105 protein-coding genes and 2 pseudogenes (1 of these 107 cut by a window edge) are annotated in these 111173 nt (G+C 75.4%); 46 read left to right on the top strand and 61 right to left on the bottom strand.

Annotated elements, in window-relative coordinates; all coding sequences use genetic code 11:
* Positions 1-246: the 5' portion of a hypothetical protein gene (locus MUK52_RS28895; protein WP_284581331.1), read on the bottom strand. It extends 126 nt beyond the left edge of the window; only the first 246 of its 372 coding nucleotides appear in the window; the start codon lies at positions 244-246; its stop codon lies beyond the left edge, outside the window.
* 22 nt (positions 247-268) lie between these two features.
* Here MUK52_RS28895 and MUK52_RS28890 point away from each other — a divergent pair, with 22 nt between their 5' ends.
* Both MUK52_RS28890 and MUK52_RS28885 read left to right on the top strand, forming a co-directional pair.
* Complete coding sequence (locus MUK52_RS28890; protein ID WP_284581329.1) at positions 269-1408, top strand: CapA family protein; 1140 nt, start codon at positions 269-271, stop codon at positions 1406-1408.
* A gap of 158 nt (positions 1409-1566) precedes the next feature.
* Positions 1567-2508, top strand: coding sequence for a nucleoside hydrolase (locus MUK52_RS28885; RefSeq protein ID WP_284581327.1), 942 nt, complete (start codon positions 1567-1569; stop codon positions 2506-2508).
* Here MUK52_RS28885 and MUK52_RS28880 read toward each other — a convergent pair.
* Both MUK52_RS28880 and MUK52_RS28875 read right to left on the bottom strand, forming a co-directional pair.
* Positions 2505-2960 carry a Rieske (2Fe-2S) protein gene (locus MUK52_RS28880; RefSeq protein ID WP_114056221.1) on the bottom strand — a complete coding sequence of 152 codons (456 nt, stop codon included), beginning with the start codon at positions 2958-2960 and terminating at the stop codon, positions 2505-2507. The genes MUK52_RS28885 and MUK52_RS28880 overlap by 4 nt on opposite strands.
* Before the next feature lie 131 nt (positions 2961-3091).
* Entirely contained in the window at positions 3092-3463 is a 372-nt protein-coding gene (locus MUK52_RS28875; protein WP_284581324.1) for an STAS domain-containing protein, read from the bottom strand.
* A gap of 208 nt (positions 3464-3671) precedes the next feature.
* On the opposite strand from MUK52_RS28875, the gene MUK52_RS28870 reads away from it, so the two are divergent.
* The 3 genes from MUK52_RS28870 to MUK52_RS28860 all read left to right on the top strand — a co-directional run bounded on the left by MUK52_RS28870 (position 3672) and on the right by MUK52_RS28860 (position 7681).
* A complete protein-coding gene (locus MUK52_RS28870) occupies positions 3672-5066 on the top strand; it encodes an NADP-dependent succinic semialdehyde dehydrogenase (RefSeq protein ID WP_114056223.1) in 1395 nt (464 codons plus the stop codon).
* A 105-nt stretch (positions 5067-5171) separates the two neighbouring features.
* A complete protein-coding gene (locus tag MUK52_RS28865) occupies positions 5172-6494 on the top strand; it encodes an MFS transporter (RefSeq protein WP_284581321.1) in 1323 nt (440 codons plus the stop codon).
* Complete coding sequence (locus MUK52_RS28860; RefSeq protein WP_284581318.1) at positions 6491-7681, top strand: anhydro-N-acetylmuramic acid kinase; 1191 nt, start codon at positions 6491-6493, stop codon at positions 7679-7681. The genes MUK52_RS28865 and MUK52_RS28860 overlap by 4 nt, the downstream gene beginning before the upstream one ends.
* A gap of 4 nt (positions 7682-7685) precedes the next feature.
* On the opposite strand, the gene MUK52_RS28855 is transcribed toward MUK52_RS28860, so the two are convergent.
* From MUK52_RS28855 to MUK52_RS28840, 4 genes are all read right to left on the bottom strand, one after another.
* The gene (locus MUK52_RS28855; RefSeq protein ID WP_114058741.1) at positions 7686-8420 is read right to left on the bottom strand and encodes an SOS response-associated peptidase; all 735 of its coding nucleotides are present in this window, start codon (positions 8418-8420) and stop codon (positions 7686-7688) included.
* A 225-nt stretch (positions 8421-8645) separates the two neighbouring features.
* The gene (gene pgm, locus MUK52_RS28850; protein ID WP_114056226.1) at positions 8646-10286 is read right to left on the bottom strand and encodes a phosphoglucomutase (alpha-D-glucose-1,6-bisphosphate-dependent); all 1641 of its coding nucleotides are present in this window, start codon (positions 10284-10286) and stop codon (positions 8646-8648) included.
* A 95-nt stretch (positions 10287-10381) separates the two neighbouring features.
* Positions 10382-10648: a hypothetical protein gene (locus MUK52_RS28845; protein ID WP_114056227.1), complete on the bottom strand. Its 267-nt coding sequence runs from the start codon at positions 10646-10648 to the stop codon at positions 10382-10384.
* A 177-nt stretch (positions 10649-10825) separates the two neighbouring features.
* Positions 10826-11236: an organic hydroperoxide resistance protein gene (locus tag MUK52_RS28840; protein WP_114056228.1), complete on the bottom strand. Its 411-nt coding sequence runs from the start codon at positions 11234-11236 to the stop codon at positions 10826-10828.
* Positions 11237-11362: 126 nt separating this feature from the next.
* On the opposite strand from MUK52_RS28840, the gene MUK52_RS28835 reads away from it, so the two are divergent.
* Complete coding sequence (locus MUK52_RS28835; RefSeq protein WP_114056229.1) at positions 11363-11836, top strand: MarR family winged helix-turn-helix transcriptional regulator; 474 nt, start codon at positions 11363-11365, stop codon at positions 11834-11836.
* 45 nt (positions 11837-11881) lie between these two features.
* Complete coding sequence (locus MUK52_RS28830) at positions 11882-12268, top strand: VOC family protein (RefSeq protein ID WP_114056230.1); 387 nt, start codon at positions 11882-11884, stop codon at positions 12266-12268.
* Positions 12269-12301: 33 nt separating this feature from the next.
* On the opposite strand, the gene MUK52_RS28825 is transcribed toward MUK52_RS28830, so the two are convergent.
* The gene (locus MUK52_RS28825) at positions 12302-13318 is read right to left on the bottom strand and encodes a DUF1259 domain-containing protein (RefSeq protein WP_284581312.1); all 1017 of its coding nucleotides are present in this window, start codon (positions 13316-13318) and stop codon (positions 12302-12304) included.
* Positions 13319-13511: 193 nt separating this feature from the next.
* On the bottom strand, positions 13512-14021 hold the full coding sequence (locus MUK52_RS28820; protein ID WP_246042598.1) for a hypothetical protein: 510 nt from the start codon (positions 14019-14021) through the stop codon (positions 13512-13514).
* Positions 14022-14221: 200 nt separating this feature from the next.
* On the opposite strand from MUK52_RS28820, the gene MUK52_RS28815 reads away from it, so the two are divergent.
* From MUK52_RS28815 to MUK52_RS28785, 7 genes are all read left to right on the top strand, one after another.
* Positions 14222-15340, top strand: a complete 1119-nt coding sequence (locus MUK52_RS28815) for a M20 family metallopeptidase (RefSeq protein WP_284581308.1) — start codon at positions 14222-14224, stop codon at positions 15338-15340.
* A 158-nt stretch (positions 15341-15498) separates the two neighbouring features.
* Positions 15499-16119: an L-threonylcarbamoyladenylate synthase gene (locus MUK52_RS28810; RefSeq protein WP_114056234.1), complete on the top strand. Its 621-nt coding sequence runs from the start codon at positions 15499-15501 to the stop codon at positions 16117-16119.
* 219 nt (positions 16120-16338) lie between these two features.
* The gene (locus MUK52_RS28805; RefSeq protein ID WP_284581306.1) at positions 16339-16566 is read left to right on the top strand and encodes a DUF6296 family protein; all 228 of its coding nucleotides are present in this window, start codon (positions 16339-16341) and stop codon (positions 16564-16566) included.
* Positions 16567-16709: 143 nt separating this feature from the next.
* Complete coding sequence (locus MUK52_RS28800) at positions 16710-17546, top strand: hypothetical protein (protein ID WP_114056236.1); 837 nt, start codon at positions 16710-16712, stop codon at positions 17544-17546.
* The gene (locus MUK52_RS28795) at positions 17546-19717 is read left to right on the top strand and encodes a bifunctional serine/threonine-protein kinase/ABC transporter substrate-binding protein (protein WP_114056237.1); all 2172 of its coding nucleotides are present in this window, start codon (positions 17546-17548) and stop codon (positions 19715-19717) included. Before MUK52_RS28800 ends, MUK52_RS28795 begins: the two co-directional genes overlap by 1 nt.
* Before the next feature lie 3 nt (positions 19718-19720).
* A complete protein-coding gene (locus tag MUK52_RS28790; RefSeq protein ID WP_284581302.1) occupies positions 19721-21910 on the top strand; it encodes a bifunctional serine/threonine-protein kinase/ABC transporter substrate-binding protein in 2190 nt (729 codons plus the stop codon).
* Between the two features lie 314 nt (positions 21911-22224).
* Positions 22225-23631 (top strand): L,D-transpeptidase, encoded by a 1407-nt coding sequence (locus tag MUK52_RS28785; protein ID WP_246042599.1) that lies wholly within the window; start codon positions 22225-22227, stop codon positions 23629-23631.
* 71 nt (positions 23632-23702) lie between these two features.
* Here the strand turns inward: MUK52_RS28785 and MUK52_RS28780 are convergent, their stop codons facing one another.
* Entirely contained in the window at positions 23703-24365 is a 663-nt protein-coding gene (locus MUK52_RS28780; protein ID WP_402379379.1) for a DUF4360 domain-containing protein, read from the bottom strand.
* Positions 24366-24425: 60 nt separating this feature from the next.
* Positions 24426-25070 (bottom strand): DUF4360 domain-containing protein, encoded by a 645-nt coding sequence (locus MUK52_RS28775; RefSeq protein WP_114056241.1) that lies wholly within the window; start codon positions 25068-25070, stop codon positions 24426-24428.
* Between the two features lie 337 nt (positions 25071-25407).
* On the opposite strand from MUK52_RS28775, the gene MUK52_RS28770 reads away from it, so the two are divergent.
* Entirely contained in the window at positions 25408-26253 is an 846-nt protein-coding gene (locus tag MUK52_RS28770; RefSeq protein ID WP_114058742.1) for a class II glutamine amidotransferase, read from the top strand.
* A 70-nt stretch (positions 26254-26323) separates the two neighbouring features.
* Here MUK52_RS28770 and hypE read toward each other — a convergent pair whose 3' ends face one another.
* The 15 genes from hypE to MUK52_RS28700 all read right to left on the bottom strand — a co-directional run bounded on the left by hypE (position 26324) and on the right by MUK52_RS28700 (position 41525).
* Positions 26324-27385 (bottom strand): hydrogenase expression/formation protein HypE, encoded by a 1062-nt coding sequence (gene hypE / locus MUK52_RS28765; RefSeq protein ID WP_284581295.1) that lies wholly within the window; start codon positions 27383-27385, stop codon positions 26324-26326.
* The gene (hypD, locus tag MUK52_RS28760) at positions 27378-28553 is read right to left on the bottom strand and encodes a hydrogenase formation protein HypD (protein ID WP_284581293.1); all 1176 of its coding nucleotides are present in this window, start codon (positions 28551-28553) and stop codon (positions 27378-27380) included. The genes hypE and hypD overlap by 8 nt, the downstream gene beginning before the upstream one ends.
* Positions 28550-28891: a HypC/HybG/HupF family hydrogenase formation chaperone gene (locus tag MUK52_RS28755; RefSeq protein WP_114056244.1), complete on the bottom strand. Its 342-nt coding sequence runs from the start codon at positions 28889-28891 to the stop codon at positions 28550-28552. The genes hypD and MUK52_RS28755 overlap by 4 nt, the downstream gene beginning before the upstream one ends.
* Positions 28860-31259, bottom strand: a complete 2400-nt coding sequence (hypF, locus tag MUK52_RS28750) for a carbamoyltransferase HypF (RefSeq protein WP_284581290.1) — start codon at positions 31257-31259, stop codon at positions 28860-28862. Before hypF ends, MUK52_RS28755 begins: the two co-directional genes overlap by 32 nt.
* Entirely contained in the window at positions 31256-32116 is an 861-nt protein-coding gene (hypB, locus tag MUK52_RS28745; protein WP_284581288.1) for a hydrogenase nickel incorporation protein HypB, read from the bottom strand. The genes hypF and hypB overlap by 4 nt, the downstream gene beginning before the upstream one ends.
* A gap of 3 nt (positions 32117-32119) precedes the next feature.
* Positions 32120-32521, bottom strand: a complete 402-nt coding sequence (locus MUK52_RS28740; protein WP_114056247.1) for a hydrogenase maturation nickel metallochaperone HypA/HybF — start codon at positions 32519-32521, stop codon at positions 32120-32122.
* 148 nt (positions 32522-32669) lie between these two features.
* On the bottom strand, positions 32670-32783 hold the full coding sequence (locus MUK52_RS33325) for a DUF6893 family small protein (RefSeq protein ID WP_428985437.1): 114 nt from the start codon (positions 32781-32783) through the stop codon (positions 32670-32672).
* A gap of 37 nt (positions 32784-32820) precedes the next feature.
* Positions 32821-33360 carry a hydrogenase maturation protease gene (locus MUK52_RS28735; RefSeq protein ID WP_284581285.1) on the bottom strand — a complete coding sequence of 180 codons (540 nt, stop codon included), beginning with the start codon at positions 33358-33360 and terminating at the stop codon, positions 32821-32823.
* On the bottom strand, positions 33357-34769 hold the full coding sequence (locus tag MUK52_RS28730; protein ID WP_284581283.1) for a hypothetical protein: 1413 nt from the start codon (positions 34767-34769) through the stop codon (positions 33357-33359). Before MUK52_RS28730 ends, MUK52_RS28735 begins: the two co-directional genes overlap by 4 nt.
* On the bottom strand, positions 34766-35467 hold the full coding sequence (locus MUK52_RS28725; protein WP_114056250.1) for a DUF6084 family protein: 702 nt from the start codon (positions 35465-35467) through the stop codon (positions 34766-34768). Before MUK52_RS28725 ends, MUK52_RS28730 begins: the two co-directional genes overlap by 4 nt.
* Entirely contained in the window at positions 35464-36156 is a 693-nt protein-coding gene (locus MUK52_RS28720) for a DUF5947 family protein (RefSeq protein WP_284581280.1), read from the bottom strand. Before MUK52_RS28720 ends, MUK52_RS28725 begins: the two co-directional genes overlap by 4 nt.
* A complete protein-coding gene (locus MUK52_RS28715; RefSeq protein ID WP_114056251.1) occupies positions 36153-36671 on the bottom strand; it encodes a NifU-related iron-sulfur-binding protein in 519 nt (172 codons plus the stop codon). The genes MUK52_RS28720 and MUK52_RS28715 overlap by 4 nt, the downstream gene beginning before the upstream one ends.
* On the bottom strand, positions 36668-38452 hold the full coding sequence (locus MUK52_RS28710) for a nickel-dependent hydrogenase large subunit (protein WP_114056252.1): 1785 nt from the start codon (positions 38450-38452) through the stop codon (positions 36668-36670). The genes MUK52_RS28715 and MUK52_RS28710 overlap by 4 nt, the downstream gene beginning before the upstream one ends.
* Positions 38453-38547: 95 nt before the next feature.
* Positions 38548-39615 (bottom strand): NADH-quinone oxidoreductase subunit B family protein, encoded by a 1068-nt coding sequence (locus tag MUK52_RS28705; protein WP_284581273.1) that lies wholly within the window; start codon positions 39613-39615, stop codon positions 38548-38550.
* A gap of 128 nt (positions 39616-39743) precedes the next feature.
* The gene (locus tag MUK52_RS28700) at positions 39744-41525 is read right to left on the bottom strand and encodes an enoyl-CoA hydratase-related protein (RefSeq protein ID WP_284581271.1); all 1782 of its coding nucleotides are present in this window, start codon (positions 41523-41525) and stop codon (positions 39744-39746) included.
* 447 nt (positions 41526-41972) lie between these two features.
* Between MUK52_RS28700 and MUK52_RS28695 the strand changes: the two genes are divergently transcribed.
* From MUK52_RS28695 to MUK52_RS28685, 3 genes are all read left to right on the top strand, one after another.
* Positions 41973-42314, top strand: coding sequence for a hypothetical protein (locus MUK52_RS28695; RefSeq protein ID WP_284581269.1), 342 nt, complete (start codon positions 41973-41975; stop codon positions 42312-42314).
* A 93-nt stretch (positions 42315-42407) separates the two neighbouring features.
* Positions 42408-43526 carry a site-2 protease family protein gene (locus MUK52_RS28690; protein WP_114056256.1) on the top strand — a complete coding sequence of 373 codons (1119 nt, stop codon included), beginning with the start codon at positions 42408-42410 and terminating at the stop codon, positions 43524-43526.
* Between the two features lie 42 nt (positions 43527-43568).
* Entirely contained in the window at positions 43569-44309 is a 741-nt protein-coding gene (locus tag MUK52_RS28685) for a PP2C family protein-serine/threonine phosphatase (protein ID WP_284581265.1), read from the top strand.
* A gap of 32 nt (positions 44310-44341) precedes the next feature.
* On the opposite strand, the gene MUK52_RS28680 is transcribed toward MUK52_RS28685, so the two are convergent.
* On the bottom strand, positions 44342-45181 hold the full coding sequence (locus MUK52_RS28680) for a LysR family transcriptional regulator substrate-binding protein (protein ID WP_114056258.1): 840 nt from the start codon (positions 45179-45181) through the stop codon (positions 44342-44344).
* Positions 45182-45238: 57 nt separating this feature from the next.
* Here MUK52_RS28680 and MUK52_RS28675 point away from each other — a divergent pair, with 57 nt between their 5' ends.
* The 3 genes from MUK52_RS28675 to MUK52_RS28665 all read left to right on the top strand — a co-directional run bounded on the left by MUK52_RS28675 (position 45239) and on the right by MUK52_RS28665 (position 47352).
* The gene (locus MUK52_RS28675; protein ID WP_284581262.1) at positions 45239-45640 is read left to right on the top strand and encodes a DUF5997 family protein; all 402 of its coding nucleotides are present in this window, start codon (positions 45239-45241) and stop codon (positions 45638-45640) included.
* A gap of 174 nt (positions 45641-45814) precedes the next feature.
* A complete protein-coding gene (locus tag MUK52_RS28670) occupies positions 45815-46483 on the top strand; it encodes a LamG domain-containing protein (RefSeq protein ID WP_114058744.1) in 669 nt (222 codons plus the stop codon).
* Between the two features lie 179 nt (positions 46484-46662).
* On the top strand, positions 46663-47352 hold the full coding sequence (locus tag MUK52_RS28665) for an HAD family acid phosphatase (RefSeq protein ID WP_284581259.1): 690 nt from the start codon (positions 46663-46665) through the stop codon (positions 47350-47352).
* Between the two features lie 68 nt (positions 47353-47420).
* Here MUK52_RS28665 and MUK52_RS28660 read toward each other — a convergent pair whose 3' ends face one another.
* Positions 47421-49349 carry a choice-of-anchor R domain-containing protein gene (locus tag MUK52_RS28660; RefSeq protein WP_162793254.1) on the bottom strand — a complete coding sequence of 643 codons (1929 nt, stop codon included), beginning with the start codon at positions 49347-49349 and terminating at the stop codon, positions 47421-47423.
* 344 nt (positions 49350-49693) lie between these two features.
* Here MUK52_RS28660 and MUK52_RS28655 point away from each other — a divergent pair, with 344 nt between their 5' ends.
* The 3 genes from MUK52_RS28655 to MUK52_RS28645 all read left to right on the top strand — a co-directional run bounded on the left by MUK52_RS28655 (position 49694) and on the right by MUK52_RS28645 (position 52972).
* A complete protein-coding gene (locus tag MUK52_RS28655; RefSeq protein ID WP_114056263.1) occupies positions 49694-50596 on the top strand; it encodes an NAD-dependent epimerase/dehydratase family protein in 903 nt (300 codons plus the stop codon).
* 134 nt (positions 50597-50730) lie between these two features.
* Complete coding sequence (locus MUK52_RS28650; RefSeq protein ID WP_114056264.1) at positions 50731-51375, top strand: hypothetical protein; 645 nt, start codon at positions 50731-50733, stop codon at positions 51373-51375.
* A 163-nt stretch (positions 51376-51538) separates the two neighbouring features.
* Positions 51539-52972 carry a GH1 family beta-glucosidase gene (locus MUK52_RS28645; protein ID WP_284581254.1) on the top strand — a complete coding sequence of 478 codons (1434 nt, stop codon included), beginning with the start codon at positions 51539-51541 and terminating at the stop codon, positions 52970-52972.
* Between the two features lie 129 nt (positions 52973-53101).
* Here MUK52_RS28645 and MUK52_RS28640 read toward each other — a convergent pair whose 3' ends face one another.
* Positions 53102-53338 carry a chaplin gene (locus MUK52_RS28640; protein WP_174250418.1) on the bottom strand — a complete coding sequence of 79 codons (237 nt, stop codon included), beginning with the start codon at positions 53336-53338 and terminating at the stop codon, positions 53102-53104.
* Positions 53339-53497: 159 nt separating this feature from the next.
* Between MUK52_RS28640 and MUK52_RS28635 the strand changes: the two genes are divergently transcribed.
* Both MUK52_RS28635 and MUK52_RS28630 read left to right on the top strand, forming a co-directional pair.
* Positions 53498-54787, top strand: coding sequence for a PA0049 C-terminal domain-containing protein (locus tag MUK52_RS28635; protein ID WP_284581251.1), 1290 nt, complete (start codon positions 53498-53500; stop codon positions 54785-54787).
* 148 nt (positions 54788-54935) lie between these two features.
* Positions 54936-57275 (top strand): Orn/Lys/Arg family decarboxylase, encoded by a 2340-nt coding sequence (locus tag MUK52_RS28630; RefSeq protein ID WP_114056268.1) that lies wholly within the window; start codon positions 54936-54938, stop codon positions 57273-57275.
* Positions 57276-57354: 79 nt separating this feature from the next.
* Here MUK52_RS28630 and MUK52_RS28625 read toward each other — a convergent pair whose 3' ends face one another.
* The 9 genes from MUK52_RS28625 to MUK52_RS28585 all read right to left on the bottom strand — a co-directional run bounded on the left by MUK52_RS28625 (position 57355) and on the right by MUK52_RS28585 (position 69630).
* On the bottom strand, positions 57355-58248 hold the full coding sequence (locus MUK52_RS28625) for a calcium-binding protein (RefSeq protein WP_114056269.1): 894 nt from the start codon (positions 58246-58248) through the stop codon (positions 57355-57357).
* Positions 58249-58441: 193 nt separating this feature from the next.
* Positions 58442-59749 carry an MFS transporter gene (locus MUK52_RS28620; RefSeq protein WP_284581248.1) on the bottom strand — a complete coding sequence of 436 codons (1308 nt, stop codon included), beginning with the start codon at positions 59747-59749 and terminating at the stop codon, positions 58442-58444.
* A 49-nt stretch (positions 59750-59798) separates the two neighbouring features.
* Positions 59799-61811: a prolyl oligopeptidase family serine peptidase gene (locus tag MUK52_RS28615; protein WP_284581246.1), complete on the bottom strand. Its 2013-nt coding sequence runs from the start codon at positions 61809-61811 to the stop codon at positions 59799-59801.
* A 21-nt stretch (positions 61812-61832) separates the two neighbouring features.
* Positions 61833-63308, bottom strand: coding sequence for a glutamate synthase subunit beta (locus tag MUK52_RS28610; RefSeq protein ID WP_284581244.1), 1476 nt, complete (start codon positions 63306-63308; stop codon positions 61833-61835).
* 115 nt (positions 63309-63423) lie between these two features.
* Positions 63424-63675 (bottom strand): DUF6225 family protein, encoded by a 252-nt coding sequence (locus MUK52_RS28605; protein WP_114056272.1) that lies wholly within the window; start codon positions 63673-63675, stop codon positions 63424-63426.
* A gap of 92 nt (positions 63676-63767) precedes the next feature.
* Positions 63768-64883, bottom strand: coding sequence for a S8 family peptidase (locus MUK52_RS28600; RefSeq protein ID WP_284581243.1), 1116 nt, complete (start codon positions 64881-64883; stop codon positions 63768-63770).
* Between the two features lie 96 nt (positions 64884-64979).
* Complete coding sequence (locus tag MUK52_RS28595; protein WP_284581242.1) at positions 64980-66620, bottom strand: isovaleryl-CoA dehydrogenase; 1641 nt, start codon at positions 66618-66620, stop codon at positions 64980-64982.
* Positions 66604-67218 (bottom strand): TetR/AcrR family transcriptional regulator, encoded by a 615-nt coding sequence (locus MUK52_RS28590; RefSeq protein ID WP_114056274.1) that lies wholly within the window; start codon positions 67216-67218, stop codon positions 66604-66606. Before MUK52_RS28590 ends, MUK52_RS28595 begins: the two co-directional genes overlap by 17 nt.
* A 96-nt stretch (positions 67219-67314) precedes the next feature.
* Positions 67315-69630 (bottom strand): HelD family protein, encoded by a 2316-nt coding sequence (locus tag MUK52_RS28585; protein WP_284581241.1) that lies wholly within the window; start codon positions 69628-69630, stop codon positions 67315-67317.
* Between the two features lie 240 nt (positions 69631-69870).
* On the opposite strand from MUK52_RS28585, the gene MUK52_RS28580 reads away from it, so the two are divergent.
* The 5 genes from MUK52_RS28580 (at position 69871) to MUK52_RS28560 (ending at position 73704) form a co-directional block, all read left to right on the top strand.
* Entirely contained in the window at positions 69871-70062 is a 192-nt protein-coding gene (locus MUK52_RS28580; RefSeq protein ID WP_114056276.1) for a hypothetical protein, read from the top strand.
* Between the two features lie 125 nt (positions 70063-70187).
* Positions 70188-70811 (top strand): DUF6328 family protein, encoded by a 624-nt coding sequence (locus MUK52_RS28575; RefSeq protein WP_284581240.1) that lies wholly within the window; start codon positions 70188-70190, stop codon positions 70809-70811.
* A gap of 106 nt (positions 70812-70917) precedes the next feature.
* Complete coding sequence (locus MUK52_RS28570; RefSeq protein WP_114056277.1) at positions 70918-71805, top strand: ATP-grasp domain-containing protein; 888 nt, start codon at positions 70918-70920, stop codon at positions 71803-71805.
* 360 nt (positions 71806-72165) lie between these two features.
* Entirely contained in the window at positions 72166-72762 is a 597-nt protein-coding gene (locus MUK52_RS28565; RefSeq protein WP_284581239.1) for a TetR/AcrR family transcriptional regulator, read from the top strand.
* A gap of 123 nt (positions 72763-72885) precedes the next feature.
* Positions 72886-73704 carry a TlpA family protein disulfide reductase gene (locus tag MUK52_RS28560; protein ID WP_284581238.1) on the top strand — a complete coding sequence of 273 codons (819 nt, stop codon included), beginning with the start codon at positions 72886-72888 and terminating at the stop codon, positions 73702-73704.
* Between the two features lie 63 nt (positions 73705-73767).
* On the opposite strand, the pseudogene MUK52_RS28555 reads toward MUK52_RS28560, so the two are convergent.
* Positions 73768-74067: pseudogene (locus MUK52_RS28555) on the bottom strand (transposase); the annotation flags it as partial.
* A 70-nt stretch (positions 74068-74137) separates the two neighbouring features.
* Here MUK52_RS28555 and MUK52_RS28550 point away from each other — a divergent pair.
* The gene (locus tag MUK52_RS28550; protein WP_502963641.1) at positions 74138-74416 is read left to right on the top strand and encodes a hypothetical protein; all 279 of its coding nucleotides are present in this window, start codon (positions 74138-74140) and stop codon (positions 74414-74416) included.
* Positions 74335-74832, top strand: coding sequence for a transposase (locus MUK52_RS33320; RefSeq protein WP_502963605.1), 498 nt, complete (start codon positions 74335-74337; stop codon positions 74830-74832). Before MUK52_RS28550 ends, MUK52_RS33320 begins: the two co-directional genes overlap by 82 nt.
* Before the next feature lie 301 nt (positions 74833-75133).
* Here MUK52_RS33320 and MUK52_RS28540 read toward each other — a convergent pair whose 3' ends face one another.
* Positions 75134-75391, bottom strand: coding sequence for a hypothetical protein (locus MUK52_RS28540; protein WP_162793256.1), 258 nt, complete (start codon positions 75389-75391; stop codon positions 75134-75136).
* 480 nt (positions 75392-75871) lie between these two features.
* Here MUK52_RS28540 and MUK52_RS28535 point away from each other — a divergent pair, with 480 nt between their 5' ends.
* The 4 genes from MUK52_RS28535 (at position 75872) to MUK52_RS28520 (ending at position 78323) form a co-directional block, all read left to right on the top strand.
* Complete coding sequence (locus MUK52_RS28535; RefSeq protein ID WP_284581237.1) at positions 75872-76201, top strand: hypothetical protein; 330 nt, start codon at positions 75872-75874, stop codon at positions 76199-76201.
* A gap of 19 nt (positions 76202-76220) precedes the next feature.
* Positions 76221-77189, top strand: a complete 969-nt coding sequence (locus tag MUK52_RS28530) for a hypothetical protein (protein ID WP_284581236.1) — start codon at positions 76221-76223, stop codon at positions 77187-77189.
* Between the two features lie 436 nt (positions 77190-77625).
* Positions 77626-77892 (top strand): hypothetical protein, encoded by a 267-nt coding sequence (locus MUK52_RS28525; RefSeq protein ID WP_284581235.1) that lies wholly within the window; start codon positions 77626-77628, stop codon positions 77890-77892.
* Between the two features lie 116 nt (positions 77893-78008).
* Positions 78009-78323: a hypothetical protein gene (locus tag MUK52_RS28520; RefSeq protein ID WP_114056280.1), complete on the top strand. Its 315-nt coding sequence runs from the start codon at positions 78009-78011 to the stop codon at positions 78321-78323.
* A 37-nt stretch (positions 78324-78360) separates the two neighbouring features.
* Here MUK52_RS28520 and MUK52_RS28515 read toward each other — a convergent pair whose 3' ends face one another.
* Both MUK52_RS28515 and MUK52_RS28510 read right to left on the bottom strand, forming a co-directional pair.
* On the bottom strand, positions 78361-79323 hold the full coding sequence (locus MUK52_RS28515) for an endonuclease/exonuclease/phosphatase family protein (protein WP_284581234.1): 963 nt from the start codon (positions 79321-79323) through the stop codon (positions 78361-78363).
* Positions 79324-79424: 101 nt separating this feature from the next.
* Positions 79425-81515 carry a SpoIIE family protein phosphatase gene (locus MUK52_RS28510; protein ID WP_284581233.1) on the bottom strand — a complete coding sequence of 697 codons (2091 nt, stop codon included), beginning with the start codon at positions 81513-81515 and terminating at the stop codon, positions 79425-79427.
* 320 nt (positions 81516-81835) lie between these two features.
* Here MUK52_RS28510 and MUK52_RS28505 point away from each other — a divergent pair, with 320 nt between their 5' ends.
* From MUK52_RS28505 to MUK52_RS28490, 4 genes are all read left to right on the top strand, one after another.
* Positions 81836-82201 (top strand): hypothetical protein, encoded by a 366-nt coding sequence (locus MUK52_RS28505; RefSeq protein WP_114056283.1) that lies wholly within the window; start codon positions 81836-81838, stop codon positions 82199-82201.
* A 176-nt stretch (positions 82202-82377) separates the two neighbouring features.
* Positions 82378-86280 (top strand): nSTAND1 domain-containing NTPase, encoded by a 3903-nt coding sequence (locus MUK52_RS28500; RefSeq protein ID WP_284581232.1) that lies wholly within the window; start codon positions 82378-82380, stop codon positions 86278-86280.
* A 182-nt stretch (positions 86281-86462) separates the two neighbouring features.
* A complete protein-coding gene (locus MUK52_RS28495) occupies positions 86463-87308 on the top strand; it encodes a C40 family peptidase (RefSeq protein WP_284581231.1) in 846 nt (281 codons plus the stop codon).
* Positions 87309-87432: 124 nt separating this feature from the next.
* Positions 87433-88680: a serine hydrolase domain-containing protein gene (locus MUK52_RS28490; protein ID WP_284581230.1), complete on the top strand. Its 1248-nt coding sequence runs from the start codon at positions 87433-87435 to the stop codon at positions 88678-88680.
* 52 nt (positions 88681-88732) lie between these two features.
* On the opposite strand, the gene MUK52_RS28485 is transcribed toward MUK52_RS28490, so the two are convergent.
* The 9 genes from MUK52_RS28485 to MUK52_RS28445 all read right to left on the bottom strand — a co-directional run bounded on the left by MUK52_RS28485 (position 88733) and on the right by MUK52_RS28445 (position 96263).
* Entirely contained in the window at positions 88733-89506 is a 774-nt protein-coding gene (locus MUK52_RS28485; protein ID WP_284581229.1) for a class I SAM-dependent methyltransferase, read from the bottom strand.
* 64 nt (positions 89507-89570) lie between these two features.
* Positions 89571-90521, bottom strand: coding sequence for an ABC-2 membrane transporter-related protein (locus MUK52_RS28480; protein ID WP_284581226.1), 951 nt, complete (start codon positions 90519-90521; stop codon positions 89571-89573).
* Positions 90518-91480: an ABC transporter ATP-binding protein gene (locus tag MUK52_RS28475; RefSeq protein WP_284581224.1), complete on the bottom strand. Its 963-nt coding sequence runs from the start codon at positions 91478-91480 to the stop codon at positions 90518-90520. Before MUK52_RS28475 ends, MUK52_RS28480 begins: the two co-directional genes overlap by 4 nt.
* A gap of 34 nt (positions 91481-91514) precedes the next feature.
* The gene (locus MUK52_RS28470) at positions 91515-91979 is read right to left on the bottom strand and encodes a GntR family transcriptional regulator (protein ID WP_114056289.1); all 465 of its coding nucleotides are present in this window, start codon (positions 91977-91979) and stop codon (positions 91515-91517) included.
* A 108-nt stretch (positions 91980-92087) separates the two neighbouring features.
* On the bottom strand, positions 92088-92771 hold the full coding sequence (locus MUK52_RS28465; RefSeq protein ID WP_114056290.1) for a hypothetical protein: 684 nt from the start codon (positions 92769-92771) through the stop codon (positions 92088-92090).
* Entirely contained in the window at positions 92755-93678 is a 924-nt protein-coding gene (locus MUK52_RS28460) for a sigma-70 family RNA polymerase sigma factor (protein WP_284581219.1), read from the bottom strand. Before MUK52_RS28460 ends, MUK52_RS28465 begins: the two co-directional genes overlap by 17 nt.
* Positions 93675-93983 (bottom strand): hypothetical protein, encoded by a 309-nt coding sequence (locus tag MUK52_RS28455; protein WP_284581217.1) that lies wholly within the window; start codon positions 93981-93983, stop codon positions 93675-93677. The genes MUK52_RS28460 and MUK52_RS28455 overlap by 4 nt, the downstream gene beginning before the upstream one ends.
* Before the next feature lie 182 nt (positions 93984-94165).
* Positions 94166-95524 (bottom strand): sensor histidine kinase, encoded by a 1359-nt coding sequence (locus MUK52_RS28450; RefSeq protein ID WP_284581796.1) that lies wholly within the window; start codon positions 95522-95524, stop codon positions 94166-94168.
* Between the two features lie 61 nt (positions 95525-95585).
* Positions 95586-96263 carry a response regulator transcription factor gene (locus MUK52_RS28445; RefSeq protein ID WP_114056291.1) on the bottom strand — a complete coding sequence of 226 codons (678 nt, stop codon included), beginning with the start codon at positions 96261-96263 and terminating at the stop codon, positions 95586-95588.
* Between the two features lie 127 nt (positions 96264-96390).
* Between MUK52_RS28445 and MUK52_RS28440 the strand changes: the two genes are divergently transcribed.
* Positions 96391-96969 carry a hypothetical protein gene (locus MUK52_RS28440; protein ID WP_284581214.1) on the top strand — a complete coding sequence of 193 codons (579 nt, stop codon included), beginning with the start codon at positions 96391-96393 and terminating at the stop codon, positions 96967-96969.
* Between the two features lie 18 nt (positions 96970-96987).
* On the opposite strand, the gene MUK52_RS28435 is transcribed toward MUK52_RS28440, so the two are convergent.
* Complete coding sequence (locus tag MUK52_RS28435; protein ID WP_114056293.1) at positions 96988-97710, bottom strand: hemerythrin domain-containing protein; 723 nt, start codon at positions 97708-97710, stop codon at positions 96988-96990.
* A gap of 140 nt (positions 97711-97850) precedes the next feature.
* On the opposite strand from MUK52_RS28435, the gene MUK52_RS28430 reads away from it, so the two are divergent.
* Both MUK52_RS28430 and MUK52_RS28425 read left to right on the top strand, forming a co-directional pair.
* A complete protein-coding gene (locus MUK52_RS28430; RefSeq protein WP_114056294.1) occupies positions 97851-98642 on the top strand; it encodes an IclR family transcriptional regulator in 792 nt (263 codons plus the stop codon).
* Positions 98643-98760: 118 nt separating this feature from the next.
* Entirely contained in the window at positions 98761-99090 is a 330-nt protein-coding gene (locus tag MUK52_RS28425) for a putative quinol monooxygenase (RefSeq protein ID WP_284581208.1), read from the top strand.
* A 115-nt stretch (positions 99091-99205) separates the two neighbouring features.
* Here MUK52_RS28425 and tgmA read toward each other — a convergent pair whose 3' ends face one another.
* The 6 genes and pseudogenes from tgmA to MUK52_RS28395 form a co-directional block, all read right to left on the bottom strand.
* Positions 99206-99454: a putative ATP-grasp-modified RiPP gene (gene tgmA, locus MUK52_RS28420; protein WP_284581206.1), complete on the bottom strand. Its 249-nt coding sequence runs from the start codon at positions 99452-99454 to the stop codon at positions 99206-99208.
* A gap of 279 nt (positions 99455-99733) precedes the next feature.
* Positions 99734-99940 (bottom strand): hypothetical protein, encoded by a 207-nt coding sequence (locus tag MUK52_RS28415; RefSeq protein WP_284581204.1) that lies wholly within the window; start codon positions 99938-99940, stop codon positions 99734-99736.
* Positions 99941-100031: 91 nt separating this feature from the next.
* Entirely contained in the window at positions 100032-101243 is a 1212-nt protein-coding gene (locus MUK52_RS28410; RefSeq protein WP_284581202.1) for a helix-turn-helix domain-containing protein, read from the bottom strand.
* Positions 101244-101455: 212 nt separating this feature from the next.
* Positions 101456-101919, bottom strand: a pseudogene (locus tag MUK52_RS28405) (AMP-binding protein).
* 84 nt (positions 101920-102003) lie between these two features.
* Positions 102004-102696, bottom strand: coding sequence for an RraA family protein (locus MUK52_RS28400; RefSeq protein ID WP_284581200.1), 693 nt, complete (start codon positions 102694-102696; stop codon positions 102004-102006).
* A gap of 130 nt (positions 102697-102826) precedes the next feature.
* Positions 102827-103075 (bottom strand): hypothetical protein, encoded by a 249-nt coding sequence (locus tag MUK52_RS28395; RefSeq protein WP_114056300.1) that lies wholly within the window; start codon positions 103073-103075, stop codon positions 102827-102829.
* A gap of 303 nt (positions 103076-103378) precedes the next feature.
* Between MUK52_RS28395 and MUK52_RS28390 the strand changes: the two genes are divergently transcribed.
* The gene (locus MUK52_RS28390) at positions 103379-103879 is read left to right on the top strand and encodes a hypothetical protein (protein WP_284581196.1); all 501 of its coding nucleotides are present in this window, start codon (positions 103379-103381) and stop codon (positions 103877-103879) included.
* A gap of 64 nt (positions 103880-103943) precedes the next feature.
* Here the strand turns inward: MUK52_RS28390 and MUK52_RS28385 are convergent, their stop codons facing one another.
* Positions 103944-105608, bottom strand: coding sequence for a phospholipase D-like domain-containing protein (locus tag MUK52_RS28385; protein ID WP_284581193.1), 1665 nt, complete (start codon positions 105606-105608; stop codon positions 103944-103946).
* Between the two features lie 384 nt (positions 105609-105992).
* On the opposite strand from MUK52_RS28385, the gene MUK52_RS28380 reads away from it, so the two are divergent.
* Entirely contained in the window at positions 105993-106625 is a 633-nt protein-coding gene (locus tag MUK52_RS28380; protein WP_114056301.1) for an RDD family protein, read from the top strand.
* Positions 106626-106723: 98 nt separating this feature from the next.
* On the opposite strand, the gene MUK52_RS28375 is transcribed toward MUK52_RS28380, so the two are convergent.
* Positions 106724-109477 (bottom strand): DUF7824 domain-containing protein, encoded by a 2754-nt coding sequence (locus tag MUK52_RS28375; protein WP_284581189.1) that lies wholly within the window; start codon positions 109475-109477, stop codon positions 106724-106726.
* A complete protein-coding gene (locus MUK52_RS28370; protein WP_284581187.1) occupies positions 109474-110901 on the bottom strand; it encodes an SWIM zinc finger family protein in 1428 nt (475 codons plus the stop codon). The genes MUK52_RS28375 and MUK52_RS28370 overlap by 4 nt, the downstream gene beginning before the upstream one ends.
* Positions 110902-111173 lie beyond the last annotated feature (272 nt).

Here is a 111173-nt window from a genome sequence, read left to right as displayed (position 1 = left end):
AGCAGATGCAACTGGACGCCGCATGGCGGGGAAGTCCTCGTCGTGGCCGGCTTCGCGGTAGGCGCCGTGCACGGACATGCCGGTCATGTCCCAGTGCAGCCGGGAACAGTCGATGCCGGACTCGGCGATCGCGGGGGCTCCGACAGTACCGGCCGGCATCTCCGGATGCAGGGCGATCGCGTCCAGGGCGCGGGCCGGCCGATCGTCGTTGAACAGGTCCGCCTCGATCCCGAATACCCTCTCCACCGCCGGGGACTAGCCTGGAGGCATGGGTCGCGGTCCGGTCACCCTGGCGCTGTGCGGTGACGTCATGCTGGGGCGCGGCATCGACCAGATCCTGCCGCACCCGGGCAACCCCGCCCTGCGCGAGGGCGGGATGGCGGACGCCCGCGGGTACGTGGCCCTGGCGGAGGCGGCGCACGGCCCGCTGCCCGCCCTGCCGGTCGGGTTCGACTGGCCGTGGGGCGAGGCACTGGCCGCTCTGGACGGGGCGGCACCGGACGCGCGGATCGTCAACCTGGAGACGGGGGTAACCCTGAGCGGGGACTTCGCGCCGGGCAAGGCCGTCCACTACCGGATGCACCCGCGGAACCTGCCCTGTCTGGCGGCGGTGCGCCCGGACGTGTGCGTGCTGGCGAACAACCATGTCATGGACTTCGGCCGGCGGGGGCTGCGCGAGACGCTCCGCGTCCTGGCCCGGGCCGGGCTGCGGACGGCGGGTGCGGGGCGGGACGCCGAGTCCGCGGGGCGGGCGGCGGAGGTCCCCCTCGGCGGCGGCCACCGCCTGACGGTCCTCGCGTTCGGGATGCCGTCCAGCGGCATCCCGCCCGAGTGGGCGGCGACCGGCCGCCGGGCGGGCGTGGCGTACGTGGACACGCCGGACGGTCCGGCCGCGCGCGCCCTGGCCGAGCGCGTCCGGGAGGAGAAGCGGCCCGGCGACATCGCGGTGGTGTCGGTGCACTGGGGCTCCAACTGGGGGTACGGGGTACCCGCCGGCCGGGCCGCGTTCGCCCGGGCCCTCGTGGACGCCGGCGCGGACGTCGTGCACGGCCACTCCTCCCACCACGCGCGGCCGCTGGAGCTGTACCGGGGGAAGCTGATCCTGCACGGCTGCGGCGACTTCGTCGACGACTACGAGGGCATCGGCGGCTACGAGCGCTACCGCGACGACCTGCGCCCGCTGTACCTGGCCGCCCTGGACCCGGACACGGGGCGGCTGGAGAGCCTGCGCATCACCGTGTTCCGGCCGCTCGCCCTGCGGCTGCACCGGGCCTCCGCCGAGGACGCCGCCTGGCTGCGGGAGCTGCTGGAGCGCACCGGCCGGGGGCTGCGTACGGCGGGCGGAGGCGGGGACGGGGGCGGCGGGGGCGGCGGGGATCCGGCGTCCTGGACCTTCGTACCGGCGTGAGCCCGCCGCCCGCCCAAGTGGTTTACGGCCAAGGTGACTTGGCGGGCGTACGGTCCTCGGCCAGTCGGCCGCGGGGGCGGGCGGGCCTGCTGTCGCCGGAAGTGGCGGGCGGGCACACTGATCGCGACCGGAAGCGAATCCGAGGAGTGGCCGTGCCCGTGCGCCCCGTACCGATCATCATCGACTGCGATCCCGGGCACGACGACGCCCTCGCGATCATGCTGGCGGCGGGTGATCCGAGCGTCGAGCTGCTTGCCGTCACGACGGTCGCGGGCAACCAGACCCTCCCCAAGACCACGCTGAACGCGCTGCGGGTGTGCACGGTCGCCGGGATCACCGGGGTGCCGGTCGCCGCGGGCTGCGACCGGCCGCTGGTGCAGCCGCTGGCGGTCGCGGCCGACGTGCACGGCGTGTCCGGCCTCGACGGGCCGGGCTTCCCGGCGCCCTCCGTGGACACCGTGCCCGAGCACGCCGTGGACCTCATCCACCGGATCCTCGCCGGGCACCCCGAGCCGGTGGTGCTCGTCCCGACCGGGCCGCTGACCAACATCGCGCTGCTGCTGACCCGCCACCCCGGGGACGCCGGGCGCATCCGGGAGATCGTTCTCATGGGCGGTTCGGCGGGGCGCGGCAACCGCACGCCGTCCGCGGAGTTCAACGTGCTGACCGATCCGGAGGCCGCGGACATCGTCTTCCGCAGCGGGGTGCCGCTGACGATGTGCGGGCTGGACGTGACGCACCAGGCGCTGGCGACGCCCGAGGTGGTGTCCCGCTTCGCGGGGATGGGCACGCCGCTCGGCGACGTCTGCGCGGGGCTGCTGACGTTCTTCGCGGGCACCTACCGCGAGCTGTACGGTTTCGCGCACCCGCCGCTGCACGACCCGGTGGCGGTGGCCCGGGTGATCGACCCGGGCATCGTGGGGTGCGTCGACGCGAACGTCGTGGTGGAGCTGTCGGGCCGGTACACGCGGGGTGCCACGGTGGTGGACCTGCTCGGGCAGACCGGCCGGCCGGTGAACGCGCGGGTGGCGACGACCCTGGACGCCGACCGGTTCTGGGACCGGGTCGTCGCCGCCGTCAGCGCGCTCGGGGCCGCCTAGGCCAGCGAGATGCTGTCCCCGTCGACGGTGATTTCGGCCGGGGCCAGCGGGCGGGTGGCGGGTCCGCCGGCGACAGAGCCGTCGGAGACCTTGAACAGGCTCTGGTGGCAGGGGCAGACGATGTTGCCGTCGGCGACGGAGGCGACGGAGCAGCCCTGGTGGGTGCAGGTGGCGGAGAACGCCTTGAACTGGCCGGGCGTGGGCTGGGTGACGACGACCTTGCGGTCCTTGAACACCTTTCCGCCGCCGACCGGTATGTCCGAGGTCCGGGCGAGCGTGCCGCCGCCCCCGGCGCCGCCCGCCGCGGGGTCCCCGGCGGGCGGGGCACCCTGGGCGCCGGAGGCGTCCGGGGCCTGGGAGCCGCCGTCGCCGCCGCAGGCCGTCAGTGCGGCGCCGGCGAGCGTGGCGGCGCCCGCCGCGAGGACCGTGCGCCGGCGTGTCGTGTCGCCCATACCGTTCTCCTTCTCGTCCTGTGAGCAGGCCGGGGCATCGTCTGCTCCCCGGTCTCAGGAGGTACACGCCCGGTGGGCGCGCGCGGTTCACCGGACGGCAGGGGAACTTGCGGTCGAGCGGCGCCCGGTGGTCAGCCCGCCTCCTCGGGCAGCGTGGCGTGGACGGTGAACAGCGTGCCCGCCCCGGTGATCTCGAAAAGCCGGGCCACGGCGGGCCGGATCCCGGCGAGTTCCAGCGTGCTTCCTGCGGCGAGCGCGTCGAGCCGCCCCTGGAGCAGGGTGTTGAGCCCGGTGGAGTCGCAGAACTCCAGGCCGGTGCAGTCCACGAGGACGCGTGCGGCGCCCCCGGCGAGCGCCTGCCCGATCGCGTCCCGCAGCGGCTGCGGTCCGTCGTGGTCCAGTTCCCCGGACAGGGCGACGACCGCGATCGGGCCCTTCCGGCTCAGCTCCGCGGTGAATCCGTGCCCGCCGCCCCCGCCCGTCCCGTGCGCGTCTGCTGCCATGCGGTCCTCAGGCCTCCCTCCGGGGCCGAGCAGGAACCCCTCCGGGCCCGTTTCCGCGGGCGTCGGCCCCTGCGGGCGACCATACGCCGCCGCACCCCCGTGCGCGGCGGCACCGCGCGCCGCGTTGCGCCGGTGTGCCCCGCCGGGCAGGGTCGAGGCCAGCCTGCCGAGGCCTGCCTGCCCAGGCCGACGACCCGAGGAGCCGACATTGCCGATCGCCACGGTGAACCCCGCGACGGGTGAGACGGTGCGCACCTTCGAGCCGATGGGGGCGGAGGCCGTCGAGCGGTGTCTGGACGACGCCGTGCGCGCCTTCGCCGCCTACCGCACGACCGGCTTCGCCGAGCGGGCGGAGCTGCTGCTGCGGGCCGCGGACCTGCTGGAAGCGGACAACGAGGACATCGCCCGGACGATGACGGAGGAGATGGGCAAGCCGCTGGCGGCGGCCCGCGCCGAGGCCGCCAAGTGCGTGAAGGCGATGCGCTGGTACGCGGCGAACGCCGAGTCCCTCCTGGCGGACGAGGTGCCGGACCCGGCCGACGTCCGCGACAGCGGGGCCGCATCCGTGCGGACCCGCTACCGGCCGCTGGGGGTGGTGCTCGCGGTGATGCCGTGGAACTTCCCGCTGTGGCAGGTCATGCGGTTCGCGGCGCCCGCGCTGATGGCCGGCAACACCGGCCTGCTCAAGCACGCCTCGAACGTCCCCCAGACAGCCCTCTACCTGGACGGGCTCTTCGAACGGGCCGGGTACCCGCGGGGCTGCTTCCAGACCCTCCTGATCGGCTCGGGCGGCGTGGAGGCGGTGCTGCGCGACCCCCGGGTCGCGGCGGCGACGCTGACGGGCAGCGAGCCGGCCGGCCGGGCGGTGGCCGCGGCGGCCGGCGACGAGGTGAAGAAGACGGTCCTGGAGCTGGGCGGCAGCGACCCGTTCGTCGTCATGCCGTCCGCCGACCTCGAACGGGCCGTCAGGACGGCGGTGACGGCGCGGGTGCAGAACAACGGGCAGTCCTGCATCGCCGCCAAGAGGTTCATCGTGCACGCGGACGTGTACGACGGGTTCGCGGAGCGGTTCCGCGCCGCGATGGCCGCGCTCAGCGTCGGCGACCCGATGCTGGAGGGCACCGACGTGGGCCCGCTCGCCACCGAGAAGGGCCGGGCCGACCTGGAGGAGCTCGTCGACGACGCGGTGGCCGCCGGGGCGGAGGTCCTGTGCGGCGGGCGGCGGCCGCCGGGGCTGGAGCGGGGCTGGTACTACGAGCCGACGGTCCTCGCCGGGATCACCCCGGGCATGCGCATCGACCAGGAGGAGACGTTCGGGCCGGTGGCCACCCTGTACCGGGTCGCGGACCTCGACGAGGCGGTGGAGCGGGCCAACCACACGCCGTTCGGGCTCAGCTCGAACGTGTGGACGCGCAGCGAGGAGGACGTCGACCGGTTCGTCCGCGACCTGGAGGCGGGCGGGATCTACGTCAACGGCATGACCGCCTCGCACCCCGCCCTGCCGTTCGGCGGTGTGAAGCGCTCCGGCTACGGGCGGGAGCTGTCCGGGCACGGCATCCGCGAGTTCTGCAACGTCACCACGGTGTGGCAGGCGGCCGACTGACCCCGGTCCCGGTTCCGGCCCCGGCGCCTCTCACGGGGTCTGCCGATGTGCTGAACGTGGCCGTCCGCAGGCGTCGCCGGCCCGCCGAGGGGGGACGCAGCACGGGTGAGCCCTCTCGAACTGCGCCTGCGCGCGGCCCCCGGCCGGCCCTCCGGGCCCAGGCGGGCGGTGCTCGCCGGCTGCGTCGGCAACCTCGTCGAGTGGTACGAGTTCGGCGTCTACGGCTGCCTGGTCACGGTCATCGCGGAGAACTTCTTCACGCCCGCCGGGGCCGGTGCGGGCGGCGCCGCCGCCCTCGTCACGACGTACGCCTCGTTCGCCCTCGCCTTCTTCTTCCGCCCGGTCGGCGCCCTGCTGTTCGGGCGGATCGGCGACCGGGTCGGGCGGCGGCAGGCGCTCATCGCGGCGGTGGGCCTGATGACGGCCGCGACCACGGCGATCGGGCTGCTGCCCACGCGTGCCTCGATCGGCGCCGCCGCCCCGCTGCTGCTGACGCTCCTGCGGGTCCTGCAGGGCCTGTCCGCCGGGGGCGAGTTCGGCGGGGCGGTGTCGCTGATGACGGAGCACGCCCCTCCGGGGCGCCGCGGCCTGGGCGGCGCCTGGCAGTCGTTCACCGTCGCGCTCGGCCTGCTGGCGGGTGCCTGCACCGCCGCGGCGCTGGCCTGGGCGCTGCCAGCGGACGACCTGCGGGCGTGGGGGTGGCGGATCCCGTTCCTGCTGGCGCTGCCGCTGGGGGCGGTGGCGCTGTGGCTGCGGGCGGGGCTGGAGGAGCCGCCGCCGGCGGGCCGTCCCGGGGCGTACGGGGTGCCGGGGGCCGCGGCGGGGGTACGCCGGGGCGAGGTGGTCCGCGCGGTCGTCCTGGGGATCGGGCGGATCATGGGCTGGTCGGCCGCCGGGTACGCGTTCCTCGTGGTGCTCCCGTCCCACCTGCAGGCGGTGCTGGGGGCCTCGGCCCGCGACGCCCTCCTCGCCACCGCGCTCGCCAACCTCGGCTTCGCCGCGTCGATCCTGCCCGCCGGGGTGCTCAGCGACCGGGTCGGGCGCCGGCCGGTGATGCTGTGCGGGGCCGTCTCGGTGGTGGTGCTCGCCCTGCCGCTGCTGCGGCTCGTGCAGTCGCCCGGCGCTCCCCCGGCGGCGAAGGCCGCGGCCGTGCTCCTGGCGGGGGCGCTGGTGGGGCTGCTGGCGGGGCCGGGGCCGGCCATGCTCGCCGAGATGTTCCCGCGGCGGGTCCGCTGCACCGGCCTGGGGGTGGCGTACGCCCTGGCCAATGCGGTCTTCTCCGGCTGCGCCGGGCTCGTCATCACGGCCGTCGCGGCGGGGACCGGGAGCACGGCCGTGCCCGCGTACTACGCGGCGGGCGCCTGCGCACTGAGCGTGCCCGCCCTGCTGACGCTGGGCGGCGGCGCGCACCGGGAGGCCCTGCGGTGAGGGTGGTCGGGCTGATGTCGGGGACCTCGTACGACGCGGTGGACGCGGCGGCCGCCGACCTCTCGCTGTCCGCGGACGGCGGCACGCTGCGGCTGGCGCCGCTGGGCATGGTCAGCGCGCCCTACCCGGAGGAGGTGCGGGGTGCGCTGGCGGCGGCCCTGCCGCCCGCGGCCACCACGCTCGCGGACGTCTGCCGGCTGGACACCCGGATCGGGCAGGCCTTCGCGGCCGCGGCGGCCCGCGCGGACCGGGAGCTGTGCGCGGGCCGGGCCGAGCTGGTCGCCTCGCACGGGCAGACGGTGTTCCACTGGGCGCAGGACGGGCGGGTGCACGGGACACTGCAGCTGGGCGAGCCGGCGTGGATCGCGGAGCGCACGGGCTGCCCGGTGGTGTCGGGGTTCCGGCCGCGGGACGTCGCGGCGGGCGGCCAGGGCGCGCCGCTGGTCAGCCTGGTGGACCTGATGCTGCTGCGGGGGCGGCCGGGGGTGCCGGCCGCGCTGAACATCGGGGGCATCGCGAACGTGACCGTGGTGCGGCCGGGCGGCGGGGCGGTGGCGTTCGACACGGGGCCGGGCAATGCGCTGATCGACGCGGCGGTGCGGGAGCTGACCGGGGGGCGGCTCGGGTACGACCGGGACGGGCTGCTCGCCGCGGCCGGGCGGGTCGACGGGGGGCTGCTGGGGCGGCTCGCGGCGGACCCGTACTACCGGCTGGCGCCGCCGCGGACGACGGGGAAGGAGCTGTTCCATGCGGGCTATCTGCGGGAGCACCTCGCCGCGGGCGGGGGCCGGGGGGCTCCCACCGGGGAGGACCTGGTGGCGACGCTGACCCTGCTGACGGCGCGGACGGTGGCGGAGGCGCTGCGGCCGCTCGGCGCGACGGAGGTGTTCGCGTCGGGCGGCGGGGTGCGCAATCCGACCCTGATGGGAATGCTGCGGGCCGAGCTCGGGCCGTCCGGGGCGGCGGTGCGCGGCTCGGAGGAGCTGGGGCTTCCGGCGGCGGCGAAGGAGGCGTACGCGTTCGCCGTGCTGGGCTACCTGACGCTGCACGGGCTCCCGGGGAACGCGCCGGACTGTACGGGGGCGGGCGGCCCGCGGGTGCTGGGCTCGCTGACGCCGGGGCGGCGCCCGCTGCGGCTTCCGGAGCGGCCGCAGCGGGAGCCGTACGCACTCGCCGTGAGCGGGTAGCGGTTCAGGCGGCGGGGGCGGGGTCCAGGAGGTGGGGGCCGTTGTTGCGGACGCTGTTGACGGCGGTGGAGACGGCCCGTACCTCCAGGCGGCCGGCGGCGGGGGTGTGGAGGAGGGCGCGCAGGGCGTCGGCGTCCTGGTGGGCGGGGTCGAGCCAGGCGTCGTAGTCGTCCGGGTCGAGGGCGAGCGGCATGCGCGGGTGGATGCGGCCGGCCGCGTCGGCGGCCTCGGTGGTGATGATCGTGGCGGTGGCGAGCCAGGCAGCGGGGTCGTCCTCGTCGGTGACGGCCGGGTCGCGCCAGAACTCGTACAGGCCGGCCATGGCCATGACGGAGGCGTCCTCGGGGGCGATGAAGTAGGGCTGCTTGTAGGCCTTCGCGGTGGCGGTCGCGGGGACGGACTGCCATTCGTAGAAGCCGTCCGCGGGCAGGAGGCAGCGGCGCCGGGTGAAGGCGCGGCGGAAGGCGGGCTTCTCGTGGACCGTCTCCATGCGGGCGTTGATCATGCGGGCGGCTCCGCCGGGGTCCTTGGACCAGGAGGGGACGAGGCCCCAGCGCAGGGTGCGCAGGCGGCGGCCCGGCTCGCCGGTGTCGCGGTCGGGCCGCTCCAGCACGGCCCAGACGGGGTCCGTGGGGGCGACGTTCCAGCTGGGGGCGAGCTCTTCCCGGGGCTCCAGGCGGGCCTGGAACAGGCCGGCGAGGTCCTCGGGCGCCCGTGACGAGGCGTACCGTCCGCACATGGCCTCCACTGTGCCATCCCGCGGCCGGCGCCGCGGGCGCGGGGAACAAGGAGGGGTACGTGCCCGCAGCCGCCGGGGCGACCGCCCGGGCCGCTCACCGCAGGCGGCCGCCGCTTCCAGCGTAGGCCGCCGGGCCGGGTGCCGACACCGGGCGGCCGGGCCCCGCCCGCCGGACCGGCGGTCGGCGGGCGGGCAGGACGGCGGGCGGGCAGGCGGGCAGGCGGGTCAGGACGCGAGGGCGGTGGCGACGACCGCGCGGGCCTCCTCCTGGACGCGGGCCAGGTGGTCGGGCCCGCGGAAGGACTCGGCGTAGATCTTGTAGACGTCCTCGGTGCCCGACGGGCGCGCCGCGAACCAGGCGTTCTCGGTGGCGACCTTGATGCCGCCGATCGCGGCGCCGTTGCCGGGGGCGTGCGTGAGGACCGCGGTGACGGGTTCGCCGGCGAGGGTGTCGGCGGTGACCTGTTCGGGCGAGAGCCGGGCGAGCACCGCCTTCTCCTCGCGGCCGGCCGGCGCGTCGATGCGCGCGTACGCGGGCTCGCCGAACCGTTCCGCCAGGGCGGCGTAGCGCTCGCTGGGGGTGCTGCCGGTGACGGCGAGCATCTCGGAGGCGAGCAGGGCGAGGATGATGCCGTCCTTGTCGGTGGTCCACACCGATCCGTCGCGCCGCAGGAAGGAGGCGCCCGCGGACTCCTCGCCGCCGAAGCCGAGGGTGCCGGCGGACAGCCCGTCCACGAACCACTTGAACCCGACGGGCACTTCGACCAGTGTCCGGCCGAGGTCGGCGGCGACCCGGTCGATCATCCCGGAGGAGACGAGGGTCTTGCCGACGGCCGCCGTGCCGGGCCAGTCGGCGCGGTGGCGGTACAGGTAGTCGATGGCGGTGGCGAGGTAGTGGTTGGGGTTCATCAGCCCGCCGTCGGGGGTGACGATGCCGTGCCGGTCGGCGTCGGCGTCGTTGCCGGTGGCGATGGCGAACCGGTCGCGGCCCTCGATCAGGGAGGCCATCGCGTACGGGGACGAGCAGTCCATGCGGATCTTCCCGTCCCAGTCGAGCGTCATGAACCGCCAGGCGGGGTCGGTGTGCGGGTTGACGACGGTGAGGTCGAGGCGGTGCTCCTCGGCGATGCGCTGCCAGTACGCGACGGAGGCGCCGCCGAGGGGGTCGGCGCCGATCCGGACGCCGGCGGCGCGGACCGCGTCGAGGTCGAGTACGGAGGGCAGGTCGCGGACGTACGTGCCGAGGTAGTCGTATGCCGCGGTGGTGGAGGCGGCCCGGGCGCGGGTGTAGGGCATCCGCAGGACGTCCTTCATGCCGCCTGCGATCAGCTCGTTGGCGCGCTCCTGGATCCAGCCGGTGGCGTCGGATCCGGCCGGTCCGCCGTGCGGCGGGTTGTACTTGAACCCGCCGTCGGCGGGCGGGTTGTGGGAGGGGGTGACGACGACGCCGTCGGCGAGGCCGGAGGTCCGGCCGCGGTTGTGGGTGAGGACGGCGTGCGAGACGGCGGGCGTCGGGGTGTAGCCGTCGGCGGGGTCGAGGAGGACGGTGACGCCGTTCGCGGCGAAGACCTCCAGGGCCGTCGCCCGGGCGGGCTCGGAGAGGGCGTGGGTGTCGGCGCCGAGGAAGAGCGGCCCGTCGGTGCCCTGGCCGGCCCGGTACTCGCAGATCGCCTGGCTGGTGGCGGCGATGTGGTCCTCGTTGAAAGCGGTCGCCAGGGAGGACCCGCGGTGCCCGGAGGTGCCGAAGGCAACGCGCTGGGCGGGGTCCGCCGGGTCGGGGTGCAGGGTGTAGTACGCGGTGACGAGCCGGGCGACGTCGATCAGGTCGTCCGGGCCCGCCAGCTGCCCTGCTCGTTCGTTCGGCATGCGCCGGCTCCTCCGTACTGGTCCAACGGGAACAACACGGGCCATTGTCGCGTCGGCGGCGCGCCCCCGCACAGGCGCCCCCCGGCCTTCCTGCGCTACATGGGGCCCCGTTCGGCCGCGAGGGCGACGGAGCGGACCCAGGGGAGGTCGGCGAGCGCCTCGATGCCGTGCCGGGAGAGGGTCGCGGTGAGGCCGGTGCGGCCGCCGGCGCCCTCGATGTCGAAGGCGAGGAGCCGTTCGCGCTGCTCCTCCGTGGGCGGTGCGCCGAGGCGGACGAGGACGTCGAGGTCGCGGGCGTGCGGGTCGCGGTCCTCCTCGTCGACCGCCCGGGCGAGTGCCGCGTCGAGTTTGCCGTAGTCCACGTCGTACGCCTCCGCCGTCCTCGCAGGTGCCGGGAGATGCCGGGCGGCCCGCGGCCGGGGCCGGGGGCCGCCTCCAGGGTCGGCCCGTCCCGGGCGGCCCGCACGGCGGGGCGGGCCGTACGGGCGGTCGGCACGGCGCGGACAGCTCCTCCGGTCCGGTTGGTCCGGATGCTCCGGTTACTCGACGACGAGCTCGACGGGGATGTTGCCGCGGGTGGCCTTGGAGTAGGGGCAGACCTCGTGGGCCTGCTTGACCAGAAGCGCGCCGGTCTCGCCGGCCAGCGACTCGGGCAGTTCGATGCGCAGGGTGACGGCCAGGCCGAAGCCGGTGGCGTCCTTGCCGATGGAGGTCTCCGCGGTGACGGACACCTCGCCGGTGTCGACCTTGGCCTGCCGGCCGACGAGGCCGAGTGCACTGGCGAAGCACGCCGCGTAGCCGGCGGCGAAGAGCTGCTCGGGGTTGGTGCCCTGGCCGTTGCCGCCGAGCGCCGGGGGCATGGCGAGCGCGAGGTCGATCTGGCCGTCCGAGCTGACGGTGCGGCCCTCGCGGCCGTTGGCGGTGGCGACGGCGGTGTACAGCGCGTCCATCGGGGTTCCTCTCGCGGTGGTGGTCCGGGCGGCCGGTGCGCCGCCTGACGACCACAACTAGAGCACACAATTCAATTGTGCACAACTCAATCGCTCGCCGTCGGTTCCCCGGCTACACTGGCCGGCATGAGCGAGCAGCCCACCGACACCCCCGGCGACGAGGACTTCCTCCGCCTCGACAGCCAGATCTGCTTCGCGCTGAACGCGGCGAGCCGCGCCTTCGGGAGCGTCTACCGGGTCGCCCTGAAGGACCTCGGCCTGACCTACCCGCAGTACCTGGTCATGCTCGTGCTGTGGGAGGACGGCACGACCCCCGTCAAGCAGCTCGGCGCCCGCCTGCGGCTCGACTCGGGCACCCTCTCCCCGCTCCTGAAGCGCCTGGAGGCGGCCGGGCTGATCCGCCGCGAGCGCAGCACCGAGGACGAGCGCTCGGTGCACGCCGTCCTCACCGAGGCCGGCACCGGGCTGCGCGCCCGGGCGGCGGAGGTCCCGCGGCGGATCGCCGCCGCCACCGGCTGCGACCTCGCCGAGATCCGCGACCTCCAGACCCGCCTGAACCGCCTGACGACCGCCCTCGACGCCGCCGCCGCACAGGTCTGACGGAGATCCGGCGCGCCGCGGCGCCGACGGCGTAGATTCGGCGGCATGGTGCACGTACTGGGCAGCAGGGTCCTGCTCACCCCCACGGATCCGGAGCGCTCGCGCGCCTTCTACGGCGGCGTCCTGGGGCTGGCGGTCTACCGCGAGTTCGGCACGGGGCCCGACCGGGGCACCGTCTATTTCCTCGGCGGCGGCTTCCTGGAGGTCTCCGGCCGGTCGGCCGCGCCCCCGGCGCCCGGGCTGCGGCTCTGGCTCCAGGTCGCCGACGCGCAGGCCGCGTACGAGGAATTGCGCGAGCGGGGTGCCGAGGTGCTGCGGCCGCCCGTGCGGGAGCCGTGGGGGCTGGTCGAGATGTGGATCGCCGACCCGGACGGGGTCCGGATCGCGGTCGTCGAGGTGCCCGAGGACCATCCGCTGCGCTACCGCCCGTAGCCCCGCCGCACCGTGCCGCGGGGCGCGGCGCTGTCAGCGCCGGGCGGGCGGGGCGGTGTTGGTGGCGTCGACGGCGTGGCGCAGGCCCCGCGCGAGGGCGGCCGCGTCGTCCACGCCCCAGAAGTGGGTGTAGAAGAGGCGGGGTTCGTCCATCAGGCCGTGGTTGTGCAGCTCGATGACGGACAGGCCGCCGCGGCGCAGGGCGGGGAGGACGTGGTGGACCTCCTCGGCGGTCATCACGAAGTCGCCGTTCACGGCGGCCCGCCCGCCGCCGAGGGGCTGGAAGGCGAGGACGGTGGCCATGCCGGTGGCTGCGGGCACGATGCGGTGCTCGTCGGTGACGGTCTCGCGGCGGCCGAAGGTGTACTTGTAGATGCCGCCGTCGTTGGTGCCTGCGGCGCCGAGGGCGGCGTCCATGGCGGCGGTGTCCAGGTCGAGGGGCGGCACGGCGGCGGGCGGGGCCGCGGGCGGGGTGCCTGTGGCGGCGAGGACCGCCCGCAGTCCGCGGGCCGCCTCGACGGCGTCGTGCCCCATCGCGTGGAAGTGGGTCCACCACACGTCGGGTTCGTGGGCGAGCAGGTGCTTGTGGATGGCGGTCTGGCCGAATCCGTTCGCGTGCAGGGCGTCGGTGGCGCGCTGGAGCTCCGCCTCGACGACGACGAGGTCGCCGCGCACCACGGTCATCCCGTCGGCGTACGGGGTGAAGGCGGCGTACGAGCTGAGTGCCAGCCCGGGGTGGATGGTGACGCCCTGGGAGACGACGGTCAGGTCGCGGCGCGGGAAGGCGACCCGGTAGACGAGGCCGGACATGAGGCGTCCGGGGCGCCCCAGGGCGGCCGCGACGCCCAGCCAGTCGGCGTCGGTGGTGGGCACCGGCTCGATCGGGGTCCGGGCGGCGGGCACGGACGCGGTGCCGGGGACGGCGGCGGCTGCGGTGCCGGTGGCCGCCCCGGCGCCGGCGAGTACGGGTGCGAGCGCTGCCGCGGTCAGCAGCCGGCGCCTGGATGTGCCGGCGGGGGCTTCCCCGCCGGGCCGTCGGTCTCGGGTCATGGTCAACGCCTCCGTCCGGTCCGTCGACTGGCGATGCAACCACGGCGCACCGGCCGTCGGGCGCAGGCCGGCGCCCGCTGCGGGCCGGACGGGGGAAAGGCTCACCCGTGCGGGGCGGGCGCGGGCCGGAACACTGACGGAAACGTGTGAGGCGCCGGCGCAGGCGGGGCGGAGTACGGGCGGTGCCGGCCGGTCAGGAGAGCGCGGACACCTTGAAGACCGCCTGCGCCGTCTCGCTGTCGATCAGGCGGGAGAGCCGGCGCATCGGCGCCACGCCCTCGGCCAGGGTTCCCCGGGCGACGCTCGTGTCGATGTCCTGGCCGACCCGGTGCCACAGCGGGGGGTTCGCCGTGAGGACCCGCGGGTCGAGCTCGACGCGGTTGCCGTCCGTGTCGGTCAGGACGAGCCGCTGCGCCGGCCCGTCGTGCCAGACCACGGAGACCAGCCGGTCGGTGCGGACCCGGCGCCGGCGGACGAGCCCGCGCGTGGTCAGCCGTCCGGGGGCGGCGCTGACCCGGGTGGGCCACAGGACGACGAAGAGGACCGCGCCGAGCCCCGTCCAGACCGCCGTCCGCGGCCAGTCGGTGAAGCCGGCTGCGGCGTCGACGCCCAACAGGAGCGAGGTCAGCACCACGGCGGTGGCCGCCGAGGCTCTCGCGTCCGGGGCCCAGCCGCTGTCCTGGACAGCCTTCGGTTCGGCCACGGGAAACCCTCCCACATCAACACATCAACAAAGATCAAGGTGTACAACGCATTCAACTACCCAGGGACACGGCGGGCAGTCCCTCCCGGGGCCCTGCGGCGGCAGGTTGGCGCATTCGGGGCGTTCGATGACGCTTTGGCGCACCCTGCGCGGTGCGGGCGGGGCCCGGCCGGGCGCGGGGCGCTGCGTACCCTTGCGGCATGACGATGCACAAGACCGGCCGTGTGAGTGTCGACGCGATGCTCGAAGACCTCAGGACCCTCGTCGAAGTCGAGTCCCCGTCGCGGGACGTGGAGGCGCTGGCCGCGTCGGCGAAGGCGGTCGCGGGGGTCCTGGAGGGGCGGCTCGGCGGGCAGGCCGTCCTGGTCGACAGCGAGGCCGGTCCGCACGTCCACTGGTCGGGCGGCGGGGAGCCGCGCGTGCTGGTCCTCGGCCACCACGACACGGTGTTCCCGCTGGGCACCCTGGAGCGGCGGCCGTTCGCCGTCGGGGGCGGGCGGGTGACCGGGCCGGGCGTGTTCGACATGCTCGGCGGGCTCGTCCAGGCGGTGCACGGCATCGCGTGCCTCGGCGACCCGTCGGGCGTGGAGATCCTGGTGACCGCTGACGAGGAGGTCGGCTCGCACACCTCGCGGGCGCTGATCGAGGAGCGGGCGCAGGCCTGCGGCGCCGTCCTCGTGGTGGAGGGCGCCGCCGACGGCGGGGCGCTGAAGACCGGCCGGAAGGGCTGCGGGTCCTTCCACGTCTGCATCGCCGGCCGCGCCTCGCACGCCGGGCTCGAACCGGCCGCCGGGGTCAACGCCCTCGTGGAGGCGGCTCACCAGGTGCTGGACATCGCCGCGCTCGGCCGGCCGGAGGTCGGCACCACCGTCACCCCGACCGTCGCGTCCGCCGGAACGCTGGACAACGTCGTCCCGGCGGAGGCGAGCATCGTGGTGGACGTCCGGGTGGAGACGGCGGACGAGAAGGAGCGCATCGAGTCCGCTTTCGCCGCCCTCGCCCCGCACCTGGCGGAGGCCGAGATCACGGTGAGCGGCGCCGTCGGCCGGCCGCCGATGCCCGAGGCGGCTTCGGCCGGGCTGTTCGCCCTGGCGAAGGAGCTGCTGCCGTCGCTGGAGGGCAGGGCCGTCGGCGGCGGCAGCGACGGCAACTTCACGGCCGCACTCGGCGTGCCCACCCTCGACGGCCTCGGCGCGGTCGGCGGCGGCGCCCACGCCGACCACGAGTACGTGCTGGTCGACACCATGGCGGAGCGCGCCGAGCTGGTCGCGGGCCTGGTACGCGCGATCCGGGAGCAGCCGCGGCCTGCGGCCCGGTAGAGCGCTCGAAGGAGCGCACCACGGCGCGCCCGGTGTCCGTCGTGTGCGCGCGGGGTGCCGCTGCGGCGAAGGGGCGCAGCAGCCCGCGCGGCCGCGGACCGGGCGCAGCCGCAGGTGCGGCGGCGGCGAGGGCGCGGCCGATCGCGTAGGCTCGGCGGATGGCGAAGTACTTCGACGTCCACCCCGACAACCCGCAGCAGCGCACGATCAGCGGCGTCGCGGACAGCATCCGCTCCGGGGCACTGGTGGCGTACCCCACCGACTCCTGCTACGCGCTGGGCTGCCAGCTCGGCAACCGGGACGGCCTGGCCCGGATCCGGTCCATCCGCCGCCTCGACGACCGGCACCACTTCACGCTGGTGTGCCGGGACTTCGCCCAGCTGGGGCAGCTCGTCAACATCGGCAACGATGTCTTCCGCGCCATCAAGGCGGCGACGCCCGGCAGTTACACCTTCATCCTCCCGGCGACGCGGGAGGTGCCGCGGCAGCTGCTGCACCCGAAGAAGAAGACCGTCGGCGTGCGCATCCCCGACCACACCGTCACCCAGGCGCTCCTCGCCGAGCTGGGCGAACCGCTGCTGTCCAGCACCCTGCTGCTGCCCGACGAGAGCGAACCGCTCACCATCGGCTGGGAGATCAAGGAGCGGCTGGAGCACTCCGTGGACATCGTCGTGGACTCGGGCGACTGCGGGACGGAGCCGACGACGGTCGTCGACTTCTCCGGCGGCGCCCCCGAGGTCGTCCGCCGCGGCGCCGGGGACCCGTCCCGGTTCGAGTGAGGCGGTACGGCGGCTTCGGGCCGGATCCGGCGGGCGCACCGCCGGCCGGATCCGGGGCCGGCAGGGGCGGGGCGGCCGCGGGCGGCCACGCGCGGCGCCGGCCGTCCCGGCGCCCCCGCCCGTCGTGATCGACTCGTCGGCCGGGGTGCGATGCGGCCCCGGCGGCGGGCGCGCATCATGGGGAGAGACGCTCGGTTCGCTCGGCGAAGGAGGGCGCGGATGAGTTCCCAGCGCTTCGAGCTGGTTTTTTCCGAGGAAGCGGGCGGCCGGGAGGACGTCGTGGTCGTCACCGCGACCGGCCTGTCGGGCCCCGGCGGGCACCCGGTGTACGAGGACCCGACCGGCATCGTCCGCGCCGAGATCAGCGACCGCGGTGAGGTCCGCGTCCTGGCCTCCGGCGGCGGGCAGACCCCGGCACGCGTGGTCCGGGCCCGGCCGGTGGAGTGACCGCCCGCCCCTCCTGGCGCCCTGTCCGGCCTCGGCTGCGGCCCGACTCCCGTGCCACAGGGCCCCGTTCGGCCGACTTCCAGGCCAACCATCCTTGCCCGTAAGGCACTTGACACGCGGATGTGCGGGGTACGATCTCCGCCGTGACGGGGTCGGGGATATTCGGACGTCCGGGCGGGCTGCGTGCCCGCGGCTGCGCGACGGCGGCCGCGGCCCTGCTGGCCCTGGCCGGGTGTGCCGCGGACGGGACGCCGGGCGCGAGGGGCGGTCCGGACGGGTCCCCGCGTCCGTCGGCAAATTCGGGCGGGGCCACCGCCGGCGCGCCCGCCCCGTCCGCCGTCCCCGCGTTCGACCCGGCCAGGCAGCCCGCCGACGCCGCCGCGGCCCGTGCGCTGCTCGACCGGGTCCTGGTCGACCAGGAGGCGTTCGGCCCGGACGTGCGGCGCAGCTCCCCCTTCGAGAGCCGGCCCGGCCTCTGGCCCGTCCTCGACGCGGACTGCGTGTGGCAGACCGCCGGCCTGCCGCCCGGCGTGCTCGCCACCCGGACCCGCTACTTCCACGTCCCGGCCGGCGACGGCCGCGGCCGGGTGCGGATCAGCGCGACGGTCACCGTCCACCGCGACCCGTCCGGATCCGGCTGGGAGACCGCGCAGGCCATGGAGGAGGTGCTGCGCTGCCCGCAGCAGGTCCTGGGTGCCGGCGAGCGGCTGCAGAACCTGTGGGGCGCCTCGCTCTACCTGGGAGAGCAGCTGAACGGCTGGACGGAGGACGCGTTCAGCGAGTCCGGCGAGTACGTCGGCGACAAGGACGGCGGGCCGCACCCGTACATGTGGTCGCAGGGGCAGTTCGGCCCGGTGACGATGGCGGTCGCCGGCCGGGGCGCGGCCGGGGTCACTGCCCAGGACGTGCGGGCACTGGTCGTGCAGGGGACCAGCCGGATGATGCTCCGGGCACACGGCGCGCTCGCGAAGGAGGGCTGATGGAGCGGCTCCACCCCGCGGACCCGTCCCGGATCGGCGGGCACCGCCTGCTGGGGCGGCTCGGCGCGGGCGGCATGGGCGTCGTCTACCTCGGCCGCTCGGACGACGGGGGGCTCGCCGCGGTCAAGGTGATCCGGGCAGAGCTCGCCGGCGAGGACGACTTCCGTGCCCGGTTCCGCCGTGAGGCGGCCATCGCCGCCCGCGTGGACAGCCCCTGGGCGGTGCGGGTCACCGGCGCCGACCCGGACGCGGCCGAGCCGTGGCTGGCCACCGCGTTCGTCCCCGGACCCTCGCTGGCGGAGGCCGTCTCCGCGCACGGCCCGCTCCCGCTGCGGGCCGTACGGCTCCTCGGGAAGGCGCTGGCGGGGGCGCTCGGGGTGATGCACGGGCAGGGCCTGGTCCACCGGGACGTGAAGCCGGCGAACGTGCTGCTCGGCATGGACGGCCCGCGGCTGATCGACTTCGGGATCGCGCGCGGCGGCGAGCACACCGCTCTGACCTCCACGGACGTGGTCGTCGGCACTCCGGGGTTCCTCTCCCCCGAGCAGGCCAGGGGGCTGCCCGCCGAGCCCGCCGGGGACGTGTTCTCCCTGGGCTGCCTGCTCGCGTACGCGGCCACGGGGCGGCTGCCGTTCGGGACGGGCGCGGCGGAGGCGGTCTTGTACCGCACCGTCCACGACGAGCCGGAGTTCGGGCCGGAGGTCCTCGCGGACCCGGAGCTGGCCGGGCTGCTGCGCAGGGCCCTCGCCAAGCACCCCGGGGAGCGGCCCACGGCCCGTGAGGTGGACGCGGCGCTGACCGAGGACGCGCCGGGGGCGGGCACGGGGTGGCTGCCCGACCCGGTCGTGGCGGTGATCGCCGAGCGGGCGGCCGCGCTGCTGGCCCTGCCGGGGATCGAGGAGACCGCCGCCGACGCGGCCCGGGGCGGCGCGGATGCCGGCACCGGGGCCGGCGGCGGGCGCGGCCCGACGCGGCGGCGGCTGCTGGCCTTCGGCGCGGCGGGCGCCCTGGCCGTGGCCGGCGGCGGGGCCGCCGCCTGGCTGTCGCTGCGGGGCGGCGGGGACTCCGGCGGGGCGGGCGGGCGGCGGTGGCTGCTCGGGGTGCACGCGGACCTGTCGGGGCCGCACAAGGCGGCCGGGCTGGCCCAGGAGCGCGGGGTGCGGCTGGCCGTCGCCGACTTCAACTCCCGTGCCCGGCGGCCGTTCACGCTGGGCGTGGTCACCGCGGACGACGGCGGTGCCGCCGACCGGAGCGCCGCCGCCGCGGCCGAGCTGGTCGGCAACCGGGACGTCCTCGCGGTGGTCGGTCCGACCGCCAACGCCTCGGTGATGGCCTGTCTGGAGCCCTACGGGGAGGCCGCGCTGCCCCTGCTGTCCGTGTCGGCGCTGGGCACCTCGTTCGGGGTGGCGGACCGGCGGAGCTTCTTCCAGAACTCCGCGCTGTCCCTCGGCCAGGGCTCGGCCGTCGGCCTGCAGCTCGTCCGGGGGCAGGGGGCGCGGCGCCTGGGCCTGCTGTGCGACCGCGACGGCGACGCCGAGGGGTGGCAGGCGGTGCTGCTGCTCAGCCGCACCCTGGGCTCCGCCGACCCGGCGGCGACGGTGTACGCGCGGGTCGTGCCGCGGGGGGCGCAGGCCCTGCCGGAGGTCGTCGCCGACATGCTGGCGCACGGCGTCGACGGGTTCTTCTACACGGGCACTGCGGCGGGGGCGGCGAAGACGGCGGGGCTGCTGGCCGAGGCCGGGTTCCGCGGGCCGCGGGCCGCGGACTACGGGATCGCGGGCCCGGAGTTCCTCGCGCAGGCGGGGGCGGCCGCCGAGGGCTGGCAGTTCCTCACCCCGTACACCGGCCCGGAGGCGCCGCGGGCCGCGCAGCTCGCCAAGGCGCACCGGGACGCGTACGGGGAGGCGCCCGGCATCTGGACGGTCGAGGCGTACGACACGGCCGCCCAGGTCGCCGGCCGGCTGGCCGCGGCCGCGGCCGCGCGGGGCGGCGCCCGCCCGACCCGGGCGGAGCTGCTGGCGGCCCTGCCCGGCGGCACGTACCAGGGCCTTGCGAAGGAGTACGCGTACGACGCGCAGCGGCAGGTGAAGGGGAACATCTACTTCCTGCACCGGGTGGAGGGCGGCCGGATCCGGTTCGTGGGGCCTGCCGTCCGCGAGCCGGCGGGGTAGCGGGTGCGCCCGCTCCTGCCTGCCGATCCGGCGTCGGTCGGCGGGCACCGGCTCCTCGGACGGCTCGGTTCCGGCGGGATGGGCACCGTGTACCTGGGCCGGTCCCCGGCGGGTGTCCTGCTCGCGGTGAAGGTGATCCGGGCCGACCATGCCTCGGATCCGGCGTTCCGGGCCCGGTTCCGGCGGGAGGCGCAGGCCGCGGCGGGGCTGTCCGGGCGGTGGGTGGTGCCGGTGGTCGCCGCGGATCCGGAGGCCCGCGAGCCGTGGCTGGCCACGCCGTTCGTCCCCGGGCCGTCGCTGTCCGAGGCGGTGGGCGCGTACGGGCCCCTGCCGGCGGGGAGCGTGCGGACTCTGGGGGTGCGGCTGGCCGAGGCCCTCCGGCAGGTGCACGAGGCGGGGCTGGTGCACCGTGACGTGAAGCCGGGGAACATCCTGCTCGCGCCGGACGGGCCGCGGCTGATCGACTTCGGGATCGCGCGGGCGGTCGGGGCGACGACGCTGACGGCGGCCGACGCTGTCGTCGGGACACCGGGCTACCTGCCGCCGGAGCAGGCGCGGGCGGATGCGGGGGCGCCGGGGCCGGCGGGCGACGTGTTCTCCCTCGGCTGCGTCCTGGTGTTCGCGGCGACCGGGCGGGGGCCGTTCGGCGGCGGGCACGCCGCCGCCGTCGTCTTCCGCACGGTGCACGACGAGCCGGTGCTGGACGGGGTCCCGGAGGAGCTGCGGGAGGCCGTCGGGGCGTGCCTGGCGAAGGACCCGGCCGGACGGCCGCTCCCGCAGCGGCTGCGGGAGCTCCTCGGCGGCGGCGCGGAGCCGGCCGGCGGGGAGGGCGGGGGCGGCGCGGACTGGCTGCCGCCGCCGCTGCCGCGGCTGATCGCCGAACGCTCCACCCGCGCCCTGGAGCTGCCCGCCCCCGAGCCCACCCGCCTCGACGGGCCGCAGGCGCCTCCCGGGGCGCCGGGGCCGGGCGGGGGCCCGCTGACCCGGCGGCGCCTCCTGGCGGTCGGCGGGGCGGCGGCCGCGGCGGCGGTTCCGCCGGCGTGGCTGGCCGCCCGCGGACGAGGACCGGGCGGGGCGGCCGCCGCGCGCGGGGCGGCGGCCGGGCCGGTGTTCACCGTCGCCCTCCAGGCGGACCTGTCGGGGCCGGGGAAGGCCGAGGGGGAGGCGCACGAGCGGGGCCTGCGGCTGGCCGCGGACCGGCACAACGCGCGCGGCGGCGCCCCGTTCCGGCTGGCCGTCCGCGCCGCGGACGACGGCGGCGACCCCGCGCGGGCCGCGCAGGTGATCGGGCAGCTGGTGGCGGACCCGTCGGTGGTCGCGGTCGTCGGCCCCACCGCGCAGGCCGCCGTGCCCGCCCTGGCCGCCGCCTGCCTGGCCGCGGACCTGCTGCTGCTGCCGGTGTCCGTCCACAGCGGGTCGGCGGCGCAGTCCGACTGGCGGACGGTGTGCGACACGCGCGGGAAGCCGGAGGACATCTCCCTGCCGGTGCTGCACTACCTGTCGCGGGTGCGTCCCGTCTCGCACACCGCGGTGGTCGAGCAGGAGGGCGCGGCGGAGACGGACTGGGAGCTGACCCGCATGCTGCGGCACACGCCCCCGTCGCAGGGCACGGTGAGCGTCCACCGGATCCCCGGCGCGGCGGGCGGCGCCGACCTGGCGGGGGTCGTGGACGGGATGCTGCGGGCCGGGGCGCAGGCCGCGGTGTTCGCGGGGACGTCCGCGGGGGTCGCGGGCCGGTTCGCGCGGGCGCTGGCCGGCGCCGGGTTTGCGGGCCCGCGGATGGCGACGGGCCGCGTGATGGCCCCCGCCTTCCTGGAGGCGGCCGGCGGGGCGGCGGAGGACTGGCTGTTCGGCGCGTTCTTCACGGAGCCGTCGGCGGTGCCCGCCGCGGCGGACTTCACCGCCGCGCACCAGGCGGCGTACGGGGCGCCGCCGGCCCGGTGGGCCGCCGAGGCCCACGACGCGCTCGGCCTGGTCGCGGCCGCCCTGGCCGGGCTGGGCGCGGAGGGCCGCGACCGGCCGGGGCTGTCGCGGCGGATCTTCCGCACGTCCTACGAGGGGCTGGCCAAGCCGCTGGCGTTCGACGCGACGACGCGGATGCTGGCCGGGCTGCGCGTCGCGCACCTGTACCGGGTCCGGTCGGGCGCCTTCGCGTACCTGGGCCCGTACGCGGACGTGACGGCGGCGGCGTGACGGTGCCGGTGCCCGTGCCCGCGGCGCGGCGGCCGGACCGGTGCGGGGTGCCTGCTCCGTACGGGTGCTCTTCGGCTCCCGTTCGGCCGCACCCCCCGAGCGCATGATCATCCTTTCGGCCCGCGGTCGTCTTTGATGCTGCCATCCGGCCATGGGCGATCTGGGAGGGCCGCATCCCGATGTCTCCGACACACCCCGCACCGCACCCGCCACGGGAACCACTGGCTGCGCAACCGCAGCAGGATGTACCCGAACGGCCGTCGCCCGGCTCCTCCCGGTCCCGGCGGAGCCGGGCGTGGAGCGTCGCCGCCGCGGTGACGGGCGCCGCGCTGCTCGTCGCCGCGGCCCCCGCAAGCGCACCGCAGGGGCCCGCGGGCGGCTCCGCCGCCCGCGCGTCGGCCGGCGTGGTGCTGCTGGTGGGCAGGGCGCTGGAGGAGGGCGGCGGCTCCGCGGCGGGGTGCGCCGCGGAGCGGTTCCGGGCCGGGCTGTGCACGGGCTGGCGGCAGCAGCGGGTGCGGGCCACCGCCGACGGCGCGGGCGCGGTCCTGCGCGAGCCGCGCGGGCGCGGCGCCGTGCGCACGGCGCGCACGGTGGTGCTGCCGACCGACCCGGGCGGCCCGCTGGAGATCGGGCTGGCCGGTCCCGGGCTGCTGACCGATGTCACCGTGCAGGACGCGCACGGACGGCACGTCGGCGGCGTCCTCTCGCCGAAGGGCCTGCACTGGAACAACACCGAGCCGCTGAGGGCCGGCGAGCTGTACACGGTGCGCGTCGGGGCGCAGGACGCGGCCGGTACGCCGGTCGGGGCGACCATGGCGTTCCGTACGGCGCCCGCCCCGAGGAGCGGCCGGGTGACGGCCGGGTTCGGGCCGCGGCCCGGCACGTACGGGGCGGGGCAGATCGTGACGGCCTCGCTGAGCCGGCCGATCCCGGCGGCGGACCGGGAGGCGCGGGCGCGGGTCGAGCGGTCCCTGGAGGTCGCGTCGGAGCCGGCGGTGCAGGGGGCGTGGCACTGGGTGGACGCTTCGACGCTGCACTACCGGCCGCGTACGTACTGGCCGGCGCATGCGGTGGTGCGGGTGCGCAGCGGGCTGGACGGGGTGGACCTCGGCGAGCACGGCCACGGCGGGCCGTCGGAGCCGGTGGAGTTCGCCATCGGGGACCGGATCGAGGCGCTGACGGACTCCGCGGCGCACCGGATGACGGTGCGGCGCAACGGCCGGGTGCTGCGGACGATCCCGGTGACCACCGGCAAGGAGGGCTTCCGCACCCGCAGCGGCATCAAGGTGGTGCTGGGGCAGGAGGCGAGGGTCCGCATGCGCGGGGACACGGTCGGCATCCAGCGCGGCACGAGCGAGTTCTACGACCTGTCGGTGCGGTACGCGACGCGGGTGACCTGGAGCGGCGAGTACGTGCACGCGGCGCCGTGGTCGGTGGACGCACAGGGGCGGGAGAACGTCAGCCACGGCTGCACGGGGATGAGCACGGCGGACGCGGCCTGGTTCTTCGACACGGTGCGGATCGGGGACATCGTGGAGGTGGTCAACAGCGGCGGTGAGCCGATGGAGCCCTTCGCGAACGGGTTCGGCGACTGGAACCTGGACTGGAAGGCCTGGCTGGCGGGCAGTGCGCTCGCCCCGGAGGCCGCGGAGGCGGCCCCTGCGGCGGCGGTGTCCGCGGGGGCGCCGCGCACCCCGGCGCGCCTGCTGCCGATGGTGTGACGCGGACGCGGGTGGGCGCTGCACCCGCGGCATCGCGGGTGCAGCGCCCGGTACCGCGCCGGGCGGGCCGTCTACCGGGGGGCGGGGCAGGCCTGCCAGGCGAGGTGGTACAGGGTGCTGACGCTGGCGTCGGTGGAGTCCATCGTCATGAAGCTGGTGGCCGCCTGCGGGTTGGAGGTGCCGGCATTCACCCGCAGTTCGGTGTTGATGTTGAAATTGCGTTTTTCGCCGCAGGGCGCCCAGACGAGGTCCGCGTATTCGGTCCGGTCGGTCGCCTGCCAGTTGTCGTTGAAGGGTCCGTTGAACTGGTGGGTGCGCTGCGTCGTCTGCGGCATTCCCTGGAAGTAGTAGTTCGCCCGTTCCTGGCCCCATGCGCCGGGCTGGAGGAATGCGAATCCGCGGTAGTCGGCCTGGACTATCGCGTAGGTGAAGCCGGAGGGCACGTGGACCCGCAGGTTCAGCTGGCAGTTCTTGCGGAACGCGGTCGGCGGCGCGCCCGGGCCGACCTGCGCCAGGTAGTCACTGTAGGTGACGGTGAAGGCGGTGTTGTCGGGGGCCACGGCCACCTCGGCGGTGCCCTCGCGGCATCCGGATCCGTTGACCGTGGCGAGCTCGATCACGATCTTGTCGGGTGGCGCGGTGATCTGGGGGGTGTGGCCGGCGGCGCCTGCCGGGGTGGTCGCCGTGGCGGCGAGGACGGCGGCCGCGGCGCCGGTGAGCAGGGTGCGGGACAGGGAAGGGGACATCGTCGTCGCTCCTGACCGTGATTCGGGTGGGCCGGTGCTCACGCCGGGTCAGGACCCGGGACAGGTCTTCCAGGCGAAGTGGTAGACCGTGCTGACGCTGCCGTCGGTGGAGTCCATGCTCATGAAGCTCAGCGACTGCGGGTTCGAGGTGCCGGGGTAGACGCGCAGCTCGCTGTTGACGTTGAGGTTGCGCTCCTCGCCGCACGGGGCCCAGACCAGGTCGGCGTAGTCGGTCTGGTCGGTGGCCTGCCAGTTGTCTGAGTACGGGCCGTGGAACTGGTGGAGGGTGCGGGCGGTCTGGGCCATGCCCTGGAAGTAGTAGTTGGCGCGCTCCTGCCCGTAGGCGCCGCGCTGGAGGTGGGCGAAGCCGCGGTAGTCGGCGCGGGCGATGGCGTAGGTGAAGCCGTGCGGGACGTGGATGCGGAGGGCGAGCTGGCAGTTCTTGCGGAAGTCCGTGCCGCCGGAGCCGGCTCCCGTCTGGGCGAGGTAGTCGCTGTACGTGACCGTGAAGGAGGTGTTGTCGGAGGAGGCGGCGACGGTGGCGGTGCCCTGGGGGCATCCGGATCCGTTGACGCCGACCACGTCGACGGTGATTCTCCCGGGCGGCGGTGTGTCGGTGGCGGCGTGGGCCGGTGCGGCCAGGGCGGTCAGCGCCGCCAGTGCCGCGGCGACGGTCAATCTGCGGATTGCCATCTGGATTTTCCCCATTCCTCCGGAGCCGGTTTCCGAATTTCGGCATGGACATGCCACCACGGGTTCAGCGGGCCGGATAGGTGCCGATACGGCCAACCGCCTCCGGCCACTCCCGCTGGCCGAATTCCGCATCCGCCTCCACCGCCCCGCACCCCGCCCATCAGCCCCGCTCCCCCGGCCGCCGCCCGCCGGGCCGCAGGCGCCGCCCGCGTACTCTGACCGGAACCCCGCGGACCCGCCCGGCCGGGCCGGCCGTACTCCGGCCGCGCGTCCGCACGGGGCACGCGGCGCCGTGCCGCGTTAGGCTCGGACGGGGCGCAGGAGAGGGATGGTGCGCATGTGTCGATGGCTGGCCTATTCCGGCTCGCCGCTGCTGTTGGACGCGGTTCTCTACCAGCCGGAACACTCACTGATCAACCAGAGCCTGCATGCTCGGATGGGAGTGGAGACGACCAACGGCGACGGCTTCGGGATCGGCTGGTACAGCACCGACGCGGCCGCGAACGGCACCCCGGCGGTGTTCCGCGACATCGGGCCGGCCTGGAGCAACCGCAACCTGCGGGAGCTCGCCGCCCACATCCGCTCCCCGCTGTTCTTCGCCCACGTGCGGGCCTCGACGGGCTCCGCCATCCAGCAGACGAACTGCCACCCGTTCCGGCACGGCCGCTGGCTGTGGATGCACAACGGGGCCATCACCGACTTCCAGCGCCTCCAGCGCGACCTGTGCATGGCCGTCGACCCGGCGCTCTTCCCCTGCATCGAGGGATCGACGGACTCCGAGGTGATGTTCTACCTGGCCGTCACGTTCGGCCTGGACCAGGACGTGCCCGGCGCGGTCGCCCGGATGGCGGGTCTCGTCGAGCGGGTGGGCAAGGAGCACGGCGTCGCCGACCCGCTCCAGATGACGGTCGCCGTCAGCGACGGAGACCGGGTGTGGGCGTTCCGCTACTCCAGCTCCGGCCGGTCGCGCTCCCTGTTCTTCAGCAGCCGGGCAGACACCGTACGGGAGCTGTACCCGGAGCTGCCCTACCTGCGCGAGGTGTCCGACGACACCCGGCTGGTGGTCTCGGAGCCGCTGGGAGACCTGCCGGGGCTGTGGAACGAGCTGCCCGAGGCGAGCTACGTGGTGGTGCCGGCGGAGGGCCACGAGGACTGCCTGCCGTTCATCACCGAACTCCCCTGACGGCCGGCCCGCCGACCCCGGCCGCCGGCCCGCCGACCCCGGGGGCGGGTGCGGCGGGTCGGCGCGGCCGTCAGCAGATCCGGGGCAGCTGCTCCCCCAGCGGCAGGTCCAGTACGCGCGTACCGCCGAGCCCCGTGCGCGCCACGACCATGCCGGGGTGCTCCTCCACGGCCCGGCCCACGATCGCCGCGCGCCGGCCGAGCGGGTGGGCGCGCATCGCCTCCAGGACGGCCTCCACGTCCCCGGGCGGCACGAACGCCACCAGCTTGCCCTCGTTGGCGACGTAGAAGGGGTCCAGGCCGAGGACGGCGCAGGCGTTGCGGACGGGCTCCGGGACCGGCACCCGCCCCTCGTCGACGACCACGCCCGTGCCCGAGGCGGCGGCGATCTCCCCGAGCGCGGCCGCCAGCCCGCCGCGCGTGGGGTCCCGCAGCACGTGCAGGTCGGGCGTCACGGCGAGCATCGCCTCGACGAGCCCGCCCAGCGGGGCGCAGTCGCTGACGGTCTCCACGTCGAAGCCGAGGCCCTCACGGCAGCTCATGACGGCCACCCCGTGCGCGCCGATCTCGCCGCTGACGATGACCGCGTCGCCGGGCCGCGCGCGCTGCGGGCGCAGGTCCACGCCCTCGGGGACGAGCCCGATGCCGGCCGTGGTGATGTAGATGCCGTCGCCGTGCCCGGCCTCGACGACCTTGGTGTCGCCGGTGGCGACCTCGACGCCCGCGGCCCGCGCGGCGGCGCCCAGAGCCTCGGCGACCCGGGCCACCGTGGCGGTCTCGACGCCCTCCTCCAGGATGAAGGCGCAGGACAGGTAGGCGGCGCGGGCGCCGCTCATGGCGAGGTCGTTGACGGTGCCGTTGACAGCGAGGTCCCCGATGCTGCCGCCGGGGAAGAACAGCGGCCGCACCACGTAGGAGTCGGTGGAGAACGCGAGCCGGGCGCCGCCCAGCGTGACGGCCGCGCTGTCGCCCATGCCGGCCAGCACCTCGCCGCCGTACGCGGGGGCGAAGACGTGCCGGACCAGCTCGGCGGAGAGCGCTCCGCCGCCGCCGTGGCCCATGACGACGCGGGGGTGGTCGCGCAGGGGCGCCGGGCAGGTCCAGCCGGTGATGTCGAGGACGGTGTCAGACAACGGGGCTCGCCTCCAGAGGGGGCTGCGGTGCGGGCTGCGGTGCGGGCTGCGGTGCGGGCTGCGGGGAGCGGGCGGGCGCCGTCCCCAGGCGCCGGTAGAGGTAGTACGCGGCGCAGGCGCCCTCGCTGGAGACCATCGTGGCGCCGAGCGGGGTGCGCGGGGTGCAGGCCGTGCCGAACGCCTCGCACTGGTGCGGCTTGAGCAGCCCCTGCAGGACCTCGCCGCTGCGGCAGGCCTCGGGCTCGCGGGTGGCGATGCCGGACACGGGGAAGCGGCGCTCGGCGTCGTACTCCCGGTAGCGCTCCGAGAGCCGCCAGCCGCTGTCGGGAATGGTGCCGATGCCGCGCCAGGCCCGGTCGGTGACCTCGAAGACGTCCTCGATCATGGCGAGGGCGGCCGGATTGCCCTCGGTGCGCACCGCCCGCGGGTAGGCGTTCTCGACGGTGTGCTCGCCGCGCTCCAGCTGGCGCACGGCCCGGCGGACGCCTTCGAGGATGTCGAGCGGTTCGAAGCCGGTGACGACGACGGGCACCCGGTGGCGGTCGGCCAGCTCGGGGTACTCGGCGGTGCCCATGACGCTGCACACGTGCCCGGCGGCCAGGAAGCCCTGCACGCGGCAGCTCGGCGACTGCATGATCGCCTCGATCGCCGGGGGGACCCGTACGTGCGAGACGAGCAGGCTGAAGTTGCGGATGCCGAGCCTGCGCGCCTGGTACACCGTCATGGCGTTGGGCGGGGCGGTGGTCTCGAAGCCGATGCCGAAGAACACGACCTGCCGGTCGGGGTTCTCGCGGGCGATGCGCAGGGCGTCGAGCGGGGAGTAGACGACGCGGACGTCGCCGCCCTCGCTGCGGACCCGGAAGAGGTCCTTGCCGGTTCCGGGGACGCGGAGCATGTCCCCGAAGGAGCAGAAGACCACCTCGGGGCGGGCGGCGATGGCGAGTGCCTTGTCGATGACCTCCAGCGGCGTCACGCACACCGGGCAGCCGGGGCCGTGGATCAGCTCGACGCCCTCGGGCAGGAGCTGGTCGATGCCGTGCCGGATGATCGTGTGGGTCTGGCCGCCGCAGACCTCCATCAGCGCCCACGGCCGCGTCACGGAGGCCCGGATGTCGTCCAGGAGCCGGCGGGCCAGCCCGGGGTCCTGGAACTCGTCGATGTACTTCACCGCTGCCGCGCCTCCCGCGCCGTCCCCTCGGCCTCCGGCCCTGCGCCGGAGGGCCCGTCCTGTACGCCCGCCTCGGCCGCCGCCCGCTCCCACGGGTCACCGAACTCCTCCTGGAGCATGCCGAGTTCCTCGAAGAGCTCCAGGGTGCGCCGGGCCGACTCCTCGTCGAGCCGCTGGAGCGCGAAGCCGACGTGCACGACGGCGTACTCGCCGACCCGGAGGTCGGGCAGGTACTCCAGGCACACCTCCTTGACCACGCCGCCGAAGTCGACGCTCGCCATGCGGGTGCCGTCCCGCTCCCCGATCTCAAGCACTCTGCCGGGTACCGCCAGGCACATGGCCTCCTCCTTGCTGTGGGTGGTGCCGGTTTCCGGCCGCCGCGACCATCAGCTGGCCCAGGGCCAGCCCGCCGTCGTTCGGCGGGACGCGGTGGTGGCGCAGGACGGTGAAGCCGCGGCCGCGCAGCAGGCGGGCGCAGGCGGAGGAGAGCACGGTGTTGGCGAAGACCCCGCCGGTCAGGGCGGCGGTGTCGAGGCCGTGCCGTTGGCGGGCCAGGACGGCGAGGCCGGCGACGAGTTCGGCCACCGCGGTGTGGAAGCGGGCCGCGATGAGCGGCGGCGGGGTTCCGGCACGCAGGTCCGCGACCACGGCGGCCAGCAGCGGCGCCGGGTCGGCGGTGACGGGCGCGTCCCCGCCCGCCGGGGCACGCACCTCGAACGCGTACCCGGCGGCCCGGGGTGCAGGCCCGGGGGCAGCGAGGGCGGCGGCCTCCAGCTCGACCGCCGCCTGGGCCTCGTAGCCGGCGTGGTGGCAGACCCCGGCGAGCGAGGAGACGGCGTCGAAGAGCCGTCCCATGCTGGAGGTGGGGACGCAGTGCAGGCCGCGCTCCAACTGGCGCTCCAGGACGCGCAGTTCCTCGGCGGGGCAGGCGCCGGTACAGGGGAGGTCCGCCGACCAGGGCAGTCCGGCGGCCCGCAGGTGGGACAGGGCCATGCGGTAGGGGCGCCGGACCGCGGCGTCGCCGCCCGGCAGCGGCACGTACGCCAGGTGCGCGAAGCGCTGGTGGCCGGCGTAGTCGGCCAGGAGCACCTCGCCGCCCCAGACGGCGCCGTCGTCCCCGTGCCCGGTGCCGTCGAAGGCGAAGCCGATGACGCGCCGCCGGCCGTCGAGGCCGTGCTCGGCCATGGCGGAGGCGATGTGCGCGTGGTGGTGCTGTACACCGGTGAGCAGGCGGTCCCCGGCGGTGCGCCGGGCCCAGGCGGTGGAGCGGTAGCCGGGGTGCCGGTCGGCCGCGAGGAGGGCGGGGCGGACGCCGGTGACGGACTCCAGCTGCTCCTCGGCCCGTTCGAAGGCGGTCTGCGTGGCGAGGTCGTCCATGTCGCCGATGTGCGCGGACAGCCAGGCCTTGCGCCCCTCGCCGAGGCAGAAGGCGTTCTTCAGGTCGCCCCCGACGGCGAGTGCCGACGGCACGGGCAGCGGCAGGTCCAGCGGCAGCGGGGCGTGTCCCCGGGCGCGGCGCAGGACGAGGGGCTCGCCGTCGCAGACGCGGACCACGGAGTCGTCGCACGGCACGTGGATGGGGCGGTCGTGGGTGAGCCAGGCGTCGGCCAGTCCGGCGAGGCGCTCCAGGGCCTCGGCGTCGTCGGTGACGATGGGCTCGCCGGACAGGTTGCCGCTGGTCATGACGAGCAGGCGAGGGCCGGGCGGATCGCCTGGCAGGCCGAGCAGCAGGTGGTGCACGGGCGTGTACGGGAGCATCACGCCGAGGTCGGGGCAGCGGGGGGCGACGGCGTCGGCGACGCGCACCCCGCCGGCGGCAGCCGCGGCGGGGAGGCGGCGCAGCAGGACGATGGGCCTCACCGGGCCGGTCAGGAGGGCGTGTTCCGCGGGGCTGATCCGTACGAGGCCGGCCAGGTCGGCGGTGTCGCGGGCCATCAGGGCGAACGGCTTGTCCCCGCGCGCCTTGCGGCGGCGCAGCCCGGCGACCGCCGCGGCGTTGGCGGCGTCGCAGGCGAGGTGGTAGCCGCCGAGGCCCTTGACGGCGAGGACGGCGCCCTCGGCGAGCAGGCGGCGGGCCTGCGCCACCGGGCCCGCGGCTTCGGCGGCCTCCTGCGGCGGGGTGCCGGCGAGGAGGCGCAGCCGCGGCCCGCAGGCCGGGCAGGCCACGGGCTGGGCGTGGAAGCGGCGGTCGGCGGGGTCGGCGTACTCGCGGGCGCAGTCGGGGCACATGGGGAAGCGGGCCATGGTGGTGTGCGCCCGGTCGTACGGCAGCCCGGTCACGATGGTGAAGCGGGGGCCGCAGTGCGTGCAGGTGATGAAGGGGTGCCGGTGCCGCCGGTCGGCGGGGTCCGCGAGCTCGGCCAGGCAGGCGGCGCAGGTGGCCGTGTCCGGGGAGACGAGGGTGCGGGCGGGGCCGCCGGTGCGCGAGGGGGTGATGGTGAAGCCGGCGCCGCCTGCGACGGGGACCTCGCAGTGGTCGACGGCGTCGACGACGGCCAGCGGCGGGGCGTCGGCGGCGAGGCGCTCACAGAAGGCCGACACGGCGTCGGGCGCGCCCTCGACCTCGGCGACGACGCCGTCGGGGGTGTTGGTGACGTGCCCGGCGAGGCCGAGCCCGGTCGCGCGGGTGTACACGTACGGCCGGAAGCCGACGCCCTGGACGACGCCGCGTACGACGACCCGGCGGCGCTGCACGGCCTCCGTCACCGGGTCGGCGCGGTGGCGGGCCGCGGGCGTCCGGCGTCCGCGGCGGGCCCGCCGCCGGGGTGGCCGTGGGCGTGCCCGCGGTGGTCGTGCCCGCGGTGGTCGTGCCCGCGGTGGTCGTGGCCACCGTGGTCGTGGCCGCCGTGGTCGTGGCCGGGCGGGTGGGCGGGCTGCCGGCCGGCCATGACCGGGGTGTGGACGGGCTTCCCGTCCGCCACCGCCAGGGCGCGGTCCAGCAGCGCGCCGGCGCCCTCGCCGGTGCGCGCGGAGGTCAGCAGCACCTCCACGCCCGGGTTGACCTGGCGGACGTTCGCCCGGAAGGCGGCCTCGTCGAACCCGGCCGCCCCGGCGATGTCGGTCTTCGTCACGACGACCAGGTGGGCGAGGCCGAAGGCCGTCGGGTACTTCAGCGGCTTGTCCTCGCCCTCGGTGACCGAGGCGAGGACGATGCGCAGCGACTCCCCGAGGTCGTAGGAGGCGGGGCAGACGAGGTTGCCGACGTTCTCGACGAACAGCAGGCGGGTGCCGTCGGGGAGCCAGCCGTCGAGGTGGCGGCCGAGCATGTGCGCCTCCAGGTGGCACAGCCCGTCGGTGAGGACCTGCTTGACGGGGGCGCCCGAACGGGCCAGCCGCGTCGCGTCGTTCTCGGTGGCCAGGTCGGCGGTGAGGGCGGCGACGGGCACTGCGCGCTCGCGGGCGAGGCCCAGTTCCTGTTCCAGGAGGGCGGTCTTGCCGCTGCCGGGGCTGGACAGCAGGTTGACGACGGCGGTTCCGCGGGCGCCGAGCGCGGTGCGCAGGGTCTGCGCGGCGGAGGCGTTCTTGGCGAGGACCGCCTGCTGGAGGTCGACCACACGGCACATGCTTCAGTGCTCCTCGACGATCGGTTCGCGGGTGGGGGCGGGGTCCTGCGGCGGGCGGTCCTCCCAGCGGACGGCGGCGATCTCCAGCTCCCGCCCGGCGAGCAGGGCGACGCCGCCGGACCGGTCGCAGTCGGGGCAGACCAGCAGGGGCGGCATGCCCGTCGGCCACTCGGCGGTGCAGGCGCCGCAGCGGGCGCGTCCGGGAACGGGCTCGGCGGCCAGGGCGGCGCCTGCCAGGAGGGTGCCGGCGCAGGCGAGTTCGAAGCAGAAGGCGAGGGCGTCGGGCACCACGCCGGCCAGCTCCCCCACCCGCAGGCGGACCTCGGTGACGGCGGCCGCGCCCGCCGAGGCGGCGGCCTCCTCCACCTGGGCCACCACGGCCATGGCGATCGACATCTCGTGCATGGGACTCCGTCCTGCCGGGCCCCATTAGACGGCGGGTGCACCGGCGCGGGGGCCGGGCGCGCCGGTGCGCCGCGCCCGGCGTCCTCCGTTCGGCCGCCGGGACGGCGCACCGGTGCAGGCCGTGCGGCCCGCGGCGGCAACCCGCCGGTCACATCCGGCGGATGTGGAGGTAGCGCCGGACGTCGGGCAGGAACGACTTCAGCAGGGTGGCGGCGAGGGTGGTGCCGACCGCGGCCGCACCCCAGATGATGGCCTTCTTCACGTGGTCCTCCTCGGTTCGCGGCAGCGCCCGGTGCCGGTCACGGCACCAGGTCGCCGTCGGGGGTCTGCTCGTGCGTGCGGTGGACGAGGTCGAGCACCGTCCGTACGGCCTCCGGGACGGCGGCGGCCGCCTGCGGGCTCAGGCCGATGCCCTCGTCCAGGCATGCGGGTTCGCAGCCGACGACCCAGATGCGGCGGGGCGGGGCGGCGCCGGTGCCTGCGCAGAGGGTGCCCAGCAGGGCGAGGACGGTGTCGGGGGTCATCCGGTGCGCGTCCAGGACGGTGCCGGGCGGGGCGGCGCCGTCGGCTGCATCGGCCGCGCCGGCCGCGGTGGCGTCGATCAGGTACAGGGTGCCTGGTTCGCCGCCGCGGGCGGTGGCGTCGACCAGGACGAGCGTGTCGTACCCGTCGAGGAGCCGGTAGGCGAGGTGGACGCCGCGGACCCCGACGTCGGAGGTCTCGACGCCCTCGGGGAGTTCCGCGGCGTGTTCGGCGAGCCGTCGGACGGCCTCGACGCCGAAGCCGTCGTCGCCGAGGAAGACGTTGCCGATGCCCGCGACGAGGGTGCGGCCGCTCACGCGTCCTCCAGGGGGGTGACCTCGTCGGGCTGGAAGTACAGGAAGCGGCCCTGGGCGCGTCGGACGTCCGCCCCGGGGTCGCCGTCGACGGTGACGGCGAGGTGGACGGCTCCGTCGACGTCGTGCAGGACGGCCTCGACGAGGGCGGTGCTGCCCAGGAGGAACAGGTCCTGGGCGTCGGTGCGGCGCAGGCCCGGCCGCAGCACGACGCGGCTGCCGGGGCCGACGGGGACGCCGGCGACCACGACCCGCTCGGGTGCCGGGGCGGCGGGGTCCCCGGCGGGGTCCCACCAGGGGGTGTCGGGCCGGGCCGCCGCGCCGGGCGGCTGCGGCTCCGGCACCCCCGGCGGCGGCGCGGCGGGCGAGGTGGCCTCCCGGAAGGCGCGGACGGCGCCGTGGAGGCGGTCGAGCACCTCGGGCGGCATGGTGTCGGCGAGGTCGATCACGGCGGCCGCCCGCGGGTCGGTGCCGCGCGCCTCGCGCTTCTCCTCGTCGGTCAGGGCCGCGGTGCGCAGGGCGAGGATCTCGTCGATCTCGGTGGCGTCGTACATGGCGCCGGCGCTCTCGGGGGCGATGCGCGGGTGATCCTCCAGGATGATCGGGGAGGACAGGACGACGTCGGCGCGGCCGCCGTCGCCGGCGAGGACCGGCCAGGTGTGCCGGTTCGTGCAGTCTGCGACGACCGCCCGGGCCCATTCGGGCGGGTCGGTCAGGGACAGGAACGATCCGGCGCTCAGGCCGAGCAGCAGGTGGGCGGCGACGAGGGAGCGGGCCAGGGCGGCCTCGCGGCCGGCACCCGGGGGCGGTTCCCAGTCGCTGGTGTTGTCGACGGTGGCGGTCAGCTTCAGCGCCCGGTAGGGCAGGTCGAGCTGCTCGGCGCGCAGCCGCAGGACGCCGTCGAGGCGCTCGGCGCGCCGGACGAGCCGCCCGGCCTGCCGGCCGTCGGCGTCCGTGACGGGTTCGGCCTCCTCGGCGGCCGGCCGGGCGAACGGCAGCTCGACCACGCCGGCCTCCAGGTCGGCGACGGGGACGGCCATCCGGACCGTCTCCTCGGTTCCCTCGTCCCAGGGGACGAGGACCCGGTCGGGCAGGCGCAGTTCCGGTACGGGGGTGAACGAGCCGTCGCCGCGGGCCTCTTCGACGGTGCGGCGGCGGGCGTGCAGGAAGCGCAGCTCGACGGCGAGTTCGGCGTCGCCGCGGGGCTCCATGACGAGTTCGGTGTGCTGCGCCGAGGGTTCGCCGCCGGCGGGGCCCCAGGCGGGCGGGACGAGGACGCCGAACTGCCAGCGCATGCGGTTCTTCGCGGCGGAGGCCCGGTAGGGGTAGAGGACGTAGCCCTCGAAGAGCACGGCGTCGGCGACCTGCCGGGCGTGGCCGAAGCGGGAGGCGGTCGGGGCGGGCGCGGTCACGGGGCTGTCCTTTCGCCGGTGCGGGGCAGGACGGCGCCCGCCCAGGCGGGCCCGGGCGGCTCCGGTTCGGCGGCGCGGGCGGCGTCGAGCAGGGCCCGTACGGTCTCCTCCCAGGAAGGCAGGGCCCGGCGGGAGCGGAAGGCGAGGAGTGCGGCGATGGTGTCGCGGCGCAGGCGCAGCCAGCCGCAGCCGGGGAAGTGCTGCTCGATCATCTCCCGCCAGACGGTGACGGGCATCGGGCAGCGGGCCTCGCGGTCCCAGGGCACGGGTTCGACGCGGAAGCCGCCCGCGCCGGTGAACGCGGTGCCGGAGAAGAGCATCAGCAGCGGCACGTCGCCGTCGTCGAGGGCGGCCAGGTAGCGGGAGGCCGCGACGTCGGTGTCGTAGGTGCAGGGGACGGGGACGTCGGTCTCGGTCTCGCCGGTGAAGCCGGGCACCATGACGGCGACCTGGGCGAACTGGATCGGCTGGAGGGTGCTGCCCCAGCGGGAGCGGTCGCCGAACAGGTCGTGCAGCGCTTCGGCCTCGCCGCTGCCGTACGCGCGGCGGGCCGGCTCGATGCGCAGCTGGCAGCGCAGGGCGAGGGCGTGGACGGGGGCGCCGCCGGAGGCGGTGATGCGCAGCCGGAAGACGAGCGTGGGGCCGGCGGCATACGGGTCGCTGCGGACGCCGGTGCAGGTGAAGGCGAGTTCGGTCACGGCCGCCCCCGCCCGGGGTCGGCGGCGGGCAGGGGCGCGGCGCGCCGTTCGACGTGCCGGAAGAAGGCGGTGAGGGCGGCGCGGGCCTCCGGGCCGCCGTCGAAGCCCTGCCACAGCAGGCGCATGCGGCCGACGAGTTCGTAGCAGATGTCGATGGGGACGAGGTAGCACTCGGTGCGGTCCGGGGTGTGGCGCAGCAGGAGCGCCTCCACGTCGGGTTCGAGGAGTGCGGCGAGGCGGCCCGCGCCGAGTACGGCCTGCCAGGTGTCGGGGTCGAGTTCGCTCTCGGTGGCGCCGGCGGGGCTCGGGTAGAGGGCGACGAGCCGGTCGAGGGCGGCGTTGCGGAAGAAGAACGCGACGCCGACGGGGATCCGCAGGGCTTCCCAGGCGGTGTCGTCGAGCCGGTGGGCGGGGTCGGCGAGGTAGCGGTCGGGGACGGTGCGGTAGCGGCCGGCGCCGGCGCCCGGCCGGTCGAAGAGGAGGGCGCAGGGCGTGCAGGCGCACACCAGGGCCCGCTTCTCGGTCTCGACCAGGTGGCGGTGGCGGTCCTCGGCGACGGGGGTGCCGCACAGTTCGCAGACCTCGGGGCGCGGTGCCCGGGAGCGGGTGAAGCGGCGCAGGCCGCGTGCGGCCGGTCGGCCGGCCCCGGGGACGGGGGCCGGCCGGGCGTGGGTGCGGGCGGCGGTCACGGGACGCGCGCCGGGGCGTGCGGGCGGCGGCCGATCTGGAGGAGGGCGGGCTGCGGGGGCGCCGGCTCCGCTTCGACGGCGGTCACCTCGGGGGCGATGCCGGCGAGGGCGTCCTCGGCGGCGCGCCGTACGGCGTCGGTGCCGCCGCAGCCGCAGCCGCCGCCTGTGGCGGCAGGGCGGATGCGGAGGACGCCGGTGGCGGCGTCGAAGCCGAGGGGCTCGACCGGTTCGTGCAGGGTCGCGAGGGCGCGGGCGATGCGGGCGTCCACGTCCTCGGGGTGCAGGTCGTGCAGGGCGAGCAGGCTCGCCACGAGGTCGTCGCCGAGCATGCGGGAGACGGGGCCTGCGCCGAGCCGCTCGACGATCCGGGCGAGGCCGGCGCCGTAGAAGTCCATCAGGACGCGGACGAGTTCCTCGGCGGCCTCGCAGGCCTGCCGGTCTCCGGTGGCGGCGAGGCGGTCGAGGACGGCGTCGACGCGGCGGCCCGCCTCGCGGGCGTCCATGGCGGCGCTCATCCGCCCAGTCCGCTCAGGCCGGTGGGGACGTGCATCGACTTCACGGTCCGGCCGCCGCCGACGTACATGTGGACGCCGCAGGGCAGGCAGGGGTCGAAGCTGCGCACGGCGCGCATGATGTCGATCCCCTTGAAGTTCTCCGGGGTGTTCTCCTCGAAGATCGGGGTGTTCTGGACGGCGTCCTCGTACGGGCCGGGGGTGCCGTAGGAGTCGCGGACGCTGGCGTTCCAGGGGGTGGGCGGGTACGGGTGGTAGTTGGCGATCTTCCCGTCGCGGATGACCATGTGGTGGGAGAGGACGCCGCGGACGGCCTCGGTGAAGCCGACGCCGATCGACTCGTCCGGCACCTCGAACTTCTCCCAGGTCTGGGTGCGTCCGGCGCGGACCTCCTCCAGGCCCCTCTCGGCGAAGTGCAGGGCGACGGCGGCTGCGTACGCCTGGAAGTACGTGCGGGCGCGGTTGCGCTCCAGCGCGTTGCTCCACTGCGGGATCTTCCACTCGAAGGTGGTCTCGGGCTTGGTCATGGTGCGGGGGAGGTTGATGACGACGCTGTGGCCGGTGGCCTTGACGTAGCCGATGTCGACCAGGCCGGACAGGGCGGTGGACCACAGGCGGGCGATGGGGCCGCCGCCGGTGTCGAGGGCGAGGTGGTCCTTGCCGTCGAACCAGCGGGGGGACATCACCCAGCTGTACTTGTCGCCGAAGTCGCGCTTCTGCGGGGCGGGGATGGTGTGCTGGTTCCAGGGGTGGCGGGGGTCGACCGGATTGCCGAGGGGGTCCTCGCGGACGAACGGCTCCTGGCCCTCCCAGTCGTCGTAGTACGAGCTGCCGAGCAGGATGCGGATGCCGAGGTTGATCTGCGTGAGGTCGTTGGTGACCAGCTTGCCGTCGACGACGACGCCCGGGGTGACGAACATCCGCCGTCCCCAGTCGGTCATGTTGGCGTAGGTGAAGTCGCAGTACTCGGGGTCGTTGAGGGCGCCCCAGCAGCCGAGGAGGACGCGGCGGCGGCCGACCTCCTCGTAGCCGGGCAGGGCCTCGTAGAAGAAGTCGAAGAGGTCGTCGTGGAGCGGGACGACGCGCTTCATGAACTCGACGTAGCGCATGAGGCGGGACATGTAGTCCGTGAAGAGCTGGACGGAGGCGATGGTGCCGACGCCGCCCGGGTAGAGCGTGGAGGGGTGCACGTGGCGGCCCTCCATCAGGCAGAACATCTCGCGGGTGTAGCGGCTGACCTGGAGGGCCTCGCGGTAGAACTCGCCCTCGATGGGGTTGAGGGAGCGCATGATGTCCGCGATGGTGCGGTAGCCGTGCTCGGCGGCGTGCGGGGCCTCGGTGCGCTCGGCGAGGTCGAGGACGCCGGGGTTGGTCTCGCGGACCATCTTCTCGCAGTAGTCGACCCCGACCAGGTTCTCCTGGAAGATGTTGTGGTCGAACATGTACTCCGCGGACTCGCCGAGGTTGATGATCCATTCGGCGAGGTGGGGCGGCTTGACCCCGTAGGCCATGTTCTGGGTGTAGACGGAGCAGGTGGCGTGGTTGTCGCCGCAGATCCCGCAGATGCGGCTGGTGATGAAGTGCGCGTCGCGGGGGTCCTTGCCGCGCATGAAGACGCTGTAGCCGCGGAAGACCGACGAGGTGCTGTAGCACTCGGCGACCCGCTTCTGCTTGAAGTCGATCTTCGTGTGGATGCCGAGGCTGCCCACGATCCGGGTGATCGGATCCCAGGCCATCTCCACGAGGCCGCTGCCGTCGCCGGCGGTGTTCGTCTTCGGTGTCATTGTCTTGGCCGTGGCCCTTCTGGGAACCGGGTGCGGGGGGTGGGGGGGCATGCCGGGACCCGGCCGGCGCACGGGGCCGCCGGCCGGGTCCGGGGTCACCAGGGCCTGCGGTAGCCGGTGGTCAGCTCGCGGCCGGTGTGGCGCCACTTGGGCTCCTGGTCGACGGTGTGCAGGGTCATCGAGCGGAGCCTGCGGACGACCGCGCCGTAGATGCCGCTGGCCCGGGTGGAGACGTGGGCGCCGGGGGGCTCGTCCATGAACGGCATGAACTTGTCCGGGAAGCCGGGCATCGTGCAGGCGATGCAGATGCCGCCGACGTTGGGGCAGCCGCCGATGCCGTTCATCCAGCCGCGCTTGGGGACGTTGCACTTGACGACGGGACCCCAGCAGCCGATGCGGACCAGGCACTGCGGGGAGTCGTAGGCCTCGGCGAACTGGCCCTGCTCGTAGTAGCCGGCGCGGTCGCATCCCTCGTGGACGGTCTGGCCGAACAGCCAGGTGGGCCGGAGCTTGTCGTCCAGGGGGATCATCGGGGCGGAGCCGGCCGCCTGGTAGAGCAGGTAGGTGAGCGTCTCCGAGAAGTTGTCCGGCTGGATGGGGCAGCCGGGCACGCAGACGATCGGGATGCCGGCCTTGGACTTCCAGTCCCAGCCGAGGTAGTCGGGCAGGCCCATCGCGCCGGTCGGGTTGCCCTCCATGGCGTGGATGCCGCCGTACGTGGCACAGGTGCCGATGGCGACGACGGCGAGCGCCTTGGGCGCCAGCCGGTCGATCCACTCGCTGGTGGTGATGGGCTGCCCGGTCTCCGGGTTGTCGCCGAAGCCGCACCAGTAGCCCTCGGGCTTGATCTTCTCGTTGGGGATCGATCCCTCGATGACGAGCACGAAGGGGTCGATCTCGCCGCGCTCGCCCTTGAAGAACCACTCGATGAAGGTGTCGGCGCCGTCGACCGGCCCGCACTCGAAGTCGATCAGCGGCCAGTGCACGGCGATCTTGGGGAGGCCGGGGAGGGTGCCGGTGACGATCTCCTCGATGCTGGGCTGCATCGCGGCCGTCAGGGACACCGAGTCGCCGTCGCAGCTCAGTCCGGCGTTGATCCAGAGGATGTGGATCGTGGGGTCCTCCGGCGTGGTCTCCGGCAGGGTCGGCGTTGCAGCGTCCATGCGGATCGCTCCTAGGGATGCGGGGACGTGGGGGCCGCGCCGGGGCGGAAAGGGGCCCGCCCGGGACGGGGCGCGCCGGGGGCCGGGCGACCGCGGGGGCGGGCCTGGGGCCGCCCCCACCCTTCTTGCTAACAGCCGGCGGTCCCGGCTGCCCTGTTCTGTTCGGCCGGTGCGGTGACTCCCTCCCGGCGCGGGGCGGCGGGGACGCGCCGGCCGGGCACGCGGGAGGCCAGGTGCCCTGGGGTGGCCCCCGGGGGCTCCTTGCGGACGAAGGCGCGGCGCAGGGCGTGGTAGGGGGCGGCGGGGTCGTCGAAGGCCTCCCGCATCCGGTCCAGCTCCGCCTCCCGGTAGGCGGCCAGCGGCCGCAGCTGCTCGTCCACCTCGCGGCGGGCCTTCTTGCCCGCGATGCGGGAGTGGGTGGCGGGCCAGTTCGCCAGCCGTACGGCGAGACGGGCCGTTTCGTCCGTGAAGGCCTGCGGGGTGCACTCGATGGTGCGGTCGACGAGGCCGAGGCGGCGGGCGGCCTCGGCACCGACGGGCAGGGCCTCGGCCGTCAGGCGTTTGGCGGCGGCGCTGCCGGTGCGGCGGGGCAGGGTGTACGTCCAGTATTCGGAGCCGTGGAGGCCCATCAGCCGGTAGTGCGGGTTCAGGACCGCCCCGGAGCGGCACCACACCTCGTCCGCGGCGAGCGCGAGCATCGCGCCTCCGGCGGCGGCGTTCCCGCCGAGGGCGGCCACGACGAGCCGGTCGGTGGTGGTGAGGACGGCCTCCACCAGGTCGTTCATCGCGTGGATGTTGGCCCAGGACTCCGCGGCCGGGTCGGGCGCGGCCTCGATGATGCCGAGGTGGATGCCGTTGGAGAAGAAGTCGCGGCCCCCGCCGAGGACGAGGACGGAGGTGGGGCGCGTACACGCCTCGCGGTACGCGGCGAGCAGGCGCCAGCAGTGGTCGGTGCCCATCGCCCCGCCCGGGAAGGAGAACGACAGGAAGCCCGCCGCGCCCTCCTCCCGGTAGGAGATGTCGGACCAGGTGCGCCGCCCGGCCGCCGGGGCGCCGGCGTCCGCCCAAGCCGGGGCGGGGAGTTCCGGCAGGGCGGGCAGCAGGCCGCCGAGGGCGAGGGTGGCGGGGAGCTTGACGGGGGCGGGCTGCCCGGGGAGGCGTACGGCCCGCAGCTCGGGGATCCACACGGCCCCGTCGGCGGTCGCCCGGCAGACGGCGCCGGCGCGGGTGGCGAGCAGCTCGCCGGGCCGGCCGCGCAGGCCGTCCTCGGGGTGGCCGCCGTGCAGGTACCAGCGGCCGCCGAGCAGGTCGTCGAGGACGCCGGGCCGGGAGTCGGCGGCCCGCAGCGTGCGCACGACGGTGTCGGTGGCGTCGCGCTGCCAGTCGATGCGCCGGTGCTCCTGGCGCATGGGCGGGCGGGTGCGGCCGGTGTACTGGGGCCGGGGCGTGTACGTGCCGGAGGCGAAGCGGTCGACGGCCAGGACGACCGCGGCCAGGGCGGCGTCGGCGATCTCGCCGCGGTAGGCGTCGCTCTTGGCGACGGGCGGGAGCGGGCACTCGACGGACGCCCAGACGTCCCCGGCGTCCATCTCGGCCTCGGCCTGGAGGACGGTGACGGCCCACCGGGTCGCGCCGTCGCCGACAGCCCAGTCGAGGGAGGAGGGCCCGCGGTCGCCCACCGGGCCGGGGTGGACCACGAGGCAGGTGTGCGCGGTGAAGACCTCCGGCGGGATGGCCGTCTTCAGCATGGGCGCCAGCACCAGGTCGGGCCGGTGCCGCGCGACGGCGTCGGCCAGGCGGGTGCCCGGCAGGGCGAGGTCGACCGCGACGCTGTGCCCGCGTTCGCGCAGTTCGGCGTGGACGCGCTGGGTGAGGCTGTTGAACGCGCTGGCGGCGAGGAGGATGTGCACGGGATCTCCCAAGCGTCCGGACTCGGCGGCGGGCGGGCCGGTGGGGAACCGGCCGCCGCCGATCGTCCGCGACGGGCGCGCGCCGGACGGGGCGCCCTACGGCGGGTGTCACCCGGAAGTGGGCGCCCCGGCCCGCCACCTGGTGGAGGGCCGGGGCGGGGCGCGGACCGCGCCGGACCATGTTCCGGAGGAAGGCCTCCGCCCCCTCGGCACGGCCGGACTCCGCCGCAGTGCTCACCGCCGACCGCCCCCGACTGCGGTGTCGCGGAACGCATCGGCGACCCGGAGCGGACCGCCTGTTGCGGATGGGGCACCGGCCGCCCCGGCGGGCTCCGGGCGGACGATCTCCGGTCGTTATGCTGCAACCGCGCCGGCGGCACCCGCCCGCGCAGGAACGACGACGCGATGTGCCGGGCCGCCGCGTGCGGCCGGAGAGGGAGCCCCCGGATGGACGTGCAGCACTTCGAGCGGATCACCGCCTTCATCGAGGCGCGCCTGACGCCCCTGTTCGACGAGGCCACCGGCAGCGAGCGCGGCTTCGCGATGGACGACACCTCACGGGCCCTGCGGGCGCTGCGCAACGCGGTGCTGGAGGCGTCCGCGGTCAGGGGCCTGATCGAGAAGCGGGAGACGGCCGACGCCGCGCTGCGCCGGGTCATCGACCAGTCGGTGGAGCACCACTGGGACGTCCTGCGCGGCATCGCCCGGCAGTGGGAGGACCACGCCGACTTCCTGCGGGAGTTCAAGCGCCACGCCTGGGAGCTCGACGCCGCGCCGGCCGCGGGCTGACCCCGCGTCGGCGGCCCGTGCTCGCCCGGCCGCGCGGGCGGCGGCGCGCGACAATGGGCGTGTGGGCCGGCTGCCGAGGGGCAGGAGGCGGAGATGAACGGCTCGGTGCCCGTCGGGCGGGTGGTCGGCGTTCCGCTGCGGATGCACTGGAGCGTGCCGCTGCTCGTGCTGCTCTTCGCGTACGGGCTCGGCCGCCGGACCCTGCCCGCCTGGACGCCCGGCCAATCGGACGCCGTCTACACCGCGGCCGCGGCCGTCGGGGCGCTCGCCCTGGTGGCCAGCCTGCTGCTGCACGAGACGGCGCACGCCGCGGCTGCCCGGCGCAGGAAGATCGCCGTCGAGGACGTGACCCTGTGGGCGCTCGGCGGCATGACCCGGATGGGCCGCGCCCCGACGGCCGGGGCGGCGTTCGCGGTGGCGGTGAGCGGGCCGCTGGTGAGCCTGCTGCTCGGGGCTGCGGCGTTCGCCGCCGGGACGGGGCTGCAGGCCCTGACCGGGTGGCAGGTCGCGGCGGCGGTCCTGGTGTGGCTGGGATGGACGAACGTCTTCCTCGGCGTGTTCAACCTCCTGCCCGCCGCTCCGCTCGACGGGGGCCGCGTACTGCAGGCGCTGCTGTGGTGGCGCACGGGCGACCGGGAGCGGGCCGAGCGGGCGGCCTCGCGCAGCGGGCAGGTCTTCGGCATGCTGCTCGCGGCGGGCGGGTGGATCGCGTTCCTGCGGGGGGCGCCGGACGGGCTGTGGCTCATCCTGATCGGCCTGTTCATGGCCTTCGTCGCCGCCGCCGAGCGCCGGACCGCCGAGCTGCGCTCCGCGCTGGAGGGGGTGCGCGTGGCCGACGCGATGACGAGCCCGGTGGCCGCGGCGCCGGACTGGCTGAGCGTGCGGCGCTTCATCGACGAGGTGGCGCTGGACGCCCGGCACTCCGTGGTGCCGCTGCACGACTTCGACGGCCGCCCCAGCGGGGTGGTGGAGGTGGCCCGGCTGGCGTCGGTCCCCGAGGAGCGGCGCGAGGAGCTGCGGGTGCGCGACGTGGCGAACCCGGTGGAGCGGTACGCGGTGGCCCCGCCGGACCTGCCGCTGGCGGAGGCCCTCGAGCGGCTGCGGCCGGGCACCGGGCTGCCGGTGCTGGTGGTGGACGGCGGGCGGCTCGTGGGGATCGTGACGGCCTCGGACATCGCCCGGATGCAGCGCCGGCGCGCACTGGGCGGCTGAGCCGCGCGGGCGGGCGCGTACCGGACGACAATGGGGGGTGCGATGCCGTACGTAGCCGTGAGCGCCCTGAGCCACCCCGGCCTGGTCCGCGACCACAACGAGGACAGCCTCGTCGTCGGGCCGTGGACGCTGTGCGCCACCGCCACCCGCACCCCGCAGACGTTCGTCTTCCCGCTCGGCGACCCCCTCGTCGTGGCGGTGGCCGACGGCATCGGCGGCCAGCCGGCCGGCGAGGTGGCCAGCGCGCTCGTGGTGCGGCAGCTCTCGGCCCTCGGGCCGGCCCTGGACGGCGAGGAGGCGGTCCGCGAGGCCGTCGCCCTGTGCGACCGGGCCGTGTACGCGGCCTCGGACGGCGATCCGGAGCTGACCGCGATGGGCACGACCGTCGCGGGCGCCGTCGTCCTGGACGGGTCGCTGATCTCGTTCAACGTGGGCGACAGCCGGGTCTTCGACGCGACCGGGGAGGAGCTGCGGCTGGTGAGCGTGGACGACAACCCCCCGCTGCCGCCGGGGATGCGGACGTCGTCCGTGCTGACGCAGGCGATCGGCGGCGGGGGCGGGCCGGGCGGGATCCTCCCGCACGTCTCGGTGCAGCCGGCCGGCCCGGGGGCGCGCTACCTGGTCTGCTCGGACGGGCTGACCGATCCGGTCCCGGAGGAGGAGGTCGGGGAGCTGCTGCGGGCCCACGACGACGGCATGGCCGTGTTCGAGCTGTGGCGGGCCGCCATCGAGGCGGGCGGACCCGACAACATCACGCTCGCGCTGGTGCGGATCGGCTCGTAGGCGTACGGGCGGCCCCGGCGGAGGGATGCCGGTCAGGGCCGGCGGCGGCCGCCCTTGGCGCCCTTGGCGGTACGGGCGCCCTTGGCGGGTCCTGCTCCCCTGCCGCCCTTGGCCGTACCGCCCTTGCCGCCGCCGCTCTTCGCCGCGCCGCCCTTGCCGCCGGAGGCTCCGCCGCGCGGGTTCCGCCCGGCCGCGGCCCTGCCTGCGGCGGCGCCCCGGCCGCCGCCCTTGGCGTCCTTGGCGTCCTGCGGGCCGCGCTGCGGGCCGCGGGTGCTGTTGACGGTGCGGCCGCGGACGATGCCGATGAAGTGCTCGACCAGGTCGGGGGTGGGATCGGCCTCGGGCCAGGAGAGCGCCACCCGGGAGGCGGGGGCGTCGGTGACGGTCCGGTACGTGAGGTCCCTGCGGTGGTGCAGGCGGGCCAGGGACTGGGGCACGACGAGTACGCCGATCCCGGCCGCGACGAGCTCGACCGCGTCGGCGGTGGTCGCCGGCCGCTCGAACGCGGGACGGCCGGGCAGGGCCTCCCAGTCGAGGGTGTCGTCGAGGGGGTGCAGGACGATCTCGTCGGCGAGGTCGGCGGTGGACACCTCCTCGACGGCGGCGACGAGGTGGTCCTTCGGGACCACGACGACCGTGGTCTCGGTGTAGAGGGGGATCGCCGCGAGGCCGCCGCGGTCCGCGGGGATCCGGACGAGGCCCGCGTCCGCCCCGCCGTCACGGAGCGTGTCCGGCGCCTCGGCGGCGGACACCTGCACGAGGGTCAGCGGGACGTCGGGCAGGCGCTCGTTCCAGATCCGCACCCACTTGCTGGGCGTCACTCCGGGGACGTACGCGAGCCGGAACGAGGGAGATGCTTCCGAGCCTGTCACCCGCCCAGGTTACCGGGCGTGGTCAGGAGTAGCGCACATGCTCGATATTGTTGTCGCATGACGTCGCACAAGACCGCCCAGACCATGAAGCCCGCCACCGCGGCGAAGAAGCTGGGTGTGTACCTCGAGGCCACCCCCGCGGAATTCCGGGAGGGGTCCGTCTCCCGCAGCGAGCTGAACGCGCTGCAGACCGACCCGCCCCAGTGGCTCCGGGACCTGCGGCGGCTCGGACCGCACCCGCGCCCGGTGGTCGCGGCCCGGCTCGGCATCTCCATTGCGGGGCTCGCCCGCGGCGGCGTCACGGAGGCGCTCACCACCGAGCAGATCGACGCCCTGAAGCAGGAGAACCCCGAGTGGCTGCAGAAGGAGCGCGCCACGCAGGCCGAGGTCCGCAAGGAAGCGGTGCGGATCAAGGAGCGCAACGCCGAGCGCGAGGCGCGCCGCCAGGCTGACGCCTGAGACGCGCCCGCCCCTCGCACACCGTGTGACCCGCCCGTGTGCCGAGGGGCGCCCGGTGCGCCGGAGCAGACCCGGCGCACTGGTGCACCGAGCCGGTTTCGGGCGGTTCCGGTAGGGATCCGCAGAATGGGCGACCTGCCGTGCGGGCAGGCATTTCGTGTGATCTCGCAACTCATGGCATGGTTCCGCCCTGCCGCCACGACGGTGTTCACTGCCGACTTCACGTCCACCACGCAATGGGTCGCCGGCCGGTCCTGGGCCTATCCGAACGGCGGCCCGGTCAACCCCGGCGACAACAAGCTCGACTACCTCGTCCCCGACCCCGCGTACAGCCGCACCGGAACGTTTCGCGCGACCCGCCGTCCCGACGGCAAGTGGGACGCGGGACTGCTGACCACCGAGGGCAGCCGGGAGGGCTTCCAGCTGCGCGCGGAGGACGTCCTGGAGGCCCGTGTCAGACTCCCGCGGGAGCTCGGCGCCTGGCCTGCGATCTGGACCTGGCGGGACGGCGGCAACGAGGTCGACGTCTTCGAGTACCACCCCGACAACCCGGACCTCCTCGAACTCTCCAACCACGTCCGGGGCCGCGGCTCGCACTACCACCGCAACCCGGCCGTGGAGCCCGGCGGCTGGGTCGACCTGAAGGTCAGGTTCGGCACCAGGTCGGTCGTCTGGTGGGTGAACGGCACCCGCGTGTACGCAGACCGCACCGGCGTCGGGCGGCGCTGGCGGGCGTACATCATCGTCAACCTGTCGGTGTGCGCGGGCCGTTACCACCCCGCGCCCGAGCCGGACGTCTCGGAGATGTCCTACGAGGTCGCCTACCTGCGCATCACGCGCTGAGGGCGCGCGCGGCGGACCTGACGGAACCCGCCGCCCGGGCCCACCCGTTCGACTGCCGGGTACGGCTGTTCACCGGAAGGCCGGAAGAAATTCCCTACCGACCGGTAGACATCCCTTGCGCCGCTGCGGATTCTGGCCGCGTACATGCCAAATCCCCATGTCGTGAGGAGCGCCCCCACATGCGCAGCACCCGTACCCGCAGCCGTATACGCACCCTCGGAACCGCCGCAGGCACGGCGGCCGCGACCGCCGCCCTGCTGCTGGCCCCCGCCGCGACCGCGTCGGCAGCCCCGGCGGCGGCGCCCGCCCCCGCTGCCGCACCGGCCGCCTCGACGACGTGGGCGCCCGGCGGCAACGCGGCCATCCTCGGCATCGACTACGGCACGTGGAAGCGCGACGTCGCCGCCGTCATCGCCGAGGCCCGCCCGTACGTCGAGCAGCGCCTCGCCCACTCGCCCTCCGGCGAGCGCCCCGCGATCGTCCTCGACATCGACAACTCCTCTCTGGAGACGGACTTCCACTGGTTCTGGACGCTCCCGACGCCGGCCATCGCCGAGGTGCGCGACCTGACCCGGTACGCCCACGAGCACGGCGCCGCGATCTTCTTCGTCACCGCCCGCCCGGGCATCATCGGCTCGCTCACCGACTGGAACCTCAGGCAGGTGGGCTATCCGGTCTCGGGGCTGTACGTCCGGGACCTGCCCGACCTCTTCGAAGAGGTCAGCGCGTACAAGACCGAGCAGCGCGCCGAGATCGAGTCGCGCGGTTACACGATCATCGCCAACATCGGCAACAAGCAGAGCGACCTGGCCGGCGGCCACGCGGAGCGCACCTTCAAGCTGCCGGACTACGGCGGCAAGCTGTCCTGACTGCCCGCGGGCGGACACGGGGCGCCGGACCCGCGGAGCCCTCCCGGGCCCGGCGCCCTCCCGTGCCGCTACGGCCGCAGCGGCGGCGCCGGGAGCGGGGCGCCGTCCCGGGCGAGGGCGGCGATCAGCAGCAGCGCCCCGGTCCAGCCGAGCGGCACCACCGCCGAGGGCCGGCCGGATCCGTTGACGGTCTCCGGGAGTTCGCCCAGCCCGTTCCGCTTGGACAGCACCCAGTCCAGCACCCGGTCCGCCTTGGCGCCCTCGCCGGTGTGCGCCCAGGCCACCGCGAAGAAGGAGGTGCTGGCGGTCCAGGCGTACGAACCCCAGCTGAAGCCGGGGTCGTTGCCCGGGGAGAGGCCTCCGTTGGGCAGCAGCAGGGCCTGGTGGGTGGAGTCCAGCGCCGCGGCCAGGCCCGGCGGGGCGTCGTTGACCGGCGGCGCCATGAACGCGGCGGCGCTGTCGCGGCCGTGCCGCCCGTCGGCGGTGCGCGGGTAGCCGCCCGGGGCGAAGGAGGCGGCGATGCCCGCCGAGAGCCTCCGCGCGGCGTCGGCCCAGCGGTCCCGGTCGCCCGTCTCGCCGAGGCCGGCGGCGAGGTCGGCTGCCGCGTTGAGGCCGGCGAGCAGCGGGGCCGCGGTGCCGATGTTGGGGCTGTCGGTGCCCAGCTCCCAGTAGTCCGGGGAGGCGGGCGGCAGCCCGTCCGCGCCGAGCGAGCCGGCGGCGTGGTCGGCGGCCTTGCGCACCATGGGGTACAGCACCCGCAGCCGCGCCCCGCGGTCCGCGGCCGGGGCCTGCCGGTGCCAGTGCCACGTCGCCCACGGCACCCAGCCGCTGCCGTCGAGCTGCCAGGCCCGGGCGTCGGGCGGGCCGCTGCCGTCGAGCTTGGTGCGGGCCTCCCAGGTGCCGTCCGGGCGCTGTGTGGCGGCGTCGTACCGCAGGATCCGGTACGCCTCCTCGTCGTGGCCGGTGGCCGCGAACGCGACGGCGGCGAACGCCCCGTCGCGCGGCCACGAGTACTCCCAGGCGGGCGCCCAGCCCGCGGCGAAGGCGCCGTTCGGCCGGAGCAGCGCGCGCATCGAGAGCAGGGCGCGCTCCGCGGCGGCCTGCCGGGGCGTGCCGGCGCCCGGGACGCGGCCGGAGGCGAGCCAGGCGCGGCTCTCCTCGATCTGTGCGCGGGCGCCGGGGTCCCCGGCCGGGACGACAACCGAGGCGGTCGCCCCGTCGGGCAGGTGCCGCCACCGGCCGGACGGCAGGCGGAGCACGCTGCTGCCTTCGACGTAGGAGGCGCCGACCGCGAAGGAGGGGGCGACGGCCTCGACGGCGGTGCCGTTGGAGAGCAGGCCGGCGGTGCGGGCGGCGAGGGCGGTGGCGGGCACGTAGCAGGGCTCCGTCTCGCCGCAGCGCTCGCCGTCGGAGGGGTTCACGTGGAAGGCGAGCCGGGTGGGGTCGGCGTGCCAGCCGCCCCAGTAGGCCCGGTCGTGGTTCCAGCTGGTGAGGGAGCCGGGGACGGCGTTCTTCGTGCCGTACCAGGCGATGTTGCCGCTCTCGGCGGTCGTCGCCTGGAGGTGCAGGTGGTAGGTGGTGCCGGGGGTGACGTCCGCGCTCAGGGGGAACTCCAGCCAGCCGGCGCCCGCCCCGCCCAGGGAGGCGAGGGTGACGGTGCGGGAGGCGAGGGCGGACGCGGGGTCGGCCTTGTCGCGGCGGATCTGCGCGGTGATGCTGCCGGTGGCGGCCGCACTGCCCACGTAGACGCTCACGCGGGTGATGCGGCTGCTGTCGACGGTGAACTCCTGGGCGGCCGCGCGGTCGGGGGACTTCACCCCGAACAGGGCGGTCGGGTGCAGGGGCTGCCCGTCGTACGGGGCCGCCGCGGCGCCGGGCGCCGGACCGGCGGCAGCGCCCGGCGGGGCCGGGGACGGCAGGGCCTGCGGCGCGGCGGACGGTGCCGCGGCGAGCACGGCGGACAGCACGGCGGGGAGCACGCCCGTCGCGAACGGCATAGGGTGCGGCCCTTCTGTCGGGTGGGGGGTGGGGCGGGCCCCCACTGTGCACGTCCGGGGCGGCGCCGCCGGGCCGCCGCGGCGTGTTCCACCCGAGCGGGCGGTGATTCCATCCGATGGTGTGACACCCGCGGCCGGCCGCCGACCGCCGACGTCGCGTCCAGCCACCCGGTGTGGCACACGTCACATGACCGCGGTGCGCCCGGCTGTCACGAACGGCCGGGCCGCCCGGTCCGGAGTGCGGAGAGGCGCCGCGACGCGACACACGGAGCGGCGCGGGCAACCGTGCGAGCGCGGCACGGCCGGGGCCGGACGCCCCGGTGCCGCGGAGGAGGCAGAGAACGATGAAGGTGCTGCTGGCCGGTGCGACCGGGGCGATCGGCCGCCCCCTGACCCGCATGCTGGTCGCGGAAGGGCACGAGGTGCTGGCGCTGGCCCGGTCCGAGGCCTCGGCGCAGCGCGTCCGCGGCCTCGGGGCCGAACCGGTGCACGCCGACGCGCTCGACCGGGAGGGCCTGCTGCGCGCGGTCGAGGGCCGCACCGCCGACGCCGTGGTCCACCAGCTGACCGCGCTCAAGGCACCGAAGCGGACCCTGACCGCCGACGACCCGTCGAACGTGCTGCGCGCCGCGGGCACCGAGCACCTGCTGGAGGCGGCCGGCGTGCTCGGCGCCACCCGCTTCGTGGCGCAGTCCCTGGTCACCGGCTACGGCTACCGCGACCACGGCGACCGGATGCTGACCGAGCGCGACCCGTTCGGGGTGCTCCGCGGCACGGTCTCCGACCACGTGGTCGACGGGCTCACCGCCGTCGAGGGCCGCGTGTTCGCCGCCCGGCACGTCGCCGGCACGGCCCTGCGGTACGGCGTCTTCCACGGGCCGGGCACCTGGTTCGACCCGGACCCGTCGAGCGGCACCGTCCCCGTACCGGTCGGCGGAGGCGGTGTCATGTCCTGGGTGCACGTCGAGGACGCCGCCGCCGCGACGGTGGCCGCGCTGGAGCACGGGGGCGCGGGAGAGGCATACAACATCGTCGACGACGCGCCCGCCACGTGGGGCGAGGCCGCCGGCCTCGCGCGCGGCGGTCGGCGGTCGCCTCGCCTGCCGGGATGGCTGCTGCGCCGCGCGGTCCCGTACCTCGGCGACCTGATGCTCGACACGGCGCTGCGCGTCTCGCACGCCAAGGCGACGGCGCAGCTCGGCTGGACGCCCCGGCGGCCCGGCCCGGGGGCAGGCCGGGCCCGCTGAGGGAGGCACGCCCGCACGGCCGTTCCCCGGCGCCGGCCCCGTGGCGGAGGGAACCGGCCGACCGCCGGAGCAGTCCTCAGGGGTGGTTGTGATCATGCCGGCGGGAGCCGGCGCCGACAGGAGGAGTTCCACCCATGACGATTCACCGGCCGGGGCGTCCCGGGGACCTGCCCGCAGCGGAGGCGCTGTGGGCGCGGTGGGCACTGGCCGCCGTCCTGCAGGCGTCGACCGAGGACGAGGGCCTCGGAGTCCACCGCTCCGGCACGTGGGTCGACGCCGGGGGCCTGCACCTCGACGACGGCGGCTGCACCTGGTGGACGTACCAGCCGCTGGGCGGCGGGCGCTACGCGCTGTACGGCGAGGACGAGTCGAGCGGTGTGAAGTGGCACGAGCCGGCCGTGGACATGCTCGCCGGGGCCCCCGGCTGGCTGCCCCGCGCCACCCTGGACGACCTGCTGGAGGGGGCGCAGCTGGGCTGCGTGTACTGGTACGAGGCCGGTGCCTGGGCCCGCGCCCCCTATCCGGAGACGCTGGAGGACGACGGCCTGGACTGCGGCATCGGGCGGTTCGCCGGCGACGAGATCCACCGGGAGCTGGGCGTGGCGCGCGCCGTCGGGGAGGAGCTGCTGGCCGCGGCGGAGGGCTACCGGCTCCGGCCGGAGGACCTGGAGCAGCTGGCGGAGCGGGCGCAGAGCCCGCACGACGACGACTGGGACCTGCCGGCGATGCTGAGGGCGCTGGAGCTGTCCGGGATCGGCGCCCGGGCCGCCGCCTCGTAGCGGCCGCGGGTCCCGCCGGCGCACCGAAGTTGAGAAGTGTTCATCTTTCCGTTGACAGGGCGGCCCCCCGCGGCGAAGAGTCGGTGCAGCACCGCTCCGCGCCACCGCACGCGCGCACCGCCCCGGCGGCCCTGCGCACCCCCGCGACCGAAGTGAGCCCCGTATGACCGCACGCCTGCCCGGCCCCCGCCCCGCACCGGTCCCCGCCTCCCGGCCCGCGCCGCTGCCGGAGTTCCCCTCCGACTTCCTGTGGGGCGTATCGGCCTCCGCCTTCCAGGTGGAGGGGGCGACGGCCGCGGACGGCCGCGGCCCCTCCGTCTGGGACGCCTTCACGCGCCGGCCGGGCAGCATCAAGGACGGCACCCTCGCGGACACGGCCTGCGGGCACTACGAGCGCTACCGCGAGGACGTTGCCCTCATGGCCGGGCTCGGCGTCGGCGCCTACCGGTTCTCGGTCTCCTGGCCGCGGATCCTGCCCGACGGCCGCGGCCCGGTCGAGGAGGCGGGGCTGGACTTCTACGACCGGCTCGTCGACGAGCTGTGCGCCCGCGGCATCGCGCCCGCCCCCACCCTCTTCCACTGGGACACCCCGCTGGCGCTGGAGGAGCGCGGCGGCTGGCTGAACCGGGACACCGCCGAGCGGTTCGCCGCGTACGCCTCGGTGGTCGCCGAGCGGCTGGCCGACCGGGTTCCGATGTGGATCACCGTCAACGAGCCCGCCGAGGTCACGCTCCTCGGCTACGGCATCGGGGAGCACGCGCCGGGCAAGCGGCTCCTCTTCGGCGCCCTCCCGGCGGCCCACCACCAACTGCTGGCCCACGGCCTCGGCGTGCAGGCGCTGCGCGCGGCCGGGGCGCAGCGGATCGGCATCGCCGCCTCGCACAGCCCCGTGTGGGCGGCGGGGGACGGCGAGGAGGACCGGGCGGCGGCCGATCTGTACGACCTGCTGACGAACCGGATGTTCGCCGACCCGGTCCTGACCGGAAGCTACCCCGACGAGGGCCTGGCCTCGATGATGCCGGGCCCGGTCGCGGAGGACCTGCGGACGATCTCGGCCCCGCTCGACTGGTACGGCGTCAACTACTACAACCCGGTGCGCGTCGGCGCCCCGCGGCCGGCGGACGCCGTTCGCACGGAAAGGAGTTCGTACGCCGGCGTCGAGCTGCCGCCCGAACTGCCTTTTGCGCTGCAGGAGATCGAGGGGTACGAGCGGACCGACTTCGGCTGGCCGGTGGTCCCGGACGGCCTGCGGGAGCTCCTCACCGGAATGCACCGCCGCTACGGCGACCGCCTGCCGCCGCTGTACGTCACGGAGAACGGCTGCTCGTACGGGGACGGGCCGGATCCGGTGACCGGGCGGGTCGCGGACGCCCGCCGGATCGCGTACCACGACGGCCATCTGCGGGCGCTGCACCGGGCGATGGAGGAAGGGGTCGACGTCCGCGGGTACTTCGTGTGGTCGATCCTCGACAACTTCGAGTGGGCGGAGGGCCACCGGCAGCGGTTCGGCCTCGTCCACGTCGACTACGCGACGCTGCGCCGGACCCCGAAGGACTCCTACGCCTGGTACCGCGGGGTGATCGGGCGCGGCAGGTGACGGAGGGGCTGGCCGGTGGCGGGGGCGGACCGGCGGCGGCGCCCCCTGCGGCGTGACGCGCCCGGCACCGCCGGACACGCGGGGGCGGTGCCGCCGAAGCCTGTCGGCGGCACCGCCCACCGCACCGCGTCAGGAGTTGACGCAGACGTTCCCGGCCGCCGGGTTCAGCGCACCGACCAGGTTGATGCTGTTGCCGCACAGGTTGATCGGGATGTGGATCGGGATCTGGACCACGTTGCCCGAGAGAATGCCCGGCGAGCCGATGGCCGCGCCGTTCGCCGTGCTGTCCGCGACGGCGGATCCGACCCCGCCGAGCGTGGCGCAGACGGCCAGGCAGGCTGCCGCGGCCATGGTGCGGATCTTCATGTGGGTCTCCCATCGAGTGAGCGGGTGTGCGCGGCCCATCTCATACCAATCCGCCGCGTACCAGCCCGATTCACCCGCCCGTGGGCGGTGTCCGGATCCATGGGCACGAACGTGCGGGTGGGACACGGGTGTCTGGTGAGCGGCGGCACGCTCTATGTAATGTCACACCGCATGATGTCCTTACGGCGTGCCGCGTCCGCCGCGGCCCTCCTCGCGACCCTCGCCTCCACAGCAGTTGCCTCCCCCGCCCACGCGGACGGCTCCGCCACGCACTCGTGCCGCACCTCCCCCGCCGCACCCCTGGACGCCGAACAGGCCCGGCTCGCCGACCCCCGCACCGCCGCCCTCGTCGAAGGCGGCGGCCTCGGCGCCTTCACGGCCCGCTTCCCCGCCGCCCTGTGCTCGGCCCGCGGCCCCGCCGAGGCCGGCCGGCTGCTCGACGCCTGGGGAACCGCCCTGTGGGAGGCGGCAGTCCACCGCGCACAGGGCCGGCGGCCGGGCGGTGGCCTCGCCTCGGGCGACGACCGCCCGCTGTACTGGGCCCGCGTCGCCATGACGGCGCACCTCGCCCGCTGGGAACCGGAGTTCGCCGTCGACCGGGCTGCGCTGCGCACCCGCTTCGAGGACGCCTCGCGCGGACTCGCCGACAACGCCTTCCGCTCCGCACCGGGCGTGCGGCGCGTGTTCATCAGCGGCTTCGACCCCTTCGGACTCGACGGGGAGATACGCCGCGCCAACCCCTCCGGGTCCGCCGCGCTCCGCCTCAACGGCCGCCGCATCACCCTCGCCGACGGCAGCACAGCCGAGGTCCGCGCCGTCGTACTCCCCGTCCGCTACGCCGACTTCGACGCCGGCATCGTCGAGCGCGCCTTCACGCCGCGCCTGGCCGTCGGCCCCGGCAGCGCCGACGCCATCACCACGGTCAGCCAGGGCTACCCGGGCGAGTTCACCTTGGAGGACTGGGCGGGCCGCAACCGCTCAGCCGACCCGTACCCCGACAACACCCGCGCCCTGTCGGGTGGAACGCGCGAACACCCGGTGACCGCCCCCGGCCTCGGCCCGGGCCCCGAGTTCATCCGCACCACCCTCCCCGCCGGCGCCGTCACGGCGGCCGTGCAGAGCCCGTACCCGGTCCGCCTCAACCCGTCGGTCACCGAGATCCCCGCGGGCGCCACCGCCCCCGTGGACCGCACCGACGGGCCCACCCCGGGCTCCCGGGCCGTCGCGGGCGGAGGCGGCGGCTACCTGTCCAACGAAGTCGCCTACCGCAGCAACCGGTTGCGCGGCGTGCTGCGCCCGCACCTGCCGGGCGGGCACCTCCACACCCCCGTGCTCACCGGGCTGCCCGCCGACCCCCAGGCGCTGACCGGGCCCGAGTTCGAGGACAACGAGACCGCCATCGCCGACGAGGTCCGCGCCGTCCTCGCACACGCCGCCGCGCGCCGCTGAACCGGGCCGCCGAGCCTGCCCGTCAAGGCCGCCGTCCAACGCGCCCACCTGCGGGTGAAGCTCCGCAGGCGGGCAGCGGCCGGTGCCGCCGAGCCGTAACACTGTCGCACCTCAGACAATCGGCACACCCCACGGAAAGCGGACGCCCATGGCGAACGGCACGGTCCTGCTGGCACTGCGTGAAAACCCCCTCGGCGGCGGCGTCAGCGCCGAGCAGATCCGCCGCATCGGCAAGGAGTTGGAGAACGAGGGCCTGGAGCTGCGGTGGGCGGCCACCGCAGCCGACGCCCGGGCCGCACTCCGCACGGAGGCGGGCCTCTGCGCTGCCGTCATCGCCTGGGACCTGCCGGGCGGGGCCGGCGCTCCCGCCGAGGCGGGCGGCGGGGGCGAGGTGCTGCGCCACATCGGGCGCCGCTTCAAGGACCTGCCGGTCTTCCTCGTCATGGCCGACGAGTGCGACCAGGACCTGGAGCGGCTGCCCCTGTGGGTCTCCGAGGCCGTCGTCGGCTACATCTGGCCCTTGGAGGACACCCCGTCCTTCATCGCCGGGCGCGTCGGCACCGCGGCCCGGAACTACCACCGGGACCTGCTGCCCCCGTTCTTCAAGGCCCTGCGCCGCTTCGACGACGCGCACGAGTACTCCTGGCACACACCGGCCCACTCGGGCGGCGTCGCCTTCCTGAAGTCCCCGGCCGGCCGGGCGTTCTTCGACTACTACGGCGAGCGCCTCTTCCGCAGCGACCTGTCGATCTCCGTCGGAGAGCTGGGGTCGCTCTTCGAGCACAACGGGCCGATCGGCGAGGCCGAGCGGAACGCCGCCCGCATCTTCGGCGCCGACCGCACCTACTTCGTCCTGCACGGCGACTCCACCGCGGACCGCATGGTCGGCCACTACAGCGTCACCTCGGACGAGATCGCGCTCGTCGACCGCAACTGCCACAAGTCCGTGCTGCACGGCCTGGTCATCTCCGGCGCGCGCCCTGTCTACCTGGTGCCGACCCGGAACGGCTACGGGCTGGCCGGGCCCCTCCCCCCGGCCGAGACCGACGCGGCGGCGGTCGCCGCGCGGATCGCCGCGAACCCGCTCACCACCGGGGCGCTCTCGCGGGACGCCCAGTACGCGGTGCTGACGAACTCCACGTACGACGGGCTGTGCTACGACACGGTCGCGGCCGCCCGCGCCCTCGCCCCGAGCACGCCGCGCCTCCACTTCGACGAGGCCTGGTTCGCGTACGCACGCTTCCATCCCCTGTACGCGGGCCGGTACGGCATGGCCGTCGGCCCGGACACCTTCCCGGACTCCGTCGAAGGGCCCGAGCGGCCCACTGTGTTCGCAACGCAGTCGACCCACAAGCTGCTGGCGGCGCTGTCCCAGTGCGCGATGGTGCACGTGCGGTCGGCGCCGCGGGCACCCGTCGAACACGAGCGGTTCAACGAGGCGTTCATGATGCACGGGACGACGTCCCCGCTGTACCCGGCGATCGCCTCGCTGGACGTGGCGGCAGCGATGATGGACGGGCCGCAGGGGCAGTGGCTGGTCGACGAGGCGGTGACCGAGGCGATCCGGTTCCGGCAGGCCGTCGTGCGCACGGGCCGGCGGATCGCGGCCGCCGGAGACCGGCCCGACTGGTTCTTCGGCGTCTGGCAGCCGGACACCGTCACCGACCCGGCCACCGGCGAGCGCCTGCCGTTCGCCGAGGCACCGGCGGCGCTGCTGAGCCGCGAGCCGAGCTGCTGGCACCTGGAGCCCGGCGCCGCCTGGCACGGCTTCCGCGACCTGACCGAAGGCTACTGCCTGCTCGACCCGGTCAAGGTGACCCTGACCTGCCCGGGCGTCACCGCCACCGGGGAGACGCAGGAGTGGGGCATCCCGGCCCGCATCCTCACCGCGTACCTGGCGGCGCGCGGCATCGTGGTGGAGAAGACCGACAGCTACACCGCGCTGGTGCTGTTCTCCATGGGCATCACCAAGGGCAAGTGGGGCACCCTGATGGACGCCCTCATGGATTTCAAGGCGCTCCACGACGCGGACGCGCCGCTCGACCGGGTCCTGCCGGACCTGGTCGGGCAGTTCCCCAGGCCCTACGCCGGCACCACCCTGCGCGGCCTGTGCACCCGCATGCACGAGCACCTCACGCACGCCGAGCTGATCACCGCCCTGGACACGGCCTTCCAGGAGCTGCCCGAGCCGGTCGCCCCGCCCCGCGCCTGCTACCAGCAGCTCATCCGCGGCGGCACCGAGCGCGTCAGGCTGGCCGACGCCGCAAACCGGGTGGCGGCGGCCATGGTGACGGTGACCCCGCCCGGCATCCCGGTCCTGATGCCCGGCGAGTCGACCGGCACCGAAACGGGCCCCCTGCTCCGCTACCTCCGCGCCCTGGAATCATTCGACCGCACGTTCCCGGGCTTCCACAGCGAGGCCCACGGCGTGACGATCGACCCGGAAACGGGCGACTACCAGATCGAATGCCTCCGCCGACAGCCCTGACCGCCCCGGCTGCAGGGGGGGCGTCCCACCGGCCGTCCGGCGGGACGCCCCCCTGCGGCGGGTCGGGGCCGACGGCGCCCTACGGGACGTTCGCAGTCGTCTCGCAGGCAAGGGCGACGTCCGAGCCGCCCTTGCCGTCACAGGAGTCGGTTGCCTCGTCGCCGCCGTCCATGACGTCGTTGCCGCCCGTCGCCGCGTCGGCTGCCGGGTCGGGGGCGGGGGCCGCGGGGTTCGCCGGCGCGGGGGAGGCCGGGCGGGAGGGGCGGCCCGGGGACGCGGCCGGGGCCGGCGAGGCGCCGTCGCCGCGGCCCCGGGCGGCGTGGCCCGAGACGTTGTCGCCGATGATGGTGTCCTTGCCGGGGCCGCCGATGAGGACGTCGTTGCCCTCGCCGGTGGCGGTGCCCTCCGCGGAGGAGTCGCCCGTCAGCTCGTCGTCGCCGGCGCCGCCGTCGAGGACGTCGTTGCCGCCGCCCGAGGCTTGGATGCCGCCCCGGCTGTCGCCGATGATGGCGTCGTTGCCGTCGCCGCCGAACAGCATGTCGTTGCCGCCGCCCGAGGCGCTGGCGCCGAAGGCGATGCTGTCGCCGCCCAGCCGGTCGTCGCCCGGGCCGCCGAACACGATGTCGTTGCCGCCGCCCTCCACGTCCGTCCGGGTGCCGATCAGGTCGCCGCGTACGACGTCGGAGCCTTCGCCGCCGTCCAGCTGGTCGTTGCCGAGGCCTCCGGCCAGGGTGTCGTCGCCGGCGAGACCGCAGATCAGGTCGTTGCCGCCGAGCCCGTCGATGGTGTCCGCCGCGGCCGACCCGACGATGACGTCGTCGCCCTCCGTGCCGGTGATCTTCCCGGTGCCGGTGATCGTCGCGGTGCGGCCGAAGCAGGTCGCCTCCTCGGCCGCGTCCGCGGCCACCGCCGGCAGCCCGAGGGAGAGCAGCGCGGCGGCCGCCAGGATCATGGGGGATGTACGGACGGGCATACGGACCTCCGGTGGTCGCGTGGGAAGCCAACGTCGAACGCCTGTGGACCATAGGTACGCAATGCGGCGGATGCAACGAATGGTCCGGATGTCCGGGCGAAGTCCCTTCGATTGGCTCCCTGCGGGCGCATCAGCCCTGCATGCGCCCCTTGCCACCGGCGTGCGCCGGTGTGCGGGGCGCGCAAGGCCGGGTTCAGGCCGCGGTGCCGGCCTCGCGTTCCTCCGCCGCGCCGGCCTCGCGGGCTGCCCGTCGCCGCCGTGCGTCCTCGTCGGTCTCGGAGTCGTACGTCACCAGCGAGGGCAGCAGGGCGGTCAGGGCGGCGACGGCGCCGACGCACAGCAGCCCGCCGCCCCAGAACGCCGAGCGGGTGCCGGTCCAGCCGGCCATGGCGCCGGCGCGGACCTGGCCCAGCTGGGGGCCGACGCTGTACGAGAGGACCTCGATGCCGGCGAGGCGTCCGCGGAGCTCCTCCGGAATGGTCTGGTTCCAGATCGTCGCGCGGCCGAGCCCGCTGAGCATGTCGCCGGCGCCGGCGACGGCCAGGCACAGCAGCACGAGCCAGATGTCCGCCGACAGCCCGGCGGCGGCGATGGCCCCGCCCCAGACGGCCGCGCCGCACACGACGAACAGGCCGTGCCGGCGGATCCGGGAGGTCCAGCCGCTGGTCATGCCAAGCAGCAGGGAGCCGACCGCGCCCGCGGAGTACATGAGGCCGAGCGCCCACACGGCGTCGAGCTCGTCCGCGAGGAAGGGGTAGATCGTGTGGGGGAAGGCGAGGAACATCGCCGCCAGGTCCACGGCATACGTCCCGAGGAGCACGGGGCGGCTCCACGCGTAGCGGGCGCCCTCGGCGATCCCGCGCAGGGAGGGCCGTTCCGCTCCGGGGGACGGCGGGGCGGGCGCCAGGCGGGTGCACAGGAGGACGGACACGGCGAAGCCGGCGACGGTGACGGCGTACGCGGCGGCGTAGCCCGCGGAGGCGACGACGATGCCGGCCGCGGCGGGCCCGGCGATGGCGCCGATCTGGTAGCGCAGGGCGTTGAGCGCGGCGGCCGCGGTCATCTGCTCGTGCGGCACGATCCGCGCCATGAGCGAGTCCAGCGCGGGCCGCTGGAGCCCGGCGAGCGCGGAGACCCCGGCGGCGACGACGTACAGCGGCCACAGCAGCGGCTCGGGCAGCAGGGCGTTGACGAGCAGGAGCAGCGCGAGCACGCCGAGCCCGGCCTCGCTGAGCATGATGAGCCGCCGCCGGTCGAGGGCGTCGGCGAGCGCGCCGCCGTAGAGGCCGAAGACGACGAGCGGGACGAGCTCCACCGCGCCCATCGCTCCGACGGCCAGCGGTGAGTCCGTCAGGTGCTTGATCTGCAGCGGCAGCGCGATCATCGCCATGAACGAGGTGAAGAAGGTGATCGCACCCTGGAAGAACAGGGTGCGGAAGTCCCGGCTGGAGCGCCAGGGGGCGAGGTCGGGCAGGAGCCGGGACAGGAAGGCGGTACTCACAGCCGTTCATCGTGGGTGACGCCCAGGCGCCCCGGCAAAGGGTTTTCGGTCAGGGTGCGGCGGCCTCCCCCAGGTGCTGCCAGAGGAAGGTGAAGGCGAGCGCCTCGTTCGCGGCGGCCTGCTCGTTGTCGGAGGCGCCGCCGTGGCCGCCGCCGGTGTTCTCGTGGAAGAGGACGCGGTGGCCGAGCGCGCGGAGCCGGGCGGCGGCCTTGCGCGCGTGTCCGGGGTGGACGCGGTCGTCGCGGGTGGAGGTCATGAGCAGCACCGGCGGGTAGGGGCGGTCCGCGGCGAGGTTGTGGTACGGGGAGATGGCCTCCAGGTGGGGGCGGTCGGCGGGGTTGTCCGGGTCGCCGTACTCGGCGGTCCAGGAGGCGCCGGCGAGCAGCCGGTGGTAGCGGAGCATGTCCAGCAGGGGCACGCGGGCGACGACGGCGCCGAAGAGCTCCGGGTTGCGGACGAGCATGGCGCCCATGAGGAGGCCGCCGTTGCTGGCGCCGGTGATGCCGAGCCGGCTCGGGGCGGTGATGCCGCGGGCGGTGAGATCGGCGGCGACGGCCGCGAAGTCCTCGAAGGCCCGCACCCGGTCGGCGCCGAGGGCGGCGCGGTGCCAGTCGGGCCCGTACTCGGAGCCGCCGCGGATGTTGGCGACGGCGTACGTGCCGCCGCGGGCGAGCCAGGCGCGCCCGGTGACGGCGTCGTAGCCGGGCGTCTGCTGGTCGCGGAAGCCGCCGTACCCGTACAGCAGGGCGGGCCCGGGCTCGTCCTGCTCCTCGGGGCCGACGACGAAGTACGGGACGGCGGTGCCGTCCGCGGAGCGGGCGAAGAACTGCCGCACGGCCAGGCCGGACGTGTCGAAGCGGGCGGGGGCCTGTTTCAGCACCTCCGAGTCGGCGCCGATGTGCCCGTACGTGAGGGTGGACGGCTGGAGGAAGCCGGACACGTCGAGGAAGAACTCGTCGGAGGCGTGCGCGTCGGTGTCGGTGATCGCGGCCGACGACAGCGGCGGCACCTCGGCGAGCGGCCGCCGGCTCCACCCGCCGGGCCCGGGGGTGAGGATTTCCAACCGGGTCGCGACATCGGCGAGGGTGTCCAGCACCAGGTGGCGGCGGGTCCAGCAGTGCCCGGCGAGAGCGGTCCGCCCGTCGGGCGCGAACAGCACCTGCGGCGTGCGGTCGCCGGCCAGGAAGGCCTCGAAGTCGAAGACGAGCAGCGACCCGGCCTGCTGTCCGAGCCACGGGCTCTTGGGGGTGACGACGAGCCACTCGCGCCACACGTACTTCCCGGCGTCGTCGGGCACGTCGATCCGCACGAGCCGCTCCCCGTCGACCAGGTGGACCTCGTACCGGAAGAAGTCCGTGCAACGGGAGACGAAGGACCGCTCGTAGCCGGGTGTCGGGTCGTGCCAGGCGGAGGCGGACACATCGCCGGCCTCCGCTTCGAACACGGTCTGCGCGTCCTCCAGCGGGGTGCCGCGCCGCCAGCGCCGCACGGTGCGCGGGTATCCGGACGCGGTCAGCGAGCCGGGCCCGAAGTCCGTCCCCACGAAGACGGTGTCCTCGTCGATCCAGCCGATCCGCGTCTTCGCCTCGGCGACCCGGAAGCCCCCTTCGACGAACTCCCGCCGCTCCAGGTCGAACTCGCGCACGACGACGGCGTCGGAGCCGTCCCGGGAGAGCATCACCAGGGCGCGCCGGTACGCGGGGCGGAGCACGGACGCGCCGGCCCAGACCCACTCCTCCCCCTCGGCCGCGGCGAGCGCGTCGACATCGAGGAGGATCTCCCAGGCGGGTTCGTCCTTGCGGTACTGCTCCAGGGTCGTGCGCCGCCACACGCCCTTGGCGCGGCCGGCGTCGCGCCAGAAGTTGTACAGGTGTCCGCCGCGGCGGACGGTGTAGGGGATCCGCTCGGCGTCGTCGAGGACTTCCCGCAGCTCGGCCCGCAGGGCGTCGAACCGGGGGTCGGCGGCGAGCACGGCGGCGGTCTCGGCGTTCCGCTCGGCGACCCACGCCAGCGCGGTCGCGCCTTCCACGTCTTCCAGCCACACATACGGGTCTTCGGTCACCCGATGATTGTGCCGTGCCGGTCAGGCCGTCAGTGGCCGGTCGTCGGCACGCACCGGCGCAGGCAGCTCGGTCCGCCCGGTCAGATAGGAGTCGACGGCGGCGGCCGCGGCCCGCCCCTCGGCGATCGCCCACACCACGAGGGACTGCCCGCGCCCGGCGTCGCCGGCGACGAACACCCCCTCCGCACGGGGCGCCGCGAACCCGCTGTCCCGGGCGAAGGCGCCGCGCCCGTCCCGTACCAGCCCCAGCTGCCCTTCCAGCCGGCAAGCACGGTCGGGTCCCGAGAAGCCGAGCGCCAGCAGGACCAGTTCGGCCTCGACGGCCTGCCCGGTCCCCGGGACGGGGCTGCGGTCCTGCGGTTCGACCCGGGTCAGGTGCAGGGCGCGTACCCGCCCGCCGGCGTCGCCCTCGAACCGCAGCGTGGCCAGGGCGAACAGCCGCGGGTCGGCCCCCTGCCGCCCGCGGGCCTCCTCGTGCGCATGCGAGATCCGGTACACCTTCGGGTACACGGGCCACGGCTCATGGCCGGCCCGTCCGCTCCCCGGCTCGGGGTTGATGTCGATCTGCACGACCGACAGGGCGCCCTGCCGCAGCGCGGTCCCGACGCAGTCGGACCCGGTGTCCCCGCCCCCCACCACGACGACGCGCCGCCCCTCGGCCGTGATCCGCGGCTCGGCGGCGTCCCCCTCCCCCACCCGGTTGGCGCACACCAGGTACTCCATCGCCTGGTGCACTCCCGCCAGCTCCCTCCCCCCGACGTCCAGATCCCTGGCCTGCCCGGCCCCGACGGCGACGACGACGGCGTCATGGCGCCGACGCAGTTCCGCCGCATCCACCCCGCCCCCCACCTCGCACCCGGTGCGGAAGACGGTGCCCTCCTCCCGCATCTGTGCGATCCGCCGCTCCAGGTGCGACTTCTCCATCTTGAACGCGGGAATGCCGTACCGCAGGAGCCCCCCGACCCGGTCGTCGCGCTCGTAGACGACGACGGTGTGCCCCGCCCTCGTCAGCTGCTGCGCCGCGGCGAGCCCGGCCGGCCCGGAACCGATCACCGCCACGCTCCGCCCGCTGTGCCTGCCGGGCGGCGCCGGGCCGACGTACCCGCTCTCCCACGCGTGGTCGGCGATGGCCTGCTCGACGTTCTTGATGGTCACCGGGGCGCCCTCAAGCGCCAGCACACACGCGTCCTCGCAGGGAGCCGGACAGAGGCGCCCCGTGAACTCGGGAAAGTTGTTGGTGGCGTGGAGCCGGTCCGAGGCCGCCCGCCAGTCCCCGCGGGCGGCGTACGCGTTCCACTCGGGGATCAGGTTGCCCAGCGGGCACGCGCCGTGGCAGAACGGCACCCCGCAGTCCATGCAGCGGTTGGCCTGGGCGGACACGAGGGGCAGCAGCACCTGCCCGGCGTACACCTCGCGCCAGTCCCCGAGCCGCTCCTCGGCGGGCCGGGGCGGAACGGGGCTGCGTGCGGTGTGCAGGAATCCGGACGGGTCGGTCATGCGCCGCCTCCCCGGGTGTGCGGGCGGGCGTTCAGACCAGGCTACGTCGCCGGGCCCGGCTCTTCCCGTCGAAGGACGGCGTGCGGGCCCGCACCCGGGCCCGCACCCGGCACCGTCACTCCACCTCGCGGTGGTAGACGCCGGCCAGGGCATCGGCGAAGAGGGTGAACTGCACGAAAGCCTCTCCGCCGATCTCCAGCTCCACCGGCTCGGCGGCCACCAGTACGTGGTCGCCGTAACTGTCGAAATCGCCGGGGCTGTCCGCGACGCCGATGTGGATCGGGGTCTCGTCGGGAAGAGCGGCAAGCGCCTCGCGCAGCCGTCCGGCGGTCCATACCTGCGGGTTGTGGTCGAAGGTCTCAGCCATGCGGCAGACAGTAGGGCCGGCCGGGGCCCCGGGTGGTGGCGCCGCGCCGTTCCACCGCGCATCACCGCCCCGGAACGGCACCCCGGCCCGGGTCACAGGCCCCTGGTGTGCAGCAGCCGGTTCGGGGTTCCGGCGGGGACGTCGCCGAGTGCGTCGCGGACCGCCCGGCCGAGGAGTGCCGCGCGGACCTGGGCGGGGGTGGCGGACGGGTGGGTGGCGAGGTGGAGGGCGGCGGCGCCCGCCACGTGCGGGGCGGCCCAGGAGGTCGCCGCGGCGTCGGCGGTCGTGGCGCCGGCGCCGGCGAGCGCCGAGGTGATCTCCGCGCCCGGAGCGTACAGGTCCACGCACGCCCCGTGTCCGGAGCCGTGGCTGCCGCCGTCGGTCCAGTGGCGGTCGCTGCGCGTGGACGCGGCGACGACGATCGCGCCCCGTGCCCCGGCCGGGGAGTGGGCGCAGGCGTCGTCGGCGAAGTTGCCGGCCGAGACCACCACGGGGATGCCCGAGGCGATCAGCCGCTCGACCGCGGCGTCCAGGGCGGCGGACCGCTCTGCCAGGTTGAGCGACATGTTGACCACGGCGGGGCGCCGCGCGTGGGCGGCGACCCATTCCACGGCCCTGATGACGGCCGCTTCCGCTGTCGGACCGGAAGACGGGCCGGCGGACGGGCCGGCGTCCTTGCGCGCGCCCGGCCCGCTTCCCTCCTCGCAGGCGAGGGCCTGCACGCGGACGAGCTCCGCGCCGGGAGCGACCCCGTACGTCCGGCCTGCGATGATGCCGGCGACGAACGTGCCGTGGCCGAGGCCGCCGCCGTCGTGGCAGTCCCCGGCGTCGGGGTCGCCGACGAAGTCGGCGCCGAGGACGGCCCGCCCGCCGAACTCGGCGTGCTTCAGATCGAGGCCCGTGTCCAGGACGTACACACGGACCCCGCTGCCGTCGGTGCCCGCCGCGAACCGGCCGTCGAGGGGGCCGGTGCGCTGGTCGAGCCGGTCGAGGTGCCAGGGCACCCCCGCGCGGACGGCGGGCGTCGCCGGGGCCGGCGGCGGTGCGGACGCCGGCGCGGACGGCGGAGTAGCGGAAGGGGAGGAGGCGGGGGGCGGCGCGACCGGCTCCTCCTCGGGGGAGCACGCCGCGAGACCCGTCACACCCACTGCCGCCGCCACCGCCACGGCGGCCGCTCTCCGCCCCGCCCCGCCGCGCCCGCGTCCCATGCCGGTCCCCTGTCGCCGCTGCCGCCGCCGTGCCGCCGTCGGCGGTGGAGACGTACGGATCCCCTCCCCCGGTTGCGCCCCCGCCGGACCGGCGCCTCAGCCCCCTGCGCCCTCCGTCCGCGCCCGCTCCAGGACCGCCTCGACGTCCACCCCCGTGGGCAGCGTCCCGTAAGCCCCTCCGTGCTCGCCGCCCAGTCGGGAGGCGCAGAACGCATCGGCCACGGCCCCGGGGGCGTGGCGCTGGAGGAGCGCGGCCTGGAAGACGAGGGCCATGGTCTCGGCGAGCTGCCGGGCCCGGTACTCCGCCTCGGCCGGGTCGGCGAGCTGCTTGTGCAGTCCGGCGACGGCCGCGTCCAGGTGCCGGTCGGCGCCGGCCGCGAGCCCGACCTCGGCGAAGAAGGCCTCGACGGTCTCCGGCTGCCGGGACATCGCCCGCAGCGAGTCCAGCGCCGCGACGTTCCCCGAGCCCTCCCAGATGGAGGACAGCGGCGCCTCACGGTAGAGGCGCGGCATGCCGGAGTCCTCGATGTAGCCGTTCCCGCCCAGGCACTCCAGCGCCTCCGCGGCGTGCCCGGGTGCCCGCTTGCACACCCAGTACTTGGTGACGGCCAGGGCGATCCGGCGCAGTACCGCCTCGTCGGAGTCCCCGCCGGCCACCCGGTCCGTGGCGCCGGCCAGCCGCAGCGCGGCCGCGGTGGCGGCCTCCGATTCGAGTGCCAGGTCGGCGAGGACGTTGCGCATCAGCGGCTGGTCGACGAGCGCCCTGCCGAAGGCCCGCCGGTGCGTGGCGTGGTGGACGGCCCTGATGGTGCCGAGGCGCATGCCCGATGCGCCGCCGAGGACGCAGTCGAGCCGGGTCGTGTTGACCATCTCGATGATGGTGGCGACCCCGCGCCCCTCCTCCCCCACCAGCCACCCGGACGCGTCCTCGTACTCGATCTCCGCGGACGCGTTGGACCGGTTGCCCAGCTTGTCCTTGAGCCGCTGGAGCGCGATCCGGTTGCGGCTGCCGTCGGGCAGCACGCGCGGCAGCAGGAAGCAGGACAGTCCGCCCGGGGCCTGCGCCAGCGTCAGGAACACGTCCGACATGGGCGCGGACGTGAACCACTTGTGCCCGGTGAGCCGGTACATGCCGTCTCCGGCCGGGACGGCCGTCGTGGTGTTGGCGCGCACGTCGGAGCCGCCCTGCTTCTCCGTCATCGACATCCCGGCGATCAGCCCGGCCTTGGTGTCGGGCCGGCGCAGTCCGAAGTCGTACGTCCGGGAGCCGAGCAGCGGCTCCAGCCAGGAGGCGAGCGCGGGCGTCGTGCGCAGCGCCGGGACGGCGGCGTACGTCATCGACACGGGACAGGTGTGCCCGGCCTCGACCTGGCTCCAGACGATGAACTTGGCGGCGCGTGCGACGTGCGCGCCGGGGCGGTCCTCGGTCCAGGGTGCGGCGTGCAGTCCGTGGGCGACGGCGGTGCGCATCAGCTCGTGCCAGTGCGGGTGGAACTCGACCTCGTCGATGCGGTGGCCGTAGCGGTCGTGGGTGCGCAGCACGGGCGGGTTCTCGTTGGCCAGGCGCCCCCATTCGGCGGCCTGTTCGGAGCCGGCGAGCACGCCGAGCCGGTGGATCTCGGGCAGGGCCCAGTCCGCGCCCTCGCGGTCGACGGCCTCCAGCAGGGCCGGGTCGGCGGCGGCGTCGTAGCCGTGGTGCGGCGGGACCTGGTTGGTGACCTCATGCGTCCGGGGCATCGTGTCCTCCAAGGGCACGCAGGGTGAAGGTGATCAGGGCGGGCACGACGTCGCCGGGGGCCGCGTCCCCGTCGGCGAGGGGCCCGACGAGCGCCTCGGCTGTCGCTCCGACAAGGGCGGCGGCGGTCAGGTCGGGGTCCTGCGGGGGGAGTTCGCCGCCCGCGACGCCTTCGGCGATGCGGGCGGCGAACACGTCGCGGAAGGCGCGGCGGAAGACCAGGCGCTCGGTCTCGACGGCCTGGTCGGCCGGCTCGGCGAGCAGGGCGAACGCCCGTCGCGGCGCCTGGAGCGCCCGGTCGGCGAAGGTCTCCGCGGCGGCGGCCACCCGCTGGGCCGCGGTGCCGGGGCGGTCCGCCGCCGCGGCGACGGCCTCGACCTCGCGGGCGACGAGGGTGCGGAACAGGGCGGCGGCGAGCTCGGACTTGCCGGAGAACACCTGGTAGACGCTGCCGGTGGAGATGCCCGCCTCGGCGGCGATGGCGGCGACGGAGCAGCCGGTGTACCCCTCCCGGGACAGCAGGCGGACGGCGGCTTCCAGGACGCGGTCGCGGCGGGCGTCGAGGCGGGCCTGCACGGCCGGGGGGCGGCGGTAGGGCATGCGAAGAATTGAAGCACTGATTCACTGCTTCATGCCAGAGGTCTGCGCAACCCCGGGCCGGGGCGGCGGGCGGCAGGGCCGACCGCCGCCCACCGCTCACCCCGCGGCCTCCAGGGCCTCCGCCAGCCCCTCCGGCAGCCGCCCGCCGTGGATCACCCCGAGGCTCTGTGTGGCGCGCGTCAGGGCGACGTACAGGTCGCTGGGCGCGAAGTCGGCGGGCTCCACGACGACCACTGAGTCGAACTCCAGGCCCTTGGCCTGGCGCGGCTCCAGCAGCACGACCTTGCGGGTGAGGTCGGGCTCGGCTCCGGCCCGCACCCCGGGCACACGGTCCGCGATGGCCTCGTGCAGCCCCCGCGGGGCGATCACCGCGAGCCGGCCCTCGGCCGGCGTACCCCGCCGCACCGCCTCCCCGACCTGCTCGGCCAGGTCCGCAGGCCCGCCGCCCCCGGCCCCGCCGGCGGGCCGCAGCCAGGGCCGGCGCCCGGTGGACCGCACCGACCGCGGCGGCTCGAAGCCGGGGTGGCGGGCCCGCAGCACGGCAGCGGCGACGTCCATGATCTCGGCCGGCGTACGGTAGTTGACGCCGAGCCGGACCAGCTCCCACCGGTCGCCCACGTACGGCTTCAGCACCTGGGCCCACGAGCCGCAGCCGGCCTCCTCCGCGGTCTGGGCGGGGTCGCCGACGAGGGTCATGGAGCGGGTCGGGCAGCGGCGCATCAGCAGCCGCCACGCCATCGCGGACAGCTCCTGCGCCTCGTCCACGATGACGTGCCCGAAGGCCCAGGTGCGGTCGGCGGCCGCCCGTTCGGCGGTGCTGCGGTGGTCGGCCTCCTCGTGCCGCTCGGCCATCCGTTCGGCGTCGATGATGTCGTGGGCGGCGAGGTACTCGTTCTCCATGTCCTCGAACTCGTACGACTCCGACCCGGCCGACAGGTCCAGCACGCCCTGCGCGTACTCGATCCGCTCCTGCCGTGCGCGTTCCTGCGCGGCACGCCGGGCGCTGTCGTCGACGCCGAGGAGTTCGGCGGCCTCGTCGAGGAGGGGGATGTCGGCGGGCGTCCAGTCGCCGGGGCCGGTCACGGGCCGCCGGATCAGTGCGGCCTCCTCCTGCGGCAGGTGGGCGGGATCGGCGAGGAAGTCGGCGACGAGAGCGTGCGGGGTGAGCGGCGGCCACAGGGCGTCGATCGCGGCGTGCACGTCCGCGCTGGTGGCGATCTCCTTGCCCAGCTGGGCGATGTCGTCGGCGCCGAGCAGGTTGGGGCCGCCGAACGGGTCCGCGCCGAGCCGGTCGGCGAGCTGGTCGGTCAGGGAGTCGATGACGGAGAACGCGAAGTAGGGGCGGGCCAGGTTGTGCGGCAGGCCCGTGGACCGTGCACGGTCGCGGGCCGCGTGGGCCATGGTCCGGTCGAGCAGCAGGGTGCCGTACCCGTCGTGGTCGATCTCCAGGGCCGGCTCGGGCACGAGGTCGTTGTCCTCGCCGCTTGCGGCGGGCAGCGCCTCGGGGAGGGTCTGGCGGTCGGCGACGACGCGGGCGAGGACGTCGGCCATCCCGGCGCGGCCCTTGATCTCGGCGGCGGCCGGGCTGTCGGTGCCGGCGGCCGTCACCCCGGGGAAGAGCTCGCCGATGGTGGCGAGGAGTACGCCGGTCTCGCCCAGGGCCGGGAGGACCTCGCCGATGTAGCCGAGGAAGGCGGGGTTCGGGCCGACGATCAGGACGCCGCGCCTGGCGAGCAGCTCGCGCCGGGCGTACAGCAGGTAGGCGGCGCGGTGCAGGGCGACGGCCGTCTTGCCGGTGCCGGGGCCGCCCTCGACGACCAGGACGCCCTGGTGGGGGGAGCGGATGATGCGGTCCTGCTCGGCCTGGATGGTCTCGACGATGTCGTGCATGCGGCCGGTGCGGGCCGCGTCGAGGGCGGCGAGCAGCACGGCGTCGGCGTCCGCGCCTTCGAGGCCGGTGCGCTCCGGGTCGGCGAGGTCCAGGATCTCGTCGTGGAGGGCGGTGACCTCGCGGTCGCGGGTGGTGATGTGCCGGCGGCGGCGCAGGCCCATCGGGTGGTGGCCGGTGGCGAGGTAGAAGGGGCGGGCGGCGTCGGCCCGCCAGTCCAGGACGAGGGGCGTGCGGTTGGCGTCGTCCTGCCTGATGCCGATACGGCCGATGTGGTGGTCGCGGCCGTCGGAGAACTCGAGCCGGCCGAAGCAGAGGCCGTTCTCCCCGGAGTTCAGGGCGGAAAGCAGCCCGGACTGCTCAGCGACCAGGACGTCGCGCTCCAGACGTGCCTGGAAACCGTTGCCCGCACCTTTGGCGAGGGCCTCACGCACGGCACGTTCGGCCTGGTCACGCAGGTCGTCGAGACGTGCGTAGAGCCCGTCGACGAATTGCTGCTCTTTACGGAATTCCGTGGTTGACAATTCCACTCCCGACCCGATATAGTGTCCTCGTAAGACTGCTTCGCGCTGCTCTCGAAAAACAGGTGCGAAGAATTCAATATACCGCTCCCCCTCCCTCGGAAGCCAAATCGCTCCGGGCCGGGGTTTTCTCGTTTCCCCCCAGACCGCCGCGGGTCACCCGTACGGACCACTCGTCGAGGCCTTCCGGGCGATGCCCTGCTGTGGTGGACGTAGGAGCAGTCCACCCGACGGGGAGGCCACATGTACGAGATGCACCTCGGCGAGGCGACCAGCGGGCCCGGCCCGGTCTGGCACGTCGTCGCCCACGACCGGTCCGCCACCCTCTGCGGCCGGCCCCTCGTCCCGGCGGGCGGCAGCGACACGGACCGCCACTGCCTGCCCTGCATGTCGGCCTTCCACGCCGTCATGACCGGGGAGGCACCGGGGGGCTGACCCCGGCCCTGGACCGAACACGGGTTTGACCGGGCGGTGACGGGTGATACGCATGCACGTCCTCCGCTTCCGGGCGGACGGGAAGCCACCCGTCCGGGCCGGACGGGATGCCCGAGGGAGCCAGCATGCCGGAAGACGACACCGCCACCCGCCGACAGGACCAGGACGGAGCCTGGGCCCGCGATCGCGACCCCGGGCGCGCCTCGAACGCCGACGCCGGCCAGGCCTACGCCGGCGGCGAGCACCGCGGCAACGGACGCAACGAGAACCGCAACGAGCGGGCGGACCGCCAGTGGCAGGAACTGGTCCAGGAGATACGAGTCGTCCAGACCGGCGTGCAGATCCTCTTCGGCTTCCTCCTGACCGTCGCGTTCACCCCGCGCTTCCAGGAGCTGGACGACCCCGACCGGACGATCTACATCATCACCGTGGTCCTGGGCTCCCTCGCCACCGGAGCGCTCATCGGCCCGGTGGCCTTCCACCGCATCGTCTCGGGCCGCAAGATCAAGCCGGAGGCGGTCACGTGGGCCTCCCGCCTCACCATGACAGGCATCGTCCTGCTGCTCGCGACCCTCGTGTCCGCGCTCTCCCTCATCCTGCGCGTCACCACCGACGACCACATCGTGCCCTTGCTGGTCGTCGGCGTCCTGGCCTGGTACCTGCTGTGCTGGTTCGCCCTGCCGATGTGGGTGCGCGGCCGCAAGACCAACGGCAAAGACGATCCGGGGGACGGCAAACGGCCCCGCTAGCGGACGAAAACCGCATGAGCAGATGATCATCCCTGTGGCACAGTGGCCGGTCGTGCCACGGCCGCCCCGGCCGCGGCACCCGGACCCGACCGCGGAGGACACGCACATGACCGGCACGACCAGGGTGGCCGTCGCCACCTCGGCCCTGGGCCTGGCCCACGACTCGGACCTGCCCGTGCTGCTGGAGGCGCTGCGCGCCCGCGGCCTGGAGGCGGAGGCCGCGGACTGGAACGAGCCGGACCGCGACTGGTCGCGCTACTCCGCCGTGACCATCAGGTCGACGTGGGACTACGCCCTCCGGCGGCCCTCGTTCCTCGCCTGGGCGGAGGCCGTCGAGGCCGCCACCCTGCTGGACAACCCCGCCGACGTGGTCCGGTGGAACACGGACAAGCGCTACCTGCACGACCTCGCCGACCGCGGCGTCCCCGTCGTCCCCACCCGGTTCGCCGCCCCGGGCGAGGACGTGCCGCTGCCCGAGGAGGGGCACTTCGTCGTCAAGCCGTCCGTTTCGGCAGGTGCGCAGGACACCGCCCGCTACGCCCCGCACCAGCGCGGCCTCGCGGCCGCGCACGCCGCCGCCCTGCACGCCTCCGGGCGCACCGTGATGGTGCAGCCCTACCTGTCGCGGATCGAGGAGGGCGAGCGGGCGCTGGTCTTCCTCGGCGGCGTGTTCAGCCACGCGATACGCAAGGGGCCGGTGCTCACCGAGACCGGCCTCGACAACACCCGCACCCCGCACCCCGGCCTGGCCCCGCACCAGCCCACGGCACCCGAACGGGAACTCGCCCGGGCGGCCCTGGCGGCCGTGCCCGCGGACCGTCCGCTGCTGTACGCGCGCGTCGACATCGCGACGGCGGACGACGGCCGGCCGGTCGTCATGGAGCTCGAACTCGTCGAGCCGGACCTCTTCCTGGGGCACTCCGCCGACGGCGCCGCCCGCCTGGCGGGCCTCATCCGCGACCGCGCCGCATCCGCGGCCCGACCCCGCGCCTGAGCGGCGGAGAAGCAGGTGCCGGCGGCCACCGCCGTCCTGCATGATGGGCGGCCCCATCCTTGGGGCCGCCCATGCGTTCGAGTGAGGACATCCCGGTGCAGTCAGCGGCTTCGTTGACGCGCTCCCCGCCCTAACAGGTCGTTTCAGAATCAGGGCCGCAGGCTGCGGGGTGGCTTGCATGACGCCTGCAGTCGTACAGAACCGCCCCCTTCTCCGGCGTCTGTGAGGGCGCATCTCTCAAGCGCGGAAATGACGCCGGTGCCCGCATTCGCCCGGATGGGCCTCGCCGCGAGACGACTACCGCTTGACTGGTCGGTCAACCGGACTTTACGGTTGACCGACCAGTCAAGTGGAGGGCCGATGACGGACGACACCCGCACTCGCCTCGTGCGGACGGCGCGCGCGCTGATCCACGGTTCGTCGTTCGCCGAGGTCGGCATCGGGGACCTGTGCCGGGAGGCGGGAGTGCACCGCGGCAGTCTGTACCACTTCTTCCCCTCCAAGGAGGCCGTCGGTCTCGCCGTGATCGACGCGAACTGGGAACTCCTCAAGGCGCTCCTGGACGAGGCGTTCGACAGTGAGGCGCCACCGCTGGAGCGGATCGACGACTTCGTCGCCGGGTTCGCCAGCATGCTGACCGCGGCCCGGGACCGGATGGGCGCCGTGCCGGGCTGCCCCATCGGCAACCTCGCCCTCGAACTGTCCGGGCGGCCCGGAGAGGCGTCAGCCAGAATCGCCGAGATCCTGACCGCGTGGCGGCGGTACTTCCGCGACGCCATCGCCGAGGCCGTACGCAGAGAGCACGTACCGCCGGCAGTCGACCCCGACGCGGCGGCCCTGCGCGCGCTGTCCTACCTCCAGGGCGTCACCCTCATGGCCAAGGCATACGACCGGCCCGCGCTCGTCGCCGAGTCCCGAACGGCGATCCGCGCGCTGATCCAGACCCCCACCACCTGAGCCCCCCGGCCGGCAAGCGATCCGGCCGGGGAGTGTCACCCGCCCCCGCGAGGGGACCGTTCCCCCTGCCCGTTGACTTGACCGTTCGGTCAAGTCAACGGACAGGCCTACCGAGGAGCACACATGGACGCGCACCTTCCCACACAGCAATCCGGTCCGGACTACCGCTTCGAACGCTTCCGCACGCGGCTGCTGATCGACGACATGACATTCGGCCGCGACGCCCTCGGCCCCGGCGGCCGTCTGCCGGAGTTCGACCTGCCCACCCTCGACGGAGGCCGCTTCACCTCCCGCGCACTCGGTCGACGGCCGGTGCTCATGGTCTTCGGATCTCGGACCTGCCCCGTCACCGAAAGCGCCGTGCCCGTACTCAAACGACTCCACACACGATTCGGCGAGCGGGTCCGCTTCGTCCTGATCAACACCCGTGAGGCGCATCCCGGGCAGACGATCCGCCAACCGGCCACCGCCGCCGAGAAGCACCGGCACGCACAGCAGCTGCGCGACCACCACGACATCCCCTTCGAGGTCGCGGTCGACGACATCGACGGCACCCTGCACCGCGCCTTCACCCCCAAGCCGAACTCCGCCTACCTCATCGACGCGACCGGAACCATCACCTTCCGCGCCCACTGGGCCAACGACGAGACGGCCCTGCACCGAGCCCTGGAACAGGCGGCATCCGGGAACACCGTCCACGGCCGCAGCAGGGCCATGGCAAGGCCGCTGCTCCGCGCCGTCGGACACCTCCCGGGCATCATCACCGCCGCCGGCAGCAGGACCGGCCACGACGTCTGGCGCGCCGCACCTCCGCTCGCGATCCTCGGCGCGCTCTCACGGCTCTTCCCCCGCCTTCCCGCCGACCGGCGAGGCCCCGCCGCCGCGGCCACCGCCCTGATCGCCTGCGCGGCAACCGTCGGCCTGGTCGTCGTACTGGTGTGACGCTCACCCCACAGGGGAGGCCGGCGACGCCGACTCCACCGGAAAGGCTTGCGGTCGGTCCCGTTTCCTCGGCCAGCTGGGGGTGGTGCCCTTCCGCGCGAGACGCCTGGTCATAAGGGTGATGGCGGCCCAGGTGATCAGGGTCTCGGAGTGCTGGATGAGCCTTTCGTAGTCCTTCGCATGGCGGCGGGCGTGCATCATCCAGGCGAGCGATCGTTCGACGACCCAGCGACGGGGCAGGACCACGAAGGCGGAGGCGTCCTTGGGTCGGCTGACCGGCTTGATCGTGAGGTTGAGGTGCCGTTTGGCCCAGCCGACGAGCTTTCCGGCGTATGCCGAGTCAGCCCAGACGATCGTGATCTCACAGCGGAGGCGGCCGTTCTCCACGCTTCGAGATGTCGAGTCACAAAGCATCAGAGAAAAGCCGCTGTGTATGGGTCTGTCTGTCGACGTGCCCGGACGCGAGGCATTGGACGTGTCGCCCCGCTTTCGTGTCGAGTTCTGCGACTGCCTGTATGCGCGGGCGAACGCGCTCATCGAGCTCACCGACGCGGTGCTGTGTGCGGGCGGGCCGGTGAACACCCTGGTCGAGCTGTCACTGACGGCCGAGCACGGCGCGCACACGGCGCCTTGTATGCGGGGCTGGACCGCGGCTGGATCGAACCGAGGCGTCTGCGACGCGTCCTGGCCGGGTTGCCGCTGCCGAAGGTAGCCGACGGACGGATCGTACTGGCCGTGGACGTGGGCAACCGGCTCCGCCCCGACGCTCCCACCAGCGACGACCGGCTGTTCTGCCACGTCCACGGACGTGGCGACCGCAAGACGGATCTACTCCTTCGTCGCCGCCCCGGCGTCACGAACATGGCCAAGGCGGCACTGAACATGCTCACCCGCACCAGCGCCGCGGACCTCGCCGCCCGCGGCATCCACGCCTGCAGCATCGACACCGGCTGGGTGACCGACGAGAAGCCGCTGCCGGCGCGAGAGCGGCACGCCGCCACGGGCTGGCGCCCGCCGCTGGACGTCGTCGACGGCGCGGCCCGCATCTGCCACCCCGTCGTGCAGGGCCAGTCGGGCACCCCGCTCCACGGGGTGCTCCTGAAGGACTGCCGGCACGTCCCCTGGTGACCGCTCCGACAGGGCAGACCCGACAGGCGCGGCGCGGCCCCACGGGGCCGAGGCGGGGCTTATAGCAGACCGGCCACCCTCGCAGGGAGTTTTTCGCGAGGTTCACCCGTTTGCCCCGGTCCGTCTCGGCCTCAACAAAAGTGCGGGTAAATTCGTTGATCGTGACGGATTCCGGGGACCACGGCTTACCCCTTCCCAAGCGCCTCGACACGGCGCGGACCAGCCGCTGCAGCGCCACGGCCCTGCGGCGCGCTCTCGTACGCCCCCGCCACCGCCCGGCACGGAGGGCGGCTCCCGCGCGTCAGGACGCGTTGAGCACGGAACCGCACACCGCGCACGCCGGGACCCGGGGCGCGCCGACGGCAGTTCCCTCGGCCCCCTCGCGCGGCGTGTGCACGGCATCCACGTGCAGGGACAGCACGTGTTCGAAGTGCTGTTGGCGCTGCAGTTCACGGCGGTCCGCGGGGTGCAGCCGGCCGACTCCTCCCGACGACCACGCGGTGAGGGCCGTACCGAGCACGGCGCACACCAGCACACTCCACAAGAACACGTCTGCCACGACGGCTGCCTTCCTCGACTGACTCAGGGCGCTCCCGAGACGATCCGGGAACACCTCGACATAACGCAGCGGCATATGCAGGGTTGCGCCCTGTCATCCGATTGCAGCCCCGCCCCCTCGCCCCCGACCCCTCCGGCGAACGCTGCGGCCTGCGCAGGAAGGCGCCGACGGCCCTCATGCAGGCAAGGGGCGCGCGCCGGCCGCCGCGCGCCGCGCGGGGTGGCGCATGCGCATCCTCGGTTGTTCCCGCCCCTTCGCACCATGGGCCACACGCGTCACTCGCGTGTCCCGGGGGGGCGCGCCCGGGCCCGGCGCGGTATCGGCCGAACGTGCAGCACAGACGGGGTGCGGGGCACCTGGCCGACCACCCCCCGACCCGTGCAGACCGATAAGAAGACACGGGTCAACGCCCGCTGACACCGGCCGCCCTCACCTGGATGGAGCACAACCCAGTCCGGCGGCCCGCGCGTTGGGTGGACTATGACAACAGCACAGCACCCCGCCATGTACCCGCGGAGCGTCGACAGCGACGGCGGCGACGTGCGAACCGGCACCACGAGGGCGGGCTCGTGGACGTACGTTCCGACCCCGGCCTACGGGGACCCCGATGCGGGCCCGCTCCTGCGGCGCGGCGCCGACGAGGTGGTCCTCCACTACGCGGCCCCCGCGCTGGAGGGTCTCCTGGACACGCTCCGCAGCGTCGAGATCGCGTGCACGCGGAGGTGGCAGGCCATGGCGCGGCCTGCCGTGCCGGCCACGGCGTTCGACGTGTCCGTCCGCGAGTACCCCGGGCAGAGCCACCGTGTTTGAACCGTACGGTCTCCACGACATGACCGCCGCCCCCCACCCGCACCCGGACACGCTGCTGTTCTGGCCCGGCCAGCACCAGGAGCGGCACGACCACCACGAGCGCCATGACCGGCACGACCGGCACACCCTCCTCGGCACGCCGACGGCCGAGGGGGGCGTGCCGTGGGACGCGGCGGAGGAGCTGGCCTACCAACTCCACGAAGCCGCGGGCGCCATACCGGCCGAGCCACTCGACCGGATCGTCTTCGACGAACCGGCCGACCCGGTCGGCCCCGCCGTCGCCGGCCTGGGCACAGGCGTAGGCGTCGGTACGGGGACGGGCGCGGGCATGGGGGCGGGCATGGCCCCCTCGGCCGCCGACAAGTGGCCGCACCCGCCGGCCCACGCCGGCCACCGCCGGACGACGTCCGGGGCTTCGACCGTGACACTGCTCCGCACGGGCAGCCTGCTCACCTCCGTGCTGGTCGCGGTCATCGCCGCCGTCGTCAGCCTGTTCAGCGGCATGGCCATCTGCGACGCGCTGCGCCACAGCGCCGGACCGCGGACCGCGCACGACGTGGTGAGCTGGTGGCCCCTGTTGATCTACGGGCCCTGGATGGTCGCCTCCCTGTCGATCCTCCGGGCCGCCCTGCACCAGCGACGCGCCATCCACTCCTGGTCGATCGTCCTGCTGTTCTCCACCCTCGCCACCCTGCTGTGCCTGGCCCAGGCGCCCAGAACCCTCGCCGGGCAGGCGGCGGCGACCCTTCCGCCGATTGCCGCACTGGCCTGCTTCCAGCAGCTCGTCCGCCAGATCACGCTCACGCGACCGCCCCGCCAGCCCTCGCCGCGGCACCGCAACAGCCGCAGCACGCGCGCGCCGGCCCCGATCCCGCCGCAGGCGGCCGTGCGGAGCCAGGCGGCCGCGGGCCTGCCGGACTTCGCGCTGGCCGACCGCAGCGGCAGCCTGCCGCCCTCCCCAGGGCGCAGATTCCGCTACGGGTCCTGACCGCGCGGCGGCACCCTGCTCCCGCGGCGCATGCCGCACCCCCGCACACCTCCCCCGCGCGACGCGCTCCACGCGCCGGCACACGTACCGACACGGCCGGGCGCGGCGCGGCCGGTAACCGGTGGCGACTCCTCGGCACCTCACTCCTTCCCGGACCGTCGAGGCCCGTGATCACGCACTTGTCCGGGAAACGAAGATCGAAAGCGATAGGTCACGGGTTGCCCGCGGTGTCAGTCCTTCGGGTCCACCCCACTGACCAGCCGCGAGGGGCAGCGCAGGGCTCCGGCCTGCTGCCCCCGCGCGGCCCGGCGTCGGCCACCGCCGACGCTCCCGCGAAACGCCCCGCACCGGTCCGCCCCCTCGGCGGGCCGGGCGTGCGCCGGGCGCCGCCGAGCCCTGCGCGCACACCATCCCTGCGAAACGAAAGGACACCACCATGGCCTACGAACTCACGCGCGCCGAGCGCATCCAGTACCGGCAGCGCCAGGACGAGGCGTTCCGGGCCGGCGAGGCGGCCGCCGCGAACCTCCGGGCCGCCCTGGCACTCGCCGGCCTCGTCCTCCCCTCCCTGGGCAACGACGGGCCGGTGGGCTGCCGGGGCATCGTCCGGCTCGGCGGTTGCAGTACGGCCGTCGCCGACAGGCTCGCCGAGGTCATCGCCGCCGGCGCCCGTGCCCGTGCCGGGCACGACGTGCAGCCCTGAGCGCTGCCGCGGCCCCTCCCTCCCCTCCGGCTCCGGCGCGCCCGCGCCGCGGCCGGCTCCTTCCGCCACGGCGACGCCGCCGTGGTCCGCCCCTCCCCCACGTTCGGAGTATGCGCATGGACGCATGGCAGTCCCTCAAACGCCCGAAGGCACCGCGGGCCGCACTCGACCCCTACCGCTTCCCCGGCCTGCGCGGCCTCACCGCCGACACGGAACCGGAAGCCCTGGAGCCCGAGGACCCGCTCCCCCCGGCCGCCCGGTCCTCCGACTCGCTCACGTCCTGCGACCGGCGGCGCCTGGACCTGCACGCGTGCCTCACCGTGGCGGGCGTCCCCCCGGCCGCCGAGGACCTGCACGCCATCACCGTGCTGTCGGCGGCAGACGACGCCACGTACACGGCCGTCCGGCGGTGGATCACGCACATGCGGTGAGCCGGAGCAGCCGCTGCACCCGCCCCGCCGGCCGGCGTCAGAACCGGATGTCGGCGGCGACGGGCAGGTGGTCGCTCCCCGTCGGCGGCAGGGTCCGGATCCGGGTGACCTCGGCCCCGCGGGCCAGGACGTGGTCGATACGGGCCGCCGGCAGCGCCGCCGGCCAGCTGAACGCGAAGTCCGGGGCCGGCCGCCCCGTCCGCCGTACGACGGGCGCGAGCCCCCGGTCGTCGACGGTGGCGTTCAGGTCGCCGAGCAGCACCACCCGGTCCAGCGGCTCGGCGGCCAGAGCCCGCCCCAGCAGAACGGCGCTCTCGTCGCGCCGGGCGGCGTCGAACCCGCGGAGCGGGCCGAGCCGTACCGACGGCAGGTGCGCCACGTAGACCGCGATGTCGCCGTGCGGGGTGAGGGCGGTCGCCCGCAGGCCGCGGTTCCACCCCTCCCCGACTCCGGCGGGCCGGATGTCCACCGGCCGCGGATCCGCGAGCGGGTGGCGCGACCACAGGGCGACGGTGCCGGCGGCCGCGTGGTGCGGGTACTCCGCGCCCAGGGCCGCGGCGAAGGCGGGGGCGGCCGCGGGCGTCAGCTCCTCCACGGCGATCAGGTCGGCGCCGGTGCGGGCCAGGGCCCGGGCCGTGCCCGCCGGGTCGGTGTTGTCGTCGGCGATGTTGTGCTGGACGGCCCGCAGGTCGGCGGGCTGTCCGGTGCGCGGCAGCAGGAACGCGCCGAACGCGGCCGTCCAGGCGAGCGCCGGCAGCGCGGCCGCGCACAGCGCGGTCCGCGACCGGCGCAGCACCGCCCACCCCGCCAGCGGCGGCACGGCCAGGGCGAGCCACGGCAGGAACGCCTCGACGAGGCTCCCCGGACGCCCCGGCAGGTCCGGCAGGAGCCCCGGACGGACCAGCAGCACGGCCGCCGCCGCGGCGAGGAGGGCCGCACCCCGGCCCCGGCGCCACGACCAGCGTCCTCCCGCGCTCCGCCACGCTCCCGCTCGCCCCATCCCCGCCCGCCTCTCCCCCGTACGGCGGACGCCCCAGGCGGGCGGTCCGGCCGCGCGTAGGACGCGTACGGCGGCGCCCGCGGTTCCCGACCGGCCGCAGGTCAGGCCGGCTGCGGGGGCTCCTGTGCCCCGGGGGCGCGGCGGACGCGGGCCAGGACGAGGACGGTGTCGTCGGTCGGCGCCGCGGGCAGCAGCTCGGCGAGGATCCGGTCGGCCGCCTCCTCCAGGGAGAAGACCGGGCCGGCGAGCAGGGCGCGCAGGGCGCCGATTCCGGTGTCGATGTCCTGGCCGCGGGCCTCGACGAGGCCGTCGGTGTACAGGGCGACGACGGCCCCCTCGGGCAGGTGCGCCCACGTCGAGCGGTACGGGACGCCGCCGACCCCGAGGGGCACCCCGAGCCCTTCGCCGACGGTCCGCACGGTGCCGTCGGGGCTGCGTACGAGGGGCGGCGGATGTCCGGCGTTGGCGATGCGGGCGCCGCCGGTGCGGGCGTCGTAGACCAGGTAGAGGCAGGTCGCCCAGTCGATGCCGGACTCCTCGGCGCAGGCGTCCAGCTCGGCGAGGAGGTCGGCCGGCTCGGCGGTGTGCCGCGCCAGGGTCTTCGCCGTGATCCGCAGCCGGCCCATGTTCGCGGCGGCGGGCACCCCGTGGCCCATCACGTCGCCGACGACGAGGGCGACGCGGTCGCCGGGAAGGGCCACCGCGTCGTACCAGTCGCCGCCGACCTGGGTGAGCCGGCTGCCGGGCAGGTAGCGGTGGGCGATGTCGACGTGCGGCCCGGCGGCCGGGGCGTTGGGCAGCAGCGCGTGCTGGAGGGTGAGCGCGATGTCGTGGATCCTGCCGTACAGGCGGGCGTTGTCCAGGCAGAGGGCGGCCCGGGAGGCGAGTTCCGCGGCGAGGCTGAGGTCTTCGTCGGCGAACGCGGGCCGGGCAGCGGACCGGCCGAACAGGGCGATGCCCTGGACGGTGCCGCGGGCGATCAGCGGCGCCACGAGGATGCAGTCGAAGCCGCTCTCCAGGAGCAGGCGGGCGCGCCCGGGGTGGGCGACGGTGCGGCTGACGAACTCCTCGTTCACCGGGACGGCGAGGGGGCGGCCGGTGCTGACCATCTGGTGGATGCTGGAGCCGGGCGGGTAGGTCACGCGGTCCGCGCCCTTGACGAGCTCCTCGGCGGGCGCCGGCAGGACGGTCCCGGAGGCGATCCGGCGGGTGATCAGCGGCCGCTCGGGGTCGAAGTCCTCGTCCTCGTCCATCCATTCGACGCGTTCGACGACGCAGCCGTCGCAGAAGTCGGGCACGGCCGCCTCGACGAGTTCGCGGGCGGTGGTGTCCAGGTCGAGGGTGGTGCCCATGCGGGCGGCGGCCCGGTCGAGGAGGGCCAGCCGCTGCCGGGCGGCGGTGGCCTCCAGGATGGCCTGCTCGCGGTCGGTGACGTCGAGGAGGAGGCCGCCGACCCCGCGCCGGGTGTCGCCCGCTCCGCTGAGCGGGAAGAAGCTGACCGAGCGGACCTGGTCGCGGTCGGGTCGGCCGGGGGTGCGCAGGCCGAGCAGGGCGCCGACGACGGAGCGGCGGCCGCGGGCCACGTCGCGCAGGGTGCGCTGGAGCTCCCCGCCGTCCGAGGTGATCATGATGTCGGCGGCGTGGCGCCCGAGGTGGTCGGCGAGGGGGATGCCGTCCATGTCGGCGAGGGCCTGGTTGAGGTGGACGTAGCGCAGGTCCTCGTCGAGCATGACGAGGCCGATGGGGCAGGTCTCGAAGAGGGCGTCGAGGAAGAGGAGGTTGGTCTTCACGCGGTCGAGCTCCTCGCCGCGCGCGGCCAGCCCGAGCACGACGGTGCCGCCGCCGGCGCCGGCCATCGGGAACACCCGGAAGCCGCAGTCGAAGATGCCGCCGTCGCGGTGCCGGGCGGGCATGCGGACCCGCCAGTAGCCGAGGGAGCGGGCGCGCTCCACGAGCCGGGCGGCCGCGTCGGGGGCGTCCGGGGGCGGGTCGGGGAAGAGGAGGGCGGCGGGCCGGGAGAGGACGTCGGCGGCGGCGTGGCCGAACAGCTGCTCGGCTCCGGGTCCCCAGTGGGCGATCCCGCCCGCGTCGTCGAGGGCGAAGACGGCCACGGCGACCTGCTCCAGCAGGGGCCCCGGCTCGGACAGGAGCGGACCGGGGCCGCTTCCGCCTCCCGGCCGTTCCTGTGGCATCGGGCGGCCCCCTTCCACGCAGGCGGCTCTCGGGGCCCGCGCCCGGCACGGGCCACTGCCTCAATTCTGCGCGCGGTCGCGCCGCAGGACATCACGGATCGGCTCCGAAGCCGCCCCGGGCGGTCCGGCTCCCGGTCCGGGCGCCGGTCCGGGTGCCGCCGCACGGGTGGGCCGGGGTTGCCTCCCGGACGGCGTCCCCGCAGGCCGGGAGGGGTTTCCCGGGCCGGCGGCGGACGGGAGACAGGAAACGCGTCGACCTCCGGAGGCGCGGCGGACAGGCTGGATCCGTCAGCACGGAACGCAACCCCCAGGGGGAACCGATGCGCAAGATGATCCGCGGCGCCGCCGCACTCGCCACCGCCGCCGCGGCCGTCGTCGCACTCGGCGGGGCGGCCCAGGCCAAGCCCGCCGGCGACTGGGCGGGCTGCCCGTCCGGAGCGGTCTGCATCTACCCGCAGGACCAGAACCCGGCGGTGAAGCCGACCCACGTCTTCTACAGCTACGGGGCACACAAGATCTACAACCAGTACGGCAACCACTGGGTGCTGAACAACCAGACCGGCGGCGCCACCGCCGCCCTGTGCACCGGCGGAAGCGGCACGGGCTGCGGCGGCCGCATCGCCGCGCAGACCGGCGTCTACGCCAACCTGACGCCCGTCAACTCCGTCGCCCTGTACCGGCCGTAGTTCTGGGCCGGTTGTTCGGAACGCCTCCCGGGGCCGCCCTTCGGCGGGCCCGGGAGGCCTTCCGCATGCGCCTTTTCCCGCCACGCCGGTCACAGCGCGTACACGGCCGTGTTGACTCCGCTGTAGCCTTGGGCTGCCATCTCACGACCTCGGCGCGCACTGCCATGGGGGATGCCGTGGGCGACCCGGAGAGCGGGCGGAACACGACACACCGGTACGGTCCTTCCGAAGCCGCCGACACCGCGCAGGGCGCGCCGGCCGCCGAGGCGGAACCGGCCGCGGACGCAGCCGGGGCCGCGGTGCGCTCCTTTCCCGCCCAGTTGCGCAGGCTGCGCGTGGAGCGCGGCCTGTCGCTGGCGGGGCTCGCCCGCCAGACCCATTACAGCAAGGGCTACCTGAGCAAGATCGAGACCGGGGCGAAGCGCGTCACCCTCGACGTCGCGCTGCGCTGCGACCGGGTGCTGGAGGCCGACGGGGCGCTGGTGCGGCTGGCCCGCGAGGCGGACGCGGACGCCTCCCGGGCGGCCGCCGCGCAGGCCCCGCCCGCGGCGCCGTCGGCGCCCTGGCAGGCGGAGGGCGAGTGCCCCTACCGGGGCCTGGCGGCCTTCACCCCGCACGACGCCGACTGGTTCTTCGGCCGGGAGCGGGCGACCGCGGCGCTGGTGGAGCGGGTCTTCGAGCGCATCGGGAGCGGCCCGCTGCTGCTCGTCGGCCGGTCCGGGGCGGGGAAGTCCTCCCTGCTGAACGCCGGTCTGGTGCCGGCGCTGCGGCGCGGGGGCGGTTTCCCGATGGCAGGCGCCGAGTCCTGGCCCGTGATCCGGCTGACCCCGACGGCGCATCCGCTGCAGGAGCTGCTGGACTGCACCGCGAAGGCCCTCGACGGCGATCCGGGGGTGGGCGTACGGGAGTTGCGGCAGCGGCCCGAGCGGCTCCTGGAGGCGGTGCGCCGGCTCTCCGGGGGCGCCGGCGGGGCCGGGGCCGGCTCCGCGGAGGGCGCGGCCCCGGGCCGGCGGCACGGACCGCGGCCGGTTCTGCTCGTCGACCAGTTCGAGGAACTTTTCACCCTGTGCTGCGACGAGGAGGAGCGGCGGGCGTTCGTCCGGGTCCTGTGCGCCGTGTCCGCGGCGCGGCGGGCCGACCGGGCCGGCCTGGACCCGGCGGTGGTGGTCCTCGGCATCCGCGCCGACTTCACCGCCGGCTGCCTGGACCTGCCGGAGCTCGCGGCCGCGCTGGCGGACGGGCTGTTCGTCCTGCCGGCGATGACCGTGGCCGAGCTGCGGGAGTCCGTCACGCGGCCGGCCGCGCGGGCCGGCCTCACCCTCGAACCGGGCCTGGTGCCGCTGCTGCTCCGCGACGCCGGGGTGCGGGGGGCTGCGGCCGGGCCGGCGGCCGCCTCGGGCCTCGCGGCGCCGGCCGGTGCGCTGCCGCTCGTCTCCCACGCGCTGATGGCGACCTGGCAGCGTCGCGAGGGCGCCACCCTGACCGTCGCCGGGTACGAGCACAGCGGCGGCATCCAGGGCGCGGTCGCGCAGACCGCCGAGAGCGTCTTCGCCCGGCTGTACCCGGCCGAGCAGCGGGTGCTGCGGCGGATGCTGCTCGGCCTGGTCCACGTCGGCGACGGGGCCGCGGCGACCCGCCGCCGGATGCGGCGGGCCGTGCTGCTGGAGCAGTCCGCCGACCCGGGCGCGGCCGGGCGTGCCCTCGACGCCTTCGTCCGGGCTCGGCTGGTCACCGCGGACAGCGAGACCGTGGAGATCGCGCACGAGGCGCTGCTGCACGCCTGGCCGCGGCTGCGCGGCTGGATCCACGCCGACCGCGACGGGCTGCTGGTGCACCGGCGGCTCGCCCGTGCCGCCGAGGAGTGGGAGCGCGAGGGCCGCGATCCCTCCGTCCTCTACCACGGCACCCGCCTGGACACCGCCCGGACCTGGGCCGACGAGGTGGGCGGCCGGGCCCGGCTCACCCCGCTGGAGGCGGAGTTCCTGCGGGCGGGTGCCGCCGCCGAGGAGGCCCGGCGCGCCCACGACCGGCGCCAGGTCCGGCTCCGGCAGCGGATGCTCGGCCTCCTCGTCGTCCTGCTGGTGCTGGCGCTGACCGCGGGCGGGCTGGCCTACCGGCAGCGGGAGGCCGCCCTCGGCCAGGAGCGGCAGGCGCGGTCGCAGGCGCTCGCCGCGCAGTCCGCCGCGCTGGCGGCGGGGCGGCCCGAGGAGTCGCTGCGGCTCGCGCAGGAGGCGTACCGGACGGCCGCCACCCCGGAGGCGCGCGGGGCGCTGCTGAGCACGCAGTCCCAGCCCTTCCTCGCCCGGCTGGGCGGCCACAGCGGGCCCGTGAACGCGGTGGCCTTCGCGCCGGGCAGCGGGCTGCTGGCGAGCGCCGGGTCCGACGGGAGGGTGCTGCTGCGCCGGGTGGCCGACCGGAGGACGACGGCCGTGCTGACGATGCCGGGCCGGGTCCGGCATATCGCCTTCAGCCCCGACGGGAGCCTGCTCGCCGCCACGTCCACCGAGGGCCCCGTACGCCTGTGGGACACCTCGGGCGGCGGCGGTCCGGCCGTGCTCCCGGCGGACACCGCGGACGCGCGCGCCCTGGCGTTCTCCCCCGACGGGCGCACGCTCGCCGCCGCGATGCCGGACGGCCGGGTGCTGCTGCGGGACCCGGTCGGCGGGACCGGCCCCCCGACGGTCCTCGCCGGGCACACCGGGAAGGTGAACGCGCTGTCGTACGCACCGGACGGGCGGACCCTCGCCTCGGCCGGCTCGGACCGGACGGTCCGGTTGTGGGACACGTCCGGCGCCCGGAGCCTCGCCGTGCTCGAAGGGCACACCGCGGAGGTGCTGGGGGTGGCGTTCGCGCCGGACGGCCGGAGCCTGGCCAGCGGCGGCGGCGACCGCACCGTCCGGCTGTGGGAGGCGGCGCAGCGCCCCGCGACGGCGACGCTGACCGGCCACAACGACGACGTCAACGGCGTCGCGTACACGCCCGACGGCGGGGCGGTGGTCAGTGCCGGCGGCGACGGGACGACCCGGCTGTGGGACGTCCGCAGCGGCCGGCAGACCGCCGCGCTGTCCGGGCACACCGACTACGTCCTCGCGGCAGCCGTCGACGCGCAGGGCGCGGTGCTGGCGACCGCCTCGTTCGACCAGTCGGTGGTGCTGTGGGACCTGCGCGGGCGGACCCTGACGGCGCGTCCGTTCACCGAGTTCTGGCGGGTGGCGTTCAGCCCGGACGGCGCCCTGCTGGCCGCGGCGTGCGGCGACCACTCGGTGCAGTTGTGGGACGTACGGGGCCGGCGGCCGGTCCGGCGGCTGGAGGGGCACGCGGAAGCCGTGTACGCGGTGGCGTTCTCCCCCGACGGCCGGACGGTGGCCTCGGCGGCCTCCGACGGGACCGTCCGGCTGTGGGACACCGCGGGACGGACCGGGCCGGCGGTCCTGCCGGGGCATACGGGCGCCGTGTTCTCGGTGGCGTTCTCCCCGGACGGGCGGACCCTCGCGTCGGCCGGCTCGGACCGCACGGTCCGTCTGTGGGACGTGCCGGGGAGGGCGCCGCTGGCCACGCTGACGGGCCACACCGACTTCGCGAACGACGTCGCGTTCGGCCCCGACGGCCGCACCCTCGCCAGCGCGGGCGACGATCTGACGGTCCGCCTGTGGGACGTGCCGGGCCGCCGTCCGCTGGCCACGCTCACCGGCCACACCGGCGCGGTGCGGGCGGTCGCGTTCAGCCCCGACGGGCGGTCGCTGGCGAGCACCGGCAACGACGGCACCGTCCGGCTGTGGGACCCGCAGCGGCACACGGTCGCGGCCGTCCTGGCCGGGCACACCGGTTCCGCCCGCGGCATCGCCTTCTCCCCCGACGGCCGCACCCTGGCCAGCAGCGGCAACGACCGCACGGTCCGGCTGTGGGACGTGGCCGGCCGGCGGCTGCGGGCGGCGCTGTCGGGCCACACGAACGCGGTGTGGGGCGTGGCGTTCAGCCCCGACGGGCGCACCGTCGCAAGCAGCGGCAACGACGGCACGGTCCGGCTGTGGGATCCCGAGCCCGCCGCCCGGCGTGCGGAGCCGCCCGAACGCCCCTGACGGGAGGGGGTTTCCCCAGGGTTTCCCGTTGCCCGTCCGGGTGGGGCGGCGCGGCGGGGTCGACGCGGCGGCCCGCGACCGGCCAGTGTCGGGGTGCGGGCGGCGTCACACCCCGAGAGCGACCCGCCCGCCTCCTGACACGGGCTCACCATGCCCCGCGCCACACGAATCGAGGGATCCGCATGCTTCGCCGGTCCGGCCCCGTCGGCACGCTCATCGCTCTCCTGGCCGTCCTGCTGTGGGCGCCCGCGCCCGCCGCGGCAGCCGCCGACGACTCCTGCCGCGTCCTCGCGCCGGGCGCCTCCGCCGCGGCGGAGCGGGCCGTCGCCGCGGCCTGCGAGCAGGTCGCCGCCGACGTCTGGTACACCTGGGGCGGCGGCCACGGCCCCGAGCCCGGGGCCACGTACGGCCAGGTGGACCCCGACGACCCGGCGAGCGAGCACGATCCGGAACGGCTCGGCTTCGACTGCTCCGGCCTCGTCCGGTACGCGTACGCGCGGGCCACCGGCTCGGACATCCTGAACGGGGTGGCGTCCGCCCAGTACTACACGCACCGCGCGGCCGGGCGCTTCACCGCCGCGCAGGGGCTCGCCCCGCTGGTACCCGGCGACCTGCTGGTGTGGGGGACCCCCCGGCACCTGCACCACATCGCGATCTACCTGGGCGCGGGCAAGATGGCGGAGGCCCGGCAGTCCGGGACCAAGCTGATGGTCAGTGACGTCCGGCTGGGCTCCGGCTACCACGGGGCCGTCCGCGTCAACCCCGGTCCCGTCGAGGGGCCCCTCTTCCGGACGTGGGGCACGGGCGTGTGGACGAAGGCCGAGCCGAAGCTGTCCGCGGCCCGCGTGTACGCCTTCCCCGGCCCCACGACGATCCGCGTCGGCTGCCAGAAGCACGCCGAGAAGGTCACCTCGGACGGCTACACCAACGACGTCTGGTCCTACCTGCCGGACTACGACGCCTGGATGACGAACATCTACATCCAGGGGCCCGCATGGCTGGACGGCGTTCCCGCCTGCGGGACCTGACCCGCCGCGCCGTACGGGCCGGCCGCCGGGCGGCCCGTACGATCCCCCTCTCCCCGGCACCGTGCGCCCGCCCGGGCCGCACCGTGCCCTCCCCCCACTCCGTACCGAAGCGCCGAGGAGCCCCGTGCACCTGACCCCCCACGCCCGCCGCCTGACCGCCGGGGCCGCCCTGCTGGCCTTCGCCGCCGGCCTGGCCCCCGCCGCAGCCGCCCACGCCGCGCCGCACTCCCCCACCGCCGCCGCGCCGGCGCAGCAGGCGCCGGCGCACGCCCCCGACGCGGCCGCCCTGGAGCGGGCGCTGGCCGCGGCCACCGCGGCCGGGGCGCCCGGGGCGATGGCCCGGTTCACCGGCCCCGGGGGCCGGGTCCTGACCCGGACGACCGGGGTGCGGGACCGGGGAAGCGGTGCGGTGATGGACGTCGGGGCGCGGTTCCGGATCGGCAGCGTCACGAAGACGTTCTCCGCCGTCGTCCTGCTGCAACTGGTCGACGAGGGGCGCCTCGGCCTGGACGACCCGGTGGGCCGCCACCTGCCCGGGCTGCTGCCCGACGACCGGATCACCGTCCGCCACCTGCTGGCCCACCGCAGCGGCCTCGCCGACTACACGGAGGCCATGTTCGCGCGGACCGTGCCCGGTTTCGAGGCCGTGCGGAACAAGGTGTTCGAGCCGCGGGAGCTGGTGCGCCTGTCGCTGCGCGAGCCGCGGACCAACGAGCCGGGCGCGGCGTACGCTTACTCGAACACCAACTTCGTGGTCGTCGGCATGCTCATCGAGAAGGCCTCCGGCCGCAGCGTGGGAGAGGAGTACCGGCGCCGCATCATCGGGCCGCTGCGGCTGCGGGACACCGCGTACGTGCACCCGGCCACGGCGATCCGCGGCCGGCATGTGCGCGGCTACCTGCACCCCGACGAGCCGGGCCGGCTGGTGGACTCCACCGAGCAGACGGCGTCCTGGGCTCAGGCGGCCGGGGCGATGATCTCGGCTCCGGCCGACCTGAACACCTTCGTCTCGGCGCTGCTCGGCGGCCGGCTGCTGCCGGCGCCGCTGCTGGAGGCGATGCTCGCCGCGACGCCGACGGACGCGGCGGGCACCCGCTTCTACGGGCTGGGGCTGCGCCGCTACGACCTGTCGTGCGGGGTGCCGGTGTACGGGCACACCGGCACCGTGCAGGGCTACTACACGTACGCCTTCGCCACGCGGGACGGCCGGCGGTCGCTGGCGGCCATGGCGAACACCTCGAACCGGGGCCAGGCGAACACGGCCCTGGGCGGCACGCTGGAGGCCGCGTTCTGCGGGGCGGAGGCCGTCGCCCCGCGGTCGGGGCGCGGCTCCTCCGTCCCGGTGGAGGCGGACCTCCCCGAGCGCGGCTGACGCCGGCCCGGGCTCCCGTACGGCCGGCGCCCCCACGGGGGTGGGGCGCCGGTCAGGCGGTGACGCGGATCTTGGACTGGCCGTGGCCGAGCTGCTCCCAGTCGTCCATGAACCGGGCGGTCAGGCCGTGCCGGGCGGCGAGGTCGACGAGGGTCTGGGTGCGGTAGTAGAAGTCCTCGCGCAGGACCTGGTGCTCCTCGCCCTCGGTGCGGTCGAAGGTGAAGTCGAAGAAGCCGCCGGGGGCCAGGACGCGGCCGACGTGGGCGAGGCATTCGTCGATGACCTCGACGGGCGAATGGGAGAAGACGCTGTGGGCGTGCACCACGTCGAAGTGCGCGCTCGGCAGGAACTCCAGTTTGAGGTCCTGGGTGATGGTCAGGTGCGGCAGCTTGTCCTGGAGTTTCTGCCGGGTGAGGGTCTGCTTGGCGGAGATGAGGATGTCCGGCGAGATGTCGATGCCGTAGTAGTGCCCGGGGTGGAGGTGCTCGATGAAGCGCCATCCGGCGCGGAGGTTGCCGCAGCCGATGTCGAGCATGCGGTGGTGCGGGGCCAGGCCGTGTCCGAGGAGGTAGTCGAACTGCATCTTGCCGAGGGCGAGCCAGCGGTCGTGGGTCTGGCTGCCGACGGCGGCCTCGGGGTTGCGGGCGGTGTCGGAGGCCATGACGGCCCGGTAGTAGGACACGTGGTCGCGGTGCTTGGTGCGCAGCCAGCCGTCGCGGGCGGCCCGGCGGACGTATCCGCCGATGCGCTCCGGGTGGCGCAGGGCGTAGCGGACTTTGTGGACGACGCTGGAGCGGTCGGCGGTGAGGTTCTTCTTGGTGGCCACGAGGTGTTCCTCCAGGTGGTGGGTGGGTGGAGGGCCCCGGCTGACGGGGCCTCCCCCGCGGATTTCAGACTAGGCCGCGGCGGCGGTGCAGCAGGACCGCCGTCAGGGCGACGAGCGCCGCGGCGAGCCCGAGGTAGACGGCCGTGTCGATGGCCTGGAAGGTCCAGAAGTCGGAGCTGGGGTACACCTTGTGGACGCGGCCGGTGTAGCCGTGCCCGGCCATGCAGACGCGCAGTTCCTCGCCGGAGAGCGCGCAGTTCTCCAGGGGGTGCTGTACGCCGTCGGGGGTGAGGTAGCGGTAGCCGGCCGACCAGCCGCTGCCGATGAGCCGCTTGGGTGTCATGCCGGGCGTGATGCGGTCGACGGGGGCGACCCAGTCGCGGCGGAAGAAGGTCAGGAACGCGGTGGTGGCCAGGACCGCGACGGCGGTCAGGCCCATGGCGGGCAGGGTGCGGCGTACGAGGAGGCCGATCGCGGTGCCCGCGGCGAGGGCGAACAGGGCGCCGGCGACGGCCGCCGGGCCGGTGCCGCTGAGGATGTACGGGTCGAACCAGTAGACGCCGTCCTGCATGTTCGCGATCGGCTCCCACCACCAGGCGAGGAGGGCGGCGACGGCGGCGGACAGGAAGGTGGCGCAGAGCGCGGCGAGGCCGAAGCGGGCGGCGAACCAGCTGCGGGCGCCGGCCCCCTGGGTGAGGGCGAGTTTGACGGTGCCGCGTTCGATCTCCCGGCCGACGAGCGGGGCGCCCCAGAACATGCCGATGGCGGCGGGCAGCAGGACGGCGAGGGTGCCGAGGGCCCGGATGCCGGGCGTGTGGTCGAAGATGGCGACCTCGACGTCGACGGGGCAGGTGCCGTTCCAGCCCTTGCAGGCGGTCAGGTCGTGGCCGCCGACGATGTCGGCGAGCTCGGCGTGCCGGATGGCGGCCCAGACGGCGCAGGCGGCGACGAGGAGGAGGCCGGCGAGGGCCGGCAGGCGCTGCTGGCGCCAGGCGAGCCAGAGGGTGCCGTTCATGCGGCGGCTCCCGTCTGCGCGGGGTGCGCGGGGTGCGGGGCGGGCGGGCCCGGAGGGGTGGTGCCGGGTGCGGAGCGCAGGTGGGCGAGGAGGAGTTCCTCCAGCGAGGGCGTCGCGGTGATCCAGCGTGCGTCGGCGCCGGCCGGGAGGGCCGAGCCGGGGGCGTTGCGGATGACGGCGGTCAGCTGCCGGCCCGTGGTCGCGGCGTGCACGACGGCGGAGCGGTCGGCGGCCGCGGGCAGCCCGTCGGGGGTGTCGGGGTCGGCGCGGCCCGTGACGCGGGTGTAGGCCTCCCGCAGGTCCTGGGTGTCGCCGGCGAGCCGTATCCGGCCGCTCTGGAGGAGCAGGACGTGGTCGCAGACGTTCTCCAGTTCGGGCAGCACGTGCGAGGAGACCACCACGGTGATGCCGCGGTCCGCGGCCTCGGCCATGAGCAGCCCGGTCATCTCGTGGCGCACCAGCGGGTCGAGGTCGGCGAGCGGTTCGTCGAGGAGGAGGAGGTCGGCCTGCCTGCCGAAGGCGAGGGCGAGGGCGACGCGGGTGCGCTTGCCGCCGGAGAGGCTGCCGATGCGCGCCTTCGGGGGGATGTCGCCGTCGCGGACGATGCGCTCGGCCTTGGCCGTGTCCCAGTGGCGGTTCATCCTGCGGCCCAGGGCGAGGGTCTCCGCGACGGTGAAGTCCTGGTGGAGGGGCTTGTCCTGGCCGACGAAGGCCGTGCGTTCGCGTGCCGTGCGGGTGCCGGGGGCGGCGCCGAAGACGCGTATCTCCCCTCGGGTGGGCCGCAGCAGGCCGGTCAGCAGGTGGAACAGGGTGCTCTTGCCGGCGCCGTTGGGGCCGACCAGGGCGGCGATGCGGCCGGCCGGGAGCTCGAAGCCGCAGTCGGCAACGGCTTCCTTCCCCCGGAAGGAGTGGTGGACTCCTCGGGCCCGTATCGCCGGCGGGGCGGTCGGGTCGTTCACGTGTTTCCTCTCGTGGCGGTGCGTCCGTGCCTGGTCAGGGCGCGGGCGCGGGGTCCGCCGGGTCGGTCGGTGCCGGGTGGGCCGGGGCCGGGGCCCTGCCGCCGCCCGCCGCCGCGCCGGGCGGGGCCGTGTCGGCGAGGGCCGCCTCGACGAGCGCCAGGATGTCGGCGCGGCCGAGCCCCGCCGCCTGGGCGCGGGCCGTCCAGGCGATGAGGTCGGCGCGCAGCGGCGAGTCGGCGGCGGCCTCGGGGCGGGAGAGCGATCGGGTGACGAAGGTGCCCCGTCCGGGGCGCGGTTCGACGAGCCCCTCGCGCTCCAGTTCGCGGTAGGCCTTCAGCACGGTGTTCGGGTTGATGGCGGTCGCCTCGACGACGGCCCTGGCGGTGGGCAGCCGGTCACCGGGCTCCAGCACGCCGAGCCGGAGCGCCTGCTTGACCTGGTTGACGAGCTGCAGATACGTGGCCACACCGCTGTGCCGGTCCACCTGGAACTCGATCATTCCCACTCCTGCACCATTCCACTAATGTGTTAGTGGAATGGTGCAGCGGTTGATCGACTTTCGTCAAATCGCGCGGGGAGGGGCCCGGGCCGTCCGCCCGGGCCCGCGTCAGGGCCGGCGCCGGGCGGCGGCCGTGAGGGCCCGGATGCGTTCGCTGAAGTCCGGGTCGGGCAGGGGCAGTTCGAGGTCGTCGTCCACGTAGTTGACCGCGGCCGGGACGTATTCGAGTACGGCGTCCACGGCGGCCCGGCCGGGACCGGGGCCGGGACCGCCCGGCCGCAGCGCCCGCAGCACGCGCAGCGCGGCCGGCAGTGCCGCCTCGGCCGCGGGGGCGGTCTGGCGGTGCCACCAGGACGCCTGCCGGTTCTCGCCCAGGGCGAGGTGGTGGAGGTAGAGGCAGTAGGAGGCGATCGGGTCGCCGGCTCCGGAGGCGTACTGCCACCAGAAGCGGGCCGAGTCCTCGGTGTCGGCGAGCAGCAGGAGGCAGCCGAGGACGCGCGCGCCCGCGGGCTGCGGGAGCGACTGGGTGAGGAAGCCGCCGCCGAGGGCGGTGACGGCGGCCCCGCTGGCGGCCGCCTCGCACAGCGCCCGCAGGTCGTGCGCCGCCGCCCGCATGGCCGCCTGCCGCTCGGCGGCCCCGGCGGGCGCGGGCGGGCCTGCGGCGGGCCGGCACGCGCCGGGGCCCTCGCCGGCGGCGGGGGCGGCGGGGGCGGAGTCCGCGATGTCGGCGGGCGGGGGCGGGGCGTCGCGGAGGCGGGCCCGGGAGAGGAGTTCGTCAACGGTCGAGGCCACGGGGGTGTCCCTCCTCGGCGGTGCTCGCGGGGTGCAGGATGGTGTGCAGGTTGCGCTTGGCGTGCCGCTCGGTGGAGCGCACCGAGGCGAGGGAGACGCCGAGTTCGGCGGCGGCCTCGCCGTCCTCCATGCCGCACAGGTGGCGCAGGACGATGACGTCCCGCTGCATCGGGGCGAGTTCGGCGACGGCCCGGAAGAGGGCCATGCTCTCCCCGATCTGGCCGAGCGGGTCGGGGGCGGTGGCGAGGGCGACCGTGTCGAACGCGGTCTGGGCGAGCGAGAGGCGGCCGTCCTCCTTCGGGGCACGTTCGAGGACGGTCTGGCGGAGGATCGGCCACGCGAACCGCTCGGGGTTCTCGCTGGCCAGCGCGTCGTGCCAGAGCAGCAGCAGGAGGGTGAACACGTCGGCGACGGCCCGGTCGACGAGGGCCGGCCGCCGCAGGAACACGGCCGCGTACCGGCGGTAGCGCGGCCGGTGCATCTCCTGGAACGCCAGGTAGTCCAGCGGGGCCTGGCGGGCCGGTGCGACCGGGCCGCCGCGGTCCTCGTGCAGGCAGTCCTTGATCCAGGACGTCTTCTTGCCGGCGTGCCGGGCCGCCATGACCCAGCGCAGCCGCATCGTCTCGTACGGGACGCGGGGCCGCAGGGCCATCAGCACGGCCCGGGCGAACGTCCAGCGGGGGTAGCGGCCCACGGCCCGCAGGAGTTCGGAGATGTGGGACTTGGGGCGGCCGGTGCGGAGCCGGAGTTCGTCCAGGGTGAGGCCGCTGTCGTGGAAGGCGTCCCGAAGCGGCTCCAGCCAGGCGCGGTGCGCCGCGCCGGCGCCGTCCGCTATGGGGCCGAGGGGCCGGCCCGGCTTGCCGCGGCGGTCCTGGGGGACGTCCTCGGACGCCGAGGGGATCGTCATGCCCGCACCTCCCCCTGCGGGCCCCGGTCCGCGGGCCGGCCGGGGAGCGGCTCGGCACCGCCGTCGGGGGGCTCGCGGTCGGCGGGTTTGCGGTCGGCGGGCTCGCGGTCGGCGGGTTTGCGGTCGGCGGGCTCGCGGTCGGCGGGTCCGCTGCCCGCCTGCACGATCTGCTGCACGCCCAGGGCGATCGAGGGGATCAGGGCGGCGACGGCCGCCACGGGCTGCCCGGCCGCGACCATCACCGCGCAGAAGGCGGAAATGGCTAACAGGGCCACCACCGTGACGATCATCCGGTTGTTCTTCATGCGCCGTCCTCCGGCTGCCACGTCTTGTCGATGTCCGTTCGGGATCCGGCTCCCGGCACCGGCGGCGCCCCCTCCAAGAGCCGGAAGCAAGCATGGAGTGAACACGGACGGACAGGGGCGGAAAAAAGCAGAACGGATCGGAACGGGGAACAATCAGACGCCGACCGGCAGCCGGTCGCCGTTCAACCGGCTGCGAGCGGCAGGGTCGCCCGCAGCCGGGCCCCCTGAGGCGCGTCGAGCGCGACGAGCGTGCCGCCGAGCCGGGTCGCGATGTCCCGCGCTATGGCAAGGCCCAGGCCGGTCCCGCCCTCGTCGCGGCTGCGGGCGTCGTCGAGGCGGGTGAACCGCTCGAAAACCCGTTCCCGGTCCGCGGCGGGAATGCCCGGACCGTCGTCGCACACCTCCACGACGGCCGCGCCGCGGTCCCCGTCGACGCGCAGGGACAGCACGACCCGCCGCTCGGCGTGCCGCTGCGCGTTGTCCAGCAGGTTGGCGACGAGCCGCGACAGCCACAGCGTGCTCCCGCGGACGGTGGCCGCCCCCACCAGGTCCGGCTCGACCGGGACCGGACCGCCCCGCCGCGCCCGGGCCGCCTCCCGGAGCAGCCCGGCCAGGTCCACGCGGGTGTCCGGCGGCGGCTCCGACGTGTCGAGGCGGGCCAGCAGCAGCAGGTCGGACGCCAGGTCCTGGAGCCGGACGGTGTCCTCCAGCGCGCCGCTGACGAGCTCGCCCCACAGCGCCGGGTCGGGGTGCGCGCGGGCCACCTCCAGCTGGGTGCGCAGGACCGTGATGGGGCTGCGCAGTTCGTGCGAGGCGTCGGCGATGAAGCGGCGCTGCCGTATCCCCGCCGCCTCCAGCCGGTCCAGGGTGGCGTTCATCGTGACGGCGAGGCGGGCGACCTCGTCCTGGCTGCGCGGCACGGGCACGCGGCGGTGCAGATCGCGCTCGCTGATCTCGGCGACCTCGGCGCGGATCGCCTCCACCGGGCGCAGCGCCCATCCGGTGACCCGCCACGTGACCAGGGCGACGGTGAGCACGAGCAGCGGGACGACCACGGCCAGGACGGCCTTGAGCGTCTCGTCGGCCGCGTCCGCCTGCCGCAGCGACGTGCCCGCGTACACGGTGACGAGGCCGCCACCGGTGACCGTCGTGACCTGGACGACGCGGTGGCGCTGCCCGCCGCGCACCGGTCCGCGCTGCCACGTGTCGCGGACGGTGCCCGGCTTGCCGGGGCGGGTCGGGGTGAGGGCGGGGCTGCCGGACAGGTTCGGCGTCGCCGCCAGGACGCGGCCGCGGGCGTCGACGACCTGGAGGAAGTCGATCCCCCGGCCCGGTGCGAGCACGGGCTCCAGCCTGCCGCGCGCCGCCGTGGCGGCGGTGGCGAGGGCCTGCCGCTCGGCATCGGCCTGCGCGCCGCGGACCAGGTTGCCGTCGAGGATGCCGAGCAGGGCGAACGAGGCCGCACCCAGGGCCGTCGCCACGACGGCGGTCGCCCCGAGCGTGGCCCGGGCCCGCACGGAGCGCGGCCGCAGCCGCCGCAGGAGGGCGCGCAGCCGGGCGGACGCGGGAGCGGGCCCGGCGGCGGCCGCCGCCGTCTCCGGCTCACCCACCGTCGGCCGCCAGGCGGTAGCCGGCGCCTCGCACGGTCTCGACGGCGGACCGGCCGAAGGGGGCGTCTATCTTCCGGCGCAGGGCGCTGACGTGCACCTCGACGACGTTCAGGTCGCCGTCGTAGGCGGCGTCCCAGACGTGGTCCAGGATGTCCCGCTTGGCGACGACCTCGCCGGCCCGCCTGGCCAGGCACTCCAGGACCGCGAACTCACGGGACGTCAGCCGCGCCTCCGTCCCGCCGCGCGTGCACCGCTGCCTGGCCGGGTCTATCACCAGGTCGCCGAACTCCATCACCTGCGGGCTCCGGCGGCCGGTCCGCCGGACCAGGGCGCGCAGCCGGGCGACGAGGACCACGTACGAGAACGGCTTGGAGAGGAAGTCGTCGGCGCCGGTGTCGAGCGCCTCCGCCTCGTCGTACTCGCCGTCCTTGGCGGTCAGCATGAGGATGCCGGACTCGCAGCCGCCGGCGCGCAGCCGGGCGCAGACCCGGTAGCCGTTGAGGCCGGGCAGCATGATGTCGAGCACGATGGCGTCGTAGTCGCGCTCGGAGGCCAGCCACAGGCCTTCCAACCCGTCGTGGGCAACGTCCACGGAGAATCCCTCCGCCTGCAGGCCCCGCTGCAGGGCGGCGGCCAGCCGCCGCTCGTCCTCGACCACCAGTACACGCATGGGGACAGGCTCTCAGGTCCGCCGGCCGGAAGGCTGAAGAGGTCTTCAGACTCCTTCAGCGGGGCTTCAGGATCCGCGGTGCAGTATTCCCCCGTAGCCGGACCCGTACGACACGAGGAGCAGCCCCATGAGCCAGAACGCCGGCCCCCGGCCCCCCGAGCAGCCCGAGACGCCGAAGACGGCCGGCCGCGGGCGCATGGCCCGGCTGGTGCGCCAGGGGCGTACGCGGTGGATCGCGCTCGGACTGGTCGCCGCGGCCGGCACGGGCGGCGCGGTGGCACTCGCCGCAACCGTGCACGACCACAGGGAGCACGCACGGGCCGGCTTCAGCGCGATGGTCCGCGAACACCACCGCTTCGGCGAGTGGCAGCCGAAGGGCGCGCCGCGGCCGGAACCGAAGCGCCACCGCACGGGCGAGGCCTCACCGTACGGCGACCCGGGGCGCGGCCGCGCCCCGGCCCCGGGCCACCGCACCGGAGCCGCGGCGAAGGCTGCCCCTCTCCCGCTGCCCGCCCTCCCGGCGGCGGAGGCCCTGGCGAAGGCCACAGCCGCGGTCAAGGACGCGAAGGCGGAGGCAGTGCGGGTGATCCCCCAGAAGGGCGGCGGCAGCGCCTGGCTCGTCGTCCTACGGGACACGAACGGCATCCGGCACGCGGTGACGGTGGCCGGGGACGGCACGATAACGAGCAACGCGACGCGGGGGTGAGGGACGGGGCTCGGCATCTCACCCCGCGAACACCCTCTCCGCCTCCGCCCGGTACCCCTGCACCAGCGGCTCCACCGCCGACCCCGCCGCGGCCCCCGCCCCACCCCGGACCAGGCGCCGTACCTCCTCCGCCGTCGCGTGGCTCAGCAGCCAGCCGCGGACCCAGTCCGCGTCCCCGCCGGCCGCCCCGGCCCCGGCCGTCACGGCCCTCCCGATGGCCGCCTCGGCGGCCGCGCAGGCCGCCGCCGGGATCCGGGCCGTGATGACCGGGAGCAGGTGTTCCTCCCCCGCCCGGATGTGGTCGGCCAGCAGGTCGCGCCGGCGTGCGAGAAGTGCCGCCAGTTCCGGCGCGCCGTGGGCCGGGTCGGCGGCGAAGCCGTCGGCGGCCGCGTCGGCGGCGGTTTGCAGGGCCTCCAGTGCGCGGTGGTCGTCGACGAAGCGGACGATGTCGGCGATCGCCCCTGCGGGGTCGGCCGCCGCGTCCAGGACCAGCGGCCACAGGATCTCGGCCTCGCCGCGGTGGTGGGCCCGGACGGCTCCGTGGTAGCGGCGCAGGTACGCGGCGATGGCGGCGGCCCGCTCGGGCGACACCGGGCGTGCCCCGGCGGCGAGGTCCGCGAGCAGCCCGGCGAGCCGGTCGGCGTCGGCGAGAATTGCCCGGTGGGCGAGCCGGAGGCCGGTCAGGTCGGGAACCGCCCGCAGACCGCGCGGGGTTGCCGTGGTGACACGATCGCTGTTCATGGATACGACTGTGCGCGCCCGGGCTGTCCGTCCGGTCAACGTTCGATGAACGCCCGCGCCGGCCCGTAGGCTCGAAGGCCCGTACGTACGCGCGCAGGCGGTCCTGCGCCGTTTCCGCCGTCCACCCTGGGGAATGCACGATGCCGTACTCCGGTCCCGGTCCGCAGTCCGTCGACCGCGCCCTGGCCATCCTCGACGCCGTGGCGGACGCGGCCGGGCCGGTCAGTGCCAAGGTACTGGCGCGGCGGCTGGGGTGCTCGCTGTCGACGGCGTACCACCTGCTGGGGCCGCTCACCGACCGCGGGTACGTGGTGCGCACCGTCCGCGGTTACGCGCTGGGCCCGCGGATCCCGGGGCTGCACCGGAGTCTGCGGCGGGATCTGGAGCCGGCTCCGCGCATGGCGGGGCTGTTGGCGGGGCTGCGGCGGGCCACGGGGGCGGAGGCGTACTACACGGCGTACCGCGGGGGGCTGATCACGGTCGTGGACACGACGGCGCCGGTGACGGACACCGGCAATCCGTTCACGCCCGGCCGGGAGACCCGCGCCCACGCCACGGCCCACGGCAAGGCGCTGCTGGCGGAGTTGCCGCGGCCGGTGCTGCGGCGGTACCTGGCCGAGCACGGGATGGCCCGGCTGACCGGGGCGACGATCACGCGGGCCGACGTCCTGGAGGCGGAGTTGGCGCGGGTGCGGGGGCAGGGGTTCGCGGTGTCGGAGGGCGAGGCGGATCCGGCGTTCACCTGCGTGGCAGTGGCCCTGCCCCGCGGGGCGGGTGCGGAGGGCGCGGACGGCGGTGCGGTGCACGCGCTGTCGGTGTCGCTGCCGAGCGGGGAGTACCGCCGCCGGCCCGCGGAGCTGCGCGGCGCGCTCGTCCGCGCGGCGGCGCGCGCCGCGGCCGCGGCGGCGCCCGGGGGCGGCGGGACGGCCTGACGGCCTCACCGCCCGCGTCCGGCGCCCTCGGCCGCACGGGCTGCGGGTTTTCCGACGATGCCGGAATTCCGGCCGGCCGAGCATGCGGCGGGCGCGGCGGGCTGCCACGCTGGGCAGCATGATCTTCATCGCTGTCAGGTTCGACGTCCGCCCCGAGTTCAGCGACGAGTGGCTCGCGATCGTCGACGACTTCACGCAGGCCACCCGCAACGAGCCGGGCAACCTCTTCTACGACTGGTCGCGCAGTGTCGACGACCCGAACAAGTACACGCTCCTGGAGGCCTTCGCCGACGCCGAGGCGGGTGCCGCGCACGTGGCCTCCGACCACTTCAAGGCCGGCATGGAGGCGATGGCCGGGGCCATCGCGACCACGCCGGAGATCATCCACGTCGAGGTGCCCGGCCAGGGCTGGAGCGCCATGGCCGAGCTGTCCCCGCGCGGGGACTGAGCGGCCGGCCCCCGTCAGGTGGAGGTGCCGAGCAGGCGGGCTGCCGCCTCGCGCATCTCCACCCTGCGGACTCTTCCGTCACCGCTCGGCGCCGAAGTGTTCTCGGTCACGGTCGTCAGTCCTGGTTGCTGTCCTGGTCGTTACCGTGCTGACCGTCGGCGCTGGTGGACGTGGAGGTCTCGGTGCCCGAGTTGGTGCCGTGCTTTCCCATCTCGACGGTGTGGCCGGCACGGTCCAGGAAGACGGCGAGCTGCGTCTCGGGGGCAACGGACACGGACGCGTGCGGGCGGGGAATGGTCGTGGGGTAGGGCGCCAGTCGGCTGGCACCCCAGGGGCGTACGGCGATCAGGTTTGCTGTGGTCATCAGTGCTCCTCCGGGTCTGCGGGTCGACCTCTGCAAGGCGGCCCTACGGGCTTGCGTATGAGGGTGGACTTCACCGATACGAGGTGATGGGGAAGTGAGAGCCGCCAGCACAGTCCGGACACGGGACCCTGAACAGCTTCCTGCAGGTAGCGCAGCCTTCGAAGCCGTAGCAGTCAGGACACCAGATCCGGGCGTGGCCTGCGCACATTCCGCAGAGGTCTCCCCAGTACAGGAAGGCGTCGAGGTCGCTGACCGGCTTCCGGGGGTCGGTGCGAGCCACTACCGGATCTCGCCACGACTCCGCGCGTTGGCGGCCGCGAGCTTGCGCCTGAGGCTCTCTTTCGACTCCTCGCCGGCCTCGTCGTGCGCGACCACGACGGCGTCCTGGTCAAGGCCGAACATGTCTTCCGCCTTGGAGACCAACAACCTCCCGTCCCGGCCGTACATCCGCATGGCCAGGGCCAGGAGTTCTCTCTCTTCCGACATGGTCGCCAGCCCCTCGTATCGTCCACCTGGCGACAAGATTCGCGGGAGACGGAGGCTGGCTACAGGGACGGAACGTCCCCCTTTCGCGACCTTACGTAGCCACTCCGAGCGCGGCGGCGAGCTTCCGAAGGCCCGGGGGGCGTGCCGGCCCGGCCCACAGGTCGCTCACGATCGAGACGGCGTGGGTGTGGTGGCGCATCCACCCCGGGGCCACATCATTGAGCCTCGTCAGGGCCTTCACGGCCCCCTGGGCGTCCCCGAGGTCGGTGTGGGCCCGAGCCACGTCGAGCAGCATCCACGTGCGCCATGACGGGGGTGTGTCCGCGCTGAGGCGTACGCCCTTGGCCAGTTGCAGCGCCTCGTCGGGGCGGGCGTGCTGCACCGCAAGACGTACACGTTCAATACGCACCGAGGAACGACTGAAGACCGACACCAGCTTGCCGTCGATCGGCGGCGGGAGCTTGAGCAGCCTCTTGGTCGCGTCCTCAGCCGTCGACATCATGTCCTTGGCTGTCTCGTAGTCACCAGCCCGCGCCGCAGAGGTGGCGGCAGACATCACCAGACCACCCCACACGCGCACCTTCTCGGCCGTGTCGGACTCCTCCCGCTCCACCTTGTCGGCTGCGTATACGGCGAGGTGCGTAGCGTCATCGAGCCGGTTTTGGCGTTGGTAGTTCCAGGCGACGGAGTTGCTGATCATGGAGCCGAGCAGAGGATCGGCGGACTGCTCCGCGGCGGCCATCGCGCGCTCAAGCGCAGACAGGGCGAGGTCGGTCTTGCCCAGGCGGATCGCCAGGTGGCCGGCGAGCTGGAGCGCCTTGCCGAGCGCCGCCTGGCCTGCTGCGCGGCTGTCGCCGCCGCCTACGGAGGCAGCAAAGCGGGCGTCGTTCACAATGCCGGGCAGCACGGTCATGAGCTCACCGAAACGGGCGGCGTGGTACAGCGTCCAGCCAGCCGCCAGCTCCTTGCGCAGGAGCGGGATCGTGAGGCGCTCGGTGTCGGCCGGCTCGGGCGGCGGGGCGAACATCGGCGGCATGACGGCGCGGCGCAGCGCCACAAGCTGAGGGGGGTCCGCCTCTCCGGTCGACGGGACCGCGGGCGGATCCCCCAGGAGGGCGATCAGCTCGACGCCGAGGCCCTTGGCGAGAGTGTGGAGGGTGGGGAGCCGGGCGGAGTGCTTCCGCCTCTGCTCCAGCTTCTTGATCACGTCCACGGATACGTCGGACAGCTCGGCCAAGCCCTCCTGCGTGAGGTTGGCCAGTTTGCGGAGCCGTGCGAGTCGATCCCCCAGGTGCTCAGCCATGGTTCGAGAGTACAGTCGACCGCCGAGGACCGAGGTCAGTAGCGGGGGGACTCATGGGCATCTGGTGTTGCACGTTCTGCGGAGGCGAAAACAGCGACGCGCTCGTACACTTCCGCTTTGCCGGCGCCGCCGCCCCGACATGAACCCCCTGACCGGGGAAGCAGACGAAACACCTGGTCAGGACGGCTGAGTCGCCCTCCGAGAAGTCACCCTCAAGCTGTACGGATCGAAGCAGGGACGTCGTAGTCGGGCCCGTCGAGAAGGACGGTGAACTCCAGCGCGGGGCAGTTCGGCCGTACTTCGGCGATCACCGCCGCGTACTCGGAGGTCTTGAAGCGCTCGGCGGCGATGAGCAGCCGCATCCCGGACTGCCGGACCGCGTACCCCAACTCGAGGGCGCGGTAAGCGGGGTTGACGGTGACGAGGATCGCGCCGATCTTGGCGGTGGCGTACTGGGTCAGCGTCCACTTGGCGCGGTGCGGGGCCAGATGCCGACGCGGTCCCCCTGGGCGGTGCCGAGGCCGAGGAGCCCGAGGGCCAGGGCGTCGGCGTCGGCCGCGAAGTCCGCGTACGTCCAGCGGCGCCCGGTGGCAGCCTCGACGAGGGCGTCGCGGTCGGGGAACCGGCGTACGGCGCGGTCCGGGTTCTCCCCGACGGTGTCGCCCAGCAGGGGCACTTCGCAGGCACCGGACGCGTGGCTCGGCGCAGCGGACACGCGTTCCTCCTCGATCGGTGGCGGCGCATCCGAGCGGTCCGGAGGTCACTCCTCGATGGCGCCGCCGAGGCTTCGGAGGTGGCGGCGGAAGGTGTACGAGGGGTCGGCCTCGCGGAGGACCAGGTAGTCCTCGAAGGCGGTCTGGCTGCGGAGGCTGCGGCCGGCCCGGATGAGGCGGGCCTGTTCGCCTTCCGTCCGCATGATGTGCCGGGCCGTGTCCAGGAGTTCCTCCACGTGGGACGCCTCGGCGAAGAGGACGCCGTCGGCGTCTCCGAAGACGATGTCCCGGCCGGTCACCAAATGCGGTCCGAAGCGGGCGCCGGCGGCGGCGTCCGGTTCGGGGTCGTCGAGCCGGACGGGTCCGGCGGGGTGGGTGCCGTAGCTGAAGACGGGCAGGCCGATCTCGGCGAGCTCGGGGGTGTCGCGGTGCAGGCCCCAGACGGCGATGCCGGCGACGCCGGCGTGCCCGGCTTCCAGGACGGCGAGGTCGCCGATGCACGCCTCGTCGTCGCGGCCGCCGTTGTCGATGACGAGGACGTCGCCGGGGCGGGCCCTGCCGTAGGCCTCCAGGAACACGTCGACGCTGCCGTAGTGGCGCACCGGCAGTGCGGGGCCGGCGATGCGGTGGCCGGGCACGACGGCGGCGATGCCGGGCGGTGCGGTGCGCAGGGGCGCGCCGGTGCGTACGCAGGCGTCGGCGAGGAGGGGGGTGGACAGGTCGGCGAAGTCCTTCAGCATGGGCCCCGTTCCCTTTCGGAGTGCGGGCCGCCGCGGGCGGTCGCGGTCGGCGGGTCGCGGCCGCGGCGGGAGGGGTCCGGGCGGCCGGCCGTCCCCATGGTGCCGGGCCGCGGGGCGGGAGGGGTGCTGCTCAGGGAATGTCGGTGTCGGAGGGTTCCGCTTCGTAGGCGTGCGGGTCGTCGACCATCCACTCGACGAGCGGCGAGTCCCCGAGGACCATCTCGTCGGGGTCGGGCACGCCGGCCCGGCGCAGGAACTCGATGACGTCGGCGTCGCTGCGGGCGAGGCCGAGGACGGTGTCCCGGCCCTCGGCGCGCAGGGAGACGCGGCGGCCGCCGGCGGGTGCGATCCGGTGGACGAGGATCGGCGCGTGGTGCATGGGGCCAGCCTCCGCCGGGACCGGCGGGACCGCATCCGGAGGGGGGCGGGCGGCGGTCAGTCGGTCGGCCGGGTGCGCTCGCAGGGGTGGGCGGTGAAGGGCGGGATTCGGACAAATGCAGGGCCCGCTATGACGTGCACCTGACATTTCAAGGTCTTCGTGGGACCTTCCCCTCGCACGTCGCACGGCTCTCTCCCCCGGTCCGGGCCGGACACCGCCTCCGCCCGCCCGGGCGCACGCCCGCGCGGCCCTCCCGCGGCCGCGCGTCACACCCCACGAGGACGTGGCGAAGAGGAGCGACAGATGAAGATGGCGACTTGGCCCGGGCTGACCGTCCTGGCCGCCGGACTGCTCGCCGGCACCGCGGTACCCGCCTCCGCCTTCGGCCCTTCGGCCGAGCAGCGGCTCGACGGGTCCATCGCGGTGGCCGGGAACACCTGTACGTGGACCGACGCACGCACCAGCGCCAACCCCCCGAGCACCCTCACCGTCGACCGCACCAGCATCAACGCACCCGGCGGCAACCTGAGCTGCGCCGGCGGGATCACGGCGGCCCTCAACAACAACCCGCAGTTCACCTTCGACGACGCCGCCGGCACCGCCCGGACGGACGCCATCGACATCACCGGCAAGCAGAGCTTCATCTCCTGCCGCTACAAGGCCGCCGGCATCACCTGGAACCGGGAGGGCAACACCCGCAAGTACGTCAACCAGGCCTTTACGGCGACGAAGGTCTCGGGCAGCTTCCTTTGCCCGGGCTCGGTGACCACGGCCGCCGGCGGCGCCTCGATGCTCTTCCGCTGAGCTGCGGGCCCGCCCGCCCCGCACCGCGCGGACTCGGGCGGGCGGGCCCGGTACGGCCGCCGGATCAGGCCTGGCAGACGCCGCGCTCGTGGTCGAAGGTGGCGGTGTCACGGGAGAACCGCCACTGCGGTGCGAGCAGCTGGTCGTTCAGCTGGCCTGCCGCCGCGGGGCTCTCCACGATGTAGCCGAAGTCCTGGAGCCACGCCGGGTAGAGGTTCTTCGAGCCGATGTAGAAGGCCGACCCGTCCACGGCCACCAGCTTGTGGTGCTGGGCGTACGGGCGGCCGTCGGCCCACTTCGGGCTCTTCGAGCTGCGGAACGTGGCCAGCTGGAGGGTGGAGCACATCGCAGCCCCGGCCTTGGCCTGGTCGCCCGTCAGCAGCGCGAGGCGGGCGCGCAGGACGTCGCTGATCTCGGAGAGCGACTTGATCTGGGAGTAGCCGCCGCTGCCGACGGCGCCCCGGTTCTCCGGGTCGCTGACCACGATGCGGACCTTGACGCCGGCGGCCATCTTCGCGGCGAGCGCGTCGTAGACGCGGATGTCGTAGCGCGGCAGGGGCGGGCAGGTCGCGTTCATGTCCTGCTGGGAGATCTCGATGTGCCGCTCGGCGCTGGAGATGAGGGCCCGCAGGGCGCTCTCCTCCGGGTTGACGGTGTCGTAGTCGCGATCGGCGTTGGTGTTGTCGTGGAGGCCGACGACGCCGCACTTGGTGTCGGGGGCGGTGGGCAGGGTCGGCCGGAAGGAGGACGCGGGGTCGTTGCGCTTGATGCCGACCCCGAGGCCGCCGACGGCGATGGCCGGGACGCCGCCGGGGGTGCCCGCGCCGGGGGCGGCGGCCTCGGCGGCGGCGTTCTCGCCGGCCAGGGCGGGCATGCACGCGGCGCCGTTCGAGGAGGCGAACCAGACACTCGCGAAGTTGCTCTTGTTCCGGCAGGTCCAGGACCACAGCTCGTCGAGGTAGCGGCCGGCCGTGCCTGCCGCCGGTCCGCGCATCGCCAGGGAGACGTCGGCGACGGGGTGCGTGGTCTCCAGGTAGTCGTCCTTCCAGCTGTTGATTCCGCCGGTGATGACGGAGCTGCCGTCGACCACGAGGAGCTTGGAGTGGTTCCAGGAGAACGCCGTCTTCGACGTGGTCATGGAGGCGACGTTCAGGTCGATCCGGGAGGCGGCGTCGGGGCCGAGCTTGGTGACCAGCTCGTCGCGGTACTTCGACGGCACCACGTTCATGTGGTAGATGGGCGCGGCGCCGACGAGAATGCGCACCTTGAGCCTGTTCCCGCGCGCGGCGGCGGACTTGAGCCCGGTGACGACCGCGTCCTGGAAGCCGCCGTTCGGGAACGGGGCGAGGGTCGATATGTCGACCGTCCGCGTGGCTTGGGCGATGTTCTCCGTCGTCTTCGCCAGGAGGCGCTCGGCGCCGGGGCGGGAGGCGCAGGTGTCGTCGCCCCAGCAGCCGGGCGTCTGGAGCAGCCAGTCGCCGCCGCCCGCGGTCGAGGCGTCGAGGGCGTTGCCGGAGGTCCGCTCCCACACGGAGCCTTCGAGTCCGGGCGAGACCTGGCGGAGCATCTGCTCGACGGAGTCGAGGTGCGGGGCCGCACCCCGGGCCGGGGCGGGGCCGCTGCCCGGGGCGGCCGCGGCGGGGCCGGCGGCGCACAGGGACAGCAGGGCGGCCCCGACCGCGGCGCGGGTGGCGAGGGCGGAAGGGCGGAAAAGGGTATGGCGGTGCAATGTGACTTCCTTGCAGGAGGGATCGCCGTCGCCGCAGAGGGGGCCCGGCAAGATCAACTCGCGGAAGTTACCACTCGGTCAGATGGTCGAAGAATACGGTGAGCACGTTTCGGCCACACCGCCAACTCGGCGCCCCGCCTGCCCGATCCGCCCGCCGTACCGCCGCCCCGCCCCGCCGGGGACCCGCCCGACACCCGCCCGACACGTCCCGAACGCCCTGCATCCGGCCCCCGCAGAGGGATTCGGATTGGACAACCGCACGCGTGAGCGACCACGATGATGCGCGCAACATCGCGGCAGCTCAGGGGGGCAAACCGGTCACATGGTGTCGTTCCTCCGCTCGGTCCGCATCGTCCCCAATTCCGACACCGGAGAGATTTCGCCATGAGCTTCGGCGACCCGAACAACCCGTACGGCCAGCCCCCGCAGGGCCAGCCCGGCTACCCGCAGCAGGCCCCGCAGGGCGTGCCGCCGCAGTACGGCTACCCGCAGCAGCCCGCGCCGGGCACGCCCCCGCAGTACGGCTACCCGCAGCAGCCGGCCGCCGCGCCGTACGGCGGCTACCCGGCGCCCGGCATGCCCGGCGCCGGCATGCCCGAACTCGCCCACTGGGGCCTCCGCGTCGGCGGCTACCTGCTCGACATGCTGATCATCGTCGGCCCGATGTACGCCCTCGGCTTCATCGACCTGGCCACCGCCTCCGACGCGGCGACCGCCGAGCCCGGCATCTTCTTCACCATCGGCATCCTGTACGCGCTCGGCATGGCCATCTTCCAGCTGTACAAGGAAGGCGCCACCGGCCAGTCGATCGGCAAGAAGGTCGTCGGCATCAGCGTGCTCCGCGAGGCCAACGGCACGCCCCTCGGCTTCGGCATGGCGTTCGTCCGCAAGCTGGCCCACGTCCTCGACGGCCTGCCCTGCTACATCGGCTGGCTGTGGCCGCTGTGGGACGACAAGAAGCAGACGTTCGCCGACAAGGTGTGCAGCACCGTCGTCGTCCGCGTCCCCAAGGTCTGACCGCTCCCCGGACCTCCCCCGCCCGGCAGCGCTCCCCGGCGCTGCCGGGCGTCCGCGTTCCCGGGCCGGCCCCGGCGGAGCCGCCCGGCCGCCCCGCCTCAGGCAGCAGCCTCCGCGCCGCCCCCCGGCCGCCGCGCGCCGCCCCCGCCTCCTGCACGGCCCGAGCCGCCCGCCCGCGCGGCCGCCTCGGCGAGCGCCGCACGCAACCGCCGGGCCTGCACGGCCAGCTGGGACGAACCCGCCCGGTCCGCCGCCCCGGCCACCCCCTCGGGCACCGGGCCGGCCGCCCCGCACCGCTCGGCGCAGTCCGCGGCCACGGCCAGCACCTCCCCCGCGCCCCGCGCCCCGGCCCCGCCCCCGGCCAGCAGCGCCGGGAGCGCCTGCGCAAGCAGCGTCCAGGTCAGGGCGTACGCGCCGGCGGCAGCGGCCGAGCGGGCAGCGTCGGCCAGCCGGTTGGGCTTCACCGTGCCGAGGGCGAGCAGTTCGGCCAGGTCCCGCCCCAGCAGTGCGGCGTCCAGCTCCCCGCGGGCGGCGAGGACCAGCAGGGCGTCCACAGCGGCCAGCCGGTCCTCGGCGTGCCGGGCGCCGAGGCCGGTGGCGACGGCGAGGTGCAGGACCGGGCCGGCCGGGCCGCCCAGTTCGGCGAGCCGGGCGAGCAGCTCCCCCGCCCCGCGCTCGCCGACCGTGGCGCAGGCGGTCAGCGCCGGCAGCAGCCAGACGGCCTGCGCTTCGCGATCCTCGGGCATGACGGGGTGCTGGGCAAGCTCGTAGCCCGCCCAGTGGTAGCAGCGCCGGCCCGAGTCGGTGTACGCGCGGCCGAGCCGCCGGAACTCGGCGGGGAAGGAGCCGTTCTGCAGTCCGGGGCGCTCGGACAGTTCGACGACGATGCGCGGGACCGTCTCGCGGGTCCTGTCCCACCCGAGGCGGCTCGCCGCCGGGGCGGGCTCCTGCACGCGGCGCACCGTCCGCGGCGGCTCCCCGTCGGAGGCGAGCCAGGCGGCGAGGCGCCCGCCCTCGGCGGTGCCCAGCGCGGCGGCCGCCGCCGCGGCCTCCGGGTCGCGCCGGACGCGCAGCAGGGCCTGGGCGAAGTCGGCCGGGGCGGGTGCCACGCCGAGGCGCCGGTACTCCGCGAGGCGTGCGACGAGTTCGAGGGGCTCCAGCGTGCCCGTGTCCCAGCTGGGCGCGGCCAGCAGGAAGGGCAGCGGGTCGGCCGGAATACGCGCGGCCGCCTCCCGGATCCGGGCGGCGGTGACCGCGCCGAGCGCGGCGTGCACGCAGTCCTGCGGATAGCCGACGCCCCGGCGGCTCCCCGCGGTCCGCAGGTCGGCGGCCCGGACGCAGCCGAGCACCGTCGCGGCGACGAGCTCCACGCCCTCGATCCACTCGGGGTCCGTCCAGCCGTCGGCCCGGAGCCAGCGGCGGTCGGCGAGGGCGGGGTGCAGGGCCGCGGCGAGGGCCGCGCGGTCGCGGTGGGCGTGGCGGACGAGGGCGTCGAGGGCGGTCTCGAACTCCCCGGGCCCCGGCTCCCGGGCATGGGCGAGGGAGGCGACCAGTTCCACCGTCGCGGCGAGCGACAGGTCCGCGGCCGGCGCCGGCCGGCGGCGCTCCGGCGCCGGCGGCAGCACGTCCTCCCGGGGCTCGGCCGCGGTGTCGTCGGCGACGGCGCCGAGGAGGTCGGCCGCCGCGAGCCGGTGCACGGGGCCGAGGAGTCCGGCCTGGCCGGCCAGTTCGGCGCGCAGGGCGCCGTCGTCGGGCCGCAGGTGCGCGGCGACGAGCCGCAGGGCGCGCTCCTGGAGCGCGGTGTCCGCGTGTCCGAACGCCGTCGCGGCCGCGGGCAGCAGCACGGACCGGTCGTCGGGGCGGCGGCGCAGGGCCTTGCCGAGGAGTACGAGCTGGGCGCGTACCAGCTTCTTCTCGGGTCGGAAGAGGACGGCGGCGGACATTTCGGCAAGCTGTTCGGCCGTCAACCGGCCCGCCTCGGACAGGCCGGCGAGGATCCCCTGGGCGTGCCCGGCGAGCGGCGAGGGAGCGTCGCCGGCCACGGCGATCCAGTCGCACGCGCGCGCCTGCTGCTCGTCCTGCGTGAGGTCGAGCGCCCGGAGGAGGTCGAGGTAGAAGGACAGGTGGGCGGGGCGGCCGCCGCGCAGCAGGCGGGCGGTGCAGCCGTCGGCGAGGACGCTCCGGTCGAGGAGGCCCTCCGCGGCGAGCCGGGCCAGTTCGGCGGGCCAGCCGCCGCCGTCGGTGGAGCGGCCGTGCCAGGAGAGCGGCTCCGCGGGCTCGGCCGTCTCGAACAGCAGGGGGACGAACGCGCGCAGCTGCGGCTCCGCCCGGAGTGCCGCGCCCAGCGGGCGGCCGCGGCCGGCGGAGCGTTCGGGGCCGCCGGTGCTCATCTCGCGGACCCAGCCGCGGACGAAGCCGTCGCCGGCGGGCAGGGTGCAGCCGGTCCTGCGGACGAGTTCCCGGATGAGCGGGTAGTCCTCCTCGGCGGTGGCGGCGCGGGCGGCGAGGCGGTGCGCGACGTCGCCGAGCCAGGCGGGGTCGCGGTCGGCCAGGACCCGGAGGAGGAGTGCGGTGCGCCGTGCGGGGCTGTCCGTACGGAGGTCCCGGGCGGCGATCCAGGAGGCGGCGGCTGCGGCTCCGGTGTGGCAGGCGGCCCCGGCGAGCAGCAGGCCGCGGCGTATGCACGCCCGCTCCTGCCAGCGGGACCAGTCCCAGCCGCGGATCTCGCGGCGCAGGGCGGTCAGTTCGGGTACGAGGGCGCGCCGCTCGGCCGGGGTGAGGGGCTGGAGCAGGGCGGGGAGGGTGTCGCCGGCGCCCCGGCGGACGGCTTCGAGGACGGCGGCGGTGGTCATCGGGTTCCTCCGGTGGTGCGGGTGTCGGTGGTGGGGTCGGCGGGGGGCGCGGTCCGGGCGCGCCGGGCCATGCGTACGGCGAGGGCGTGCTTGCAGGGGCCGCGGCGGCCGCGGTGGTCAGCCCACCACTGGCAGGTGCAGCTCAGCACCCCGCCGGCGGACTCGCGGACCTGGTAGCGGCGTTCGCCGGAGGCCACGGTCGCCGTGGCGTCGGCGCGCAGGGCGACGGCGCCGTCGGCGAGCAGGGCGCGGGCGGCGCCGAGCCGTGGGTTGTGGCGTTCGGCCCGGGCGGCGTCGTAGGGGAGTTCGCGGTGGAAGTAGGCGGCTTCGGCGGCGTCGTAGCCGACGCGTCCGGCGGTGCCGAGGCGGACGAGGGCGGCGCGGATCCGCTGCACCGTCAGGCCGGACTGCTCGGCGAGGTCGGCGGTGTCGATCCGCGGCTCCCAGGCGAGGAGGGCGGAGACGAGTTCGGCATCGGCGGCCGCGTCGTCGGTGGCGAGGGCCTCGAGGACGCCGCCCTCGCCGGAGAATCCCCGGTGCGGCTCCGGCGAGAGGGTGAGCGTGAGCCGCATGCCGGGCCCGGCGACTTCCCAGGCCGAGGCGGTCGCCGCGCCGCCGTGCGCCGCGGGGCCGTAGACGCGCAGGCCGGTGGCGTGCCGCAGGACCCGCTGGAGGGCGGCGAGCCGCTCGGGTCCGGGGAGGCAGACGGCGCCGGGCACGGGCCGGGTGGTGGGGCGCAGGGAGGCCCCTGCGGGGACGACCCACAGCGGCGCGCGCCCGGTGGCGCTGCTGCCGCCGGCGGCGGCGCGCGGGAGGGTGCGCAGGAAGCGGACGGCCTCGGCGGCGGGGAGTTCGGCGCGCAGGTCGAACCCGGCGGAGACCACCTGGGATTCGGCGAAGCCGCGCAGCCAGCGGTCGGGCAGCGGCACCTTCTTCTCGACGACGCGCCCCTCCAGGGTGGTGACGGCGAGTTCGTCGGGGCCGACGCGCAGGTGCATCGGGTCGTCGCCGGCGAGCCGCGACAGCGCTTCCCGCAGCGGGTTGTTGACGTCGACGTTGGTGGTGCCGTGGCCGGTGTCGGCGCCGTCCAGGCCTTCGGGAAGCACGTCGAGCCGGGCGTAGACGCCGCAGCACCCGGAGAACGACTCGAAGCGGAGCCGGTCCCCGTTGGCGGTGACGACGGGGTCGAGTGAGGCGCGCAGCGTCCGCTGGTGGTAGCGCGCCGCGGCGACGTCGGCGACGGCGAGCAGCCCGCGGGCCGCGGCCTGCGGCGATCGCAGGAACCCGGCGAAGAACCGGGGGTGCTCCTCGGGGCCCGCGGGTGTGAGGCCGCCGGCGGTCTCCAGGCCGAGGAGGTGCCCCTGCGGGTCGGAGGCCAGGGACGACGGGCGTGCGTAGGCGAGTGCCTGCATGGATCGGCTCATGGGCGTCAACGTAGGTGCGCGCACTGACAGCCCGACGGGTCGTCACCTGCCGCAGCGGACAGGTGCCGTGCCCGGCCGCGGGGCGGCGGAGTCCCGGCGGGCGGTCGTCGCGATCGCACACGAGGGTGCAGCCCGGGCACCCGCGCAGCGGTCGGCAGCAGGCCGCGGGGTGCGGGCCCTGTGGTGCGCCCCCTCGGCGGGTGGCGGCGCCTGCCGGGGCACCGCCACGCGCGGCGGGCTCCTGCGACCGCAGTTCCGGATCCCTGGTTCAC

The sequence above is a fragment of the Streptomyces sp. 2P-4 genome, assembly GCF_030167965.1.
In the GTDB taxonomy this organism is placed as follows: domain Bacteria; phylum Actinomycetota; class Actinomycetes; order Streptomycetales; family Streptomycetaceae; genus Streptomyces; species Streptomyces globosus_A.
The sequence above is the reverse complement of the archived record's forward strand: the minus strand, read 5'-3'. Positions and strand labels throughout refer to the sequence as shown.

Excerpts from the sequence above, each read along its gene's own strand:
- MUK52_RS28890 (WP_284581329.1), top strand. The coding sequence starts at position 269 with ATGGGTCGCGGTCCGGTCACCCTGGCGCTGTGCGGTGACGTCATGCTG.
- MUK52_RS28880 (WP_114056221.1), bottom strand. The coding sequence starts at position 2,960 with ATGGGCGACACGACACGCCGGCGCACGGTCCTCGCGGCGGGCGCCGCC.
- MUK52_RS28875 (WP_284581324.1), bottom strand. The coding sequence starts at position 3,463 with ATGGCAGCAGACGCGCACGGGACGGGCGGGGGCGGCGGGCACGGATTC.
- MUK52_RS28855 (WP_114058741.1), bottom strand. The coding sequence starts at position 8,420 with ATGTGCGGACGGTACGCCTCGTCACGGGCGCCCGAGGACCTCGCCGGC.
- pgm (WP_114056226.1), bottom strand. The coding sequence starts at position 10,286 with ATGCCGAACGAACGAGCAGGGCAGCTGGCGGGCCCGGACGACCTGATC.
- MUK52_RS28840 (WP_114056228.1), bottom strand. The coding sequence starts at position 11,236 with ATGGACGCGCTGTACACCGCCGTCGCCACCGCCAACGGCCGCGAGGGC.
- MUK52_RS28835 (WP_114056229.1), top strand. The coding sequence starts at position 11,363 with ATGAGCGAGCAGCCCACCGACACCCCCGGCGACGAGGACTTCCTCCGC.
- MUK52_RS28830 (WP_114056230.1), top strand. The coding sequence starts at position 11,882 with ATGGTGCACGTACTGGGCAGCAGGGTCCTGCTCACCCCCACGGATCCG.
- MUK52_RS28825 (WP_284581312.1), bottom strand. The coding sequence starts at position 13,318 with ATGACCCGAGACCGACGGCCCGGCGGGGAAGCCCCCGCCGGCACATCC.
- MUK52_RS28815 (WP_284581308.1), top strand. The coding sequence starts at position 14,222 with ATGACGATGCACAAGACCGGCCGTGTGAGTGTCGACGCGATGCTCGAA.
- MUK52_RS28810 (WP_114056234.1), top strand. The coding sequence starts at position 15,499 with ATGGCGAAGTACTTCGACGTCCACCCCGACAACCCGCAGCAGCGCACG.
- MUK52_RS28805 (WP_284581306.1), top strand. The coding sequence starts at position 16,339 with ATGAGTTCCCAGCGCTTCGAGCTGGTTTTTTCCGAGGAAGCGGGCGGC.
- MUK52_RS28795 (WP_114056237.1), top strand. The coding sequence starts at position 17,546 with ATGGAGCGGCTCCACCCCGCGGACCCGTCCCGGATCGGCGGGCACCGC.
- MUK52_RS28775 (WP_114056241.1), bottom strand. The coding sequence starts at position 25,070 with ATGGCAATCCGCAGATTGACCGTCGCCGCGGCACTGGCGGCGCTGACC.
- MUK52_RS28770 (WP_114058742.1), top strand. The coding sequence starts at position 25,408 with ATGTGTCGATGGCTGGCCTATTCCGGCTCGCCGCTGCTGTTGGACGCG.
- MUK52_RS28755 (WP_114056244.1), bottom strand. The coding sequence starts at position 28,891 with ATGTGCCTGGCGGTACCCGGCAGAGTGCTTGAGATCGGGGAGCGGGAC.
- hypB (WP_284581288.1), bottom strand. The coding sequence starts at position 32,116 with ATGTGCCGTGTGGTCGACCTCCAGCAGGCGGTCCTCGCCAAGAACGCC.
- MUK52_RS28740 (WP_114056247.1), bottom strand. The coding sequence starts at position 32,521 with ATGCACGAGATGTCGATCGCCATGGCCGTGGTGGCCCAGGTGGAGGAG.
- MUK52_RS28715 (WP_114056251.1), bottom strand. The coding sequence starts at position 36,671 with ATGAGCGCCGCCATGGACGCCCGCGAGGCGGGCCGCCGCGTCGACGCC.
- MUK52_RS28710 (WP_114056252.1), bottom strand. The coding sequence starts at position 38,452 with ATGACACCGAAGACGAACACCGCCGGCGACGGCAGCGGCCTCGTGGAG.
- MUK52_RS28705 (WP_284581273.1), bottom strand. The coding sequence starts at position 39,615 with ATGGACGCTGCAACGCCGACCCTGCCGGAGACCACGCCGGAGGACCCC.
- MUK52_RS28695 (WP_284581269.1), top strand. The coding sequence starts at position 41,973 with ATGGACGTGCAGCACTTCGAGCGGATCACCGCCTTCATCGAGGCGCGC.
- MUK52_RS28690 (WP_114056256.1), top strand. The coding sequence starts at position 42,408 with ATGAACGGCTCGGTGCCCGTCGGGCGGGTGGTCGGCGTTCCGCTGCGG.
- MUK52_RS28685 (WP_284581265.1), top strand. The coding sequence starts at position 43,569 with ATGCCGTACGTAGCCGTGAGCGCCCTGAGCCACCCCGGCCTGGTCCGC.
- MUK52_RS28675 (WP_284581262.1), top strand. The coding sequence starts at position 45,239 with ATGACGTCGCACAAGACCGCCCAGACCATGAAGCCCGCCACCGCGGCG.
- MUK52_RS28670 (WP_114058744.1), top strand. The coding sequence starts at position 45,815 with ATGGCATGGTTCCGCCCTGCCGCCACGACGGTGTTCACTGCCGACTTC.
- MUK52_RS28665 (WP_284581259.1), top strand. The coding sequence starts at position 46,663 with ATGCGCAGCACCCGTACCCGCAGCCGTATACGCACCCTCGGAACCGCC.
- MUK52_RS28660 (WP_162793254.1), bottom strand. The coding sequence starts at position 49,349 with ATGCCGTTCGCGACGGGCGTGCTCCCCGCCGTGCTGTCCGCCGTGCTC.
- MUK52_RS28655 (WP_114056263.1), top strand. The coding sequence starts at position 49,694 with ATGAAGGTGCTGCTGGCCGGTGCGACCGGGGCGATCGGCCGCCCCCTG.
- MUK52_RS28650 (WP_114056264.1), top strand. The coding sequence starts at position 50,731 with ATGACGATTCACCGGCCGGGGCGTCCCGGGGACCTGCCCGCAGCGGAG.
- MUK52_RS28645 (WP_284581254.1), top strand. The coding sequence starts at position 51,539 with ATGACCGCACGCCTGCCCGGCCCCCGCCCCGCACCGGTCCCCGCCTCC.
- MUK52_RS28640 (WP_174250418.1), bottom strand. The coding sequence starts at position 53,338 with ATGAAGATCCGCACCATGGCCGCGGCAGCCTGCCTGGCCGTCTGCGCC.
- MUK52_RS28635 (WP_284581251.1), top strand. The coding sequence starts at position 53,498 with ATGTCACACCGCATGATGTCCTTACGGCGTGCCGCGTCCGCCGCGGCC.
- MUK52_RS28630 (WP_114056268.1), top strand. The coding sequence starts at position 54,936 with ATGGCGAACGGCACGGTCCTGCTGGCACTGCGTGAAAACCCCCTCGGC.
- MUK52_RS28625 (WP_114056269.1), bottom strand. The coding sequence starts at position 58,248 with ATGCCCGTCCGTACATCCCCCATGATCCTGGCGGCCGCCGCGCTGCTC.
- MUK52_RS28610 (WP_284581244.1), bottom strand. The coding sequence starts at position 63,308 with ATGACCGACCCGTCCGGATTCCTGCACACCGCACGCAGCCCCGTTCCG.
- MUK52_RS28605 (WP_114056272.1), bottom strand. The coding sequence starts at position 63,675 with ATGGCTGAGACCTTCGACCACAACCCGCAGGTATGGACCGCCGGACGG.
- MUK52_RS28600 (WP_284581243.1), bottom strand. The coding sequence starts at position 64,883 with ATGGGACGCGGGCGCGGCGGGGCGGGGCGGAGAGCGGCCGCCGTGGCG.
- MUK52_RS28595 (WP_284581242.1), bottom strand. The coding sequence starts at position 66,620 with ATGCCCCGGACGCATGAGGTCACCAACCAGGTCCCGCCGCACCACGGC.
- MUK52_RS28590 (WP_114056274.1), bottom strand. The coding sequence starts at position 67,218 with ATGCCCTACCGCCGCCCCCCGGCCGTGCAGGCCCGCCTCGACGCCCGC.
- MUK52_RS28580 (WP_114056276.1), top strand. The coding sequence starts at position 69,871 with ATGTACGAGATGCACCTCGGCGAGGCGACCAGCGGGCCCGGCCCGGTC.
- MUK52_RS28575 (WP_284581240.1), top strand. The coding sequence starts at position 70,188 with ATGCCGGAAGACGACACCGCCACCCGCCGACAGGACCAGGACGGAGCC.
- MUK52_RS28570 (WP_114056277.1), top strand. The coding sequence starts at position 70,918 with ATGACCGGCACGACCAGGGTGGCCGTCGCCACCTCGGCCCTGGGCCTG.
- MUK52_RS28565 (WP_284581239.1), top strand. The coding sequence starts at position 72,166 with ATGACGGACGACACCCGCACTCGCCTCGTGCGGACGGCGCGCGCGCTG.
- MUK52_RS28560 (WP_284581238.1), top strand. The coding sequence starts at position 72,886 with ATGGACGCGCACCTTCCCACACAGCAATCCGGTCCGGACTACCGCTTC.
- MUK52_RS28550 (WP_502963641.1), top strand. The coding sequence starts at position 74,138 with ATGGGTCTGTCTGTCGACGTGCCCGGACGCGAGGCATTGGACGTGTCG.
- MUK52_RS28535 (WP_284581237.1), top strand. The coding sequence starts at position 75,872 with ATGACAACAGCACAGCACCCCGCCATGTACCCGCGGAGCGTCGACAGC.
- MUK52_RS28530 (WP_284581236.1), top strand. The coding sequence starts at position 76,221 with ATGACCGCCGCCCCCCACCCGCACCCGGACACGCTGCTGTTCTGGCCC.
- MUK52_RS28525 (WP_284581235.1), top strand. The coding sequence starts at position 77,626 with ATGGCCTACGAACTCACGCGCGCCGAGCGCATCCAGTACCGGCAGCGC.
- MUK52_RS28520 (WP_114056280.1), top strand. The coding sequence starts at position 78,009 with ATGGACGCATGGCAGTCCCTCAAACGCCCGAAGGCACCGCGGGCCGCA.
- MUK52_RS28515 (WP_284581234.1), bottom strand. The coding sequence starts at position 79,323 with ATGGGGCGAGCGGGAGCGTGGCGGAGCGCGGGAGGACGCTGGTCGTGG.
- MUK52_RS28510 (WP_284581233.1), bottom strand. The coding sequence starts at position 81,515 with ATGCCACAGGAACGGCCGGGAGGCGGAAGCGGCCCCGGTCCGCTCCTG.
- MUK52_RS28505 (WP_114056283.1), top strand. The coding sequence starts at position 81,836 with ATGCGCAAGATGATCCGCGGCGCCGCCGCACTCGCCACCGCCGCCGCG.
- MUK52_RS28495 (WP_284581231.1), top strand. The coding sequence starts at position 86,463 with ATGCTTCGCCGGTCCGGCCCCGTCGGCACGCTCATCGCTCTCCTGGCC.
- MUK52_RS28480 (WP_284581226.1), bottom strand. The coding sequence starts at position 90,521 with ATGAACGGCACCCTCTGGCTCGCCTGGCGCCAGCAGCGCCTGCCGGCC.
- MUK52_RS28470 (WP_114056289.1), bottom strand. The coding sequence starts at position 91,979 with ATGATCGAGTTCCAGGTGGACCGGCACAGCGGTGTGGCCACGTATCTG.
- MUK52_RS28460 (WP_284581219.1), bottom strand. The coding sequence starts at position 93,678 with ATGACGATCCCCTCGGCGTCCGAGGACGTCCCCCAGGACCGCCGCGGC.
- MUK52_RS28455 (WP_284581217.1), bottom strand. The coding sequence starts at position 93,983 with ATGAAGAACAACCGGATGATCGTCACGGTGGTGGCCCTGTTAGCCATT.
- MUK52_RS28445 (WP_114056291.1), bottom strand. The coding sequence starts at position 96,263 with ATGCGTGTACTGGTGGTCGAGGACGAGCGGCGGCTGGCCGCCGCCCTG.
- MUK52_RS28440 (WP_284581214.1), top strand. The coding sequence starts at position 96,391 with ATGAGCCAGAACGCCGGCCCCCGGCCCCCCGAGCAGCCCGAGACGCCG.
- MUK52_RS28435 (WP_114056293.1), bottom strand. The coding sequence starts at position 97,710 with ATGAACAGCGATCGTGTCACCACGGCAACCCCGCGCGGTCTGCGGGCG.
- MUK52_RS28430 (WP_114056294.1), top strand. The coding sequence starts at position 97,851 with ATGCCGTACTCCGGTCCCGGTCCGCAGTCCGTCGACCGCGCCCTGGCC.
- MUK52_RS28425 (WP_284581208.1), top strand. The coding sequence starts at position 98,761 with ATGATCTTCATCGCTGTCAGGTTCGACGTCCGCCCCGAGTTCAGCGAC.
- tgmA (WP_284581206.1), bottom strand. The coding sequence starts at position 99,454 with ATGACCACAGCAAACCTGATCGCCGTACGCCCCTGGGGTGCCAGCCGA.
- MUK52_RS28415 (WP_284581204.1), bottom strand. The coding sequence starts at position 99,940 with ATGTCGGAAGAGAGAGAACTCCTGGCCCTGGCCATGCGGATGTACGGC.
- MUK52_RS28410 (WP_284581202.1), bottom strand. The coding sequence starts at position 101,243 with ATGGCTGAGCACCTGGGGGATCGACTCGCACGGCTCCGCAAACTGGCC.
- MUK52_RS28400 (WP_284581200.1), bottom strand. The coding sequence starts at position 102,696 with ATGCTGAAGGACTTCGCCGACCTGTCCACCCCCCTCCTCGCCGACGCC.
- MUK52_RS28395 (WP_114056300.1), bottom strand. The coding sequence starts at position 103,075 with ATGCACCACGCGCCGATCCTCGTCCACCGGATCGCACCCGCCGGCGGC.
- MUK52_RS28390 (WP_284581196.1), top strand. The coding sequence starts at position 103,379 with ATGAAGATGGCGACTTGGCCCGGGCTGACCGTCCTGGCCGCCGGACTG.
- MUK52_RS28380 (WP_114056301.1), top strand. The coding sequence starts at position 105,993 with ATGAGCTTCGGCGACCCGAACAACCCGTACGGCCAGCCCCCGCAGGGC.
- MUK52_RS28375 (WP_284581189.1), bottom strand. The coding sequence starts at position 109,477 with ATGACCACCGCCGCCGTCCTCGAAGCCGTCCGCCGGGGCGCCGGCGAC.
- MUK52_RS28370 (WP_284581187.1), bottom strand. The coding sequence starts at position 110,901 with ATGAGCCGATCCATGCAGGCACTCGCCTACGCACGCCCGTCGTCCCTG.